Origin of the sequence: Dactylosporangium sp. NPDC051541 (assembly GCF_044454505.1) — a bacterium.
Taxonomy (GTDB): Bacteria; Actinomycetota; Actinomycetes; order Mycobacteriales; family Micromonosporaceae; genus Dactylosporangium.
Map to the genome: position 1 here is coordinate 1,149,883 of NZ_JBITDU010000002.1, position 113,952 is coordinate 1,263,834.

General features: G+C 71.4%; 97 protein-coding genes and 1 pseudogene (2 of these 98 cut by a window edge). 55 read left to right on the plus strand and 43 right to left on the minus strand.

Annotated features, from left to right (window positions below; translation table 11 throughout):
* The 3 genes in view from ACIA8L_RS12885 to ACIA8L_RS12895 are tightly spaced (at most 34 nt apart) and all read right to left on the minus strand, a layout consistent with a single transcriptional unit that may run on beyond the window.
* A protein-coding gene (locus ACIA8L_RS12885; protein WP_395904210.1) for a non-reducing end alpha-L-arabinofuranosidase family hydrolase crosses the window boundary here: on the minus strand, nt 1–663 show its 5' end (the start). It extends 789 nt beyond the left edge of the window; only the first 663 of its 1,452 coding nucleotides appear in the window; it begins with the start codon at nt 661–663; the stop codon falls past the left edge of the window.
* 32 nt (nt 664–695) lie between these two features.
* Nucleotides 696–2,762 carry an RICIN domain-containing protein gene (locus tag ACIA8L_RS12890; RefSeq protein WP_395903663.1) on the minus strand — a complete coding sequence of 689 codons (2,067 nt, stop codon included), beginning with the start codon at nt 2,760–2,762 and terminating at the stop codon, nt 696–698.
* Between the two features lie 34 nt (nt 2,763–2,796).
* A complete protein-coding gene (locus ACIA8L_RS12895; protein ID WP_395903665.1) occupies nt 2,797–4,470 on the minus strand; it encodes a glycoside hydrolase family 27 protein in 1,674 nt (557 codons plus the stop codon).
* Nucleotides 4,471–4,783: 313 nt separating this feature from the next.
* On the opposite strand from ACIA8L_RS12895, the gene ACIA8L_RS12900 reads away from it, so the two are divergent.
* Complete coding sequence (locus tag ACIA8L_RS12900; protein ID WP_395903667.1) at nt 4,784–5,761, plus strand: aldo/keto reductase; 978 nt, start codon at nt 4,784–4,786, stop codon at nt 5,759–5,761.
* Here ACIA8L_RS12900 and ACIA8L_RS12905 read toward each other — a convergent pair whose 3' ends face one another.
* From ACIA8L_RS12905 to ACIA8L_RS12920, 4 genes are read right to left on the minus strand one after another with little or no spacing between them, the layout of a single operon-like run.
* Nucleotides 5,762–6,916 (minus strand): mandelate racemase/muconate lactonizing enzyme family protein, encoded by a 1,155-nt coding sequence (locus ACIA8L_RS12905; RefSeq protein ID WP_395903669.1) that lies wholly within the window; start codon nt 6,914–6,916, stop codon nt 5,762–5,764.
* Nucleotides 6,917–6,944: 28 nt separating this feature from the next.
* Nucleotides 6,945–7,841, minus strand: a complete 897-nt coding sequence (locus ACIA8L_RS12910; protein WP_395903672.1) for a carbohydrate ABC transporter permease — start codon at nt 7,839–7,841, stop codon at nt 6,945–6,947.
* Nucleotides 7,842–7,848: 7 nt separating this feature from the next.
* Nucleotides 7,849–8,763 carry a carbohydrate ABC transporter permease gene (locus ACIA8L_RS12915; RefSeq protein WP_395903675.1) on the minus strand — a complete coding sequence of 305 codons (915 nt, stop codon included), beginning with the start codon at nt 8,761–8,763 and terminating at the stop codon, nt 7,849–7,851.
* Entirely contained in the window at nt 8,760–10,124 is a 1,365-nt protein-coding gene (locus ACIA8L_RS12920) for an ABC transporter substrate-binding protein (protein WP_395903678.1), read from the minus strand. The genes ACIA8L_RS12915 and ACIA8L_RS12920 overlap by 4 nt, the downstream gene beginning before the upstream one ends.
* A 165-nt stretch (nt 10,125–10,289) precedes the next feature.
* On the opposite strand from ACIA8L_RS12920, the gene ACIA8L_RS12925 reads away from it, so the two are divergent.
* On the plus strand, nt 10,290–11,063 hold the full coding sequence (locus tag ACIA8L_RS12925) for a FadR/GntR family transcriptional regulator (RefSeq protein ID WP_395903681.1): 774 nt from the start codon (nt 10,290–10,292) through the stop codon (nt 11,061–11,063).
* A 33-nt stretch (nt 11,064–11,096) separates the two neighbouring features.
* Here the strand turns inward: ACIA8L_RS12925 and ACIA8L_RS12930 are convergent, their stop codons facing one another.
* Nucleotides 11,097–12,464: a PHB depolymerase family esterase gene (locus tag ACIA8L_RS12930; protein WP_395904212.1), complete on the minus strand. Its 1,368-nt coding sequence runs from the start codon at nt 12,462–12,464 to the stop codon at nt 11,097–11,099.
* 363 nt (nt 12,465–12,827) lie between these two features.
* Here ACIA8L_RS12930 and ACIA8L_RS12935 point away from each other — a divergent pair, with 363 nt between their 5' ends.
* The gene (locus ACIA8L_RS12935) at nt 12,828–14,654 is read left to right on the plus strand and encodes a family 43 glycosylhydrolase (RefSeq protein ID WP_395903684.1); all 1,827 of its coding nucleotides are present in this window, start codon (nt 12,828–12,830) and stop codon (nt 14,652–14,654) included.
* Between the two features lie 60 nt (nt 14,655–14,714).
* Here ACIA8L_RS12935 and ACIA8L_RS12940 read toward each other — a convergent pair whose 3' ends face one another.
* Nucleotides 14,715–16,058, minus strand: coding sequence for a PHB depolymerase family esterase (locus tag ACIA8L_RS12940; RefSeq protein WP_395903687.1), 1,344 nt, complete (start codon nt 16,056–16,058; stop codon nt 14,715–14,717).
* A 132-nt stretch (nt 16,059–16,190) separates the two neighbouring features.
* On the opposite strand from ACIA8L_RS12940, the gene ACIA8L_RS12945 reads away from it, so the two are divergent.
* A complete protein-coding gene (locus ACIA8L_RS12945; protein WP_395903689.1) occupies nt 16,191–17,150 on the plus strand; it encodes a PaaX family transcriptional regulator C-terminal domain-containing protein in 960 nt (319 codons plus the stop codon).
* On the opposite strand, the gene ACIA8L_RS12950 is transcribed toward ACIA8L_RS12945, so the two are convergent.
* Complete coding sequence (locus ACIA8L_RS12950; RefSeq protein WP_395903691.1) at nt 17,145–18,410, minus strand: cellulose binding domain-containing protein; 1,266 nt, start codon at nt 18,408–18,410, stop codon at nt 17,145–17,147. The genes ACIA8L_RS12945 and ACIA8L_RS12950 overlap by 6 nt on opposite strands.
* Before the next feature lie 104 nt (nt 18,411–18,514).
* Complete coding sequence (locus ACIA8L_RS12955; RefSeq protein ID WP_395903693.1) at nt 18,515–19,618, minus strand: ricin-type beta-trefoil lectin domain protein; 1,104 nt, start codon at nt 19,616–19,618, stop codon at nt 18,515–18,517.
* Between the two features lie 333 nt (nt 19,619–19,951).
* Between ACIA8L_RS12955 and ACIA8L_RS12960 the strand changes: the two genes are divergently transcribed.
* The 4 genes from ACIA8L_RS12960 to ACIA8L_RS12975 all read left to right on the plus strand — a co-directional run bounded on the left by ACIA8L_RS12960 (nt 19,952) and on the right by ACIA8L_RS12975 (nt 26,333).
* Nucleotides 19,952–21,424, plus strand: coding sequence for an arabinofuranosidase catalytic domain-containing protein (locus ACIA8L_RS12960; RefSeq protein WP_395903695.1), 1,473 nt, complete (start codon nt 19,952–19,954; stop codon nt 21,422–21,424).
* A gap of 34 nt (nt 21,425–21,458) precedes the next feature.
* Nucleotides 21,459–23,060: a glycoside hydrolase family 27 protein gene (locus ACIA8L_RS12965; protein WP_395903697.1), complete on the plus strand. Its 1,602-nt coding sequence runs from the start codon at nt 21,459–21,461 to the stop codon at nt 23,058–23,060.
* The gene (locus ACIA8L_RS12970; protein ID WP_395903699.1) at nt 23,057–24,538 is read left to right on the plus strand and encodes an arabinofuranosidase catalytic domain-containing protein; all 1,482 of its coding nucleotides are present in this window, start codon (nt 23,057–23,059) and stop codon (nt 24,536–24,538) included. The genes ACIA8L_RS12965 and ACIA8L_RS12970 overlap by 4 nt, the downstream gene beginning before the upstream one ends.
* Before the next feature lie 409 nt (nt 24,539–24,947).
* A complete protein-coding gene (locus ACIA8L_RS12975) occupies nt 24,948–26,333 on the plus strand; it encodes an endo-1,4-beta-xylanase (protein ID WP_395904214.1) in 1,386 nt (461 codons plus the stop codon).
* Nucleotides 26,334–26,398: 65 nt separating this feature from the next.
* Here ACIA8L_RS12975 and ACIA8L_RS12980 read toward each other — a convergent pair whose 3' ends face one another.
* Nucleotides 26,399–28,171, minus strand: coding sequence for an RICIN domain-containing protein (locus tag ACIA8L_RS12980; RefSeq protein ID WP_395903701.1), 1,773 nt, complete (start codon nt 28,169–28,171; stop codon nt 26,399–26,401).
* A 306-nt stretch (nt 28,172–28,477) separates the two neighbouring features.
* On the opposite strand from ACIA8L_RS12980, the gene ACIA8L_RS12985 reads away from it, so the two are divergent.
* Entirely contained in the window at nt 28,478–30,019 is a 1,542-nt protein-coding gene (locus ACIA8L_RS12985; RefSeq protein ID WP_395903703.1) for a glycoside hydrolase family 76 protein, read from the plus strand.
* 64 nt (nt 30,020–30,083) lie between these two features.
* Here ACIA8L_RS12985 and ACIA8L_RS12990 read toward each other — a convergent pair whose 3' ends face one another.
* Nucleotides 30,084–30,662 (minus strand): dihydrofolate reductase family protein, encoded by a 579-nt coding sequence (locus ACIA8L_RS12990; protein ID WP_395903706.1) that lies wholly within the window; start codon nt 30,660–30,662, stop codon nt 30,084–30,086.
* Between the two features lie 133 nt (nt 30,663–30,795).
* Between ACIA8L_RS12990 and ACIA8L_RS12995 the strand changes: the two genes are divergently transcribed.
* From ACIA8L_RS12995 to ACIA8L_RS13005, 3 genes are read left to right on the plus strand one after another with little or no spacing between them, the layout of a single operon-like run.
* A complete protein-coding gene (locus tag ACIA8L_RS12995) occupies nt 30,796–31,812 on the plus strand; it encodes a sigma-70 family RNA polymerase sigma factor (RefSeq protein ID WP_395903707.1) in 1,017 nt (338 codons plus the stop codon).
* A 44-nt stretch (nt 31,813–31,856) separates the two neighbouring features.
* Nucleotides 31,857–32,255, plus strand: coding sequence for a hypothetical protein (locus ACIA8L_RS13000; RefSeq protein WP_395903710.1), 399 nt, complete (start codon nt 31,857–31,859; stop codon nt 32,253–32,255).
* On the plus strand, nt 32,255–32,701 hold the full coding sequence (locus ACIA8L_RS13005; RefSeq protein ID WP_395903712.1) for a hypothetical protein: 447 nt from the start codon (nt 32,255–32,257) through the stop codon (nt 32,699–32,701). The genes ACIA8L_RS13000 and ACIA8L_RS13005 overlap by 1 nt, the downstream gene beginning before the upstream one ends.
* Before the next feature lie 32 nt (nt 32,702–32,733).
* Here the strand turns inward: ACIA8L_RS13005 and ACIA8L_RS13010 are convergent, their stop codons facing one another.
* Nucleotides 32,734–34,113: a ricin-type beta-trefoil lectin domain protein gene (locus ACIA8L_RS13010; RefSeq protein ID WP_395903714.1), complete on the minus strand. Its 1,380-nt coding sequence runs from the start codon at nt 34,111–34,113 to the stop codon at nt 32,734–32,736.
* Between the two features lie 265 nt (nt 34,114–34,378).
* Between ACIA8L_RS13010 and ACIA8L_RS13015 the strand changes: the two genes are divergently transcribed.
* Entirely contained in the window at nt 34,379–35,365 is a 987-nt protein-coding gene (locus ACIA8L_RS13015) for a ricin-type beta-trefoil lectin domain protein (RefSeq protein WP_395903716.1), read from the plus strand.
* A 46-nt stretch (nt 35,366–35,411) separates the two neighbouring features.
* Nucleotides 35,412–36,731: a cellulose binding domain-containing protein gene (locus ACIA8L_RS13020; protein ID WP_395903719.1), complete on the plus strand. Its 1,320-nt coding sequence runs from the start codon at nt 35,412–35,414 to the stop codon at nt 36,729–36,731.
* A gap of 46 nt (nt 36,732–36,777) precedes the next feature.
* Here the strand turns inward: ACIA8L_RS13020 and ACIA8L_RS13025 are convergent, their stop codons facing one another.
* Nucleotides 36,778–37,692, minus strand: coding sequence for an MBL fold metallo-hydrolase (locus ACIA8L_RS13025; protein ID WP_395903721.1), 915 nt, complete (start codon nt 37,690–37,692; stop codon nt 36,778–36,780).
* Between the two features lie 143 nt (nt 37,693–37,835).
* Between ACIA8L_RS13025 and ACIA8L_RS13030 the strand changes: the two genes are divergently transcribed.
* Nucleotides 37,836–38,747, plus strand: a complete 912-nt coding sequence (locus ACIA8L_RS13030; protein ID WP_395903723.1) for a helix-turn-helix domain-containing protein — start codon at nt 37,836–37,838, stop codon at nt 38,745–38,747.
* A 28-nt stretch (nt 38,748–38,775) separates the two neighbouring features.
* On the plus strand, nt 38,776–39,975 hold the full coding sequence (locus tag ACIA8L_RS13035; protein WP_395903725.1) for an FAD-dependent monooxygenase: 1,200 nt from the start codon (nt 38,776–38,778) through the stop codon (nt 39,973–39,975).
* A 7-nt stretch (nt 39,976–39,982) separates the two neighbouring features.
* Here ACIA8L_RS13035 and ACIA8L_RS13040 read toward each other — a convergent pair whose 3' ends face one another.
* The 4 genes from ACIA8L_RS13040 to ACIA8L_RS13055 form a co-directional block, all read right to left on the minus strand.
* Nucleotides 39,983–40,294, minus strand: coding sequence for a MerR family transcriptional regulator (locus tag ACIA8L_RS13040; RefSeq protein WP_395903727.1), 312 nt, complete (start codon nt 40,292–40,294; stop codon nt 39,983–39,985).
* A gap of 563 nt (nt 40,295–40,857) precedes the next feature.
* Nucleotides 40,858–41,742 (minus strand): carbohydrate ABC transporter permease, encoded by an 885-nt coding sequence (locus ACIA8L_RS13045; RefSeq protein ID WP_395903729.1) that lies wholly within the window; start codon nt 41,740–41,742, stop codon nt 40,858–40,860.
* Nucleotides 41,739–42,689 carry a carbohydrate ABC transporter permease gene (locus tag ACIA8L_RS13050; RefSeq protein ID WP_395904215.1) on the minus strand — a complete coding sequence of 317 codons (951 nt, stop codon included), beginning with the start codon at nt 42,687–42,689 and terminating at the stop codon, nt 41,739–41,741. The genes ACIA8L_RS13045 and ACIA8L_RS13050 overlap by 4 nt, the downstream gene beginning before the upstream one ends.
* 73 nt (nt 42,690–42,762) lie before the next feature.
* On the minus strand, nt 42,763–44,034 hold the full coding sequence (locus ACIA8L_RS13055; RefSeq protein WP_395903732.1) for an ABC transporter substrate-binding protein: 1,272 nt from the start codon (nt 44,032–44,034) through the stop codon (nt 42,763–42,765).
* 47 nt (nt 44,035–44,081) lie between these two features.
* On the opposite strand from ACIA8L_RS13055, the gene ACIA8L_RS13060 reads away from it, so the two are divergent.
* From ACIA8L_RS13060 to ACIA8L_RS13075, 4 genes and pseudogenes are all read left to right on the plus strand, one after another.
* Entirely contained in the window at nt 44,082–44,588 is a 507-nt protein-coding gene (locus tag ACIA8L_RS13060) for a glycoside hydrolase N-terminal domain-containing protein (protein WP_395903735.1), read from the plus strand.
* A pseudogene (locus tag ACIA8L_RS13065) lies at nt 44,537–44,722 on the plus strand (glycoside hydrolase N-terminal domain-containing protein); the annotation flags it as partial. The gene ACIA8L_RS13060 and the pseudogene ACIA8L_RS13065, both read left to right, overlap by 52 nt.
* Nucleotides 44,653–45,144, plus strand: coding sequence for an RICIN domain-containing protein (locus ACIA8L_RS13070; protein ID WP_395904216.1), 492 nt, complete (start codon nt 44,653–44,655; stop codon nt 45,142–45,144). The pseudogene ACIA8L_RS13065 and the gene ACIA8L_RS13070, both read left to right, overlap by 70 nt.
* 157 nt (nt 45,145–45,301) lie before the next feature.
* Nucleotides 45,302–46,543 carry a low temperature requirement protein A gene (locus ACIA8L_RS13075; RefSeq protein ID WP_395903737.1) on the plus strand — a complete coding sequence of 414 codons (1,242 nt, stop codon included), beginning with the start codon at nt 45,302–45,304 and terminating at the stop codon, nt 46,541–46,543.
* Nucleotides 46,544–46,697: 154 nt separating this feature from the next.
* Here the strand turns inward: ACIA8L_RS13075 and ACIA8L_RS13080 are convergent, their stop codons facing one another.
* Complete coding sequence (locus tag ACIA8L_RS13080; protein WP_395903739.1) at nt 46,698–49,028, minus strand: beta-L-arabinofuranosidase domain-containing protein; 2,331 nt, start codon at nt 49,026–49,028, stop codon at nt 46,698–46,700.
* 318 nt (nt 49,029–49,346) lie between these two features.
* Between ACIA8L_RS13080 and ACIA8L_RS13085 the strand changes: the two genes are divergently transcribed.
* Nucleotides 49,347–50,804, plus strand: coding sequence for an endo-1,4-beta-xylanase (locus ACIA8L_RS13085; RefSeq protein ID WP_395903741.1), 1,458 nt, complete (start codon nt 49,347–49,349; stop codon nt 50,802–50,804).
* Nucleotides 50,805–50,940: 136 nt separating this feature from the next.
* Entirely contained in the window at nt 50,941–52,107 is a 1,167-nt protein-coding gene (locus ACIA8L_RS13090) for an EAL domain-containing protein (protein ID WP_395903743.1), read from the plus strand.
* Between the two features lie 51 nt (nt 52,108–52,158).
* Here ACIA8L_RS13090 and ACIA8L_RS13095 read toward each other — a convergent pair whose 3' ends face one another.
* Together ACIA8L_RS13095 and ACIA8L_RS13100 are read right to left on the minus strand one after the other, a co-directional pair.
* Nucleotides 52,159–53,931, minus strand: a complete 1,773-nt coding sequence (locus ACIA8L_RS13095) for a discoidin domain-containing protein (RefSeq protein WP_395903745.1) — start codon at nt 53,929–53,931, stop codon at nt 52,159–52,161.
* A 122-nt stretch (nt 53,932–54,053) separates the two neighbouring features.
* Nucleotides 54,054–55,106, minus strand: coding sequence for a zinc-binding dehydrogenase (locus tag ACIA8L_RS13100; RefSeq protein WP_395903748.1), 1,053 nt, complete (start codon nt 55,104–55,106; stop codon nt 54,054–54,056).
* 67 nt (nt 55,107–55,173) lie between these two features.
* Between ACIA8L_RS13100 and ACIA8L_RS13105 the strand changes: the two genes are divergently transcribed.
* The 3 genes from ACIA8L_RS13105 to ACIA8L_RS13115 all read left to right on the plus strand — a co-directional run bounded on the left by ACIA8L_RS13105 (nt 55,174) and on the right by ACIA8L_RS13115 (nt 58,155).
* Entirely contained in the window at nt 55,174–55,953 is a 780-nt protein-coding gene (locus ACIA8L_RS13105; RefSeq protein ID WP_395903751.1) for a helix-turn-helix transcriptional regulator, read from the plus strand.
* An 11-nt stretch (nt 55,954–55,964) separates the two neighbouring features.
* Entirely contained in the window at nt 55,965–56,951 is a 987-nt protein-coding gene (locus tag ACIA8L_RS13110; protein ID WP_395903754.1) for a hypothetical protein, read from the plus strand.
* 130 nt (nt 56,952–57,081) lie between these two features.
* Nucleotides 57,082–58,155, plus strand: a complete 1,074-nt coding sequence (locus ACIA8L_RS13115) for a cellulose binding domain-containing protein (RefSeq protein WP_395903757.1) — start codon at nt 57,082–57,084, stop codon at nt 58,153–58,155.
* A gap of 1 nt (nt 58,156) precedes the next feature.
* Here ACIA8L_RS13115 and ACIA8L_RS13120 read toward each other — a convergent pair whose 3' ends face one another.
* Together ACIA8L_RS13120 and ACIA8L_RS13125 are read right to left on the minus strand one after the other, a co-directional pair.
* Nucleotides 58,157–61,423, minus strand: a complete 3,267-nt coding sequence (locus tag ACIA8L_RS13120) for a GH92 family glycosyl hydrolase (protein ID WP_395903760.1) — start codon at nt 61,421–61,423, stop codon at nt 58,157–58,159.
* 137 nt (nt 61,424–61,560) lie between these two features.
* Nucleotides 61,561–62,148, minus strand: coding sequence for a TetR/AcrR family transcriptional regulator (locus tag ACIA8L_RS13125; protein WP_395903763.1), 588 nt, complete (start codon nt 62,146–62,148; stop codon nt 61,561–61,563).
* A gap of 55 nt (nt 62,149–62,203) precedes the next feature.
* Between ACIA8L_RS13125 and ACIA8L_RS13130 the strand changes: the two genes are divergently transcribed.
* From ACIA8L_RS13130 to cpt, 5 genes are all read left to right on the plus strand, one after another.
* Nucleotides 62,204–63,124, plus strand: coding sequence for an alpha/beta fold hydrolase (locus ACIA8L_RS13130; RefSeq protein ID WP_395903766.1), 921 nt, complete (start codon nt 62,204–62,206; stop codon nt 63,122–63,124).
* 111 nt (nt 63,125–63,235) lie between these two features.
* Nucleotides 63,236–64,825 (plus strand): methyl-accepting chemotaxis protein, encoded by a 1,590-nt coding sequence (locus ACIA8L_RS13135; RefSeq protein ID WP_395903769.1) that lies wholly within the window; start codon nt 63,236–63,238, stop codon nt 64,823–64,825.
* A 68-nt stretch (nt 64,826–64,893) separates the two neighbouring features.
* Entirely contained in the window at nt 64,894–66,225 is a 1,332-nt protein-coding gene (locus tag ACIA8L_RS13140) for a cytochrome P450 (protein ID WP_395903772.1), read from the plus strand.
* Between the two features lie 130 nt (nt 66,226–66,355).
* Nucleotides 66,356–68,038 carry a cellulose binding domain-containing protein gene (locus ACIA8L_RS13145; RefSeq protein ID WP_395903775.1) on the plus strand — a complete coding sequence of 561 codons (1,683 nt, stop codon included), beginning with the start codon at nt 66,356–66,358 and terminating at the stop codon, nt 68,036–68,038.
* Between the two features lie 126 nt (nt 68,039–68,164).
* The gene (gene cpt / locus ACIA8L_RS13150) at nt 68,165–68,704 is read left to right on the plus strand and encodes a chloramphenicol phosphotransferase CPT (protein ID WP_395903778.1); all 540 of its coding nucleotides are present in this window, start codon (nt 68,165–68,167) and stop codon (nt 68,702–68,704) included.
* Between the two features lie 109 nt (nt 68,705–68,813).
* Here cpt and ACIA8L_RS13155 read toward each other — a convergent pair whose 3' ends face one another.
* The gene (locus ACIA8L_RS13155) at nt 68,814–70,265 is read right to left on the minus strand and encodes an arabinofuranosidase catalytic domain-containing protein (protein WP_395903781.1); all 1,452 of its coding nucleotides are present in this window, start codon (nt 70,263–70,265) and stop codon (nt 68,814–68,816) included.
* Nucleotides 70,266–70,702: 437 nt separating this feature from the next.
* Between ACIA8L_RS13155 and ACIA8L_RS13160 the strand changes: the two genes are divergently transcribed.
* Complete coding sequence (locus tag ACIA8L_RS13160) at nt 70,703–72,541, plus strand: AMP-dependent synthetase/ligase (RefSeq protein ID WP_395903783.1); 1,839 nt, start codon at nt 70,703–70,705, stop codon at nt 72,539–72,541.
* A 43-nt stretch (nt 72,542–72,584) separates the two neighbouring features.
* Here the strand turns inward: ACIA8L_RS13160 and ACIA8L_RS13165 are convergent, their stop codons facing one another.
* Nucleotides 72,585–73,514, minus strand: a complete 930-nt coding sequence (locus ACIA8L_RS13165) for an SDR family NAD(P)-dependent oxidoreductase (protein WP_395903786.1) — start codon at nt 73,512–73,514, stop codon at nt 72,585–72,587.
* A gap of 108 nt (nt 73,515–73,622) precedes the next feature.
* Between ACIA8L_RS13165 and ACIA8L_RS13170 the strand changes: the two genes are divergently transcribed.
* Nucleotides 73,623–74,288, plus strand: a complete 666-nt coding sequence (locus tag ACIA8L_RS13170) for a TetR/AcrR family transcriptional regulator (RefSeq protein WP_395903788.1) — start codon at nt 73,623–73,625, stop codon at nt 74,286–74,288.
* A gap of 38 nt (nt 74,289–74,326) precedes the next feature.
* Complete coding sequence (locus ACIA8L_RS13175; RefSeq protein ID WP_395903790.1) at nt 74,327–74,494, plus strand: hypothetical protein; 168 nt, start codon at nt 74,327–74,329, stop codon at nt 74,492–74,494.
* Here the strand turns inward: ACIA8L_RS13175 and ACIA8L_RS13180 are convergent.
* A complete protein-coding gene (locus ACIA8L_RS13180; RefSeq protein ID WP_395903793.1) occupies nt 74,476–75,111 on the minus strand; it encodes a TetR/AcrR family transcriptional regulator in 636 nt (211 codons plus the stop codon). The genes ACIA8L_RS13175 and ACIA8L_RS13180 overlap by 19 nt on opposite strands.
* Nucleotides 75,112–75,182: 71 nt before the next feature.
* On the opposite strand from ACIA8L_RS13180, the gene ACIA8L_RS13185 reads away from it, so the two are divergent.
* Complete coding sequence (locus tag ACIA8L_RS13185; RefSeq protein ID WP_395903795.1) at nt 75,183–75,860, plus strand: DUF998 domain-containing protein; 678 nt, start codon at nt 75,183–75,185, stop codon at nt 75,858–75,860.
* A 43-nt stretch (nt 75,861–75,903) separates the two neighbouring features.
* Here ACIA8L_RS13185 and ACIA8L_RS13190 read toward each other — a convergent pair whose 3' ends face one another.
* Nucleotides 75,904–76,515: a hypothetical protein gene (locus ACIA8L_RS13190; RefSeq protein ID WP_395903797.1), complete on the minus strand. Its 612-nt coding sequence runs from the start codon at nt 76,513–76,515 to the stop codon at nt 75,904–75,906.
* Between the two features lie 149 nt (nt 76,516–76,664).
* Nucleotides 76,665–77,783: an acyl-CoA dehydrogenase family protein gene (locus tag ACIA8L_RS13195; protein WP_395903800.1), complete on the minus strand. Its 1,119-nt coding sequence runs from the start codon at nt 77,781–77,783 to the stop codon at nt 76,665–76,667.
* 48 nt (nt 77,784–77,831) lie between these two features.
* On the opposite strand from ACIA8L_RS13195, the gene ACIA8L_RS13200 reads away from it, so the two are divergent.
* Complete coding sequence (locus tag ACIA8L_RS13200; protein ID WP_395903803.1) at nt 77,832–79,280, plus strand: aldehyde dehydrogenase family protein; 1,449 nt, start codon at nt 77,832–77,834, stop codon at nt 79,278–79,280.
* On the opposite strand, the gene ACIA8L_RS13205 is transcribed toward ACIA8L_RS13200, so the two are convergent.
* Nucleotides 79,234–79,914 (minus strand): GntR family transcriptional regulator, encoded by a 681-nt coding sequence (locus ACIA8L_RS13205; RefSeq protein WP_395903805.1) that lies wholly within the window; start codon nt 79,912–79,914, stop codon nt 79,234–79,236. The two genes, ACIA8L_RS13200 and ACIA8L_RS13205, sit on opposite strands and share 47 nt — an antisense overlap.
* 16 nt (nt 79,915–79,930) lie before the next feature.
* Between ACIA8L_RS13205 and ACIA8L_RS13210 the strand changes: the two genes are divergently transcribed.
* A complete protein-coding gene (locus ACIA8L_RS13210) occupies nt 79,931–80,707 on the plus strand; it encodes an enoyl-CoA hydratase-related protein (RefSeq protein ID WP_395903807.1) in 777 nt (258 codons plus the stop codon).
* A 65-nt stretch (nt 80,708–80,772) separates the two neighbouring features.
* Here ACIA8L_RS13210 and ACIA8L_RS13215 read toward each other — a convergent pair whose 3' ends face one another.
* On the minus strand, nt 80,773–81,306 hold the full coding sequence (locus tag ACIA8L_RS13215; RefSeq protein ID WP_395903809.1) for a DUF4190 domain-containing protein: 534 nt from the start codon (nt 81,304–81,306) through the stop codon (nt 80,773–80,775).
* Between the two features lie 274 nt (nt 81,307–81,580).
* On the opposite strand from ACIA8L_RS13215, the gene ACIA8L_RS13220 reads away from it, so the two are divergent.
* Both ACIA8L_RS13220 and ACIA8L_RS13225 read left to right on the plus strand, forming a co-directional pair.
* Complete coding sequence (locus ACIA8L_RS13220) at nt 81,581–82,747, plus strand: TetR/AcrR family transcriptional regulator (protein WP_395903811.1); 1,167 nt, start codon at nt 81,581–81,583, stop codon at nt 82,745–82,747.
* Between the two features lie 30 nt (nt 82,748–82,777).
* Nucleotides 82,778–83,941, plus strand: a complete 1,164-nt coding sequence (locus ACIA8L_RS13225; protein WP_395903813.1) for a TetR/AcrR family transcriptional regulator — start codon at nt 82,778–82,780, stop codon at nt 83,939–83,941.
* A gap of 144 nt (nt 83,942–84,085) precedes the next feature.
* Here ACIA8L_RS13225 and ACIA8L_RS13230 read toward each other — a convergent pair whose 3' ends face one another.
* Nucleotides 84,086–85,294 carry an oxygenase MpaB family protein gene (locus ACIA8L_RS13230; protein WP_395904217.1) on the minus strand — a complete coding sequence of 403 codons (1,209 nt, stop codon included), beginning with the start codon at nt 85,292–85,294 and terminating at the stop codon, nt 84,086–84,088.
* A gap of 175 nt (nt 85,295–85,469) precedes the next feature.
* Here ACIA8L_RS13230 and ACIA8L_RS13235 point away from each other — a divergent pair, with 175 nt between their 5' ends.
* The gene (locus tag ACIA8L_RS13235; protein WP_395903815.1) at nt 85,470–85,895 is read left to right on the plus strand and encodes a hypothetical protein; all 426 of its coding nucleotides are present in this window, start codon (nt 85,470–85,472) and stop codon (nt 85,893–85,895) included.
* Between the two features lie 25 nt (nt 85,896–85,920).
* On the opposite strand, the gene ACIA8L_RS13240 is transcribed toward ACIA8L_RS13235, so the two are convergent.
* Nucleotides 85,921–87,222, minus strand: coding sequence for a sulfatase-like hydrolase/transferase (locus ACIA8L_RS13240; protein WP_395903817.1), 1,302 nt, complete (start codon nt 87,220–87,222; stop codon nt 85,921–85,923).
* Nucleotides 87,223–87,255: 33 nt separating this feature from the next.
* Here ACIA8L_RS13240 and ACIA8L_RS13245 point away from each other — a divergent pair, with 33 nt between their 5' ends.
* Nucleotides 87,256–88,626, plus strand: a complete 1,371-nt coding sequence (locus tag ACIA8L_RS13245) for a TrpB-like pyridoxal phosphate-dependent enzyme (protein WP_395903819.1) — start codon at nt 87,256–87,258, stop codon at nt 88,624–88,626.
* 11 nt (nt 88,627–88,637) lie between these two features.
* On the opposite strand, the gene ACIA8L_RS13250 is transcribed toward ACIA8L_RS13245, so the two are convergent.
* From ACIA8L_RS13250 to ACIA8L_RS13270, 5 genes are all read right to left on the minus strand, one after another.
* The gene (locus tag ACIA8L_RS13250) at nt 88,638–89,969 is read right to left on the minus strand and encodes a helix-turn-helix domain-containing protein (RefSeq protein ID WP_395903821.1); all 1,332 of its coding nucleotides are present in this window, start codon (nt 89,967–89,969) and stop codon (nt 88,638–88,640) included.
* A gap of 313 nt (nt 89,970–90,282) precedes the next feature.
* On the minus strand, nt 90,283–91,911 hold the full coding sequence (locus ACIA8L_RS13255) for an amylo-alpha-1,6-glucosidase (protein ID WP_395903823.1): 1,629 nt from the start codon (nt 91,909–91,911) through the stop codon (nt 90,283–90,285).
* Nucleotides 91,908–92,705: a carbohydrate ABC transporter permease gene (locus ACIA8L_RS13260; RefSeq protein ID WP_395903825.1), complete on the minus strand. Its 798-nt coding sequence runs from the start codon at nt 92,703–92,705 to the stop codon at nt 91,908–91,910. The genes ACIA8L_RS13255 and ACIA8L_RS13260 overlap by 4 nt, the downstream gene beginning before the upstream one ends.
* Nucleotides 92,702–93,574 carry a carbohydrate ABC transporter permease gene (locus tag ACIA8L_RS13265; protein ID WP_395903826.1) on the minus strand — a complete coding sequence of 291 codons (873 nt, stop codon included), beginning with the start codon at nt 93,572–93,574 and terminating at the stop codon, nt 92,702–92,704. The genes ACIA8L_RS13260 and ACIA8L_RS13265 overlap by 4 nt, the downstream gene beginning before the upstream one ends.
* Nucleotides 93,571–94,752, minus strand: coding sequence for an extracellular solute-binding protein (locus ACIA8L_RS13270; protein ID WP_395903828.1), 1,182 nt, complete (start codon nt 94,750–94,752; stop codon nt 93,571–93,573). The genes ACIA8L_RS13265 and ACIA8L_RS13270 overlap by 4 nt, the downstream gene beginning before the upstream one ends.
* A 155-nt stretch (nt 94,753–94,907) precedes the next feature.
* On the opposite strand from ACIA8L_RS13270, the gene ACIA8L_RS13275 reads away from it, so the two are divergent.
* Nucleotides 94,908–95,918, plus strand: a complete 1,011-nt coding sequence (locus tag ACIA8L_RS13275; RefSeq protein ID WP_395903830.1) for a LacI family DNA-binding transcriptional regulator — start codon at nt 94,908–94,910, stop codon at nt 95,916–95,918.
* Between the two features lie 262 nt (nt 95,919–96,180).
* Here ACIA8L_RS13275 and ACIA8L_RS13280 read toward each other — a convergent pair whose 3' ends face one another.
* The gene (locus tag ACIA8L_RS13280) at nt 96,181–97,212 is read right to left on the minus strand and encodes a fatty acid desaturase family protein (protein ID WP_395903831.1); all 1,032 of its coding nucleotides are present in this window, start codon (nt 97,210–97,212) and stop codon (nt 96,181–96,183) included.
* 110 nt (nt 97,213–97,322) lie between these two features.
* Here ACIA8L_RS13280 and ACIA8L_RS13285 point away from each other — a divergent pair, with 110 nt between their 5' ends.
* Together ACIA8L_RS13285 and ACIA8L_RS13290 are read left to right on the plus strand one after the other, a co-directional pair.
* Nucleotides 97,323–98,624, plus strand: a complete 1,302-nt coding sequence (locus tag ACIA8L_RS13285; protein ID WP_395903833.1) for a sensor histidine kinase — start codon at nt 97,323–97,325, stop codon at nt 98,622–98,624.
* Complete coding sequence (locus ACIA8L_RS13290) at nt 98,576–99,211, plus strand: response regulator (protein ID WP_395903836.1); 636 nt, start codon at nt 98,576–98,578, stop codon at nt 99,209–99,211. Before ACIA8L_RS13285 ends, ACIA8L_RS13290 begins: the two co-directional genes overlap by 49 nt.
* 48 nt (nt 99,212–99,259) lie before the next feature.
* Here the strand turns inward: ACIA8L_RS13290 and ACIA8L_RS13295 are convergent, their stop codons facing one another.
* Nucleotides 99,260–99,463: a cold-shock protein gene (locus tag ACIA8L_RS13295; RefSeq protein ID WP_395903838.1), complete on the minus strand. Its 204-nt coding sequence runs from the start codon at nt 99,461–99,463 to the stop codon at nt 99,260–99,262.
* A 615-nt stretch (nt 99,464–100,078) separates the two neighbouring features.
* Here ACIA8L_RS13295 and ACIA8L_RS13300 point away from each other — a divergent pair.
* Nucleotides 100,079–100,981, plus strand: coding sequence for a nitroreductase (locus ACIA8L_RS13300; RefSeq protein ID WP_395903840.1), 903 nt, complete (start codon nt 100,079–100,081; stop codon nt 100,979–100,981).
* Nucleotides 100,982–101,150: 169 nt separating this feature from the next.
* Here the strand turns inward: ACIA8L_RS13300 and ACIA8L_RS13305 are convergent, their stop codons facing one another.
* Together ACIA8L_RS13305 and ACIA8L_RS13310 are read right to left on the minus strand one after the other, a co-directional pair.
* Entirely contained in the window at nt 101,151–101,327 is a 177-nt protein-coding gene (locus tag ACIA8L_RS13305) for a hypothetical protein (RefSeq protein ID WP_395903841.1), read from the minus strand.
* Nucleotides 101,328–101,441: 114 nt separating this feature from the next.
* Nucleotides 101,442–102,473: an NAD-dependent epimerase/dehydratase family protein gene (locus ACIA8L_RS13310; protein ID WP_395903843.1), complete on the minus strand. Its 1,032-nt coding sequence runs from the start codon at nt 102,471–102,473 to the stop codon at nt 101,442–101,444.
* Nucleotides 102,474–102,586: 113 nt separating this feature from the next.
* Between ACIA8L_RS13310 and ACIA8L_RS13315 the strand changes: the two genes are divergently transcribed.
* The 8 genes from ACIA8L_RS13315 to ACIA8L_RS13350 all read left to right on the plus strand — a co-directional run bounded on the left by ACIA8L_RS13315 (nt 102,587) and on the right by ACIA8L_RS13350 (nt 109,966).
* Entirely contained in the window at nt 102,587–103,240 is a 654-nt protein-coding gene (locus ACIA8L_RS13315; protein WP_395903845.1) for a glycosyltransferase family 2 protein, read from the plus strand.
* A gap of 11 nt (nt 103,241–103,251) precedes the next feature.
* Complete coding sequence (locus ACIA8L_RS13320; RefSeq protein WP_395903847.1) at nt 103,252–103,875, plus strand: DUF2064 domain-containing protein; 624 nt, start codon at nt 103,252–103,254, stop codon at nt 103,873–103,875.
* Nucleotides 103,872–104,516, plus strand: a complete 645-nt coding sequence (locus tag ACIA8L_RS13325; protein WP_395903848.1) for a methyltransferase domain-containing protein — start codon at nt 103,872–103,874, stop codon at nt 104,514–104,516. Before ACIA8L_RS13320 ends, ACIA8L_RS13325 begins: the two co-directional genes overlap by 4 nt.
* Nucleotides 104,492–105,622, plus strand: coding sequence for a molybdopterin-dependent oxidoreductase (locus ACIA8L_RS13330; RefSeq protein ID WP_395903850.1), 1,131 nt, complete (start codon nt 104,492–104,494; stop codon nt 105,620–105,622). The genes ACIA8L_RS13325 and ACIA8L_RS13330 overlap by 25 nt, the downstream gene beginning before the upstream one ends.
* A complete protein-coding gene (locus ACIA8L_RS13335) occupies nt 105,619–106,035 on the plus strand; it encodes a hypothetical protein (RefSeq protein WP_395903852.1) in 417 nt (138 codons plus the stop codon). Before ACIA8L_RS13330 ends, ACIA8L_RS13335 begins: the two co-directional genes overlap by 4 nt.
* The gene (locus ACIA8L_RS13340; protein ID WP_395903854.1) at nt 106,005–107,348 is read left to right on the plus strand and encodes a glycosyltransferase 87 family protein; all 1,344 of its coding nucleotides are present in this window, start codon (nt 106,005–106,007) and stop codon (nt 107,346–107,348) included. Before ACIA8L_RS13335 ends, ACIA8L_RS13340 begins: the two co-directional genes overlap by 31 nt.
* On the plus strand, nt 107,345–109,297 hold the full coding sequence (locus ACIA8L_RS13345; RefSeq protein ID WP_395903856.1) for a glycosyl hydrolase 53 family protein: 1,953 nt from the start codon (nt 107,345–107,347) through the stop codon (nt 109,295–109,297). Before ACIA8L_RS13340 ends, ACIA8L_RS13345 begins: the two co-directional genes overlap by 4 nt.
* A 180-nt stretch (nt 109,298–109,477) precedes the next feature.
* Complete coding sequence (locus tag ACIA8L_RS13350; protein ID WP_395903857.1) at nt 109,478–109,966, plus strand: hypothetical protein; 489 nt, start codon at nt 109,478–109,480, stop codon at nt 109,964–109,966.
* A 24-nt stretch (nt 109,967–109,990) separates the two neighbouring features.
* Here the strand turns inward: ACIA8L_RS13350 and ACIA8L_RS13355 are convergent, their stop codons facing one another.
* Nucleotides 109,991–110,854 carry a helix-turn-helix domain-containing protein gene (locus ACIA8L_RS13355; RefSeq protein WP_395903859.1) on the minus strand — a complete coding sequence of 288 codons (864 nt, stop codon included), beginning with the start codon at nt 110,852–110,854 and terminating at the stop codon, nt 109,991–109,993.
* A 152-nt stretch (nt 110,855–111,006) separates the two neighbouring features.
* Here ACIA8L_RS13355 and ACIA8L_RS13360 point away from each other — a divergent pair, with 152 nt between their 5' ends.
* The 3 genes from ACIA8L_RS13360 to ACIA8L_RS13370 form a co-directional block, all read left to right on the plus strand.
* The gene (locus ACIA8L_RS13360; RefSeq protein ID WP_395903860.1) at nt 111,007–111,729 is read left to right on the plus strand and encodes an SDR family oxidoreductase; all 723 of its coding nucleotides are present in this window, start codon (nt 111,007–111,009) and stop codon (nt 111,727–111,729) included.
* A gap of 99 nt (nt 111,730–111,828) precedes the next feature.
* Nucleotides 111,829–112,767 carry a DMT family transporter gene (locus tag ACIA8L_RS13365; protein ID WP_395903862.1) on the plus strand — a complete coding sequence of 313 codons (939 nt, stop codon included), beginning with the start codon at nt 111,829–111,831 and terminating at the stop codon, nt 112,765–112,767.
* Nucleotides 112,768–112,840: 73 nt separating this feature from the next.
* On the plus strand, nt 112,841–113,952 hold the 5' portion of the coding sequence (locus ACIA8L_RS13370; RefSeq protein ID WP_395903864.1) for a fibronectin type III domain-containing protein. Its footprint extends 460 nt past the window's final position; 1,112 of the gene's 1,572 nt are visible here — the first part of the coding sequence; its start codon is at nt 112,841–112,843; the stop codon falls past the right edge of the window.

The window sequence follows — 113,952 nt, forward strand, 5'->3', positions numbered from 1 at the left end:
CACCAGGTGCTTGCCGTTGTAGACGACGTTCGTGAAGTCCTTCAGCGACACCCAGCCCGACTTCGGCGTGGCCAGGGCCCCCGTCGACGACCAGCGGTAGGACGACGGCAGCGAGCAGGTCCCGCCGCCGGTGTTGCCCGGCGTGGTCGGGGTGGTGTCGCCGACCCGGACCAGCTGCCACTGCTGGTTGGTGCCGCCCCAGTCGCTGTACTGCACGACCGCTCCCCCGTCGGCGGTGGAGGCGCCCTGCACCTCGACCGCCTTGCTGGAGTTGCGGTTGATCAGGCGCACGTAGCCGCCGTCGGAGTCGGCCAGCCGGAACTGCTGGTTGGTGCCGTTGCCGTCGGTCCACTGCACGATCTTGGCGGAGTCGGCGGTGGAGAGGTTGTACACGTCCAGAACCTTGCCCGAGTGCCGGGCCTTGAGGCGGTAGTAGCCGCCGCCGGAGTCGACGAACTGCCACTGCTGGTTCTGCCCGCCCGACTGCGCGTACTGCTGGATGCAGGCACCGTCCGTGGTGGCGGCGCCGCACACGTCGAGGGCCTTGCCGGAGTTGCGGTTGACGAGGGTGTACCACGCTGTCGTGTCGACGGACGCCGCCGAGGCGGAGGTCGCGTTGACGGCGACCACCACCCCGGCCGCCACGACCGTCGCCGCCAGCATGGCGCCGAACGCTTTCCTGTGCACAGAAACTCCTAAACGGTTTGCGCGAACGAGCGGACGGTCACGGCGCCACCGAGCGACCTGGTGGCGTAATTGAAGACGGCGTAGCGGTACCCCATGAAGAACTGCCAGGCGTTGTTGAGCGTGAACGCCGGCCCGAGCGCGGTGAAGTTGACACCGTCGGTGCTGTAGGAGAACCGGGCCTGCCGCCCGGAACCGGGCCGGATGTCGGCGGTGGCGCGCAGCCAGATCCGGCCGCCGGAGACGTTGGCCGACGCGGCCACCGAGCCCGTGCCGGTGGTGTTCCAGCTGCCGTCCATGGTCAGGCCGTTCACCATCGTGACGCGGGCGGCGCCGTTGTCGCGCTGGATGCCGATCCACGCCGAGGAGTCGCGCAGCATGGCCAGCCCGGAGCGGTCGCCGTCGGTCATCGCCGAGTAGTCGAGTTCGACGGTGGCCGTCGACGACGGGCCCTGGATGCGCTGGGTCAGCGTGTTACGGGCGTTGTACAGGTCGCCGGTGACGGTCGCGGTCTGCAGCCGCAGGCCGTTGCCGGTCGACCACTTGGTGTTGTCGGGGTTGTGGTTCCACTCCCACTGCGGCCCGAGTCCGGTCCCGCTGAACGTGTCGGTGCCGATCATCGGCTTGACGGTCTTCGTGGTGGTGATGTTCGGCTTCGGGTAGTTGACGCCCCAGGCACCGTTGACGGTCTGCAGCACCGGCCAGTCGCCGCTCCACGTGATCGGCGCCAGCGTCGGCACCCGGCCGCCGGGGTAGGCGTCGGTGAACGCCATGTAGTACCAGTCACCGTTCTGCGTCTGCACGAGCCCACCCTGATGTGGTACTCCCCCGCCCGAGATGGGACCGGGCGTGTTGAGCAGGACCTGGCGCTGCTCGTACGGCCCCCACGGACTGGTCGAGCGCAGCACGTACTGCCCGTTGGCGGGGCGGGTCAGCCAGATGTAGTAGTAGTTGCCGCGCTTGTACATCCGCGACCCTTCGAGGGTGCCGACGCTCGACGGCGTCTGGTACACCGTCTGCGACCGTACCTCCGAGGTCAGATCCGACGAGAGCTGCGCCACGCTGATGGTGGTGTTGCCGTAGGCGACGTACGGGGTGTCGTTGTCGAACAGCAGCCCGGCGTCGTAGTAGCACTTGTTGATCCGGGCCTTCTTCGTCCAGCCGCTGTCGACCGACTTCGAGCTGTAGACGTAGGTGCGGTTGAACTCCGTGCAGCCCAGCCAGTAGAAGGTGCTGTCGCTGCCGCGGTAGTTCAGCGCCGAGGCCCAGATGCCCTTGACGTAGGCCCGCCCGCCGCTGAGGTTGTAGGCGTTGGAGTCGAAGTCCAGGTTGGGCACCGAGTGCCCGGCGTACTCCCAGTTGACGAGGTCGTAGGAGCGCAGGATCGGCGCGCCCGGCGAGTAGTGCATGGTGGAGGCCGAGTAGTAGTAGGCGTCGCCGACCCGGATGATGTCGCCGTCGGCGAAGTCCTGCCACACCACCGGGTTGGTGAACGGCCCGCCCGGCGCCGGCGTGGTCGGCGTCGGGCTGCTGCTGCCGCCGCCGTCGGCCCGCACGAGCTGCCACTGCTGGTTGGTACCGCCCGTGTCGCTGTACTGCACCACCGCTCCCCCGTCCGCGGTCGAGGCGTTCTGCACCTCCACCGCCTTGCCGGAGTTGCGGTTGAGCAGCCGCACGTAGCCACCGTCGGAGTCGGCCAGCCGGAACTGCTGGTTGGTGCCGTTGTTGTCGGCCCACTGCACGAGCTTCGCGCCGTCGGCGGTGGAGACCTGGTAGACGTCGAGCACCTTGCCGGAATGCCGGGCTTTGAGCCGGTAGTAGCCGCTGCCGGAGTCGACGAACTGCCACTGCTGGTTCTGCCCGCCGGTCTGGCTGTACTGCTGGACGCACGCACCGTCCGCGGTGGACACCCCGCACACGTCCATGGCCTTGCCGGAGTTGCGGTTCACGAGGGTGTACCACGCGCTCGTGTCGACGGTCGCGGCGGCGGCCGGCGCGATGTGCAGTGCGACGGCGGCCCCGGCGGCCAGCGCGAGCGCGGCGGCGAAGATGGTCGCCGCCCTACGCCTGGTTGTCATGGATGAGTCCCCTCAGCTGGGAGAAGGCGGGTGGTCAGGTCCGGGTCCAGCGCTGGTTGGCGGCGCCGGAGCACGTCCAGAGCAGGACCGTCGTGCCGTTGGCGGTGCCGTTGTTGTTCACGTCGAGGCACAGGCCCGACGCGGCGCCGCTGACGGTGCCGTTGGCGTTGAAGGTCCACTGCTGATTGGTGCCGCCGTTGCAGTCCCACAGCTGCGCCTTGCTGCCGGCGGTGGCGCCGAGCGGCGCGTCGAGGCACTTGCCGAGGGCCTGCAGGGTCGCCCCGGAGGCCGTCCAGCGCTGGTTGGCCTGGCCGTTGCAGGTCCAGATCACCGGCTGCGTGCCGTTGGCGGTGTTGCTGCCGGGCACGTCCAGGCACCGGCCGGACGCGGCGCTGACCAGCGTGGTGCCCGACGGTGGCGGGGTGGTGGTGCCGCCGGTGGTACCGCCGGCGACCCGATACACGACCGTGCCGTGCGCGGGCACCGAGGCCGAGATCGAGCCCGACGAGTTGGTGAGCGCCCCGGTCCAGGCGTCGAGGAGCGTGAACGCGGTGCCGGCCTTGCCGACGGCCGCGGCCGTGGTCGACACGGTGGTCGCGGAGCCGCCCCGGTTGAACAGGGCCACCGCCACGTCGCCGTTCGCGAGCCGCTTGGCCAGCACCTGCCGGGTGCCGTCGTTGCTGACCTGGGTCGCCTGCAGCCCGAGGCTGTCCTGGTCGATCGCGATGAGCGTGCGGTTGCCGAGGATCGTCTGGGTCGCGGCGTTCATGGAGCGGATGTCGTTGCCGGCCAGCAGCGGCGCGGCGAGCATCGACCACAGCGCGAAGTGGCTGCGCATCTCCGTGTCGTTCATCCCACCGCCCCGGCCCACCTCGAGCATGTCCGGGTCGTTGAAGTGCCCCGGCCCCGCGTAGCCGGCCAGCGGCACCGTCACGTCGACGATGTTCTGCACACCCATCGGATAGTTGTTCGTCTGGCCACCGTTCCACATGTTCTGGATGTCCTCGGTGGTCCGCCACAGGTTGGCCACGTCACCCCAGTTGCGCTGCGGCCCGGTCTTCGCGTGGACGCTGTTGGTGTTGATGCTGTACACGATCGGCCGGCCGGTCGCGGCCAGCGCGTCGCGCATCCGCGAGAACACGGTGACCTGATCGTTGATCGAGCCCGTCGGCGAGCACCAGTCGTACTTCAGGTAGTCCACGCCCCACGCCGCGAACTGCCGCGCGTCCTGCGTCTCATGACCACCGCTGCCGGTCGCACCCGGGTAGCTGCCGAAGTACTGCCCGCACGTCTTGTCCAGCGGCGCTTCGTAGATGCCGAACTTCAGACCCTTGCCGTGCAGGTAGTCACCGAGCGCCTTCATGCCGCTGGGGAACCGCGACGGGTCGCCCTGCAGGTTGCCGGCGGAGTCGCGGTTGGGGTTGAACCAGCAGTCGTCGACGACGACGTACTGGTAGCCCAGGTCCCGCAGGCCGCTGCTGACGATCGCGTCGGCCATCTGCCGGATCAGGGTCTCGTTGATGTTGCAGCCGAACGTGTTCCAGCTGTTCCAGCCCATGGGTGGGGTGCGGGCGACACCGTTCTCGAGGGCCTGGGCACTGGGCGGGCGCAGGACGGTGGTGACGGCGCCGGCGAGGATCAGCAGCACGGCGGCCGCGACGGCGGCCCAGCGCCGGGGCGAGCGGCGCCGGTTCAAGGCGGAGGTCATGAGGTCAGTCCTTCTGGCGGTCGGGACTTCGCTGTTTGTGAGCGCTAACAGCCAGGCCGGGAATGGCTCGGCGTCAGTTATTGAGATCGATGAGATTGCCAGAGAATGCCGACTGAATCAAGTCACAGCAGTGCCGCCTGCGGGGCATCGAATGTAATTTTCCCTATCGCGTCCGGCCGACTTTCCCGCGCTTTCGTCCGTAACGTTTTTCGGGTCAAGAATTGCTTCCGGAATCACTGTTATGCCACGCCGTCACCGGAGGTCGCCGCCGAGCGCGGTTGACGGTAAACATCATACGAGTTATGTTTTTCCCATGATCACCGCGGCGCTCCCCCGCCGCCCGGGGCTCCGGCTCACCGCGCTCGGGTTCGGCGCCGCACAGGGCGGCAACCTGTACCGGGCGACCGACGACGAGACGTTCGCCGCCGCGGTCGACGCCGCCTGGGACGGCGGCGTGCGCTACTTCGACACCGCGCCGCACTATGGGCTCGGCCTGTCGGAACGCCGGTTGGGCGCGGCCCTGCGGGGCCGGCCGCGCGACTCCTACCTGGTCTCCACGAAAGTGGGCCGGCTGCTCCTTCCGACACCCGGCGACGCGCACCGCCGCGACCCGGAGGGCTTCGACGTGCCGGCGAGCCACCGCCGGGTGTGGGACTTCAGCCGCGACGGTGTCCGCCGCAGCCTCGAGGCGAGCCTGCGCCGCTGCGGACTGGACCGGTTCGACATCGTCTACCTGCACGACCCCGACGAGCACTGGCCGCAGGCGGTCGCCGAGGCGCTGCCCGCCCTCACCGAGCTGCGCGACCAGGGGGTCATCGGGGCGGTCGGCGCCGGGATGAACCAGTCGCCGATGCTCGCCCGCTTCGTGCGCGAGACCGACGTCGACCTGGTCATGTGCGCGGGCCGATACACCCTGCTCGACCAGCACGCCGCGCACGACCTCCTGCCGGCCGCGCGGCGGCATCGCGTCGGCGTGGTCATCGCCGGGGTCTACAACTCCGGCGTCCTGGCCGCCGACCGGCCGCCCGACGACGCCACCTACGACTACCGGCCGGCATCGGCCGCGCTCGTCCGGCGGGCCCGGGACATCGCGGCGATCTGCGCCGAGCACGGCGTCACCCTGCCGGAGGCCGCGCTCGCCTTCGTCCGCGGCCATCCGGCGGTCGTCTCGACCGTCGTCGGCCTGCGCAGCCCGGCGGAGGCGACCGAAACCGTGCGCCGGGCCGCCACCGTCGTGCCGGAAGCGCTCTGGCCGGCGCTGCACGCGGCCGGCCTGGTCGGGCCGGCGTAGCTACGCCTCCTCGCGGCCGCCGTCCGGCCCCAGGCGCAGGCCCGCCCGGGCGGGCCGGACGTGCGGGCCGTGCACAGCCGCCGGCCCGTCGGCCGCGCGGGCCGCCTGAATCCCGGCCTCGTCGACCCGGATCCCCAGGCCCGGCCGGTCACCGAGGACGATGCCGCCGTCCTGGAACTCCTGGTCGATATGCAGGCCGATCGGTGCGACCAGGTCCTGGACCTCGAACGTCAGGTGGTTCGGCACGGCGACGGCGGCGTGGGCCAGCGGGTTCCCGTGGTGGGCCACCGGGCTGACCGGCAGATCACGGCTGTGGGCCACGGCGGCCACGCGCAGGAAGTGCGTGATGCCCCAGACGTTGCCGACCTGGACGATGTCGACCGCGTCGGCGTCCAGCAGCGGCCGGTATTGTTCGAGGCCGGTGAGGTTCTCCCCGGTGGCGACGGCGGCGCGCACGCCCCGGCGCACCGCGGCGAGGCCGGCGGCGTCCCAGCGGCGGACCGGCTCCTCGATCCAGGTCAGGTCGACCCGCTGTTCCAGGGCGGCGATGCAGCGCACGGCCTGCGATCGGTGCCAGGCCTCGTTCGCGTCCAGCATCAGCGCGGGCCGCGCCGTGTTGCGCCGCAGCACGTCGCGGACGGCCTCCAGGCGGCGCAGGTCGTGGTCGAGGTCGCGGCCGCCCTTGAGCTTGGCCGCGCGGAAGCCGCGCTCCGTGAAGCGCTCGTACAACGCGACGAGCGCGTCGTCGTCCAGCGCGATGTCCAGCCCGGAGGCGTAGCCGGGGACGAAGCGGTCGCGGCCGCCGATCGTGCGCCAGAGCGGCTCGCCGGCCGCCTTGGCCTTGAGATCCCACAGCGCCATGTCGATCGCGCCGATCGCGCCGAAGGTCGCGCCGTTGTGGCCGGTCTTGAAGGCGCGGGCGAGCATCCGGTCGTAGAGGGCCGGCACCGCCCGCGGGTCCTCGCCCTCCACGGCGCCGAAGACGCGGCCGACGTCGCCGTGCGGGCCGATGCCCACGCCCTCCAGCCCCTCGTCGGTCTCCAGGATCAGCACGTGCACGTCGGTTCGGTCCTCGGCCATCACGCCGTTGACGTCGCCGGTGCGCCGGCCCCAGTCGTGCTTGGTGGTCAGGCTGCGATACCCGGTGACCTTCACAGTGTCTCCTTGTCGGCACGGATGGTGCTCACTCCTTGGTGCCGCCCGCCGTCATGCCCGCGACCAGGAAGCGCTGCGCGAACAGGAAGACGATCAGCACCGGCAGCACCGACACGACCGTCGCCAGGGCCAGCGTCGGCAGCTGCACGGACTGGGTCCCGGCGGAGCTCGGGTTGAACGCCGGGGTCGAGGCGAGCAGTGCGGTCAGGCCGACCTGCACCGGGTAGCCGTCGCTGGAGGGCAGCATGACGAAGGGGAGGAAGAAGTTGTTCCAGTTCTGCACGAAGCTGAAGAAGCCGACCAGCGCCACGATCGGCGTCGCCAGCGGCAGGGCGATCCGGGTGAACACCTCCAGCTCGCCGCATCCGTCGATGCGGGCCGCGGCGAGCAGGTCGCGCGGCAGGCTGGTGGAGAAGTAGATGTAGGTCAGGTAGACGCCGAACGGGAAGAACGACATCGGCAGGATGACCGACAGGGGGCTGCCGATCAGGCCGGCCACGTTGAGCTCCAGGAAGATCGGCAGCACCAGGGCGGTGCTCGGCATCAGCATCACGATCAGGGTCAATACGAGCAGGAACCGGCGGAACCGGAACTCGGTCATGGCGAGGGCGTAGCCGGCCGGGATGCTGACCACGAGCGTGATGGCCAGGGCGCCGAGCGAGTAGAGCGCCGAGTTGCCGATCCAGGCGGCCACCGCACCGTCCTGGAAGTCGAGCAGCTCCCGCCAGTTCGCGGCCAGGTCACCGAAGGTGCCGGGCCAGAACGGGGGGCCGACGAGCAACTCCCGGGCCGACTTCGTGGTCGCCAGCAGCAGCCAGACGATCGGCAGCGCGAAGAACAGCACGAACACCGCGACCACGACCGAGATGATCGTCCGGCCGGCCCAGCCGGCGGCCGCGCCCGCGCCGGGCCGGGGATGCGACATGACCATGTCAGTCCCTCTCGAACAGCCCGCCGCGCGTCACGAAGACGGCCGACAGCGCGAGGGCGATGATCAGCAGCAGCAGCGAGACGGCGGCCGCGGCGTTGAAGTCGTTCTGCTGGAACGCGTAGAGGTACGCCAGCTGGTTGAGCGAGTAGTCGTTGGGCACGATCGCGTTGCTCGCCTGGGACAGCAGCTGCGGCTCGACGAACAGCTGCGTGCCGGCGGCGAGCGACATGATGCCCATGTACGAGATCCACTTGCGCAGCAGCGGCAGCTGGATGCGCCAGGCGATCTGGACCGCGCCGGCACCGTCGATACGGGCCGCCTCGATCATGTCCGGGCTGATGTTGTTCAGGGCCCCGTACATGATCACGATCCAGCCGCCGGCGCCGGTCCAGAAGGCGATGATGGCGAAGATCGGTGGCAGGTTCCCGGGCGCGATCACCTCGTTGAAGCGGGTGAACCCGGCCAGCCGCAGCAGCCCGGCCACCGGGCTCGCCGTCGGGTCGAGCACGAACAGCCACAGCAGCACACTGGACGCGCCCGCGATCGCGCCCGGCAGGTAGAAGACCAGCCGCAGCGTCCGGCTCAGCCACCGCACCCGCACCGCGTGCACCACGATGGCCAGGAACGTGACCAGCACGATGAGCGCCAGCAGCCAGGTGACCAGGAAGGTGGCGACGTGGCCCACCGCGGGCAGGAACCGGAAGTCATCGAAGACCTTCGTGAAGTTGGCCACGCCGGCGAAGCCACCCGCGCCGTCGGTGAAGGCGAGGTACACGGCGTACAGGGCCGGGAACACGCCGAACACGGCGGTCAGGATCGTGTAGGGGACCACGAACCCGTAGCTCACCCCGCCGCGCGCGCTCGTCGATCGAGGCCGCGCGCCCACCGGGCGCGCGGCCTCCCGCACGATCGTCATGAAACCGTGTATCCGTCGACCTGAGCCTGGTTCTTGATGGCCGTCTGCCACTCCGGCAGCAGCCCGACGAGGCTCTTGCCGCCGGCGATCGCCGGGGTGACGGTCTTGGCCCAGATCGCCTCCTGGCTGAAGATCCCGGAGCCCCAGCCGTTCCAGATCTTGGTGCCGGCCTGGATCAGCGGCTGCAGGTCGGTGGCGTAATAGGCGCTCGACTCCTGCTTTTTGATCCACTTGTCGGCGGCCGGCGCGTAGGCGGGGTAGCCGGGCGCGACGTTGACCTGGTATTCGTCGGCGGTGGTGACGAACTCGGCGAACTTCGCGGACGCCTTGAGGTTCTTCGAGTGGCTGCTGATGAACCAGGTGCCGCCGCCGACGTTGCCGGTCGCGGCCTCCTCGCCACGCCAGGGCAGCGGCGCGGCGACACCGAGCTCGCCCTTGGGGACGTTGAGCGACTGCGGGTTGTTGAAGATGGCGCCCGAATACCACGCCGGCCCCGGCATCATCAGCACCTTGCCGGTGTAGGTCTTGACGAACTCCGGGGTGAAGACGCTCACGTTCGGGGTGGTGCCGTTCTTGATGAGCACGTCGAGCATCGCCGCGGCCCGCTTGCACTCGTTGCTGCCGGTGTTCACGGTCACCGCCTTGGGCCCGGTGATGCCGTTGGCCTGGCACTTGCTGCTCCAGAAGTAGATCTCGGGAGCGAAGGAGTCGCCGACGGTGCCGACGATGTATCCGGGGTGCTCGCGGCCGGCCCGCTCACCGAGGGCCTGATACTCCTCCCACGTCGTCGGCAGGGTGTAGCCGAACTGCCGCAGCAGCGTCTTGTCGTACCAGAGCACCACCTGCGCGAGGTCGTTGCGCAGGCAGTAGACCTTGCCGCTGACGGTGCAGGGGTTCAGCGCGCCGGCGGTGAAGTTCGTGAGGGTGTCCTTGCCGACGAGCCCCTGGTCGAGCACGGCGGCGAACGCCTGCTTGCCGTTGCTCGCCTGGCTGGCCCAGGCGGCGTCGTTGTTCTGACTCGAGAAGACCACGTCGGGCCAGCCGCTGCCGGCGCGGTCGAAGAGCTGCATCTTGGTCCGGAACGAGTTCGATCCGTTCGCCGACCCGTCGTATGTGACGGACTCGACCTTGATGTCGGGGTTGGCCTTCTTGAACGCGTCCACCGCGGCCGCCCGGTCGGCGTCGACCCACACCGTGATCCCGGCCTTGTCGTCCTGGGCGACCTGCGGAAAGCCGTATGAGCCGGCGGAGGTGTCGTCCGACTTGCCGCAGCCGGTGAGGACGAGGGCGATCGCGAACGCCGCACCCCCGATCGCAGCCCCCCGGAGGCGGCCGGGGTGGCCCTGTCTGATTCGGAACATATGCACGTCCTTGTCCAGTGAGGTCGTGTTGCGCATGAGTTCACTGCGACGAAATCTAAGGGCATACGTATGATGTTTGCAAGCGTCACTTCGGGCGCCTGCGGGGCCGCCCGTAGACTGTCCGCGGACTGCGCGCCACGCCAGCACGCGCCCGACGGAGGATCGATGACGACATCCCAGGCCGACCCGGACGGCCGGACCGTCGCCCCACCGGCATGGGTGCGGCGCCCGGCCAATCTCGGCCAGGCGGTCACCGCGGAACTGGTCAAGCGCATCGTGCGGGGTGTACACCCGCCCGGCACGCCGCTGCCGCCGGAGCCGGCCCTGTGCGAGACGTTCGCGGTCAGCCGCACGGTGATCCGCGAGGCGGTGAAGGTGCTGCAGGAGAAGGGGCTCGTTCAGGTCCGCCAGGGCAGCGGCACCGTCGTGACGCCGCCGTCGCGGTGGAACATGCTCGACGAGCTCGTCCTCGGCGCGTCCGTCGCCGAGGACGAGAGCCTCGCCATCCTCGACGACCTCGTCGTCACCCGCCGCCTGCTCGAGTCGGACATGGCCAACGTCGCGGCCCGCCTGGCCGACGATCCCACCGTCGAGCGGCTGCGGGCGAGCGTCGAGCGGATGGACGAGCTCGTGGACGACCACGTGGCCTACGAGGAGCAGGACCGCGTCTTCCACGACGCGATCATGGAGGCATCCGGCAACCGCATCGCCCGCGCCGTGGTGAAGGCGCTGGTCAGCCAGGTCCTGCACACCGCCCGATACGTCGGTCGCACCGATCGTTCGCTGTGCATCGCGTCCAACCTGGGGCACCGGCGGATCTACGAGCGCATCGCCGCCCGCGATCCGGAGGGTGCCGCCGCGGCGATGTTCACGCACATCACCGACGCCTGGCTGGTCCGCCGGGGCGGCCCGAGCGACGCGGCCCGGCTGCAGCGATAGCGCCGGGCCGTCCCGCCGTGGCTTTCCTCCGCGTCAGCTCAGGCTGAAGCGCTGGTTGGCCTGGCCGTTGCAGCTGTAGATCTGGACCTGCTGGCCGTTGCCGGCGCCCCAGACGTCGAGGCAGCGTCCGGACTGTACGCCGGTGATGGTGCCGTTGCTGTTGATGTTCCATTGCTGGTTGGTCTGGCCGTTGCAGCTGTAGATCTGCACGGCGGCGGCGTTGGCGGAGCCGGCGGCGTCGAGGCACATGGTGCCGTACACCTGCAGCTGTTTGCTGGAGGTGTAGGTCCATTGCTGCTGGGTCTGGCCGTTGCAGTCGTAGAGCTGGACCCGGGTGCCGTTGGTGTGGGAGGCGTTGGGCACGTCGATGCAGCGGCCGGACTGGGCGCCGACGATCCGCTTCGCCCCGCCCGGCGGCGGAGACGATGATGTGGACGGCGAGGGCGAGGTCGGTGTGGGCGAGGTCGTACCGCCGCTGCCGTCCAGGCCGAGGAAGGCGATGGCGTAGGCGAGCTGGCCGGACATGGGTAGCTGGTGGCCGACGCCGGCGATGCTGATGCCCTCGACGGTGGCCTGGGTGCCGGTGTTGCCGTAGCGGGTGCGGGTCCAGCTGGACTGCGGGTGGTCGGTGAACGCCGGGGTCTGGCTCAGGTTGTGCAGGTTGGTCCACTGTTTGAGCTCCTCGCCGAAGTTCGGGTAGGCGAGGGTGGTGTCGGTGGTGCCGTGCCACAGCTGCATCCGCGGGTACGCGCCGGTGTACCCGGCATACATGGCGCGGGCGGTGTCGCCCCACTGCTGCGCGGTCTTGCTGATGTTGCCGCCGGAGCACTGGCTGTTCCACAGCGACCCGTCGGTGGTGGCGAAGCAGCCGGCCGGGACGCCGGAGAACGCCGACGCGGCGCTGAACACGTCGGGATACTCGGCGGCCAGGACGTTGGTCATCATCGCGCCGGAGGAGAACCCGGAGACCACGATCCGCGAGGCGTCGATGCTGGGGTACTGCGACCGCGCGTACGCCACCATGGACATGATCCCGGTCGAGTCGCTGCCCCCGTTGCGCCGCAGGGCGTTGGGGGTGGACACGTCGAAGCAGCTGCCGCTGCGGGTCGCCTCCGGCACCACGATGATGTACCCGTACCGGTCGGCCGCGGTGACGTAGTCGTGCCCGTTGCCGTTGAAGATCCCGCTGGCGGAGCCGCTGCAGTAGTGCACCAGCACCAGCAGCGCCGGCTTCGGCGCCACCGTGGCCGGCACGTAGATGTACATGTTGAGGTTCGTCGGGTTGTTCCCGAACCCGGTCACCCGGGTCAGCCCGGCCGCCGCGGCCGGTCGCGTCGAGATCAGCACAGCGGCCATCACGAGCGGCAGCGCGGCCGCGATCAGCAGTGCCCGCAGCAGCATGCGATGCATACGGCCCTCCTTCGGGAAGCGTTCGGGGGACTCCGATGACCCGGGGGCCGGCGTCCGGTCCGGCACCCGGGCTCGGCGGCCGGCGCGGGGGGTGTGTCAACAGCGCATCGACCGATGTGAGCGCTCAGCAGCGCGAGACCGACGGTGCCAGAGCATCGCCGATCATTCAAGTGCGGATACTCGCGAAAAAATGGTTATGCGGATGCGGCCGAAATGGTCGCCAGAATCCCGGCCAACGATTCACTTGAATGCCCGGAACGATTCTGGCAAGGTTCCCTGACATCCCGCACCTATCGCTCACCGCGCCCGCCGCGCACATTGTGAGCGGTAACAAGCTCACTTTTGGAGCGTTCCGTGAAAGTTTCCCTCCGGCGCGCGTTCGCTGCCGCCGCCGGCCTGCTGTGCGTCGTCGGGCTCATGCCGGCCGCCGTCGCCCGGGCCGACAACCCGATCGTGCAGACGATCTACACCGCCGACCCCGCCCCGCTGGTCTACAACGGCCGGGTCTACCTGTACACCGGCCACGACGAGGACAACTCGACCTACTTCACCATGCGCGAGTGGCGGGTCTGGTCCTCCGCCGACATGGTGAACTGGACCGACCACGGCTCGCCGATGAACCTGTCCACGTTCAGCTGGGCCAGCTCCGACGCCTGGGCCGGGCAGACCGTGTACCGCAACGGCAAGTTCTACTGGTACGTGCCGGTGCGCATGGCCAACGGCAGCAACGCGATCGGCGTCGGCGTGTCGGACAGCCCGACCGGACCGTTCCGCGACGCGATCGGCCGGCCGCTGGTGCAGGGCTCCGAGATCGACCCGACCGTCTTCATCGACGACGACGGGCAGGCGTGGCTGTACTACGGCAACCCGAACCTGTGGTACGTCAAGCTCAATGCCGACATGATCTCGCTCAACGGCAGCCCGGCGAAGATCCCGCTCACCACCGCCGGCTTCGGCACCCGCACCGGCAACACGAGCCGCCCGACGCTGTTCGAGGAAGGCCCCTGGGTCTACAAGCGCAACGGGCTGTACTACAACGTCTTCGCCGCGAAGTGCTGCTCGGAATACATCGCCTACTCGACCGCCACGTCGCCCACCGGGCCGTGGACCTTCCGCGGCACCGTCATGCCGACGCAGGGGTCGAGCTTCACCAACCACCCCGGCGTCATCGACTTCAACGGCGGCTCGTACTTCTTCTACCACAACGGCGCCCTGCCCGGCGGTGGCGGCTACACGCGCTCGGTGGCGGTGGAGAAGTTCAGCTACAACGCCGACGGCACCATCCCGACGATCACCATGTCGACGACGGGCGCGCCGCAGGTGGGCACCCTGAACCCGTACGTGCGCCAGGAGGCCGAGACCATCGCCTGGGAGAGCGGCGTGGAGACGGAGCCGGCCAGCGAGGGCGGCATGAACGTCGGCTTCATCGAGAACGGCGACAACATCAAGGTCAAGGGCGTCGCCTTCGGCAACGGCGCGACGTCGTTCAGCGCCCGGGTCGCCTCGGCCACCAGCGGCGGCCGCATCGAGCTGCACCTGGACGGTGTCAACGGCACCCTGGTCGGCACGTGCACGGTGGCCGGGACCGGCGGCTGGCAGAACTGGGCCACGGTGACGTGCCCGGTGACCGGCGCGACCGGCACCCACGACCTGTACTTCAAGTACACCGGCGGGTCCGGCAACCTCTTCAACGTCAACTGGTGGCAGTTCACCGGCACCGGCGGGAGCGACCCCGGCGGGAGCGGCAACCTGCTCACCAACGGCGACATCGAGAGCGGCACCAGCGGCTGGTCGGTGTTCGGCGCCGGCTCGCTCGCCTCGAGCTCGGTGGCGCACGGCGGCAGCCAGTCGCTGCTGCTGAGCGGGCGCACGGCCGCCTGGAACGGCCCGGCCCAGACCGTGACGTCGAAGCTGACCAACGGCAAGAGCTACACGACCAGCGCCTGGGTCCGCTCGCAGAGCGGCACGCCGAGCGCGAAGGTGACCCTCGCGGTGACCGCGAACGGCACGACGAACTACGTCGCGCTCACCCCGGCCGCCACGGTCAACACCGGCGGCTGGACCCAGCTGACCGGCACCGCCACCGTGTCGTGGAGCGGCACGCTGACCGGCGCCACCATGTATGTCGAGACGGCCGCCGGCACCGACGGGCTCTACGTCGACGACGCCTCGATGCAGTAACGCACACCGGCTCCGGCCGCGGCGGATGGTCGCCGCGGCCGGAGTCTCGTTCGGTGCCGTTCAGGCGATGGTGCAGGCGGCGCCGTTGAGGGCGAACGCCGCCGGGCGGGCGGTGTTGCCGGTGTGGGTGGCCTGGAACCCGATCGTCGTGGAGGCGCCCGGCGCCAGTGTGCCGTTGTAGCTGACGTTGCGGGCGGTGACGGCCCCGCTCGCCGGGCTGTACTGGGCGTTCCAGCCCGAGGTGATGGCCTGGCCGCCGGGCAGGGTGAAGGTCAGGGCCCAGCCGTTGACCGCCGCGCTACCGGTGTTCGTGATGGTGATGCTCGCGGTCAGCCCGGTGTTCCACGCGCTGATCGTGTCCGTGACCCGGCAGGCGCCGCCACCCGGCGGTGGGCTCGAGACCGGCGGTGGGCTGGACACCGGCGGACTGGACACCGGCGGGCTCGAGACCGGCGGGGACGAGGGACCGGTGCCGGTCAGGCCGAAGAACGCGACGGCATACGCGGCCATGCCGGCCGAGGGCAGGCTGTGCCCGGCGCCCTGGATGCTGTACGCCTCAACCTGGACCGTGCCGGAGGAGTCCGCGTAGCGGCGGCGGGTCCAGCCGGACTGCGGCGTGTCCGTGGACGTCGGGGTCTGGCTCAGGCCGGCGACGTTCGTCCACTGCTCGATCTCCTCCTGCAGCAGCGAATACGGCACGAGCGTGTCGCTGGTGCCGTGCCACAGCTGCATCCGTGGCCGGGTCCCGCTGTAGCCGGGGTAGGCCTGCCGGACGGCGTCGCCCCACTGCTGCGGGGTGCGGTCCATGCTCCCGCCGGTGCACCGGCTGGTGCCGGGCGGATAGTCGGCGGCGTTGGCGAAGCAGTTGAACGGCACGCCCATGAACGCCGCGCCGGCCTTGAACACGTCCGGATACAGGGCCAGCATCTCGTTCGTCATCATGCCGCCGGACGAGCTGCCGGTCGCGTAGACCCGGTTGGGGTCGCCGCCGTACTGCTGCTCCGCGTACGTCACCATCGACACGATCGACACCGGGTCGCTGCCGCCGCCGCGCCGCTTGGCCGCGTCGGACCAGGTGTCGAAGCAGTTGCCGAAGCCGGCCTGCTGCGTCGCGCTCGGGTAGATCACGATGTAGCCGTACCGGTCGGCCAGGCTCGCGAACTCGCTGCCCGAGTAGAAGCCCGGTCCCGAGCCGCCGCAGCCGTGCATGGCGACCACGATCGCCGGGTGGGCCGGTCGCGCGTCCGGGACGTACACATGCATCCGCATGCCGCCCGGGTTAGCGCCGAAGTTGGTGACCTCGGTCAGGGTCGCGGCATACGCGGGCCGCAACGCCACGAGGGTCAGCCCGGCGAAGGCCAGCAGTGCCACCGGGCCGAACAGGAGTTTCCGTCTCAATCGCATGCGCCTGCTCCATCTGTCGAATCGGAGGGGAAAACGGCGCGGCTCCCAAGCCATCGTGCGGCACTCAGTGTGTACCTGGGACACATAAGTGTCAATCGACGCGGAGATCACCCGGGGCGATACAGTCGGGCGGTGGCCGACCCGTTCGACATCGAGGAGATCTTCCCCGACGATGACGCCGCCACCGTGCGGCTGCCGCGGCGGCAGTCCGGCCCCGCGCCCCAGGGTCTGGCCGTGACCCTGATGGCGGACTACACGCTGCGCACCCGGGCCTGGCTGCCGTCCGCCGCGATCGTGGCCCTGCTGGTCGAGTCCGGGGTGAGCGAGGCCGGCGCCCGCACCGCGATCAGCCGGCTGGCCCGCCGCGGCGTGCTGCAGGGCCGCCGGGAGGGCCGGCACAGCCTGTACCGGCTGGCCGCGGCGGCCGCCGGGCAGCTCTCGGCCGGCGGGCAGTGGATCGTGTCGTCCGCGGCCGGGGCCGAGCCGTGGGACGAGTGGTGGACGCTGATCGCCTTCTCACTGCCGCAGCGGGAGCGCACCCGCCGCCGGGAGCTGCGCGGCCGCCTGCGCTGGCTGGGCTTCGCCCCGCTCTACGACGGCCTGTGGATCTCGCCGCACGCGCTCACCGACCTGGCCGCGAGCCAGCTCGACGCGGCCGCCCCCGGCTCGCTGACGGTGTTCCGGGCCCGGCACGTCGAGTTCGGCACGGTCGCGCGGCGCGACCCGCTGCGGGCGTGGGACGTCACCGCGATCGCCGCCCACTACGACGAGTTCCTCCGGCACTGGCGCCCGCTGCTGCCCCGGATCGCCGCCGGCCGGGTCGCCGGCGCGGAGGCGGTACGTGCCCGCACCGAGGTGATGGACACGTACCGCCGCTTCGCCGTCCTCGACCCCCGCCTGCCGGTCCGGCTGCTACCGCCGGACTGGCCCCGGCTGGCGGCCCGGGACCTCTTCGCCGCCGTCTACGACGGGCTGGCCCGGGCCGCCGAGGAGCACGTGCGCGCGGTCTCGACGCGGCATGCCGACGGTTCGGCCCCCGCCGTCAGCGCGCACACCGTCGCCGAGATCCTCGCCGGTGTCGGCGGGTCATAGGGTGAGGTTGCGCTGCTGCACCGTCCACTGGGTGCGGCACAGCCCGCAGCCGGCGCCGACGAAGTTGGCGCCGGCCGTCGTGTCACCGCGCAGCCGCCACTGCAGGTAGAGCACGGCCACCCGGCCGAACTCGCCCCCGTTCGTCTGCGTGTAAGTTCCGCCGTGCCCGACGTTGAGGTTGCCCATGAACGCGGGCAGTCCGGAGGGCAGCTTGCCCCAGTCGTCCATGGCGTTGCCGTAGGCGATGTCGCCGGAGCCGCCGATGAAGTACGCAATCGGCTTGGTCAGCCGCCGCAGCTGGTAGTCGTTGTTGTCGTCGAGCAGCCCGCTGCTGAAGATCATGGTGGTCGTGACCCGCGGGTCGCTGGAGACCTCGTAGGCCTCCAGCCCGCCGCAGGACCAGCCGGCCACCGCGATCCTGGAGGTGTCCAGCTTGCCGTAGTACTTGCCGCCCGACCGGGCGTTCTCCGAGACCGCCCAGTCCATCGACTGGGTCATCATCGCCGCGGTCGTCGAGCCGGACCCGTTCGGGCTGCCGCTGGCCAGCACCAGGAAGCCGTGTGAGGCGATCTCACGCAGGAACGGCAGTGAGGCCGTGCCGTTGGCCGAGCATCCGCCCTCACCCCACACGAAGATCGGCATCTTCTGCACCGGCAGGCTCTCCGGCCGGTAGATGGTGTGGTTGGGCAGCGATCCGGACGTCTCGTAACCGGCCGGGCACGGCCCCGAGCCCCCTCCGGTGCCCGTGTTCGTGCAGCCCAAGCCGGTGCTCGGGCTGGTGCTGGTGCTGGGCGTGATGCTGGGGCTCGGGCTCCCGGTCGGTGACGAGGTGCCGCCGACCTCGCCGGTGCACGCGGTGCCGTTGAGGACGAACGTGGTTGGCACCGGGTTCGAGCCGTTCCAGCTGCCGTTGAACCCGAACGCGACGCTGCCGCCGCTGGGGATCGAGCCGTTGTAGGGCGCGTTGGCCACGCTGACCTGCGCGCCGGACTGGGTCGCGGTGCCGTTCCACAGCTGGGTGACCGTCTGCCCGGCGCCGAACGCCCAGGCCAGGGTCCAGCCGTTGACGGCGTCACCGAGGTTGGTGACGGTGACGTTGGCGCCGAAGCCGCCCTGCCACTGGCTGGACACGGCGTAGCTGACCCGGCAGCCGGCGGCGGCCTCAGCGGTGGTGGTCACCAGGACGAGCCCGGCGGTGGCCAGGGCGGCGCTGAGGGCGCCGGCGACGAGCGTTCGGCGGCGGTACCGGGATGAGGCCATGCGGATCCTCCGTTGGCGGTCGAATGGATGAGGACAGCGCGGCTCCCGGCCCATGCTCGGCAGTCAGTGTGCACCTGGAGCATGAAAGTGTCAATCGATGGACGTCAGCGGCTCCAGCGCTGGTTGGCGGCGGCCGTGCAGGTCCACAGCACCACCGGCGTGTTGTTGGCGGTGCCGGCACCGGAGACGTCGACGCACAGGCCCGACGCGGCGTTGCTGATGGTGCCGTTGGCGTTGAGGCTCCACTGCTGGTTCGCCTGGCCGTTGCAGTCCCAGATCTGCAGGCGCGCGCCGGCCGTGGCGCCGGTCGGCGAGTCGAGGCACTTGCCGAGCGACTGCAGGGTCCCGTTGGTGGCGGTCCAGCGCTGATTGGCGTTGCCGCTGCAGTCCCAGATGATCGGCTGGGTGCCGTTGGCGGTGTTGCTGCCCGGCACGTCGAGGCAGCGCCCGGACGCGGCACCGATCAGCGCCGAGCCCGTGCCGGTGCCGCCGCCGGTCGCCTCCAGGCTGCCCGGGACCGATCGCAGGGCGCTGTACCAGGCGGCCGCCATCTTGTCGTAGCCACCGGCGGTCGGATGCACACCGTCGATGAGCTCGGCCGTCGTCACCACGCTGTGCATGTCCACCAGGTGCACGTGCTTGCCGGCGTTGGCCTTGCTCTGCACGATGCCGGGGATCGCCGCGTTGAACGTCCGCGCCGCCGACTCCTGCCCGGAGTTCGCGATGGGGATGATCGTGGCGACGAAGATCTCCGCGTTCGGTGCCGCCGCGGTGATGTGGTCGATCAGCGTCGACAGCCGCCCGGGCGCACCGGAGACGTTGGAGTTCTGCAGGATGTCGTTGGTGCCGATGTGCAGCAGCACCGTCCGCGGCGTCGTGTTGCGCAGCCAGCCGGTGATGTTGGCGTCGATCTGGTCGATCCGCCACCCGGGATGCCCCTCGTGGTCGTGGTCGCCCAGGCTCGACGGGCCGTTGTACTGGGAGCCGACGAAGTCGACCCGGTAGCCGCCGGCCGCCAGCCGCTGCCACAGCCCGATCCGGTAGCCGCCCGGCACCTGCGTGCCCTCGGTGATCGAGTCGCCGAGCGGCATGACCCGCACACCCCCGTTGGACTCCGCCGCGGCGGCCGGCGCATGCATCACGGCACCGGCGACGGCGGCCGCGAATGTGAGCGCTGCCATCCGCAGCCAGCGACCCGGTTCACGCATTTCGAACCCCTCCCGGAGAACCAGACATTGCCGTTCAACGATTGCTGAAACGGCGTCAGAATGCGCGCGGGCCGGTTGCAGGTCAAGGTCGAATTTGTGTTATGCGGCCACCGCGAAGAAGGTCGTGGCCGGTACTTCCCAGACATCGACGGGCCCCTCTTGAACGCGTGGCGACATTGTGGCAGCGTCACCGGGTGGCAGACCTTCCCGCCGGATCCGTCAATCCGCGCCCGCCGAAGCTCCGCCTTCCCGACCATGCCGACACCCCGTCAACGCCGCCCCGGCTGTGAGCGCTCACATCCACCGCGGGGCGGACCAAGGAGTCGATGACCCATGCAATCCACCCTCGGCCGCCGTCTCGCGGCCGCCCTGAGCGGGGCGGTGACGATCGCCGCCGCCACAGCGATCGCGCTGCTCGGCCCCGCCCCGAGTGCCGCGGCGGCGTCGCCGCAGGTCTGTGACATCTACGCCACCGGTGGCACGCCGTGCATCGGCGCCCACAGCACGACGCGGGCCCTCTTCGCCGCCTACAACGGTCCCCTGTACCAGGTCCAGCGAGGCTCCGATCGCGCCTATGCCGACATCGGGCTGCTCGCGGCCGGCGGCGTGGCCAACGCGGCCGCACAGGACTCGTTCTGCGGCAGCGCGGCGTGCACCATCACCAAGATCTATGACCAGAGCAGCAACCACAACGACCTGCCCATCTCCTGGGGCGGATTCTGGAAGGGCCCGGGCGCGAACGGCGCCGACATCGGCGCGGACGCCAAAGCACTGCCGCTGACCGTCGGCGGCCAGCGCGCCTACGGCATCAAGGTCAACCAGGGCGTCGGCTACCGCATCGACCACGCGAAGAACGCACCGACCGGGTCACAGCCCGAAGGCATCTACATGGTGACGTCGTCGAACTACGTCAACCAGTGGTGCTGCTTCGACTACGGCAGCGGCGAGAACTCTCACACCGACACCGGCAACGCCACCATGAACGCCATCGAATGGGGCACCGCCTGCTGGTTCGGCAACTGTGTCGGCACCGGCCCCTGGGTCGAGGCCGACCTCGAGAACGGCATGTACCACACCAACACCGGCTCCAACAAAGACCCGAACAACTCCGGCGTGCACTTCCCGTTCGTGTCGGCCTGGGAGAAGAACAACGGCACCAGCAACTTCACCCTCAAGTACGGCAACGCCACCACCGGCGGGCTGACCACCACGTTCTCCGGGCCGCTGCCCAACGGCTACTCGCCGATGAAGACCGACAGCTCGCTGCTGCTCGGCACCGGCGGCGACAACAGCAACACCGGCGTCGGCGAGTTCTTCGAGGGCGCCATCACCGCCGGCTACCCCTCCGACGCCACCGAGAACGCGGTGCAGGCCAGCATCACCGCCGCCGGATACTCCTTCGGCACCGGCAGCCAGAGCGGCACCCAGGTCGTCGGCGGGCAGTCCGGCCGGTGCCTCGACGTGCCGAACTCCTCGACCGCCAACGGCACGCAGGTCCAGCTGTGGGACTGCGGCGGTCAGGCCAACCAGCGCTTCACCGCCACCGCGTCGAAGCAGCTCCAGGTGTACGGCAACAAGTGCCTCGACGCCAACAACCGGGGCACCACCAACGGCACCGCCGTCATCATCTGGGACTGCAACGGCCAGACCAACCAGCAGTGGAACCTCAACACCAACGGCACCATCACCGGCGTGCAGTCCGGACTCTGCCTCGACGCCAACGGCGCCGCCACCGCCAACGGCACCAAACTCATCCTCTGGGCCTGCAACGGCGGCACCAACCAACAGTGGAGCCTGCGCGCCTGAGGCGCGGACCGGCCCGATCGAAGGAGACAACAGCATGTACGTCCACAAGAGACCCTGGCTCGCCCGGGCGATGACGCTGCTGGTCGCGGCGGGCGCGGCCTTCTGGTGCATCGGTGTGCGCTCGGCCGAGCCGGCCCACGCGCTGGCCAACAACCTGGCCCTCACCCCGCCGATGGGGTGGAACGACTGGAACGCCTACGGCTGCAACGTCTCGGAGGCGCTGGTCAAGCAGACCGCCGACAAGATCGTGTCGTCGGGGCTGGCGGCCGCCGGCTACCAGTACGTCAACATCGACGACTGCTGGATGCAGCACAGCCGCGACGCGGCCGGCAACCTCCAGCCGGACTTCGCGAAGTTCCCCGACGGCATCTCCGGTACTGCTGCCTACGTGCACAGCAAGGGCCTCAAGCTCGGCATCTACGAGGACGCGGGCACGGCGACCTGCGCCGGATACCCGGGCAGCCTCGGGCACGAGCAGCAGGACGCGCGCAGCTTCGCGGCCTGGGGCGTGGACTACCTCAAGTACGACAACTGCAACAACAACGGCAGTTCGACGACGCAGCAGTACATCACCCGCTACTCCGCGATGCGCGACGCCCTCGCGGCCACCGGGCGCCCGATCGTCTACAGCATCTGCGAGTGGGGCGTGAACGCGCCGTGGACGTGGGCGGCGCCGGTCGGCAACCTGTGGCGCACCACCGGTGACATCCAGGCCAACTTCGGCAGCGTGCTCAACATCTTCCACCAGAACGTCGGGCTGGCCGCCTACGCCGGGCCCGGCGCGTGGAACGACCCGGACATGCTCGAGGTCGGCAACGGGATGTCGGCCACCGAGGACCGGGCCCACTTCAGTCTCTGGGCCGAGATGGCGGCGCCGCTGCTGGCCGGCAACAACCTGGTCAACGCGAGCTCGACCACGCTGTCGATCCTGGGCAACAAGGCGGTGATCGCCGTCGACCAGGACCCGGCCGGCAAGCAGGGCCGGATGGTGAGCTCTGGTGGCGGCCTCGACGTGCTGGCCAAGCCGCTCGCGAACGGCGACGTGTCGGTGGTGCTGTTCAACGAGAACACCTCGACGGCGACGATCAGCACCACGGCCGCCGCGATCGGCAAGTCCGGCGCGTCGTCCTACTCGCTGACCGACCTGTGGAGTGGGGCGGGCAGCACCACGAGCGGCACGATCAGCGCGAGCGTGCCCGGGCACGGCGTGGTGATGTATCGGGTCGCCGGCGGTACCACCGGGAATCCTGGCGGCGGTTCGACGACGACGATCCGCAACACCGGCGCGAACCGCTGCCTCGACGATCCGAACAGCAGCACCACCAACGGCGTGCAGCTGATCATCTGGGACTGCAACGGCGGCACCAACCAGCAGTGGACCTCCACCGCGAGCAAGCAGCTGCAGGTCCTCGGCAAGTGCCTGGACGCGTACAACAACCAGACCTCCCCCGGCACCAAGGTGGAGCTCTGGGACTGCAACGGCGGCGCGAACCAGCAGTGGAACCTCAACAGCAACGGCACCGTCACCGGCGTGCAGTCCGGCCTGTGCCTCGAGGCCAACGGCACCGCGAACAACGCGTTGGTCCGGCTGAACACCTGCAACGGCACCGGCACCCAGAACTGGACCCGCGCATGAACCGCCGCGGCGTCACCGCCCTGACCGCCTTCGCGCTCACTGTCGCCGGAGTGACCCTGGCCGCCGGCATCGCGTCGGCGGCGACGGCCGCACCCCTCGTCGGCCAGCAGTCCGGCCGCTGCGCCGACGTGCCGGGCTCGTCGACGGCGAACGGCACACAGGTCCAGCTCTACGACTGCAGCGGCCAGCCGAACCAGTCCTTCACCTACACGAGCAACAAGCAGCTCCAGGTGTACGGCAACAAGTGTCTCGACGCCAACAACCGGGGCACCACCAACGGCACCGCCGTCATCATCTGGGACTGCAACGGCCAGACCAACCAGCAGTGGAACCTCAACACCAACGGCACCATCACCGGCGTGCAGTCCGGACTCTGCCTCGACGCCAACGGCGCCGCCACCGCCAACGGCACCAAACTCATCCTCTGGGCCTGCAACGGCGGCACCAACCAGCAATGGAGCCAGCCGACGGCGCCGACCAGCCCGACCGGGCCGACGACGCCGCCACCGGTGGGCGCGCAACCGTGTGACATCTACGCGGCCGGTGGGACGCCGTGCGTCGCCGCGCACAGCACCACCCGGGCCCTGCTGCAGTCCTACTCCGGACGCCTGTACCAGGTGCGCCGGTCCTCGGACAACGCGACCCGGGACATCGCGACCCGCACCGCCGGCGGCACCGCCGACGCCGCCGCCCAGGACTCGTTCTGCTCCGGCACCACCTGCGTGGTGACGGTGGTCTACGACCAGTCCGGGCGGGGCAACGACCTGTGGTATCAGGGCTCGTCGGTGGTGCCGGGCTCCACGTCGAGCAGCCCGGCCCGGGCCACGTCGGAGTCGCTGACGGTCGGCGGCGCCAAGGCGTACTCGCTGTACATCAACCCGGGCAACAGTTACTGGCGCGACGGCCACCTCACCGGCGTGCCGACCGGCTCGGCCCCCGAGGGCATGTACATGGTCACGTCGGGGACGCACGTCAACAGCGGCTGCTGCTTCGACTACGGCAACAGCGAGACGACCCGCAAGGCCGACGCCGCCGGGGCCATGGACGCCATCAACTTCGGCACCCAGTGCTGGTTCGGCGGCTGCTCCGGGACCGGCCCGTGGGTCCAGGCCGACCTGGAGTGGGGCCTCTACCCGGGCGGGAGCCAGTCGTGGAACCCGTCCCAGCGGGCGTTCACCAGCAAGTTCGTGACCGCCACGCTGAAGAACAACGGCACGTCCCGCTTCGCCATGAAGGGCAGCAACGCCCAGTCCGGCAGCCTCTACACGGTGTGGGACGGCGGGCTCCCGAGCGGGTACAGCCCGATGAAGAAGCAGGGCGCCATCATCCTGGGCAGTGGCGGCGACTGCTGCAAGCCGGGCGGTGGAGCCAACCTCAGCGCCGGCACGTTCTACGAGGGGGCCATGGTCGCCGGCTACCCGTCGGATGCCACCGAGAACGCCGTGCAGGCGAACATCGTGGCCGCCGGCTACCGCTGACGCCGAAATTTTCAGCAACGAAACGGTCGAAACTTTCGATGGCAGCGATCGGCCTCCCGGTGGTCCGGTAAGGCGGGAGAGCTGCGGAGGGTGACCTGGAACGACGTCCGTCGCGGCGTTGTTCCAGGTCTTTCCGTCGACCGGAAGTTGCGAATATATTCCGGAAAGTCTTGCTCGCCGATCCGGGCCCGTGTCAGCATGGCACCGCATTGATGCCCACCGTTCTCCGGCCGGGTCGTGCCTTCCGCCGACACCCCTGCACCCGCGCGGCCGCTCCCGCCTGCTCCGCGGGCGGTGGACGGCGGCCCCGGCCGGAGAGCTCCAGAAGGAGGCCCCAGTGGCAGCAAGACCCCGGATCCGTGCGTTGCTCGGTGGCGCCCTCGCCGCCGGCGTCGCGGTGATCGGCGCCATGGCGATGATTCCCGACGCGAACGCCGCCGCGAACACGCTCGGTGCGGCGGCCGCGCAGTCCGGCCGATACTTCGGCACGGCGATCGCGGCCAGCCGGCTCGGCGACTCGACCTACACCACCATCGCCGGGCGTGAATTCAACATGATCACGGCCGAGAACGAGATGAAGCCCGACACGACCGAGCCGCAGCGGGGGCAGTTCAACTTCAACTCGGGCGACCAGATCTACAACTGGGCCACCCAGCGCGGGATGAAGGTCCGCGGCCACACCCTGGCCTGGCACTCGCAGCAGCCGAGCTGGTGGGGCGGGATTAGCGGCAGTACCCTGCGGCAGGCGATGATCGACCACATCAACGGCGTCATGGCCCACTACAAGGGCAAGCTGGCCTACTGGGACGTCGTCAACGAGGCGTTCAACGAGGACGGCAGCCGCCGCAACTCCAACCTGCAGCAGACCGGCAACGACTGGATCGAGGTCGCCTTCCGGACCGCCCGCAACGCCGATCCGTCGGTCAAGCTCTGCTACAACGACTACAACATCGAGAACTGGTCGTACGCCAAGACGCAGGGCGTGTACCGGATGATCCAGGACTTCAAATCGCGTGGCGTCCCGATCGACTGCGTCGGGCTGCAGACCCACTTCACCGGCGGCAGCTCGCTGCCGTCCAACTTCCAGACCACGCTGTCGAGCTTCGCCGCCCTCGGCGTGGACGTGGCCTTGACCGAGGTCGACGTCACCAACTCGTCGACGTCGCAGTACGCCGGACTCACCCAGGCCTGCATGAACGTGTCCCGTTGCGTCGGGATCACGGTGTGGGGCGTGCGGGACAGCGACTCGTGGCGCTCCGGTGAGAGTCCGCTGCTGTTCGATGGCAGTGGCAACAAGAAGGCCGCCTACACCTCGGTCCTCAACGCCCTCAACGCCGCCGGCCCGACAACCTCACCGACCGGTGGCGGCACCCAGTCCCCGTCGCCCACGCCGTCGACCACGCCGACCACGGGCGGTGGCGGTGGCGGCCGCATCCTCGGCGCCCAGTCCGGCCGCTGCATCGACGTGCCCAACGCCTCCCAGAACAACGGCACCCGGGTCCAGCTCTACGACTGCAACGGCCAGACCCAGCAGCAATGGACCTACACCTCCAGCAAGCAACTGATGGTGTACGGCAGCCGCTGCCTCGACGCCGCCGGCTCCGGCAACGGCGCCGCCGTGCAGATCTACAGCTGCAACGGCCAGACCAACCAGCAATGGAACATCAACAGCAACGGCACCATCACCGGCGTACAGTCCGGACGCTGCCTCGACGTCTGGGGCACCGGCAACGGCCAGCAGGTCCAGATCTACAGCTGCAACGGCCAGGCCAACCAGCGCTTCAGCCTGAGCTGATCGACTGCGATCGACGGCGGTGTGGCGGCGGATCTCCGCGGCCACACCGCCTTCGTCCGCGCGGATCAGACCCGGGTCAGGGTCCAGAGGTGGTCGGCGGTACCGGTGTCGCCCCACTGGAGCACCTGCGCGCCCGAGCTCGTGCTCATGTTGGTGACGCCGAGGACGAGGCCGCTGTTGACGCTGCGGATCCTGTAGTGGCCGGCGCCGTCGGCGCTCAGCGTCCAGAGGTGGTCGGACGTGCCCGTGTCACCCCAGACGAGGGCCGTGGCGCCCTGGCTGGTGGACGCGTTCTGGATGCCGAGGACGAGACTGCTCAACTGATTGACGATTTTGTACTGTCCATTGCCGACGGACACGAGCGTCCACACCTGCGAGGTGCCGGAGCCGGCGGTCGCCTGCACGACGGCGGTGCCCCAGGCCGTGCCGGCGTTGAGCGTGTCGAGCCGCAGACCACTGTTGACGTTGGCGATGCGGTAGGTGCCGGCCAGGTCGCTCGGCGGTGGAGTCGTCGAGCCGCCGCCCGAGCCGGGGGTGATCGTGATGCGGTAGGCGTTGTTGGTGGCCATGGTGATCGGGACGGAGATCGTGCCGTTGGCAGGGGTGTACGTCGAGGTGGAGACGGTGCTCGGCCCTGAGGAGGCGACGGTGCGGCCGAGGGACACGGTCTGCTCGACCTTCACGCTGACCGTGTTGCCGAGGCTCAGCGCGTTGAGCCCGTTGACCGTCACGGCACACGATCCGTTGCAGTTGCCGGCGATGATGCTCACCTGGTTGCGGCCCGCGGGCACGGACGCGAAGCCGTCGATGCCGGTCTGCGCCGGCGGGGTGGTGACGACCATGTTGCCACTCATCGCGCCGTACCAGGTGTAGAGCCAGTAGGCGGCGTTCGGGCTGCCGCCGCGGGCGGTCAGCAGGTCGCCGAGGGTGCCGGACTGGTTCCAGAACGCCAGCTCGGCGTCGCGGATGCCGAGCCGCTCGAACTTGGCGACGTAGCCGACCAGCGGACCCGGCAGGCCGACCTCGCCCGGCGCCGCGTACTCCTCGATGGCGATCGGGCGCCGACTGATGCCGAGCTGGTCCTCGATGGCCTGGACGGCGGCCACGTCGCCGGCGATCTTCGAGGACCGGGTGAGCTCATGCCACGCGAGGACGTCGGGCACCGTGTTGGTGTTGACCGCGTTCTGCAGGAAGTTGCGCATGTCGCTGATGTTGTCGGAGAAGCTGGGGCCCTGGATGGGCTTGTTCGGGTCGATCGAGCGGACCTGCCGGAACGTGGTGGTCCAGAAGTTCTCGTAGGTGCCGTTGGCCGAGTTCCAGGTGTTGTCGGACTCGTTCCACAGCTCGTAGGCGGCGATGCTGCCGTAGTACGACGACGACTTCATCTGGTTGATCTGCGTGTTGATGAACGGCGTCCAGGTGCTCCAGCTGAACTGGTAGGGCCAGCCGGGGTAGTAGTCGGACAGGCGGTTGACGAGCTTGGCGCCGACGCTGACGGCCGTCGGCGCGACGACCGCGATGTCACCGGTGGGCTGCTGGCGGCCGCCCGCGGGCATCTGCACGAACGTGTTCGGCCGGATCGCCTGGGCCAGGGCCACCGTGGGCTGCGAGGCGTTCGCCAGCCCGTAGAGGCTGCCGGTCGCCACGTGCGTCACGGGGCGCAGCGTCTGGCCCGCGTCGACGATCAGGGTGTTGGCGGCGGTGGCGGCCGACGCCGGGCTGAGCGCGAACCCGGCGCCCACGACGGTTGCGACGGCCGCCGCGACCGCCGCGACCGACGCCATGAGCGCCAGACCGCGGCGGCGGCGCGGTCGGCGGGTTCGAGTGGATTGCGACATGCTTGCTGTCCTTTCCGGTTGCCGAGAGGTTGCCGATAATTCGGCCCGCGGAGAGCCGCGGAGCAACAGATCGGAAATCGATTGCCTTGACGCTAAGAGCGGCTGGAACAGCGTGTCAAGGCGCGTGACAGTAACACCGGAAGGAAACTCGGAAACCCGAAAGGCACAGTGCCGGAAACTGGCTCAGCGACTTGCGCACGGGTGCGGAAATAACGGAAACGCCAGCCATTGACAGATCGCCTTGCATCAAGCATCTTCGATGCAAACGGATGGCGGTCCGGACCGTGCCTTCCCCGGGAGGGAACCGTGTCCATTCGCCTGCTGGCCATCCCTGTGCTCGTCCTCGCCGCGGCGGTGGTGTTCGCGCCGGCGACGCCCGCCGCGGCCGCCGACGCCGCCGGGCCCGGGTCCTGCGAGCACACCAACCCGAGGCATGACGCGGTCACTCCCGGCTGCGAGACGACGCCGCCCGGGCCGGCGCACCCCGGACTGGCCGCGGCGAACATCTGCAACAAGTACTGCGACGGGCGCGACGCCGCGCTCGCGCCCGCCGACCGGATCACGGTCAGCGCCGGCCTGTACGGGCGGCGGTTCACCATGCACCTCAACGACACCGACGCCATGGCGTGGGCGGTCCTCGACACCGGGCAGGCCGGCGACGAAGTCTGGATGGACCGGTCCTTCGACGGCGGCAAGACGTGGGTCGACAGCCGCATCGGCGACACGACCGTGCCGGCCGGGGCCCGGACCACGCGGACCCGGCAGTTCAACGTCGACTCCTGGAGTGCCAACGGTGTCGGGGCCCTCCGCGCGTGCGGCAAGGCCGGCGACCGGCCCGAGGTCGTGTGCTCGGCGTGGACGCGCAGCACGTGGAACGCCTGGGACCGGCGGACGGCGGCGACCACCGCGCTGATGATGCAGTACAACCTGGGCAGTGGTCTTTTCGGCAATGACGGCTGGTGGACCTCCGCCAACGCGCTCACCGCCGTGATCGACAACGCCCGGCGGTCCGGGATGAGCAGCTACCGCTACGCGATCGCCAACACGTACGACAAGCAGGTCAACGCACGGCTGGGGCAGTTTCGCAACGAGTACCTCGACGACACCGGCTGGTGGGCGCTCGCGTGGGTCGACGCCTACGACCTCACCGGGGACAGCCGGTATCTGAACACCGCCCGGGCCGGCGCCGACCACATGTTCAGCTACTGGGACACGGTCTGCGGCGGCGGGGTGTGGTGGAAGACCGACCGGCTGCACAAGAACGCCATCGAGAACAGCCTGTACATCCAGCTCAACGCGGCGCTGTCGAAGCGGATCGCGGGCGACACCGTCTATCGCGGGCGGGCCCAGGCGGCGTGGGCGTGGTTCCAGGGCACGGGCATGCTCAACGGGCAGAGCCTGGTCAACGACGGCGTCAACCTGAGCACCTGCCGCAACAACGGTGCCGTCACGTGGACCTACAACCAGGGCGTGCTCATCAACGCCCTGGTGCAGCTCAACAAGCTCACCGGCGACGCGGCCGCCCTGGCCACCGCCCGGCGGATCGGTGACGCGCTCACCGCCAGCACCTACCTGTCACCGAACGGCGTCCTGCACGAGCCCAACGAACCCAGCGCCTGCGCCGACGACGGCGCCTCGTTCAAGGGCGCCGCCGTCCGCGGCCTCGGCGTGCTCAACACCTCGGCCGGCGGTGCGTACAACACGTACCTGCAACGCAACGCCGACAGCGCCTACACCAACGACCGCGACACCATCGACGCGTACGGCAACCACTGGGCCGGCCCCCGCACCGCGACCAACCACAGCTGCCAGCACAGCGCGGTGGACCTGCTCAACGCCGCACCGTAGCCAGTGCCCGACGCCTTCCCGACGATCAGATGGCTCGTCCTGAGATGCCGGGTGTGCCGGGTGCTCAGGCGGCGCGGACCGGTCGGTAGGTGAGGAAGGCCAGGCCGTCGCCGATGGTGCGGGACTCCACGAGCCGCAGCGGCTTCGCATCGCCGGTCTCGCCGAACAGGCGCCCGCCGCCGCCGAGCACGACCGGGAAGAGGACCAGCCGCAGCTCGTCGACCAGGTCGTGCTCCAGCAGCGTGTGCCCGAGCCGGTAGCTGGCGTAGACGAGGATGTCGCCGTCGTGCTGCTGCTTCAGCTTCGACACCGCGCCCACCACATCGCCGTGCAGCACCGTCGAGTTGGTCCAGACCGGGCGCTCCAGCGTCGAGGAGACGACGTACTTCGGCATGCTGTTCAGCCGGTCCGCCCACACCCCGCTGCGGGATGTCCATCGCGGGCCGAACCATTCGTCGGTGCGCCGGCCCATGAGCAGCGCCTCCGAGCGCAGCGCCTCGGCCGTCCCGGCCTCGGCCCACGCCTCGACGTCCCGGCCGCCGAACCGGTTGAACCAGCCGCCCTGGTTGAATCCCTCCTCGCCGGTCGGGTCCTGGGTGACGCCGTCGAGCGTGGCATTCGTGCTGATCACAATCCGGCCCATGCGGGGGTACTCCCTTTCGTCGTCGGTTCCACTGAGGTAGACACCGCCGGGCCGGGAAAGGGGCGCGCGCCGGCCGACCCGTTTGCCCGCCGGCCGGTGTCCATATCCGAAACGCGACCCGAAGGTGGGGACAGTGCCAGCCGACTTGATCTCGAAGGCGCGGGCCGGGGACGGCGATGCGTTCCGTGCGCTCACCCAGCCATACCTGCGGGAGCTGCAGGTGCACTGCTACCGGATGCTCGGGTCCTTCCAGGATGCCGAGGACGTCCTGCAGGACACGCTGCTGGCCGCCTGGCGGGGGCTCGACGGGTTTCAGCAACGCGCCTCACTGCGCACCTGGCTCTACCGGATCGCCACCAACCGGTGCCTCAACGCGCGCCGGGCGGCCGGCCGGCGCCCGGCGAAGGAGTGGGACATGCCGAATGTGGAGCCGCCCGAGCCGACCCGGATGGGCGAGGTCGTCTGGCTCCAGCCGTTTCCCGACGCCGTCCTGGAGCAGGGCGTGGACGCGCCGGTCGGCCCGGAAGCACGGTACGAGCGGACCGAGGCCCTGTCCCTGGCCTTCGTGACCGCCCTGCAGGTGCTGCCACCGCGCCAGCTCGCCGTGCTGGTCCTGCGCGACGTCCTCGGATTCCCGGCCGGCGAGGTCGCCGACATGCTCGGCTCGAGCGTCGAGTCGGTCAAGAGCGCACTCAAACGGGCGCGCGCCGGCCTGCGGCACCGGCAGACCGCCGGCGACCGGGAACCGGCGCCGGCCGCCGGCTCGGCGGCCGAGCACGCGCTGGTGGCGAAGTTCGTCCGCGCGTACGAGTCCGCCGACGTCGACGCGCTGCTGGCGCTGCTGACCGACGACGTGTTCATGTCGATGCCGCCGCTGCCCTTCGAGTACGAGGGCCGCGACATCGTGGCCCGGTTCTACGCCGGCATCTTCGGTTCGGGCCGCCGATCCGACCTGGTGGCGACCCGGGCCAACGGTCAGCCCGCGTTCGCGGTGTACCTGCGCACCCCCACCGGCATCAGCCACGGCACCGGCCTCTTCGTGCTGACCCTCAGCGGCGAGCGGATCCGCGCCATGACCCGCTTCGACAACAGCGTCCTGCCGTGGTTCGGGCTACCGCGGTCGTTGCCGAGCCGCGGGGCCGGGGATTAGGGACGTGGAGTCCCGAGCGCCATCGAGCCCCGTACACTCTCGGCATGTCGACGCCGCCGCCCCGTTTCGTCGCGGCCCGGCTCCTCGTGTTCATCCAGCTGGCGATGGTCGTCTGCTACGTGGCCGGGATCGCGGTGCCATACCTGCTGACGTTCACGGTGCACGGCGTCGATCACTGCACCGGCGGGTGCCGGGCCCCGGGCGATGTCTTCGGCGGTGCCGCCGTGGCCCTGATGATCCCCGGCCTGATCATCACCCTCGTCGGGCCGATGTTCGCCGTCATCCTCCTGCTGATGTCGTTCACCTCGCTCGCCCGGCGGCGCCGGGACATGCCCGCGGCGCTGCGGCGGTGGCTGTTCGCGGCCTCCGGGCTGACCCTGGCCTTCCTGGCCTTCTCCCTGTCGCCGCCGGGCCGGCAGCTGCTGAACTGGGTGCTGGACTGATGACGAATGCGCTGTGGCGGGTCCAGCTCACCCTGGTGTGGGCCTGGGGGCTCGCGGTCTTCGGCTTCCTCTTCGCGCTGCTGGGCGGGCCGCACGGCGGCAACAGCGACAGCGTCTACGACATGGTGTACGCGCCGCTGCCGGACGGGGTGTCGGTGCGCGGCACGGCCGCCAGCCCCTTCACCTGGCTCACCGCCGGCGCCATGGCGGTGGCCTGGCTGGCGCCGCTGGCCGCGGTCGTCCTGGCGTGGCTGGGCCGCCGGGCGCTGCGGCGCGGCGGGGAACTCGGGCTGCGGGACCGGGTCCGGGCCGGCACGCTCGCGGCGGTCGTCATCGCGGCGAGCTACCTGACCCCGGTCGGGTGGACGCTGGTGTACGGCCTGACCCGCTGGACGGCGATGAACATCTGGGGCGAAGGGCCGGACGCCGGAAGCCTGGGCGACTGACCGCCGGCGTGGCGACCGCCGCGGGGGGCTCGTCAGGCCCGGGTCCAGGCCTGATTGGCGCCGCCGTTGCAGGTCCAGACCTCGACCTTGGTGCCGTTGGCCGTGGCGGCGCCGGTGACGTCCAGGCACAGGCCGGACTGCGCCCCGGTGACGGTGCCGTTGGCGTTGACGCTCCACTGCTGGTTGGCGGCGCCGGTGCAGGTGGCGATCTGGACGGCGGCTCCGGGCGCCGTCGACTGCCCGGCCACCTCGAGGCACTTGGTGCCGTACACCGTGAGCTGTTTGCCGGCGGTGAGCGTCCAAGACTGGTTCGCGCCGCCGTTGCAGTCCCAGATGGCGACCTGGGTGCCGTCGGTGGTGGACCGGTTCGGCACGTCCAGGCAGCGGTTGGAGCCCGCGCCGCGCAGGACGGTGCTGCCACCGTCGTCGCCCGTCCCGACCGTCCCGGTCACGGTGTCGACGCTCCAGGCGCTCCGGCAGGTCATCGTCACGGTCGTACCACTGATCGTCAGCGGCTGCCAGACGTAGCGGGAGTCGGCCAGGTTGCCGGGGTTCCAGCGGTCGCCGAGGAACAGGTAGCTGGTGCCGCTGCTGCCTTGCACGGGCAGGATGGCGGTCGTCTGGGAGTTGCAGGTGTTGGTGCCGGCCGGCGCGAAGCTGCGGAACGCGCTCCATGCCCCGGTGATCGCGGTGGCCGTCGTGTACTGGTTGTCGTTGGTGTTCCAGCCGGTCAGGTGCGAGCCGAACAGGTAGTACGTGCCGTCGATCTTCACCATTGCCGGCGACTCGTACTGGTTGAGCGTCTTGACCAGGGCCGCCACGCTGAGGAAGTCCGGAGCGAGCTGGTAGATCTGCAGTTTGGCGTTGGTGCGGTCCTCGCTGAGCAGATATGCGGTGCTGCCGTCGAGGAACAGGTTGTCGTCGAGGCTGTCGTGGCCGGCGGGCTTGAAGCTGCCCCGGTATCCGTAACTCCCGCAGATGCTGCTGCTGGTCGCCACCCCGGTCCGGCGCTCCGAATAGCCGGTGTTGTCGATGTGCATGTACATCACGTATGTGGCCGTGGCGGCGTTGTAGATGACGTGGGGCCGCTCGACGATGCGGTTCGGGCCGAGGTCACCGGCGGCCTGGCGGGTCAGCACGTTGGCGACGAACGTCCAGTTCTTCAGGTCGGCCGACGAATAGCACGTGATGTTCTGGAACGGTGAGCCGCTGGTCTTGTCCTCGCCGAGCCAGTAGTACGTGCCGCCGACCTTGGTGATGCCCTCGCCGTGGGCCTGGATGACGTGCCCGGCGGTGTCGGTCCAGACCGCGCCGGGCGTGATGGTCACCGCGGCCGCATGGGCCGGGACGCCGCTGCCGAAGCTCAGTCCGATGGTGGCGACCAGGACGATGAACAGTCGGCGCACCAGCATGGCGGTCCCTTCACGCACTGCCAATCATATCGATGACGATCGACAATAACACGGATTTCCGAGCGACCTTTTCACCGTTCCCCACATAACGCTTTTCTCGAAGGCAATTTCAGGTCGGCAGTTACCTGGCAGGACGCAATAACGGATGCAACTTTCATGACCCACCGGGCGCTTTGGATGACATTTCCGAAAGCACTTGCCGGAATTACCGGAAAATCGACGACACTCCATGCATCGATCCGGTTCGACATTGCGAGGTCTTCGCATGGTGCAACGAGCGAGTCAGCGGTCCGGGCGCCGTCGCAACACCCGGCCGACGCGGGCGACGCCGGTGTCGCGCGCCCTGGCCGCGCTGGCCGGAGTGCTGCTGCTCGCGGCCGGCGTGCTCGCCGGGCCGGCGGCGCCGGCGCACGCCGCGACGGCCGTCACCGTCAACGGCGCGTCGGGCGGGCGGACGCTCGACGGTATCGGCGCGGTCAGCGGGGGCGGCGGCAACAGCCGGCTGCTGATCGACTATCCGGAGCCCCAGCGCAGCGACATCCTCGACTACCTGTTCCGGCCCGGCTACGGCGCGGCGATGCAGATCCTCAAGGTCGAGATCGGCGGGGACACCAACTCGACGTCGGGGGCCGAGCCGAGCCATGAGCACACCCGCGGCAGCGTCGACTGCAATCGGGGCTACGAGTGGTGGCTGATGGCGCAGGCCAAGGCCCGCAACGGCAGCACCCTCAGCGGGGTCGTCGACGGCACGACGGTCGGCACCGTCTCGGACTCCGCCTGGGTCGCCGGGCAGGTCGGCTACGGCACCGGCCAGGGCGTCACCGCCCAGTTCGACAACCTGTCCGTCACGCCGCTCGGCGGCTCCGGCTCCCCCAGCGGCGAACTGCGCAGCGCGGCCGCCAACCGGTGCCTGGACGTCAACGGCGCCGGCCAGGCCGACGGCACCGTCGTGCAGATCTGGGACTGCAACGGCGGCGCCAACCAGCAGTGGACCGCGACGTCGGACGGCCGGCTCACGGTCTACGGCAGCAAGTGCCTGGACGTGCCCGGCACCGCGTCCGGGACCCGGGCCCGGATCTGGACCTGCAACGGCGGCGCCGGCCAGCAGTGGCGCGTCAACACCGACGGCACGATCACCGGCGTCGCGTTGGGGCTGTGCCTGGACGTCAACGGGGCCGGCACGGCCAACGGCACCGCTGTGCAGCTGTGGACCTGCAACGGCGGCAGTAATCAGCAGTGGATCCGCGACTGAGCGGCGTCCCGCCCGCATCGCCGGGCACGAATCGAAAGGAGAGGCAGTGACGAAACGCAGATACGGGGTGCCGATACTGGCCGCGCTGGCGGTCCTTGTCGCGGTCACGATCGGGCCGGCCCTCAGCAGCCGGGGTGCGACCGCGACCGCCGCGACCAGCGGCGTGCTCGCGGCGACCGCGGGATGCGGCCAGGCTCCGGCGCTGAGCAGTGGCACCCGCACGATCCAGAGCGGCGGCCAGAATCGCACCTACATCCTCAGGGTGCCGGACAACTACGACGCCAACCGCCCGTACAAGCTCATCTTCGCCATGCACTGGCTGAACGGTACCGCCGCGAATGTGTCTTCCGCGGGCTTCTACGGATTGCAGCCGCTGTCGGGCAACAGTGCGATCTTCGTGGCGCCGCAGGGTATCGACAACGGCTGGGCGAATACCAACGGCCGGGACCTGACCCTGGTGGACGACCTGACCCGGCTCATCGAGGGCGGCCTGTGCGTCGACACGACGCAGCTGTTCGCGCTCGGCTGGAGCTACGGCGGCGCGATGAGCTATGCGATCGCCTGCGCCCGGCCAACCGTGTTCCGGGCGGTCACCGTGCTGTCGGGGGCGAACCTCAGCGGGTGCAACGGCGGCACGCAGCCGGTGGCCTACTTCGGCATCCACGGCACCCACGACAGCGTGCTCAACATCTCGAACGGGCGGTCCCTGCGCGACACGTTCGTGCGCAACAACGGCTGCACCGCCCAGAGCCCGCGTGAACCGGCGCAGAACAGCCTGACCCACATCACCACGACGTACTCGGGGTGCCGGTCGGGCTACCCGGTCCAGTGGGCCGCGTTCGACGGCGACCACACGCCGAGCCCGGTGGACGGGTCCGGCTCGCCCAACGACGCCCGGACCTGGACGTCGGGCGAGATCTGGAAGTTCTTCTCGCAGTTCCAGGGCACCGTCCCGCCGAGCAGCCCGCCGGTGTCGTCGCCGCCGCCGAGCAGTCCCCCGGTGTCGTCGCCGCCGCCGAGCAGCCCGCCGGTCTCGTCCCCGCCGCCGGTCAGCGGACAGCCCGGCGCCTGCGCCGCGACCTACCGGATCGTCAACAGCTGGCCCGGTGGCTTCCAGGGCGAGTTCACCGTGGCCAACGGTGGCTCGAGCACCCTCAGCGGCTGGACGACCCGCTTCACCCTCGCCAGTGGCCAGAGCATCAGCAGCCTCTGGAACGGCGTCAATACCGGTACCTCCGGCAATGTCACGGTCCGCAACGCCACCTACAACGGCACCCTCGGTGCCGGTGCGACGACGACGTTCGGGTTCACCGCCACCGGCGCGAGCTCGCCGGCCCCGGCCGCCGTCACCTGCACCAGCCCCTGACCGCCGGCCGGTGCGCCCTTGGTGGCGCACCGGCCGCCGGCCGCGCTCAGCCGCTGACCGCGCTGGTCTGGATCGGCTCCCAGCCGTCGATGGCCGGGCGGCCGTCCCGGCGGGTGATCCGGGCCGCGCCGGTGCCCTGGAAGTGCGCCGGCAGGATCAGGGACCGCCGGTCGGCCGCGGCCTCGAGGAGCCGCTCCCGGCTGGCGGCGGCGCCCGCCGGGTCCTCGCAGAAGCAGCTCGCGAGGTGTGGCTGCGTGACCTGCAGCGGGCTGTGCAGCAGGTCGCCGGCGAACACCACCGACTCCTCCCCCGACTCGAGCGTCACCACCGCGGAGCCGGGCGTGTGGCCCGCGGCCAGGCTCAGGGTGAGCGCGGCGTCGAGGCTGTGCCGCTCGCCGTCCCAGATCCGCAGCTGCCCGGCCGCGGCCACCGGCGCCACGCTGTCCTCGAACGCGTTCTGATTGCCACGCCCGAAGCCCGGGGTGTGCGGCCCCTGCGGGTCCCAGAACTCGTAGTCCGCCCGGTGGACGTAGTACGCCGCGTTCGGGAACGTCGGCACCCAGTCGCGCCCGTCGAGCCGGGTGTTCCAGCCCACATGGTCGAGGTGGAGATGGGTGTTGACGACGATGTCGACGTCCGCCGGGGTCACGCCGAGCGCGGCCAGCCGCTCCAGGTAGTCGCTGGAGTACCGCGACCAGACCGGCACATACGGGCGCTCCTTGTCGTTGCCGAGCCCGGTGTCGATGAGCACCACCTTGCCTTCGCTGCGCACCACCCACGTCTGCACGGCGGTGCGCACCTGGCCGTCGGAGCCGACGAACTCCGGCACCAGCCAGTCGCTCGCCGCCTGCCACAGCGCCGGGTCCGAGCCGGGGAAGAACTCCCCCGTGCCGAGCCCCACCGGCGCCGAGAACTCGACCACGCGGGCCACCCGCGCCGCGCCGACCTGCAACTCGTCCATCTGTCCACTGCCTCCGATCGGGCCGCCACGGCGTGCGGCGGCGGCTCCGAGACTGCCCGGCCCGGGTGGCGCCGGCCACGCCCCGCCGTGGCTACCCCGGCCAGGGGTTGGCTCCCGCACGCGTTGTGCCACACACTCGGGACGTGGACGATCCCGGACCGCTCGGCACCTTCCTGGCCAGCCGGCGCGCGCAGCTCCAGCCGCCGGACGTCGGGCTGCTCACCTACGGTGAGCGCCGCCGGGTGCCGGGGCTGCGGCGCGAGGAGGTGGCGCAGCTCGCCGGCGTCGGGTTCTCCTACTACTCCCGCCTGGAGCAGGGCCAGTCGCTCAACGCCTCGCCCGAGGTCCTCGACGCGATCGCCCGGGCGCTGCGGCTCACCGAGACGGAGCGGCGCCACCTCCACGCGCTGGCCCGGCCGCCGCGCCCGGCCCCGGCCCGCACTCGCGACACACCGGAGCGGGTGACGGAGGAGACGCGGCACCTGCTGGCCGCGATGGGCGACGCGCCGGCCCTGGTGCTCGGCCGCCGCACCGACGTGCTGGCCTGGAACCGCTGCGGCCACGCCCTCTTCGCCGGCCATCTCCCGTTCGCGGCGCCGGACCGGGCCGCCGGCCGCCCGAACATGACCGGCCTGGTGTTCCTCGACCCGCACCTGCGCGACCTGTACGCCGACTGGCCCGCCAAGGCGCGCGCGGTCGTCGGCAACCTCCGGCTCCTGGTCGGGCGCGACCCGCAGGACCCGGCCCTGCGCCGCCTCGTGGGCACGCTGTCGATCGAGAGTGCCGAGTTCGCGCGGCTCTGGGCCGACCATCGGGTCCGCGACTGCGACGTCGCCGGCTACTCGATGCGCCATCCGCTCGTCGGCGAGCTCACCGTCACCCAGCAGGCGCTCCCCGTCCCGCTCGCGCCCGGCCAGCGCCTCGTCGTCGCGACCGCGCCCGCCGGCAGCGACGCCGCGGTGAGTCTGTCCCTGCTCGCGCACCTGGTGTCCGCCCCGCCGGAGCGGCCGGTCGGGCTGGACACGACGGCCGGCGGGGGCAAAAAGCACGTGTGAGCCCCGTGGCGGCGGGAACCGGGATGGTATGCAGACGGCGCTGATCTCCGGGGCGGGTGTGGCCGGTACCGCCGCCGCCTATTGGCTCGACCGATTCGGCTGGCGGGTCACCATGCTCGAGCGGGCGGAGACGCTGCGCACCACCGGGCAGAACGTCGACGTCCGCGGCGCCGGCCGGGACGTGATCCGCCGGATGGGCCTCGATGACCGTATCGCCGCGTCCGGCACCGGTGAGGTCGGCACCCGGTTCGTCGACGCGCGGGGGCGCACGGTCGCCGAGTTTCCCGCCGGCACCGGCGACTCCGACGGTGCCACCGCGGAGCGCGAGATCCTGCGCGCTCAGCTCGTGGCCGCACTCGACGACGTCCTGCCCGACCGGGTGGAGCACCGCTTCGGCGACGCCATCACCGCCGTCGGACAGCACGGTGACCGGGTCGAGGTGACCTTCCAGCACGGCCGGCCACAGTCGTTCGACATCCTCGTGATCGCTGAGGGTATCCGCTCCGACACCCGCGACCTCGTCCTCCCGGGCCGGGTCCACATCCGTGATCTCGGCCAGTACATCGCCTACGGGGCGATTCCCCGCCTCGACCGCGACGACCGCTGGTGGAACTGGCTGCCCGCCGGCCGGGGACGGGCGGTCATGCTCCGCCCCGACAACCTCGGCACCACCCGGGCTTCGCTGGCCTTCCTGGCACCACCGGAGGGTCTCGAACGCCTCGAGCCGGACCGGCAGATCGCGCGGCTGCGCGAGGTGTTCGCCGACCATCCCGGTCCGGCGCGGCGCATCCTGGACGCGCTCGCCGGCGACCACGGCGACTTCTACCTCGACCGCGTCGCCCAGGTCCGGCTGCCGTCCTGGACCAGCGGCCGGATCGCCGTGGTCGGCGACGCCGCCTACTGCCCGTCACCGATCAGCGGCATGGGCACCAGCCTGGCCCTGACCGGCGGGTACATCCTCGCCGGCGAGCTCGCCACCTGGCGCGACCACCGCGACGCGCTGCGCCGCTACGAGGAGCGGATGCGGCCGTACGTCGCCAAGGCCCAGCAGCTGCCACCGGGTGCACCGCGCCTCGCGAACCCGCGCACCCGGGCGGGGGTGGCACTGTTCAACACCGGCCTGCGCCTGGCCGCGTCCCGACCGGCCCGCGCACTGGGCGGCCGCCTGTTCACGCCGCCCGCCGAATCCATCGACCTGCCCGACTACGGGCTCATCCGGCACGGCTAGGGCGGCGCTACTCAGGGTCGGGTGGATTGCGCTCCGCGTTGATCCGGAGCGCCTCCTCGAGCTGGTCCTCCAGGATGATGATCCGGCAGGCGGCCTCGATGGCGGTGCCCTCGTCGACCATCTGCCGGGCCCGGGCGGCGAGGCGCAGCTGGTAGCGGGAGTAGCGGCGGTGTCCGCCGGCGGAGCGCTGCGGCGTGACGAGTTTCAGCTCGCCGAGGCGGCGCAGAAAGTCCTGCGAGGTGCCGACGATCTCCGCGGCCCGGCCCATGGTGTAGGCGGGATAGTCCTCGTCGCCGAACATGTCGTCGGACTGCGCCATGAAACCTTCCGTGTCGAGGGCCCCGGCGCATCGCGCCGGGGCCCAAGGGTTATGGGTCAAACACCATCTACCGACGTGAACGCCGGGTTGTCGTATCCGCCTCGAACGCCGTAGACAGCGTCGAGTGCGAGGATCGCTTACTCGTGACCGAAGACCACCTCTCGTTCGATGGAAACTACGGTGTCCGCCCGGCCAGAACGCGGCCGACGCGGGCGATCCAACGGTGTAAAGCCCTCCCTTTCCTCTGCTGCGTCTTCAACTGTCAGGTGTTGCTGTGGTGCACCCGCGGCAAGCAGGGACGACGCAACGTCCCGCGCCAGCGGGGGTACTGCTCTACGGGCAATGCCACCAACACGATCTCTGGCTCACCCGTCCTGCATCCAACTCGCCGCCCAGCTGTTGGGGCGACCCGTCAGCGTCTTTCCATACCGTCTTGCTTCAACACGAGAAACAGTAGCAGCCCCCCATCAGCATTTCTAGCCTCCGCAGCAGAGATTTCCTGATTCACCCGATGGAGTTATCCGATGACCGTCAGCTGATCGCCGATCGCGGCTCCGCGGCGATCAACCTTTGAAGGCGCCCTCCATGATGCCGCTGACCAGACGTCGGCCGACGAAGACGAACAGCACCAGGAGGGGCACCGTGGCCAGGAACGAGCCGGACATCGCCAGGCCCAGATCGATGTCCCGGCTGCTCTGCAGTGCCTTGATGGCGATCTGGATGGTGTAGTGCTCCGGCGACTTGAGGACGATGAAGGGCCACAGGAAGTCGTTCCAGGCGTTGACGAACCCGAACAGGCCGAGCACGAAAGCCGCGGGCCGCACCAGCGGGAAGGCTACCCGCCAGAAGATCTGCCAGGTCGTCGCGCCGTCCACCCGGGCGGCCTGCATGAGTTCGTCGTCGATGGTGTGGGCGATGTGCTGGCGCATCCAGAAGATGCCGAACGCGCTCACCAGGCCGGGCACGATGAGCGCCGACAGCGAGTCCACCCAGCCGAGCTCCGAGATGATGAGGTACTGCGGGACGACCGCCAGCTGCGTGGGCACGGTCATGGTCAGGACGACGATGAGCAACAGGGTGTCGCGCCCGCGGAAGGACAGCTTGGCGAACGCGAAGCCGGCCAGCGCGCACAGCAGCGCCTGACCGACGCCGACGGCCGTGGCCACGACGAGGCTGTTGAGCAGTGCGTTCACGAACGGCACCGTGTCGAGGACCAGGCCCGCCAGGTGCAGGAAGTTGCGGCCGGGCAGCAGATGCGGCGGCAGGCTCGTCGCCGTGGCCGAGTCGGTCGTCGACACCACGAACATCCAGTAGAGCGGGAAGACACTGAGCAGGACCATGATGCCGAGCAGACCGTACACCCACCAGGAGATCCCGTTGGCCGGGCGGCGGCGATGCGGGTGTCGCGCCACGGCGGGCGGTGCGCTGGGCCGGGGTCTGGTGTTCATGGACGCTCCGCGCGAATCCGGCTGGCGAGCAGGTAGTTGACGGTGGCGATGACGACGACCATGACGAAGAGCGCCACGCCGATCGCCGAGCCGTAGCCGAACTCGAAACGGCCGAAGCCCTGCTCGTACAGGAAAAGGGTGAGGGTCTGACACTGCCGGGCCGCGCCGCACGTCAGCGAGCCCGGGCTGACCAGCAGCGGCTCCGTGAAGACCTGCAGGCCGCCGATGGTGGACGTCACCACCGTGAACACGATGATCGGGCGCAGCGACGGGATCGTGATGTGGCGGAACTGCCGCCAGCCGCCGGCACCGTCCACCGCCGCCGCCTCGTACACCTCGCGGGGCACCGCCTGCAGCGCGGCCAGATAGAGCAGGGTGTTGTACCCGGACCAGCGCCACATCACCATCGTGGCGATCATGATGTGGCTGCCGAGCACGGATGCCGTGAACTCGATGTGCGTGAATCCCAGCAGCCCGATCAGCCAATTGAGCAGGCCGTAGTCGCGGTCGAACATCTGCGCGAAGACGATCGTGGTCGCGGCGACCGAGGTGATGTAGGGAACCAGGACCGACATCCGCAGGAACGTGGGTGCCCGCAAGCGGGCGTGATTGAGCGCATGCGCCACCGCGAGCGCGAGCGCGAGCTGCGGCACGGTCGACAACGCCCAGATGCTCAGGGTGTTGCGCAGCGCGCCCCAGAAGCGCGGATCGTCCAGCAACCGCTCGAAGTTGGCCAGGCCGACGAAGGTGTGCTCCCCGATGGGGTTCCAGTCGAACAGGGCGACGTAGAAGGTGAACAGCAGCGGGAACAGACCGAAGACGGCGAACAGCACAAAGAACGGCGCCACATACGCGTAGGGCGCCATCCGCTCGCGTGTACCCAGTCGCACCGTCCCGGTTCGTGGCGCAGGCACCTTGGATGCCGCCGCGGGCACGGGACCGAGCATGGTCGTCACAGCGATCGCCCTTCCCGGCCGGCGACGCCCGGAGCCCTCCGGCCGTCGCGCACCGGCCGTCCGTTCATCCCTTGACAGCGTTCTTGACGTTGGTCATGGCGGTGCCCCAGGCCTTGTCGGGCGGGAGCTTGCCCTGCTCGACGCTGGTCAGCACGTTGAGGAACTCGGTGCCGATCGGGCCGTCCTCCAGGCCGATGTAGAACGGCTTGAGCTTCGTCACGGACTCGGTGTAGATCTTGCCGATCGGCGCGTCGGAGAAGAACGGGTCGGTTCTCGAGACGAGCCGGGGATCGGTGTAGACCGCCGGGGTCGTCGGCAGCGCCCCGGTGAGCAGGAAGTGGTCGAGCTGCCCGGCCGGCGACTGGGTCTCGGTGATGTACTTCCACGCGGCCTGCGGATGCTTCGCCCGCTTGGGGATGGCCAGGTAGCTGCCGCCCCAATTGCCGGCCCCGCCGGGGATGGCCGCCACGTCCCACTTGCCCGCGGTGCCGGGGGCGTTCGTGCGGATGGACCCGAGCATCCACGACGGCGCGGCCACCACGGCGAAGTCGCCCTTGCCCATCGCCGCGGTCCACCCGGCGGAGAACGAGCCCTGCTTCGCGGTGATGTTGGCCTCGATGGCCTTGAGGGCCAGGTCGAAGGCGTCCTTCACCTGAGGGTTGCGGTCGTAGGACAGCGTCCGGTCGGCGTTGGTGTAGTACCGCTCGGTCCCCTGGTTGATGGCCTGGAAGTAGACGCTCGTCGGCGCGTTGTCCAGGAACTGCTTGCCGCCGGAGGCCTGGACGTACCGCTTGCCGGTCTCGATGAAGGCATCCCAGGTCGGCCAGAGTTTCGAGACCTCGTCGCGGCCGGTCGGCAGGCCCGCCGCCTGGAACAGGTCGGTCCGGTAGGCGATCGCCAGGCCGCCGACGTCGGTCGGGATGCCCACGATCTTGCCGTCCTTGGCGGTCGACTGGCTCATCACCCAGGGAAGGTAGTCGCCCTGCCGCTTGTCGGCCCCGAGCGTCGCGAGATCGAGGAAGTTGTCGGGGGCCTGCATGAACTTGGGGAGATCGTCGCCCTGGATGAGCACCAGGTCGGGCACCTTGCCGCCGGCCAGGGCCGCGGTGAGGGCCTGGGCCGTCTCACTGGTGCTGCCGACCTCCGTCAGCTTGATGTTGGTCTCCGGGTGCGCCTTGGTGTAGCGCTCGACGTCGGCCTTCTGGTTGATGCCGGTGAAGGACCAGAACTCGAAGGTGTTCGCCCCCGATCCGGCGCCGGTGTCCCCGCCGGAGCAGGCCGAGCTGAGCAGCAGCGCAGCGGCGATGACGATCGTTGTGGTGATGCGGCGATGCACGTGGCGCCTCCGGGAGTGTTGTCGGCTGCCGGTGTCGAGGCACTGAGGTGCTGTACCCACTGGAAGGTAAGTCGTATGATGTGCCTCGTCAATATCGATCAATCTCCATGGATAAATGCCCGGCCCCGCGTATGCAACTTCCACCGCTGCACCCTTGGCGGCGTCTGTTCAGTTCGGAATTCCGTTCTGAAGAGTGGGCCCATCCGGTCATCCGCCCGTTGCCGAAACAATGCACCTCCGAAAAGGAGACTCCCTTGTCCGACGTCCCCGCCGAACACACACCGCGACGCGCACCGGCAGGTGCTGATCGCGAGCGCCGCCTGCCGCTGTCCTGGACGGCAACCCCGGCCTCCGCCGCCGCTCCGCCGGAGGTGGGCGCGGCGAACGGTCTGGCGTTCTGGTACGAGCAGGGTGCCGGCACCGACTGGCTGCGGGCCCTGCCGATCGGCAACGGCCGGCTCGGCGCCATGGTGTTCGGCAACGTCGACGTGGAGCGCCTGCCGTGGCCGGTGTCAGCTACCTGCAGAACGGCGTACGGTGGCGCCGTGAGGTGATCGCCAGCGCGGCCGACCAGGTGATCGCGGTGCGGCTGAGCGCCGATCGGGCCGGTTCGATCACCTGCTCCGCTGCGTTCGACAGCCCCCAGCGCACCACGCTGTCCAGCCCGGACGCCGCCACCGTGGCCGTCGACGGCGTCGGCGGGGACCTGCGGGGCCTGACCGGCAAGGTCCGGTTCCGCGGCTCGACGGCGGTGGCACTGTCGCCTCCGGCTCCGCCGTCAAGCAATGGGGCTGGGCCGGCAGCACCAACCTTCAGTGGCAGCTGATCGACCTCGGCGGCTGGTACCGCATCGTCAACCGCACGAACGGCCTGGTCCTCGACAGCGCCGGCAACGCCGCCAACGGCGCGCCGTGCCGGCAGTCGACCTGGAACGGCGGCAACAATCAGCAGTGGCGGCTCAACGACGCCGGCAGCGGCCGCCGTCAGATCATCAACCGGGGCACGGGTACCGCGATCGACGGCATGGGCAACGCGACGGCGGGCTCGACCGTGGCGCTGTGGGCGCCGAACACGAACACCAACAACCTCTGGACGGTCACGACGCTGTGACCGCCGGGGTGACGGCGCGGGCCGGTTCCGCCGAGTGCGGATGCCGCCCGCGCGGGCCCACCTTAGGATCATCCGGTCGACCAGTGCTCCGGGAGGTCCGGTGGATCCTGTCTTACCCGCACGGCTGAAGGCTGATCTTCGCCATCGCCTGCGGCCGATGCACGGACGCGATCCAGCCGAGCCCGGCCGGTCGACCACGCCGGTGGAGCTGCTCTACGACCTGACCTATGTCGTCGCCTTCGCCGCCGCCGCCGACCAGCTGGCCGAGCACGTCGGCGAGGGTCACGTCGGCGCGGCGCTCGGCGCATACGCGTTCGCGGTCTTCGCCATCACCTGGGCGTGGATGAACTTCACCTGGTTCGCCTCCGCGTATGACAACGACGATGCGCTGTTCCGCACGGCGACCCTGGTGCAGATGATCGGCGTCATCATCCTGACGTTCGGGCTCCCGGTCAGCTTCGAGGCTTCCGCGCACGGACACAGTCCCAACAACATGCTGATGGTCGTCGGCTACATCGTCATGCGGGTGCCCCTCATCGGGCTGTGGCTGCGGGCGGCGCGGCACGATCCCGGGCACCGCCGCATCGCGGTCGCCTACGCGGTCGTCATCGCCGGGGCGCAGCTCGGGTGGCTGATCTCCGCCCTGGTCGTGGTGCCGGTCGCGGTGACCGTCGGGCTGCTGGTCGCGCTGGCCCTGGCCGAAATGGCCGCGCCCGTGGTCATGGAGCGCCGGCTGGGCCGCCCGCCCTGGAACGCCGGGCACATCGCCGAGCGGTTCAGCCTGCTCACGCTCATCACGATCGGCGAGGTGATCGCCGCCACGACCAGCGCGGTGCTCGCGCTGGTCCGGGCCCAGGGCTGGAGCCCGGCCGCGGTGGTCATCGCCGCGTCCGGGCTGGTGCTGGCCGGCGGGGTGTGGTGGGCATACTTCCTCATCCCGTCACGCACCATCCTCGAGCGATGGCCGGGCCGCACGTTCGTCTGGCGCTATGCGCATCTGCCGATCTTCGGTGCGATCGCCGCGGTCGGTGCGGGGCTGCGGATCGCCACGACAGCCGTGGAGGACAAGAGCCTGTCGGTGCTGCAGATCGCGCTCGCGCTGGCGATCCCGGTGGCGGCGCTCATGCTCATGATCTTCGTGACGTGGAGCGTGCTGATGCGTTCCTACGACCTGGCCCATGTGCCGCTGCTGCTCTGCGTCCTCGTGCCACTCGTGGCCGCGGTCATCGTGCCGTTCGGGTACGGCGCCACCGGACCGTTCGACCCGGCCGACCGGACCAGCCTGACCGTGCTGGTCGTCGCCGTCGCCCTGGTCGCGCTGTCGGCGGTGGTCGAGGTCGTCGGCCACGAGCTCGTCGGCTACCGGCACACCGTCCGGGTACTGGAGCGGGACCGATGATCGCCGGCCGCGGCGCCACCGGCCCGCGCCCGCGCGCCGTTGAACACGCGGCCGGACCAGGCGATCGCCGGCTGCGCCCGACCTGAGCGGCCCGGCCGCCGACGAGCCCGGGCGCCGCGGGCGCAGTGGTTCGGCTCGTCGGCGGCGCGGACGGTCAGGCGTTGCGGACGAGTCGCCAGCGGTTGTCGGCGGTGCCGTTGTCGGAGTCCTGGACCGCGAAGGCCCCGTTCGCGGTCGAGTTGTTCTGGATGGCCAGCAGCTTGCCGCTGTTGACATTGCGGATCTTGTAGGTGCCGTCGCCCTGGTCGAGCAGGGTCCAGCGGTGGTCGGCGGTGCCGTTGTCGGCCCACTGCAGCACGGCGGCGTTGTCGGCGGTGGACATGTTCTGCACGCCGAGGACCTTGCCGCTGTTGACGTTGCGGAACCGGACCGCGGCCCCGTCGGTGATCATCTCCCAGTTGTGGTCGGCCGTGCCGCTGTCGGTCCACTGCAACGCCAGGCCACCGTCGGCGGTCGACATGTTCTGCACGCCCAGCACGAGGCCGCTGCCGGCGTTGACGAGGCGGTAACTGCCGCCGCCGGACCCCTGGCCGTTCGTGGCCCAGTAGACGGTGTAGTTGAAGCCCTGCGCGTCGTAGAACGGGCCCAGGTTCACCGATGCGCCGTTCGCGGTGGCGGTGAAGGCCAGGGCGCTGCTGGACGTGCGGACCACGGAGGACGTGATCAGCGACGGCAGCGACGAGAGGGTGCTGTTGCCGTAGTTGCCGGCCAGGACCGCCGGGCCGTAGGTGAGGGCGACGACGTTGGGGTTGTCGTTGGCGGGGCGGGCGACGACCTGCATGGGTAGCCGGACGGTCACGGTGTCGCCGGACGCCCACGGGCGGGAGATCGTCGCGTAGCTGCCGGGCGTGGCGGTCACGCTCTGGGCGACGCCGTTGACGCTGACCGTGGCGCCGGCGGCCCAGGCGGGGATGCGCACGCGCAAGGCCCAGGTGTCGCCGGTGCCGCCGGTGACCTGCAGCGTCGTCGTGTCGCCGGCCGGGTAGGAGGTGGTCTGGGTGATGGTCAGGCCCCGCTGGCTCCAGGTCAGCACCGAGGGCATGAACAGGTTCACCGTCAGCGTGGTGCCGTTGTAGAAGTAGATCGAGTCCATCAGCTTCGTGTTGATCTCGATGCCCGTACCCTGGCAGCACCAGAAGCTGTTGTAGTCGGTGCTCCAGGTGCCGCCGCCCCAGGCCGGGCCGACGCCGCGCCGGCCACCGGGCCGCAGCGGCGTGAAGTAGGTGACGTGCCCGTGGGCGTCGGCCGGGTTCTGCGCGCCGATGATGTGGTTGAGCAGGGCCCGCTCGTAGAAGTCGAAGTATCCGGCGTTGTCGGGGTTGAGCAGCCACAGCTCCCGGGTCAGCTTGAGCATGTTGTAGGAGTTGCAGTGCTCGCACGTGTCGTTGGCGAGATACCCGGCGATCGCGTTGGGCGGCCGGAAGTGCTCGGCCTGGCTGTTGCCGCCGATGGCGTACGAGTGGGCGTTGACGGTGAAGTTCCACGCGTTCGCGGCGATGTCCCGGTAGCGCGTGGTGCCGGTCGCCTTGTACTCGCGGGCCGCGCCGACCCACTTGGGGATGTTGGTGTTGGCGTGCTGCCCGTTGAGCTGGTCCTGGTTGGACGCGAGGGGGTTGAAGGCGGCGGCGTGGTCGAACCGCTGCGCCACGGTCAGCCAGCGGGAGTCGCCGGTCTGCTGGTAGATGTCGGCCAGGACCGCGTTCATGCCGCCGAACTCGGTGCCCAGCACCGACTGCATCTGGGCGTAGCTGAGCCGGGCGGTGCGCCACTCGACCCAGCCCGCGAGCCGCAGCAGCACGTCGCGGGCCTGGGTGCTGCCCATGTAGCGCCACACGTCGAGCAGGCCGGCCAGGGTCTTGTGGATGCAGTAGTACGACACGCTGACGGCCTGGCCGGCCTCGAGGCCGTTGAAGTCGGACTCCGGGAAGCCGGACAGATACCCCGTGTTGAAGCCGGCGGCGCCGTTGTTGGCCTGACACTTCGCCAGCTCGGCGACCATGTAGGCGGCATTGTCCCGGCACACGGTGTCGCCGAGTACGGCGTAGGCCTGGGCCCAGGCGGACAGGAAGTGGCCCTGCATGTGGGTGCGGAACGGGAAGTTCGGCGCGTCCCAGCCGCCGTTCGCGGCCGCGCCGTTCGTGGACAGCCGGTGATTGGCCCGGAAGTTGTACAGCAGCCGGTCGACGTTGACGAACCGCAGGTAGGCCAGCGTCCGGTTCTGGTTGTCGAGCCACCGGCTGGTCGTCAGCCGCACCTGCCCGAGGTCGAACACGTAGGCCGAGACGCCGATGTCGGCCCGGGCCGGCGCCACCGACGCCGCCGCGTCACGAACGTCCGCGACAACGGCCGTCGCGGCGGCACCGGCCAGCACACCGGCGCCGGTCGCCTGCAACAACCGACGGCGACTCAATGGTACAGAAGACACGCGAACCTCCTGAAAGCGTGATCGGCATCCGGGCGCGGCGGGGTGTTAGCGCTCACATGATGCCCTCGCAAGGCTGCCAGATCATTTCTCGACATTCAAGCGCCAACGTGTGCATGACTTTCGCCGAACGATGTCCATAACACTTTTTGGCCCGGCGAATATCGGTGGTCGTGACCGGTGGAACTTACAAGCATTCCAGCGTATTGCCATCGACGAACGTTGACGCTCGACGTCATACGAAATACGTTTCCGGTCGACGTCGATTCGTCTGGTCCGGGCCTACGGCTCGGCGGTGGATCGCGCAGATAGGAGTCACAGATGCGAGACGTTCCCGGACACCGCACCCGCGGCCGCACCCGGCTGCTGCTCGGCGGCGTCTGCGCGGCCGTGATCGCCGTGTCCTCAATGGCCATGACCACCCTCGCGCACGCCGATCTCAGCGGGCCGCCCGGGTCCACGTTGAAGGCGGCGGCCGAGCGCAGCGGACGGTACTTCGGTGCCGCCATGGGCGCCGACCGCCTCAGCGACTCGGGCTTCCTCACGATCGCGAACCGCGAGTTCGACATGATGACCGCCGTCAACGAGATGAAGCCCGACGCGACCGAGCCCAGCAGCGGCCAGTTCAACTTCAGCTCCGGCGACGCGATCTACAACTGGGCCGTCCAGCACGGCATGCGGGTCCGCGGCCACACGCTGGCCTGGCACGCGCAGCAGCCGCGATTCTGGGCGAGCCTCAGCGGCAGCGGCCTGCGCGCCGCGATGATCGAGCACATCAACGGCGTCATGGCCCATTACAAGGGCAAGCTCGCCTACTGGGACGTCGTCAACGAGGCGTTCGCGGAGAACGGCAGCCGGCGCTCGTCCAACCTGCAGTCGACCGGCAACGACTGGATCGAGGTGGCCTTCCGCACCGCCCGCGCCGCGGACCCGTCGGTGAAGCTCTGCTACAACGACTACAACATCGAGAACTGGACCTACGCGAAAACCCAGGGCGTGTACAACATGATCCGGGACTTCAAATCGCGTGGCGTCCCGATCGACTGCGTCGGGCTGCAGACCCACTTCACCGGCGGCAGCTCCCTGCCGTCCAACTTCCAGACCACGCTGTCGAGCTTCGCGGCCCTGGGCGTGGACGTCGCCCTCACCGAGGCCGACGTCACCAACGCCTCGGCGACGCAGTACGCCGGGCTCACCCAGGCCTGCATGAACGTCCCGCGCTGCGTCGGCATCACGACCTGGGGCATCCGGGACAGCGACTCCTGGCGCGGGAGCGAGAACCCGCTGCTGTTCGACCGCAACAGCAGCCCCAAGGCCGCCTACACCTCCGTGCTCAACGCCCTCAACGCCGCCTCCACCACCGTGCCGGGCACGAGCACCCCGCCGAGCACACCCGTCAGCACACCGCCGAGCAGCACACCGCCGAGCACCCCGATCAGCTCGCCACCGAGCTCGCCGCCGGTGACCGGGCCGCCGGGCACCTGCACGGCGACGTTCCGCCTGGTCAACAGCTGGGGCGGCGGCTATCAGGGTGAGGTCACCGTGGCCAACGGCGGCGCGACGACCCTGAACGGCTGGACGGTCCGGCTGACCCTCGCCGGCGGGCAGAGCATCGCCAACGTCTGGAACGGCGTCAACACCGGCACCACCGGCACGGTCAGCGTCCGCAACGCCAACTACAACGGCACCGTCGGCGCGAACGCCACGACCACCTTCGGGTTCCTGGTCAACGGCGCCAGCAACACCGCCCCCGGCGACCTCGCCTGCACCAGCCCCTGACCCCGCGGCACCCGGCACCGCGACCCCGGCCCGGCGCAACCGACCAGGTTGCGCCGGGCTCGGTCGTTTGGCTCAGCTCGCCCGGTGGAGGGCCGATAGGGCGGCGTCCAGCCCGCCGCACCGCTAGGGAGCCCGGATGCACGCCGCCTTGGGCACCACCGGCGACACCGTCGCGGTCATCATCGCCGCGCGGGCGATCCGGCCGCTGTTCCAGCCGATCGTCGACCTGGACACCCGGTCCGTCATCGGGCTCGAGGCGCTCGCCCGCGGCCCGGCCGGCAGCGCGCTGGAGTTCCCGGACCGGCTGTTCGACGCGGCGCACGCGGCCGGGCGCCTCGGCGAGCTCGACATGCTGTGCGCCGAGCGGGCCCTGGAGTGTGCCGTCACCGCCGAGCACCCGCCGCCGGTGCTGTTCGTCAACGCCGAACCCGGCGTCCTGGACCAGCCCCTCTCGCCGCGCCTGCTCGAACTGGTCGCCGCGGGGCTGCCGTTCCGGGAGGTGCTGGAGTTCACCGAGCGGGCCCTCGCCGCGGTCCCGGGCAGCCTGCTGCGCATCGCCGCCGGCGTGCAGCGCTTCGGCAACGCCCTCGCCCTGGACGATGTGGGCGCCGACCCGATCTCCCTGGCTCTGGTACCCGTCCTGGAACCTGAGGTCATCAAGCTCGACATGCACCTGCTGCGCAACCCCGCCAGCCCGCACACCCGGACCGTCAGCGCGGTCGTGCGGGCCGAGGCGGCCCGGACCGGCGCCGCGATCGTCGCCGAGGGCATCGAGACCGAGGCCGACCTCGGCACCGCCCGGGCCCTCGGCGCCCGCTGGGGCCAGGGCTGGCTGTTCGGCCGCCCGGCACCGCTCGGCGCGGTCCGCCACCGCTACGACCCTGACGCGGCCACCGCCCTGCGGCCGCCCCGGCCCGACTTCCACCTGCCGGCCGCCGACCCGTTCCCACTCGCCGCCCAGCGCGGCCCGGCCACCCCGGCCGACCTCGACGCGGTCCAGGCGGCCGTCGCCGTGCTGCGCGACACCGTCGCCGCCGACGACACCGCGATCCTGATCGCCTCCGGCCCCGACCCGGCCCCGGCCGGCGTCACCGGCTCCCTCGACGAACTGCTCGGCCAGGCCCGCTCGGTCATCCTGCTCGACCGCCCGGTCCCCGACGAGTTCACCGCCGTCGTCATCGGCGCCGGCTACGGCCGCGCGGTCGCCATCCGCCTCGGCGCCGACGCCCGGCTCATCACCCTCGACCGGCTCCCCGACGTCGCCGCGATCGCCCGCGCACTGCTGGCCCGGCACGGCCGCTGAGGCCGCGAACCGCGGGCCGCCGCAGCGGCCCGCGGTTGCCGCTCACCGGTGTCAGCTGCCGTAGACCTGGAACTCGTAGAGCGAGTAGCCGTAGGCCGTCGCCCGCTGGGTGCCGTTGACCCGCACGTAGCGGCCGGAGCCGGTGACGTTCAGGGTCTGGTTGCCGCCGGTGCCGGTCGTGGTGCTGTAGATCGTCGTCCACGTGTTGCCGTCGGCCGAGGTCTGGACCTGGAACGCCTTGGCGTAGGCGGCCTCCCAGTTCAGCGTGACCTTGCTGATCGCGTGGGTGGCGCCGAGGTCGACGCGCAGCCACTGCGGGTCGGTGAACGCGCTCGACCAGCGGGTGGCGGTGTTGCCGTCGGTGGCGTTCGCGGCCGGGGAGGCGGCGTTCTCCGTCGACGACGCGGTGGTGGGCCGGCCCTGGGACAGCAGGGTGCCGCCGCTCGTGCCGCCGCCGGGGGTGCCGGTCAGGCCGAACTCATACAGCGAGTACCCATAAGCGGTGGCGCGCTGCGTGCCGTACACCCGGACATAGCGGCCGGAGCCGGTGACGTTCAGGGTCTGGTTGCCGCCGGTGCCCGACGTGGTGCTGTAGATGTTCGTCCAGTTGGTGCCGTCCGGCGACGTCTGGATCTGGAACGCCTTGGCGTAGGCCGCCTCCCAGTTCAGGTTGACGCTGGTCAGGTTGTACGACTGGCCGAGATCGACCTGGAGCCACTGCGGGTCGGTGAACGCGCTCGACCAGCGGGTGGCGGTGTTGCCGTCGGTGGCCGCGGACGCAGGGCTGCCGGCGTTCTCCGTCGACGAAGCCGTGGTCGGCTTGCCCTGGGCGATGTTCGCGCCGGCCGGGGGCGGGCTGGTCGTGCCGCCGCCCTTCTTGTTGTAGACGGCGACCCAGTCGATGTTCATCTGGCCGCCGGAGATGGTGCTGGCGTTGGGGCCGCCGCCGAACGCGTCGGGGAAGCCGCCGCCCATCGCCAGGTCATAGATGATGAAGAACGGGTGGTGCACGGCGTTCGCCCAGGTGGTGGCGTCCACGCGGGTCGCCGGCAGGGTGAAGTAGTTGACGCCGTCGAGGTACCACCGAATCTCTTCCGGCGATTTGGCCCGGTCGATCTCGACCGCGTAGGTGTGGTAGCCGGTCTGGCAGCCGGCGCACGCCCGCTCACCACTGCCGATGCCCGTCGACTCGTTGCACGGGCCGCCGGGGTTGACGCCGCAGTGCAGGGTGCCGAAGACGGAGCTGCGGCCGTTGATGTCCTCGAGGATGTCGACCTCGCCGCTGGTCGGCCAGGTCGTGCCGGTGCGCAGCGTCGAGCCGAGCATCCAGAACGCGGGCCAGTAGCCGGCGCCGTTGGCCGTCGTGACGTTCGGCTGCTGGATCGAGGACTCCATCCGCACGACGTCACCGGCGTCGGCGCCGAACGTCGCGGCCTGGGTCTCGATCCGGCCCGACGTCCAGCCCGCGCGGGGGTCGGTGCCGCTGTGCAGGGCCCGCAGCACAAGATGCCCGGCCCCGTCCTGGAAGACGTTGGCGGTACTGTTCGTCATGGTCTCGATCTCGCCGGTGCCGAAGGTGCTGCCGGGCCCGGTGTCATACTTCCACGTCCCGGTGTTGACCCCGGTGCCGGCGGCTCCGCCGAACTCGTCACTCCAGGTCAGCGTGAAGCCGGGCGGCGGTGCGGGCGAGGCGGGCGCCGCGAGCTGAGCGGCGTCGGACGTGCCGGCGTTGAGGACCGCGATGACGCCGACCAGCCCGAGCGTGGCGACCGCGGTGGCGCCCGCGATCCATCTCCTGGTGCGGCGTGGTGTTCGGGTGCGCATGGCTCTCCTTGCGGGTTCCTGGCGGGGATAGAGAGCGCTCTCTCGATTCGCACGCTACTCCGACCTCACCCTCCTGCGTCAAGCCCGGAGAGCGATTTCCCGCACCCAGGACACGGGCCGGGTCACGGCACGAGGGCCACGAAGCCCAGGCCCGTCGTGCGCTCGGCCAGGTCGAGGGCGGCCGCCGGGTCGTCGAGGCCGACGGTCAGCAGCTCGATCGCGGCAAGGTCCAGCAGCCCCGAGCGGACCAGGTTCCAGACCGTCGATACCGTCGCGTTGTCGCTCATCCAGGAGCCGCGCACGGTGAGCCGGCGGTGCATCAGGTCGCCGTACGGAATGGTGAGGTCGTGGCGGACACCGCCGACGAGCACGAGGGTGCCGCGGCCGCGCAGGCTGTCGTAGGCGGCCATCGTCGCGTCGGCCGTCGGGGTGGCGCCGAGGGTGTCCAGGGCCACGTCGACCGGGCCGATGCCGGCGGCGTCCGTCGCGCGGTCGCCGGTGAGCCGGTGGGTGCGCACGCGGGGACTGAGCCTGGTCAGCCGGTCGAGGGCGGCGCGGCGGCGGCCGACCGCCGTGACCGTCGCCGCGCCCTCCGCGAGTGCCAGCAGGACCGCCGCGCCGCCCAGCTGGCCGGTCGCACCGATCACGGCGACGTCGCGGCCGGCGAGGGGGCCCGCCGTGTGCAGGCCGGAGGCGGCGATACAGAGCCACGGCAGGAACGCCAGGCGGGCCGGGTCCGGGTAGGCGTCGGCGCCGGGCAGCGCGACGACGGTCTCCTTGGCGCAGAGCGCCTGATCCGCGAAGACGCCGTCGCGCCAGAGGGCGCGCATCCGGTCGGTACGCTCACCGCCCGCGCCGGAGCCACCGAGCCCGACCCAGCCGACCAGGATCTCGTCGCCGCCGCCCGCGTCGAGCAGGGCGGTGTCCACCACGATGTCGCCCGGCGCGACGTGGAACACGTCCGGCGCGACCGCGGTGACCCGCCCGACGCACGACGGTCCGAGGATCAGCGGGACGGGCAGGCCGCCGCGGTCGCCCGTGACGACCCGCTTCGTGTACGCCGGCACGTGCGCGGCGAGCACGTCGACGAGGACGCCACCGCCGTGCGGGGTCGGCGCGGGCACATCGCGGAGGCGGAGGGCATCGCCCGGGGTAGCAACAGTCCAAGCACGCATGAGCCAAGCCTCGCGCGGCGGTAACCTGGTATCCAGAGCCGCCTTATGCTGGTACTGGAGGTGCTAGGTGAGCACGGAGCTGGGCACGTTCCTGCGCAGCCGGCGGGAGCGGATCGCCCCGTCCGACGCCGGCCTGCCGGGCACCGGGCGGCGGCGCACACCCGGCCTGCGCCGCGAGGAGCTGGCCCTGCTGGCCGGGATCAGCGCGACCTGGCTCACCTACCTCGAGCAGGGCCGCGATGTCCGCCCGTCCGGCCAGGTGCTCGACGCCCTGGCCCGGGCGCTGCGGCTGAGCCGGGCCGAGCACGAGCACCTGCGCCGCCTCGCCGGTGGGGCGGGGCCGGTGGATCAGGACACCGCCGAGGAGCCGACACCCGAGGTCGCGGGCGTTCCGGCGCTGCTGGGCGACAATCCCGCCTACGTCACCGGCATCTGCTACGACGTGCTGGCCGCGAACGATGCCGCGGCAGAGCTGTTCCCCGGCGTCGCGCCGGGCGGCAACGTCGTGCGCTGGATGCTGACCGAGCCCGCCGCCCGCGAGGTGCTGGTCGACTGGGAGCAGGAGGCGCGCAACATCGTGGCCCGGCTGCGGGCGATCGCCGGGCGGCACCCCGGCCATCCGCGCGTCGCCCGCCTGGTCGCCGACCTGACCGAAGCGAGCCCGGAGGTCCGGGCCTGGTGGCCGCAGTACGACATCCAATTCAGCCACGCCGGCCACAAACGGCTCCGGCATCCCCGGCTCGGCCCGATCACCGTGGCGCACGCCGCGTTCCACGTCGCCGAGCACCCCGAGCAGACCCTGGTCGTGTATCACCTGCCGATCTCCGCCCAGCCCCGTCCGGCTTAACATCCATGTCCATGGTCCGCACCACGCCGCCGCGCCCCGTGGACATCGCCGGTCTCGTGCCCGGGCTGCGGGAGCACGCCACCACCGCCACCCGCCTGCACCCCCGGCCCGGCGATCCGGCCGTCGCGGACAGCTCGGTCGGCGGGCCGCTGCTCTGGCCGGCCGGCGAGGCGTGGCCGGTGTGCGACGACGCCGCGGCACATGAGCCGTCCGACCTGACCACCCCGGCTCTCCTGCGCCGGCGGCGGGTGATCCTCGCGGCCGCGGACGCCCGGGAGCCGCTGGCGAGCGGCGAGTTCCTGACCGCCGAGGAGCGGGCTGAGCTCGACGCCGCCGACGAGCTGGACGTGGACGAGCTCGGCCCGGACCCGATCCCGCTGATTCCCGTGGCCCAGCTGTACCGGCGCGACATCCCCGACTACGCCGGCCCGGACGGCACCGACCTGCTGCAGGTGCTGTGGTGCCCGGTCGACCACTCGGACCGGCACTACAGCCCGCGTGTCCTGCTCGTCTGGCGCGACAGCGCCGCCGTCGGCCCGGTCCTGGAAGCGCCGCCCGAGCCGCCGCTGATCAGCGACCTGTACCTGCCGGTCCCGTGCACCGTGCGGCCCGAACAGGTGCGGGAGTACCCGTACGCCGCCCTGCTCCCCGATGACCTCCGGGAGCGGATCCGGGCGTGGGACCGAGCCGATACCGACGGTCCCCGATATCACGCCGACCTCGCGATGGCGCCGGGCTGGAAGGTCGGCGGGCACGCGAGCTGGGCACTGACGGACCCGTACCCGGTGGACTGCGCGGTCTGCGGCGCCGCGATGACCTTGACCTTCACCGTCGCCTCGAGCGACTGGAACGGCCGGGACTGCAGCTGGCGCCCGGCCGGGGAGAGCCCGGACGCCGCGTCCGACAGCGCCGGCGTCCAGATCGGGCGCGGCTACCAGCTGCACATCTTCCGCTGCCCGGCGTCCTTCGAGCATCCCCCGGCCACCACAATGGAGTGACGTGGAAGTTTCGCGCTGATCAAGGCGCCTGCGTTCACCCCGCCGACGCTGCGTGACCGGACGTTGACGCGATGTCCGGGCGTTCCTATGGTTCGGCCTGACCGGCTCCGGCGTGGGAAGGACGAGAGTCATGGCTGTCTCCAGGCGCTCAGCGGCGCTGGGCATTCTCGCGAGCGCCGCCGGCACGGCCGCGCTCGCGCTGCTGTTGACACCGGCGACGGCCGGTGGCGCGCCGCCGATGACCGCCGCCGCGGCGGCCGCCCTGACGGGCCCGTGCAGTGCAACCGCGCACGTGGACTCGCAGTGGCCCGGCGGCCAGATCGTGACCGTCACGATCACCAACACGGCGACGACGGCCGCGACGAAGTGGGCCGCGACCTGGACGCTCGGCCCCGGCCAGCAGGTCGTGTCGGCGTGGAACGCCACCGTCACCACGAGCGGCGGCACCACGACCGCGGTCAACGCCGCCCACAACGGTGCGCTGGCACCGGGCGCGTCGACCAGCTTCGGCCTGCAGCTGTCCGGCCCGGCCGGGACCCCCGCGCTCGGCTGCGCCGACGACGCCGCCGCCCCGTCCACCGGCGGCGACGTCACCGTCACCGAGGCCGACACCGGCCGCACCGTCAGCCTGCGCCCCGGGCAGTTCCTGACCGTGAACCTCGGACCCCAGTACCTCCAGCCGACGGTCAGCGGCACCGCCGTCGTGCCGTACTCGGGGTCGGCGAGCGGCGGCTACCCGACCGGACAGCCGCTCGTCGCGGTGTTCCGCGCGGTGACGCCGGGCTCGGCCGACGTCACGACCCACACCGACGCCGCCTGCCTGCACGACCCGCGGCCGTGCACGATCCCGATCCGGCTGTGGCAGGTGCACGTCATCGTGCTCGACGTGCCGCCGACCGGACAGATCGTCACCCTCACCCAGGTCGACAACGGCCGCTTCCTGAGCCTGCACGTCGGTGACCTGCTGGTGGTGAACCTGCGCAGCGCGTACCGGCCGCTGGAGCAGACGAACCCGGGCCGGCTGCTCCTGCGCGACACCACCGGCGGCTACCCGACCGGCCAGCCGCTCACCGCCCGCTACACCGCCGCGATCGAGGGCCCGACCGACCTGGGGACCGTGACGGACAACCCGTGCATGCACCAGCCGACGCCGTGCCCGACGCCGGCGGTACCGTGGTCCGTGCACATCACGGTCATCCCCTGAGTCAGCCGAGCAGTTCGAGCTCGGCCAGCTGGGTCTCGGCGGCGCCGTGGTTGGCGGTGATCTGGAGGCGGTAGCGCGAGTACGACGTGGTGTTGGGGATGACGAACGCCCGGGTCTGGCGCCGGTCGACGAAGTCGATGTTCGTGCGGGTGTCGACCGTCGTCCACGTGGTGCCGTCGTCGGAGCCCTGCAGCGTCCACGCCTTCGGGTCGCGGCCCGGCACGTCGTCGGCCGACGTCAGCGTGTACTGCTTGACCGTCGCCGCCCCGGTGAGCTGGCAGGTGATCGTGGCCGTGTTCGCGAACGCCAGCCACTTCGTCATCGACGTGTCGTCGACGAGCATCGCCCGGCCCTCGGCGGTGCCGTTCTCCGCGCTGGCGGTGACGGTGCTGCCGGTGGCCTTGTCCCGCAGCTGCACCGGTGCCGCCGTACCCGACGTCATCGAGGCGGGGAGGTCGGCCGCGCCGGTCCCCCACGACGACGGGTTCGGGCCCATCACGAAGTTCAGCGTGCCGCCGGCGGTGAGGTCGGCGTGGGTCAGGTAGTTCTTCGTGTAGGTGACGCCGTTGAGGGTGGCGGACTGGATGTAGCGGTTGGTGTCGCTCACGCCGGGCGCGGTGACCGTGAACGTACGGCCGTTCTCCAGGGTCATCGTCGCCTTCGGGTGCAGCGGCGCGCCGATGGTGTAGTCGGTGCTGCCCATCCGGGCCGGGTAGAAGCCCATGGCGCTGAACACGTACCAGGCCGACATCTCGCCGTTGTCCTCGTCGCCGAGGTAGCCGTTGCCCGTTCCGGCGCCGGAGTTGTACAGCGTGGTCAGCACCTTGCGCACCTGGTTCTGCGTCTTGGCCGGCGTGCCCGCGTAGTTGTACATGTAGAGCATGTGGTGGATGGGCTCGTTGGAGTGCGCGTACTGGCCCATGTTGGTGTCGTACGCCTCGGACATCTCGTGGATCGTCCCGCCGTAGCAGCCGGGGAGGAAGTCGCGGGGCGCGGCGAGCACCGCGTCGATTTTGGCGGACAGCTGGGCTTTGCCACCGTACAGATTCGCCATGCCGTTGGGGTCCTGCGGCGCCGCCGTCGCATAGTGCCAGGGCGCGCCCTCGGTGAATTCACAGCCCCACTCGTTGGGTTTGAAATTGGCATCGGTGGTACGCCACGAGCCGTTGGACTGCTTGCCGCGGAAGAACCCGACCGACGGTGAGAACAGGTTCGTGTAATCGAGGGCCTGATTGCGGAAGTACGCCGCGTCCTCGGTGAAGCCGAGCGCCTGCCCCAGCTGCGCGATGCCGAAGTTGTTGTTGGCGTCCTCGAGGGTCCAGGCGGCCGACTCGCCGAGCACGTCGGTGGCCACGTACCCCTTGAACACCGACGTCTGGATCGCCTTGCGGCCCTTGTTCCCGGCGCCGGAATAGGTGCTGGCGTTCTTCACCATCGACGCGTACGCCGCCTGGTAGTCGAAGTTGCGCACGCCCTTCATGTAGGCGTCGGCGAAGGCCAGGTCCTGGTTCGTGCCGACCATGATGTCGATCGAGCCGGGCCCGGTCCAGCGCGGCGTCCAGCCGAAGTTCTTGTACGCGTTGACGATTCCGTCGAGCATCTCGCCGGAGCGCGTCGGCGCGAGCAGATTGTACAGCGGCCACACCGCCCGCGACGTGTCCCAGAAGCCGTTGTTCACGTACATCTGTCCATCGTGGACGGTGCTGTCGTACGGGCTGAAGTACTTGCGCACCCCGCCGACCATTTCCGAGCGATTGTTCGGGTACATGAAGGCGCGGTACATATTGGAATAGAACGTGGTCATGTTGTCGCCGGTGGCGCCCTCGATGCGGACCTTGCCCAGCGCCGCGTCCCAGGTGGTGGCCGCCTCCTCCTTGACCGTGTCGAACGTCTTCGACCCGACCTCCTGGCCGAGGTTGGCCGCGGCCTGGGCGACGGAGATGAACGACGTGCCGATCTTCAGGGTCACCTGCTCGTCGGCGGCCGTCGCGAAACGGACCCAGCTGGTCGCGCCCTGCCCGGTGACGGTGCCGGAGGCGGCGATCGCCTTGTCGACCGTCGCCGAGATGTACAGCTGCTGCCCGCGGTGGTTGATGGAGCCGGAGATGGTCTGGGTGGCGGTGTTGACGGTGAGCGAGCCGCTGGCGCTGTCGACGGTGTCGAACAGGATGACCGACTCGGCCGCGGCCGGGAAGCGGAAGCGCATCACGCCGGCGTGGTCGGTGGGCGCGATCTCGGCGGTGATCCCGTACGTGTCCAACTGCGTCTTGTAGTAGTGCGCCCGCGCCACCTCGTTGCTGTGGCTGAAGGTGGACCGGCGCGCGTCCGGTGTGGACTTCAGGCCGCCGGTCATCGGCATGACCTGCAGCTGCGCGTAGTCACCGATCCACGGGCTGGGCTCGTGGCTGATCGCGAACCCCTGGACCGTGCTCGCGCTGTACTCGTACAACCAGCTGTCGTTGTTGCCGTTCGTCACCGGCGTCCAGAAGTTGAAGCCGTTCGGGACCGTGGCGCCGGGGAAGGTGTTGCCGCGCGAGTAGCTGAAGTTGGAGTTGGAGCCGCGCCGGGTGTCGACGAAGTCCGACAGCCGCCCGGTCGTGCTGCCACCGGCCAGGATCGAGATGTCGTCGAAGTATCCGCGGAAGGTGCCCGTGTTCGCCGGCTGGTCGTAGGCGATGAGGATTCGGTCGACGGTCTTGCCCGCGAGCCAGTTGCCGATGTTCGACGTGACGTTGTTCCAGGTGTTGAAGGCCAGGTGCGTGCCGGTGCCCTGGAACGTCGGGTGGACCCGCACCCCGTACTGGTCCACCGCCCCGGAGTCGCGCAGGCTGCTGCCGTCGGTGAAGATCAGGTCGACGGCGACGTCGAGGTGCCCGCCGGACTGCGGGTAGACCCAGTAGGACAGCGTGCTCGACGCGCCGATCGGGATGTCCACGTCGAAGATCCGGTTGTACGAGTACGACGAGGTCGTGCTCGTGTCATTGCCCGAATACATGAGCGCGGTGGTACCGCCGTGCGCCGTCTCATTGCGCGGAGCACTCTCCATCGCGGTCAGCCCGCAGCAGTACCCCCCGATGCCGGCACTGCTCTCGACGCTGTTCTGCCACGTCGGCGCCGGATCTCCGGCCTCGAACCCGGAGATGAAGTCCCCGGCCGCCGCGGCCGCGGGCGCTTGGATGACCGCGGCGCCGAGCAGCCCGGCGGCGAGCGCCGCGAGTGCGGCCCAGGCCCGGATCCGCGGAACCTTGCGGTGCGGGAATGCGGTCATTGCGGCAACCTCCGGGGGCGCAGCGGCGGTGAGCGCGCCTGGCGGGGCGGCGCCGACCGGACAGAGGCGGCTGTCCATACGCAGCACACCGTCATGCCCATCTTTTGTCAACTCTTGACAAAAGAGCCGAAGCTCAGTTACGCCGCCGGGTCCGGCCGCCCCCGCGGACGGGCGGCGGCCGCGGCGACGAGTGCCAGGTCGTCGGCCGTGAAGCCGCCGCGGCTCAGCACCGCGAGGGACTTGTTCGTCGCCAGCGCGCACAGCGCCAGCTCGACCACCTCGTCCTCGGCCGCCCCCGCGGCCAGCAGCGCCTGCTCCAGCATCGCCCGCAGGCCGGCCACCGTCGCGCGGACCATCGTCCGGCTCTCCGGGTCGAGGGCCGCCACCTGCATGACCGACGCCGTGAGCAGGCAGCCGTCCGGCACCGCGGGGTCGGCGATGCGATCCTGGGTGACCCGCAGGAAGGCGGCCACCGCGGCCCCCGGATTCGCGTGGGGGCCGGACAGCGCCCGGGTGTACAGCGGGTGGTAGGTCTCCGCGTAGCGGGCGAGGCTCTTGCGGAACAGGGCACCCTTGTCGCCGAAGGTGCCGTAGAGCGACCCCCGGCCCAGGCCCGTGCCCTCGCTCAGGCGCTCGATCGAGGCCTCCGAGTAGCCCCAGCGCCAGAAGACGAGCATCGCCTGCCGGATCGCCTCGTCGACGTCGAACTGCTTGCGGCCCGCCATGTCCGTCAGCCTACCCGTCTTGTAATGATCGTTCAAAGATGGGTATAGTGACGGCATGACAAGTTGGACTGATCGTTCCAAGATGGCGGCGGGCCTCGACTCCCTGCCGCTGCCCGACGGCTTCACCGACGTCTTCGCCAGCCGGTTCGTGGAGGTGGACGGGGTGCGGCTGCACGCGGTCACCGGCGGCGAGGGCCCGCCGCTGCTGCTGGTCAGCGGGTGGCCGCAGATCTGGTACGCCTGGCGCGAAGTGATGCCCGCCCTCGCCCGCGAACACACCGTCGTCGCCGTCGACTCGCGCGGCTGCGGGCTCTCCGACAAGCCCGACGACGGCTACGACGCCGGCACCCTCGCCGCCGACCTGGTCGCGCTGATGGCCGCGCTCGGGCACGAGACATTCGATGTCGCCGGCCACGACATCGGCACGTGGACCGCCTACGCCCTCGCCGCCGATCACCCGGACCGGGTGGTCCGGCTGGCCGTGCTGGAGGCGATGATCCCCGGCCTCACCCCGTCACCGCCGGTGTTCGGCCCGGCCGCGCTCAACCAGAAGCTCTGGCAGATCGGCTTCAACCGGCTCACCGACCTCAACGAGGACCTCGTCCGCGGGCGGGAGCGGCTCTTCTTCGGCTGGCAGTTCGCCTCCAAGGCCGCCACCCCGACCGCGATCCCCGCCTCCGCCGTCGACGTCTACGTCGACGCCATCACCGCGGACCCGCGCGCGCTGCACGCGACCTTCGCCTACTACCGGGCGCTCGACGAGACGATCGCGCAGAACGAGCGGCGCAGCCGGACCCGGCTGCCGCAGCCGGTGCTCGCCGTCGGCGGCGCGCTGTGGAGCGGCGAGTACGCCGTGCAGACGATGCGGCTGGCGAGCGACGACGTCACCGGGGTGGTCCTCGACGACTGCGGGCACTACCCCGCCGAGGAGCAGCCGGCCCGCTTCGCCGAGCTCCTGCTGGACTTCCTGCGCTGATCCCGGCCGATCCCGGTTCCGCTCAGATCCGGGGGCGCCGCGCCGATGGGGCGGTTGCCGGCCACGTCCAGGCGGCCGTGAGCGCGTGGGAAGGTAGCTATGGCGAGCTGGTTGCGTGACCGTCGGCTGCGCACGAAGATTCTGCTGCCGGTCTTCGTCGCGGTCATCGGCACCGGCGTGGTGTCCTGGACCGGCATCGCCGCGGCCCGCAACGCCAGCGACCGGGCGAACGAGATCTACCAGCGCGTCGCGCTCCCGCTCGGGGACCTGGCCGAGGTCCGCGACGGTGAGGGCGATGTCCGGGTGTACCTGCTGGAGTACACCCTCGGCGCCCCCGGCACGACCCCGGCGGCGCTGCGCAAGGAGATCGCCGACGTCGACGACGTCATCGACTCGGGGCTGGCCGCCTACCTCACGCACCACGGCGGGAGCCTCGACGCGGGCCGGGCCCGGCTCGTCGAGCAGGTGCAGGCCGGCCTGGCGACGTGGCGCAGCGTCCGGGACGAGCAGGTCATCCCGGCCGCCGACCGGCAGGACCCGGCGGCCGTCGCGGCCGCCCTCACCGGGCCGCTGCAGGCCGCCGACGACGCGTTCGCCGAGCCGCTCGACCGGCTGTTCGACACCGAGCAGCAGGCCGCCGCGGCCGAGGCCAAGGCGGCCGCGGACAGCGCCCGCCGGCACGAGCTGGCCATGCTCGCCCTCACCGCCGGTGTCGCCGTCCTGGCCGTACTCATCGCCCTCGCCGTGACCCGCATGGTCACCGGGCCGGTCCGCCGGGTCCGGCACGTCCTGCAGGGCTTCGCCGACGGCGACCTGACCGGCGACGCGGGCGTCCACGACCGCGACGAGATCGGCGAGATGGCCGCCGCGCTGTCCGCCGCCGGCGCGTCCCTGCGCGACACGGTGTCCATCATGGACCGCACCGCGGTCGCCCTCGGCACCGCCAGTGACCAGCTGACCGGCGGCAACGCCCGGGTCAGCGCCCAGGTCGGGGAGTCGGCCGCGCAGAGCAGCGTGGTGGCCGCGGTCGCCGAGAGCGTGTCGGGCAACACGCAGGCCCTCGCGGCGGCGGCCCGGCAGATGCAGGCGGCGATCAACGAGATCGCGGGCAGCGCCGGCCGGGCCGCGACGGTCGGCGGTGAGGCGGTCAACGCGGTCGCCGACGCCACCGAGACCATCGTCGCGCTCGGCGCCTCGTCCACGGAGATCGGCGACGTGCTCAAGGTCATCTCCGCGATCGCCGCGCAGACGAACCTGCTCGCCCTCAACGCCACCATCGAGGCGGCCCGGGCCGGGGACGCCGGCAAGGGCTTCGCCGTCGTCGCCCACGAGGTCAAGGAGCTCGCCCAGCAGACCGCCGCCGCGACCGAGGACATCGGCCGGCGGGTCGCCGCGATCCAGGCCAGCAGCGCCCAGGCCGGCACCACCGTCGAGCAGGTCCGCCAGATCATCGAGACGATCAACGAGTTTCAGGCCACCATCGCCGCCGCCGTCGAGGAGCAGACCGCGACCACCGCGGAGATGCAGCGCAACGTCGACGACACCGCGGCCAGCACGGCCGAGATCGCCGTCAACGTCAACACCATCGCCGCCGCCGCCAAGGCCGGCAAGGAGACGGTCGACGCCAGCCACGGCTCCGTCGCCGACCTGGCCGGACTCTCCGCGGACCTGCGCCGCACGGTGCAGCGGTTCCGATACTGAGCGGTTGACACGGCGGACGCCCCCAACGAGGCTGGCTCGCAGACGAGGTTGTCATCGCGAGGTGAGCCATGACGGAGCTCCTGCAGCTGCCCGACCTGCGCCGGGAGGACCGCGGCCTGCCGTGGCTGGGCCAGGTCTTCGAGCATCAGCGCGATCCGCTGCGGCTCTACCGGCGCCACTGGGAGCGCTACGGCCCGGTCGCCCCCACCTACCTGCTCGGCAACCGGGCGGTGCTGCTGCTCGGCCCGGACGCGTGCGGGGAGGCGCTGCAGAACCGCGACAAGGCGTTCGTCAACGAGCCGGCCTGGTCGCAGCTGGTCGGGCCGTTCTTCAACCGGGGCCTGATGCTCATCGACTTCGACGAGCACCGCGCGCATCGGCGGATCATGCAGGACGCGTTCACCCGGCCGCGGCTGGCCGGCTACACCCGCCGCCTGCACCCGGCGATCGAGCAGGGCATGGCGGGCTGGGCGCCGAGCCCGGACTTCCGCGCCTATCGGCGCCTCAAGCAGCTCACCCTGGACATCGCCGCGGACCTGTTCATGGGCGGCGCCGACGACACCGGCCCGGCCGAGATGGCCCGGGTCAACCGCGCCTTCATCGCGTGCGTCCAGGCCGCCGCCGGCATCGTCCGGGCCGACGTGCCGTTCACCCGCTGGGGACGGGCCTATCGCGGGCGCAGAATACTGGAGCAATTTCTGCGGGGGTACCTCCACAAAAAGCGCGCCGCGGCGACCGACGACATCTTCTCGGTCCTCTGCCACATCGAAACCGACGACGGCGAACGCTTCTCCGACGACGACGTCATCAACCACATGATATTCCTGATGATGGCCGCGCACGACACGTCGACGATCACCACTTCCACAATGCTGCAATACCTCGGCCAGCACCCCGACTGGCAGGAGCGCTGCCGGGCCGAGTCCGCGGCCCTCGGCGAGGCGCCGGACATCGCCGAACTGGAGTCCCTCACCTCGATCGATCTCGTGATGCGCGAGGCCCTGCGCCTGCGGGCCCCGGTGCCGGTCGTGGTCCGCTACACCGTCAAGGACACCGTCGTGCGGGGCGTACGCATCCCGGCCCGCACGCTGTGCCTGCTCGGCATCCAGTTCACGCACCTGATGGACGACTACTGGAGCAATCCCGCGGCGTTCGACCCGGAGCGCTTCGCCCCCGATCGCCGCGAGGACCGCTCGCACCGCTTCGCCTGGGAGCCCTTCGGCGGTGGCGTCCACAAGTGCATCGGCCTCTATTTCGCGGGTCTGGAGGTGAAGGCGATCATGCACAAACTGCTGCGGGGGTACCGCTGGAGCGTCGACCCCGCATATGTCGCACCCTTGGACCATCACTCGCTGCCGTTCCCGAAGGACGGCCAGCCGATCAATTTGATTCGCCGATAAGTGTTATGCCGCGCCGGTTGAAAGAGTCGCCGAAAACACATTTGCAACTTTCACGGTCCGACGCTGCCGAAATGCACTTTCGAAACCGCAACCTTTGACGCTTCGACGACACATTCCTACGGTTCGGTCCATGGGAATTGTGAGTCGGCGGACCGTCCTGACGACCATGGGGGCCGTGCCGGTCCTCACGGTCGCGGCGTCGGTCCTGGGCGCCGAAGAAGCCGCGGCCGCGACCGCGAACATCAATCCGTCCGCGCCGAAGCAGACGATCAAGGGCTTCGGCGGCATGGCCCATGCGCTGTGGATCGGCGACCTCACCGCGGCCCAGCGGACCACGGCGTTCGGCGGCGGCGACGGCCAGCTCGGCTTCTCGATCCTCCGGATCCCGGTCGGCGAGAGCCAGGCCGACTGGAGCCGTGACCTGGCGACGGCGAAGCGGGCCGTGGAGCTCGGCGCGACCGTCTTCGCGTCGCCGTGGAACCCGCCGGCCAGCATGATTGAAACGTTCACCCGCGGCGGCCAGACCAACGCCAAACGCCTGCGTTACAGCTCCTACGCCGCCTACGCCCAGCACCTCAACGACTTCACGGCCTACATGCGCAACAACGGCGTGAACCTCTACGCCATCTCGATCCAGAACGAGCCCGACTACGCGACCGACTGGACGTGGTGGACGTCCACCGAGATCGTCAACTTCCTGAAGCAGAATGCCGGATCCATCAGTACCAAGGTGATCGCTCCGGAGTCGTTCCAGTATGTGAAGTCGATGTCCGACCCGATCCTCAACGACGCCGCCGCGCTGGCCAACGTGGACATCATCGGTGCGCACCTCTACGGCACGTCCTACGCGAACTTCCCGTACCCGCTGTTCAAGCAGAAGGGCGCGGGCAAGGAGCTGTGGATGACGGAGGTGTACTACCCCAACAGCAGCGACTCCGGTGACCTCTGGCCGCAGGCGCTGGACGTGGGCGAGCACATCCACCACGCCATGGTCGACGCCGAGTTCCAGACGTACGTCTGGTGGACGATCCGGCGCAGCTACGGCCCGATGCGCGAGGACGGCCAGATCAGCAAGCGCGGCGCGATCATGGCGCAGTTCGCGCGGTTCGTCCGCCCCGGCTTCACCCGCATCGACGCGACCGCGAACCCGGCGACGAACGTCTTCGTCTCGGCCTACCGCGGCGGCAACACCGTCGTCATCGTCGCCGTCAACAAGAACACGTCGGCGGTGACGCAGCAGTTCACGCTGGCCGGCACCACCGCGTCCGGCGCGGTGCAGAGCTGGGTCACCGACGCCGGCCGCAACGTCGCCGCCCAGAGCGCCCTCACGATGACCAACGGCACGCTCACCGTCACGCTGGCCGCCCGGAGCGCGACGACGTTCGTGACCAACGTGGGCACCACGACATCCCCCACCCCGTCGATCCCCGTCTCACCGACCCCGTCGCTCAGCCCGACCCCGACGCCGACCCCGAGCAGCACCGGTGGCGGCGGCTCCGGTCCCCGGGTGACCTACACGATGAGCACCTGGAACAGCGGGTTCACGGCCGCGATCAGCATCACGAACACCGGTACCACCGCGATCGACGGCTGGACGCTGGCCTTCACGCTGCCCTCGGGCCAGACCGTCACCTCGGCCTGGAACGCCACGATCTCCCCGACGAGCGGCCAGGTCAGCGCCCGCAACGTCAGCTACAACGGCACCATCGCCCCGGGCGCCTCCGTCGACCTGGGCTTCCAGGCCAACCACACCGGCAACACCGCCGAACCGACCGCCTTCACCCTCAACGGCATCCCCTGCACCGTGGCCTGACCGGGACCGGCCGGTCCGCCCGGACGGCGTGCCCGCTGACCGCGGGCACGCCGAGTCGGCGCCGCTCCACCGGCGTCGCACCGTGCAGCGCCCGGCCGCCCTGGCCGGCCGCTACGCTCGGCAGTCATGCCCGTCCAGATGATCGTGCTCAACGGGGGGTCGAGCTCCGGCAAGTCGGGGATCGTCCGCTGCCTGCAGGCCGTGCTGCCGGAGCCGTGGCTCGCTTTCGGGGTCGACCGGCTGATCGAAGCCATGCCCGCGGCGCTGCACTCGGCCGAGATTGGCATCGCGTTCGGCGCCGACGGGAGCGTCGCCGTCGGGCCGGACTTCATGCGGCTCCAGTCGGCGTGGATGGCGGGCGTCGCGGCCACGGCCCGGGCCGGTGCCGGCGTCATCGTCGACGACGTCTTCCTGGGCGGGGCGGGGACACAGCGGCGATGGGCCGAGGTCCTCGCCGGGCTCAGCGTGCTGTGGGTCGGTGTCCGCTGCGACGGCGAGATCGCCGCGGCGCGCGAACTCGCCCGGGGCGACCGGGTGCCGGGGATGGCGGCGGCCCAGGCCGAGGTGGTCCACCGGGGTGTCCGCTACGGCCTGGAGGTCGACACCTCCCACCGCGAGTCGCTGGAGTGCGCCCGAATGATAGCCGCGCACGTCGCCGGACGGTGAGCCGGCGGCGCGCGATCCTCATGCTGGAGCCGGCGGTGCGCGCCGGCGACCCACCCGAGCGTGGGTCGCCGGCGCCACCGCGAATGCGTTCGCGAATACCGCCGGCCGATCAGCGGCCGTAGCCGGCGGCGGTGATGTTGGCCTGGACGGCGTCCTCCGTGGCGTTGCTGGGGTAGCCGGAGGTCATGACGCCCTCGTAGAAGGTGCCGGCGGAGCCGTGGCTGTTGTCGCCGCCGATGCCGAGGATGATGGCGCCCTCCTTCTTCATCGGGTTGTAGCCGGACACGTTCGGGCGCTTGCCGTCGTAGAACGTGGACAGGCTCCCCGACTGGGCGTTGCCGGCGCGGATGGCCCAGTGGTTGGCCTCGCCCTTGACGATCGCGGTCAGGTAGCGGTAGTTCACCGTCGGGTCGTTGGCGTTGTAGCCCGCGTTCACACCGGAGAACAGGCCGTTCTCCAGGTCGGCCATGACCCACGGGCCGTTGCCGGTGCCGTAGCCCCACACCTTGATGTTGCCGAAGTAGATGGCCTCCATCGTCCCGTTGCCGTTGTCGCGGCTGTTGGTCTCCGCGTTGCCGTAGTCGAAGCAGCAGCCGCCGTTGTAGTGGGTGCCGTCGAAGATGGCGTACATGCCTTCGGGCTGGTCGCCCTTCGCCACACCGTTCGTGGCGTTGTTGCGGTAGCCGGTGCCGGCCGCGACGTAGACGCCGTAGGCCTTGTGCCCGGCCACGGTGATGGGGGCGGCGGTCGCGTTGGCGAGGTTGTCGTAGCCGCCGGCGGCCGGGCCCTGGAAGCCGCCGGGCGGGGCCTGGGTCAGCCGGTTGTTGCGGCCCGACTGGTCATAGATGATCGTGATCAGGCAGGTGGTGTTCGCGCAGAAGGTGTCCTGCGCGGCCGCGTTCGCGTAGCCGCCCGCGGCGAGCACGCCGATGTCGCGGGTGGTGTTGTCGGAGGCGCGGCGGACCTGGTACAGCGGCCCGTTGTACGCCGCGTACAGCGCGCGGGTCGTGCTGTGGGCGGCCACACACGGCGACCCACCGGACGCGTAGATGTCGCACGGGCCGCGGCCCGCCGGCGGGTTGGAGGGGCCCGATGACGGGCTGGCGGAGGACGGCACATCGTTGGTCGTGCTCGGGGCGCCGGTGCAGGTGACGCCGTTGAGGGCGAACGTGGCGGGCGCGGGGTTGGAGCCCGTCCAGCTGCCGTTGAAGCCGACGTTCACGGTCGCGCCGGTCGCGATGGCGGCGTTGTAGGCGGCGTTGGTCACCGTCACCGCACCGCCGGACTGCGCGGCGGTACCGTTCCACAGCTGGGTGATCGTCTGCCCGGCGGTGAACGACCAGGTGAGCTGCCAGCCGTTGACGGCATCGCCGAGGTTGGTGACGTTGACGGACGCGCCGAACCCGCCCGGCCAGGAGTTGGTGACCGTGTAGGTGACGCGGCAGCCGGTCGTCGCGGCCGATGCCAGCTGGGTCCCGGCCACGCCGGCGGCGGCGACCGTCAGCGCGGCGGCGAGCGCGACCAGCGGCCAGCGCCGTCGTCGCGCGGTGTTTCCGGACATTCGCGAATCCTTTCTCGGAGGCCTCGCCATGATGTGAGCGCTCACATGGCGGCGCCGACGGTCCCAGAAACGCGATGGCGACTCAAGCGGGCATCCACCCTCACCACCGCTGGGCAGGGCTCGACGCATGTAAATTTCTAGAGGCCGATGAACCGGACTTTCGACGTCAGGACCTCATAACACTTCTTGTTGAAGCATTGGCGAACAGCGTTCGTGGCACGGCCGCGTGGCACGGCCGGAAACCGGCGTGCCACCGGGCCGACCGAGCGTCGCCATTCGGAGCACGCGGTGGCCGGCCGGCCAGCGGTGTTAGCCACCGTTCGATGCGAGCGCCGCGCGACCGAACCGATCTTCCGCCGAATCTTTCCCGGAAGTTAGGCGTCGTTTACAGTGCCTGTGAAGGCCGACACCCCGCGGCTCAAGGAGCACACCCCGCCATGAACCTTGTCGAGCAATGCGCGAAGACCGCCGCCGACCTGACCGTTCCGAGCCTGCTGCACCGCAACGCGACCGAGTTCGGCGACCGGCCGGCGCTGACCACCCTCGGCCGCGACGACACCCGCACCTGGGCCGAGCTGCACCACGAGGTCGCCGAGCTCTCCCGGGGCCTGGCCGAGATCGGGCTGGAGGCGGGCCGCCACCTGCTGATCATGATGTCCGGCCGGCCCGAGCACTGGCTGGTCGATCTGGCCGCCGTGCACCTGGGCGCGGTCCCGTCCACCGTCTACCCGACGCTGAGCCCGGAGCAGCTGCGGTTCGTCGCGGTGCACAGCCGCGCCCAGATCCTGGTCCTGGAAGGGGCGGCCGAGCTCGCCCGCTGGCGGCCGATCCTGCCGGACCTGCCCGACCTGCGGCGGATCGTCCTGGTCGACGAGCCGGCCGCGGATGATGTGAGCCTGGCGACGGTACCGCTGACGTATGTTCGCACTGTCGGGCAGGCCGCGCACCGGGCCCAGCCGGAGGCGTTCGAGCGGCGGTGGCGGGCGATCCGCCCGGACCAGCCCGTGACCCTGCTGTACACGTCCGGCACCACCGGCGACCCGAAGGGCGTCGTGCTCAGCCACCGCAACGTGATCTATCAGGCGGTGGTGCTCGAGGCGACGGTGCCGGTGCCCGACCACTCCCCCTCGGTCGCCTACCTGCCCCTGGCCCATATCGCCGAACGCATGCTCGGCATCTACAACGCCGTCTACCGGGCCGGGCACGTCACCATCTGCCCCGACGCGAGCCGGCTGGTCCCGGCTCTGCGCGCGGTCGGGCCGGTGACGTTCTTCGGCGTGCCCCGGGTGTGGGAGAAGATGGCCGCCGGCATCCAGGCCCAGCTGGGCGCGGCCGAGCCCGGGGTCCGGGCCGCGTTCGACGCCGCGAGCGCCGTGGCCCTGGCGGCCTACGAACTGCGCGCGGCCGGCGAGCCGGTCCCCGACGAGCTGGCCGCCCGGGTGGCGCGGGCCGACGCCGCGGTCCTGCGGCCGATGCGCGCTCGGCTCGGCCTGCAGAACATGTTGTGGCCCGGCAGCGGCGCGGCCCCGATCCCGGTCGCGGTGCTGCGTTTCCTGGCCGGCCTGGGCCTCGATGTGCTGGAGGTGTGGGGCATGACGGAGACCACCGGCACCGCGACGATCAACACTCCGGATCGATTCCGCACGGGTACTGTCGGCCGCCCGAACCCCGGCATGGAGGTCCGCCTGGCCGAGGACGGCGAGATCCTCGTGCGGGGGCCGCTGGTGTGCACGGGCTACCTGCGCCCGGACGGCGGTGTCGAACCGATCACGGACGCGGACGGCTGGCTGGCCACCGGCGACGTCGGCACCCTCGACGCGGACGGGTTCCTGACCATCACCGACCGCAAGAAGGAGCTCATCATCACCTCCAGCGGGAAGAACATCTCGCCGGCCCGGATCGAGGCCCTGCTGCGGGCGCACACCCTGATCGGCCAGGCCGTCGCGATCGGCGACCGGCGCCCCTACGTGACGGCCCTGATCGTGCTGGACGACGAGGCCGCACCGGTCTGGGCGCAGTCCCACGGCATCGAGGACACGCAGCCGGCCGACCTGGCCGCGAATCCGGTGCTGCGGGCCGAGATCCAGGCCGCGGTGGATGCCGCCAACGCCCGGCTGGCCCGGCCCGAGCAGGTGAAGACCTTCCATATCGTGCCGTCGAGCTGGACGCCGGAGACCGGTGAGCTGACCCCGACGCTGAAGCTCCGCCGCCGGGTCATCACCGCCCGCTACGGCGACACCATCGACGCGCTCTACGCCGACACATCGTCAGCGTGATCGACCGGGGCGGCCCCCGGCCCACCGTCACTGGTGCCGATGCTCAGTGCTTGCTGGTGCTGCGCTGCGACGGCCCGACCGGAAACCGCACCCCGGTCAGGTCTTCGGAGACGGCCCACAGCCGCTGCTGGACGGCCACCTCGTAGGACTGCGGGCTCGACGTCACCAGCCGCGGGTGGCCCATGATCTCGTTGCGCCCGCCGGGGCCGTAGTACTGGCCGCCGAGCACGGCCGGGTCGGTGGCGGCGCGCAGGGTCGGCAGGGCGCCCATCGCCGGCGTCTGGGTGATCACCGGCGCGAGCCAGGTCAGGGGGAGCCGCAGGGCGGCCGGGGCGTTGCGGGCGAGTTCGGTGCTGGACATGCCGGGGTGCGCGGCCACCGCGACGGTGGTGCCGGACCCGGCGAGACGGCGCTGCAGCTCGTAGGTGAACATGAGGTTGGCCAGCTTGGACTGGCCGTAGGCGCCGACCCGGCTGTAGGACCGCTCCCACTGCAGGTCGCCGAAGTGGATCGCGGCCCGGATGCGGTGCCCGACGCTGCTGACCGTCACCACCCGGGAGCCGGGCACCGGCAGCATCAGGTCGAGCAGCAGCCCGGTGAGGGCGAAGTGGCCGAGGTGGTTGGTGCCGAACTGCAGCTCGAAGCCGTCCCGGGTGGTCTGCTTCGGCGTGTACATCACGCCCGCGTTGTTGATCAGCAGGTCGAGCCGGCCGAGCCGGGCCCGCAGCGCCGCCGCCGCGGCCCGCACCGAGTCGAGCGAGGTCAGGTCCAGGGCCTGCACGGTCACGTCGCCGGTCATGCCGGCCGCGGCCCGCTCACCCTTGTCGACGTCGCGCACGGCGAGCACCACGGACGCCCCGCGCCCGGCGAGGGCCCGGGCCGTCTCGTACCCCAGGCCGGTGTTGGCCCCGGTCACCACGGCCACCCGGCCGCGCTGGTCGGGAATGTTCGCGGTCGTCCACTGCGCACCCATGAGGGGCTCCTTCTTGATAACGTACCGGAGGTACCTTCTACCGATGACGGTAAAGTACCTTCGGTACGATGTCAACGTACCGGGGGTACGTAAGTTAGGCTGGCGATCATGACGTTTCAGCGGGCGCGCACCGAGGAGCAGCGGGAGGTCCGCCGCCGGGCGATCCTCGACATGGCCTCGACCATGCTCGACGAGATGCCGGTGGCCGCGATCACCCTCAACGAGCTCAGCCGCCGGGTCGGCCTGGCCAAGCCCAACGTGCTGCGCTACTTCGAGTCCCGCGAGGCGGTGCTGCTCGAACTGCTGGAGCGCTTCCTGCAGGAGTGGCTGACGGACCTGGCCGCCGAGCTGGCCGCCGGGGTCGACAAGGGTTCGGCCATGCCCGAGCGGGCGGCCGCGGTGGCCGACATCCTCAGCCGCTCGCTCGCCGCCCGCATCGTGCTGTGCGACCTCTTCGGCGCCCAGGGCAGCGTCCTGGAGCACAACGTCTCCGTCGAGGTCGTCACCCGCTACAAGCGCGCCAGCCTCGAGCACCTGACCACGATGACCGCCCTGCTCCAGCGGCACCTGCCGGAGCTCGGCGAGAACGCGACCCTGTTCGGCCTGCAGACCCTCGTCATGGCCGGCGCCCTGTCGGCGTACAACACTCCTCCGCCCAGCCTGCAGGCGGCCTACGAGGCCGAGCCCGACCTGGCCCGGTTCCACTTGCAGCTGCCGGAGTCCCTGCGCGTGGGCCTGATGGCGACCCTCCTGGGCGTCCTGCCGCGCGACTGACCGCACGCCGGGGCGAAAAGCCGCGCGGAACACGCGGCGTGCGCGGCGGCCCGGTGCTGGCGCTCGTGGCCCGGCTCACGCGCCGGCTGCGGATCCGGCACCACCAGCGCCACGGGGACACCTTCCGGGGCAACGACGTGCTGTACCTGACCACCGTCGGCGCGAAGTATCGCGGCCCGACCGGCTTCTACCCGTCCTGCGCCTGACCCGCGCCGGATGACACACCGGCGGGCCCGGGGTGGTAGCGGCTCCACCCTTGGTCGAGGAGGCGGAACCCGGCGTCCAGCATCGGGTCGTCGGCACTGGTCACGAGCAGTTGGATCTGCAGCGCGAACCGCGCGTAGATGCGGATCTCGTCGCTCGGCTCCGGCCGGCCGAGTTCCTCGGTGATGGCCGCGGCGAGGGCGTCCTCGTGGCGGGTCCACATCCGCGAGGCGTAGTCCTGCAGCGCGGGTGTCGCCTCCATCAGCGCCATGATCCGGCGGCGCAGCGCCCCGTCCGGACCCGACCACATCGCGACGAACTCGGCGCGGTAGTGGGCCTTCAGCGCCTCCGATATGGAGGAGCCGGCGGGGCGGTCCCGCACCGCGGCGACGAGCCGTTCGCGCTGCTCGACCTCCTCGAAGAACAGCAGCGCCTCCTTCTGCGGGAAGTGCGCGAAGACGGTGGTCGGGGAGACGTCCGCCCGGTCGGCGATCTCGCGCACGCTGACAGCGTCGAAGCCGCGCTCCAGGAACAGTTCCTGCGCGGCCCGCAGGATCAGCGCCCGGGTCGCGGCCTTCTTCCGCTCCCGCCGCCCGGCCTGGCCCACCTCAACTCCCATGGCGGCCATCGTACAAAACCCCGGCCGCCGACCTGTATTGACTTCAAAACTGGTCTCGGTACAGTAATGGTGTGATACCAGTTATCGACGCCTCGACGCATCGGGCCACCCAGCGGCGCGCGGCCGGGGCGGCACTCATGGCCGGCCCGGCGATCTTCCTGCTGCTCGAGTTCATCGCCGCCGCGGCCTGGACCGACCCGCCGTACAGCTACACGTACCACTACATCAGCGACCTCGGCGTCCACGGCCCGCTGACGGCGCTGGGCCAGTACATGTACTCGCCCCTCGCCTGGGTCATGAACACCGGCTTCTTCGCCTTCGGTGCCCTGGTGTTCGTCGGCGTGGCCACGCTCAACGGCTTGTCCGGCTGGCGCCGGTGGGCGGTGCGCGGCCTGGGCACCCTGGTCGGAGCCGGCGGCGTCGTGCTCGCCTGCTTCCCGGGCGACGGCGAGGCCGACCGCCTGGGCCAGGTCGACTATCACGGCCTCGGCGCCCTGGCCGCCATCCTCGGCGGCAACGTGCTCATCATCCTGCTCGGCCGCCTGCACGAACCCCTCGGCATCGCCCCGCGAACCGGCCGGGCCATGGTCGCGCTCGGCGTCTTCGGGATCGTCGCGATGGTGGCCTTCTTCGCCGTCGCCTCCGCCAACGTCCTGGTCGGCCTGGTCGAACGCGGCGCCGTCTACCCGGTCTTCGCCGGCCTCATCGGGGCCGGAGCCTCGATCCGCGGCCGGCGGCTCCCCGCTTAGCAACCCGCCGAGGCGGGTCAGGCGTTGCGGCGTGGACGGGTCGTCAGAGGCGGTGCACCAGGTCGGTCAGCAGGCGCTCCGCGGTCGGCGCGAAGGTCTCGAGGGCCTGGGCGACGTCGTCGCGCCGACCGGCCCGCCCGGTGCTGTCGTCCCACTTCGCCCTGAGGTTCAGGATCGCGTTGCTGTCGCGGGCCGTGCACTCGACGGTGTAGCCGCGGCCGTCGTACTGCTCAAGACAGAACGCCCCATCGGCCACGCCGGACAGGTCCCGGAAAGCCTCCGGGTAGCCCGAGCCCTCGGCGGCCCGGTTCGTCGCGCCCTCCCGCTCGTAGCGGAACTCGGACTCCGCCCGATCCGCCGCGTCGCGGAACCGTGTGCGCGAGAAGAGGGTGCTCGTGGCCGTGTATGAGGTGCCGCCGCTCGACCAGGCGCACGTGCCGGGCGCGGCACCGGTGGCGTCGGGGACACCGGCCGTCACGCCGGCGCACAGGTCCGGCAGCGCCCGGTGCCGCCCCGCGTCTCGCGTCCACGCCCACACACCGCCGGCCGCGATGATCGCGACGAGGGCGCCGAGTATGGCGAGCGGGACCAATTGGCCGCGCCACCCGGTCGGCGGGGCATCGGGCGTCGGCGGCGTTGCGATCGTGCGTGACACGTCGTCCCCCGTGCAGCGCGTCGGCGGTCGTATCGCGGATGGCAGCCCGATGGTACGGGGTACCGCCGTGACTTCCGCCGCCGCGGGGCCGCGCACGACGTCGGCCCGCACGGCACCGGCGTCACCGCTCCGTGGTCACCGCTCCGTGGTCACCGCAGCGCTTCGGTGAGGCCGTAGGTGCGGGCGATGATCTCGCGCTGGATCTCGCTGGTGCCGCCGTAGACGGTGGAGACGACGGACGCGCGGACCAGGCGCTCCATGTCGAACTCGGTGGCGTAGCCGTAGCCGCCCATCATCTGCATCGCGTCCAGGGCGACGCGCCGGGCCGTCTCGGTGGCCTTGAGCTTCGCCATCGAGCTGGCCCGGGGCAGCACCGCGCCCGGCGTGCGGTCCAGTTCGGCGGCGGTGGTGTACACCAGCAGGCGCGCGCATTCGATCTCCGTCGCCAGGTCGGCCAGGCGGTGGCGGAGGACCTGGAACGAGCCGATCGGGCGGCCGAACTGGCGGCGCTGCTTGACGTAGGCCACGACGTCGTCGAAGGCCCGCTGCGCGGTGCCGAGCATGAGGCTGGCCAGGATGAGCCGCTCCATGTTGAGCCCGGCCATGAGCTGCTTCCAGCCGTTGCCGACCTGGCCGACGACGGCGTCGGCGGGCAGGGCGCAGTCGGTGAAGTACAGGTCGTTGACCTCGCGACCGCCCATGGTGTCGATGCCGGAGACGACCAGACCGGCGGCGGTCGCCGGGACCTGGAACATCGTGAGGCCGGTGTGCTCGCCGGGGCGGCCGGCGGTGCGGGCGACGAGCAGGATGTGCTCGGCCAGGTGGGCGTTGGAGCACCAGGTCTTCTGCCCGTTGACGACCCACCCGTCGCCGCGGCGCTCGGCCCGGCAGCTCAGGTTGGCCACGTCGGAGCCGGCCTCGGGCTCGGACATCGCGATGGACTCGATGGCGCCGCGGGCCACGCCGTTGAGGATGCGCTTCTTCTGCTCGTCGGAGCCGAAGCGCTCGTAGGTGGCCGCGACGATGATCGACGTGCCGAAGCCGCCGATGGGGGCCATGGCCCGCGAGGTCGTCTCCAGGAACAGGCACAGGTCGACGTTGCCGGCCCCGCCACCGCCGTACTGCTCCGGGAGCGCGAGGCCCAGCCAGCCCAGGTCGGCCAGCTTGCGGTACAGCTCCGGGCTGTGCGGCTCGCGGGTGCGCGGCTCCCGGCGGCACAGGTCCTCGAGCGCCGCAACCATCGATCGCTGTTCCTCTGTCCACTCCATGGCGCTAGAGTAGCCTCTCGAATATCAAATATCAGAAGGTGAGGTCCGATGGTTTCCCTGCACCGCAGCGACGTCACGGCCGTCGACGCCGCCGTGACCCGGGCGCGGGCCGCGGCGAGCTGGTGGAGCGGCCTCGACGCCCGGCGGCGGGCCCGGCACCTGCTGGCGTTCAAGGCGGCGATCGCGGGCCGGATCGACGAGCTGGCCGAGCTGATCCGGGCCGAGACCGGCAAGCCGATCGCCGGTGCGCAGCTGGAGGTCATGCTCGCCGTCGAGCACCTCGACTGGGCCGCCCGCAACGCCCGCAAGGTGCTGCGCCGCCGCTCCGTGCCGTCCGGGCCGCTGGCGTTCAACCAGGCCAGCTCGGTGCGTTACGTGCCATACGGTGTCGTGGGCGTGATCGGGCCGTGGAACTATCCCGTCTACACGCCGATGGGCTCCATCGCCCACGCGCTCGCGGCGGGCAACGCGGTGGTGTTCAAGCCCAGCGAGTACACCCCAGGCGTCGGCTTGTGGCTTGGACAGCGATGGGCCGAGCTCCTCCCCGAGCAGCCCGTCCTGCAGGTCGTCACCGGCGACGGCGGCACCGGGGCGGCGCTGAGCCGGGCGGCGGTCGACAAGGTCGCCTTCACCGGCTCGGCGGCCACGGCCCGCAAGGTAATGGCCGCGTGCGCCGAGCGACTCACCCCGGTCGTCATCGAGGGCGGCGGCAAGGACGCGCTCATCGTCGCGGCCGACGCCGATCTGGACGCGGCGGCCGCGGCGGCGGTCTTCGGTGGCCTCGGCAACGCCGGCCAGACGTGCGCCGGGGTCGAGCGGGTCTACGTCGAGCGGGCCGTGTACGAGCCGTTCGTGGCGAAGCTGGCCGCACTGATGCGGGACGTCAAGCCCGGGGCCGAGCCCAATGCGCCGTACGGGCCGATGAGCACGCCCGCCCAGGCCGGAATCGTCCAGCGGCACATCGACGACGCGATCGCCGTGGGGGCCCGGGCCGTGGTCGGCGGCCCGGAGTCGGTGCGGGCGCCGTTCGTCGATCCAGTGCTTCTGGCGGGGGTACCGGAGGACAGCGCGGCCGTCGCCGAAGAGACGTTCGGCCCCGTGCTCGTGGTCAACCCGGTCGCCGACACCGACGACGCCCTGCGCCGCGCGAACGCCTCCGCCTACGGACTTTCCGGCTCCATCTTCACCCGCAGCCGCGCCCGCGGGCTGGCCCTCGCCGCCGGTCTGCGCGCGGGCGCGGTGTCGGTCAACTCCGTGCTCGGCTACGCGGGGGTGCCGTCACTACCGTTCGGCGGCGTCGGCGACTCCGGATTCGGGCGCGTCCACGGCGCCGACGGGCTGCGCGAGTTCAGCCGGCCGAAGTCGGTGACCTGGCAGCGGTTCAAGCCACCGATCGATCTGATGACGCTGCGGCCGGCGGCTTCGGCGATGCGGCGGTCGCTGGCCCTGTTCAGGCTGCGTCACGGGTCCAGACGCCGAGGCCGTCCAGGTGCTTGACCAGGCGCTCGGCGCCGTCGTTGAAGTGCCGGGCCATCACCGGGCGCACGGCCGCCGGATCGCCGGCCGAAAGCGCCGCCAGGAGGGCCTCGTGGTCGGTGATCATCGCCGCCCGCCACTCCCCGTTCGCGGCATAGAAGCGGCTCGGGGTGTACCGTGTCGCCGCCCGCAGCAGCCAGGACAGTTTCCGCGCGGCGGCGAGCCGGTTGATGCTGCGATGGAACTCGAACTCCAGCTGCTCCACCCGGGTGACCTGGCGGGCCTGGGCCGCCCGGCGCAGCTTCTCGTGCTGCTGGCGCAGGTCCTCGAGCTGGTCCGGGGTGATGCCGGTGGCGACCCGGGCCGCGAGCTCGCCGGCGATGTCGCCCTGCACCGCGAAGACGTCGATGATGTCCTGGCGGGACAGCGGCGCGACGACGTGGCCCCGGCGTGGCTGCAGCTCCACCATGTCCTCGGCGCGCAGCATGAGCAGAGCCTCGCGCACCGGGGTGATGCTCAGGCCGGTCTCCTCCGCGACCTGCTCGAGCCGGATCCGCTCACCCGCCCGCAGCTGTCCGGACATGATCCGATCGCGCAGCAGGTCGGCCACCGTCTCGGACAGCTGCGGCGGCGACAGGTCGCCCGTCTTCGTCATCCGTAAAGGGTATCAAATGTCAAATATCACCACCGCGGACAGCGCCGGCGTGCGGACGATCCGCTTCGAGCGCCCCGACCGGCGCAACGCCATGAACCTGGAGATGTTCCGCGACTACTATGCGGCCCTCCTGGCCGCGGACGAGCGCCCCGAGGTGCGGGCGATCGTCGTCACCGGCGCCGGCGACTGGTTCTGCACCGGCGCCGACCCCGAGTCGCTCCCGGCGCTGCTCGACCCCCGCCACCGCGACCAGCTGGTCCACGAGCTCGGCTACGCCGCCCACCTCCCGGCCACCCTGACCACCCCGATCATCGCCGCGATCAACGGCGGCGCGGCCGGCCTCGGCCTGGTCCACGCCCTCTACGCCGACGTGCGCTTCCTGGCCGCCGAGGCCCGCCTGTCGACCGCGTTCAGCCGCCTGGGCCTGATCGCCGAGTACGGCAGCGCCTGGCTCCTGCCCCGCCTCGTCGGCGCCGGCCACGCCACGGACCTGCTCCTCTCCGCCCGCAAGATCGACGCGGCCGAGGCCCTGCGGATCGGCCTCGTCCACCGCGTCCTCCCCCGCGCCCAGGTCCTCGCCGAGGCCCAAGCCTATGCCGCCGACCTCGCCGCCCACTGTTCGCCGGCCTCGATGGCGGTGATCCGGCGCCAGCTGTGGTCGGGCTGGGAGACCGGCCTCGCCGACGCCGCCGCCGAAGCGGGCGCCCTGATGGCCGAGTCCCTGGCCGGCCCGGACTTCCTGGAGGCCCTCACGAGCCAGGCCGAGGCCCGCCCCCCACGATTCGGGCCGTGATGCGGTGAACACCGGCCGGGGCGCCGATCGCGCGTGAGCGTGACCGGCGCCCGCGGCGAACGGGTTCAGACGGAGCAGAGTTCGTCGATCTTCTGCGCGTCGGTGGTCACCCGGGTCATGATGTCCGGCGGCAGCTGGCCGGAGCTGACGCCCTGCTGCAGCGCCGTGTAGTCGTCCGCAAGGGCCTTCATCGCGTCACGGACGTTGTCGTGCTTGGCCTCGGCGGCCGCCTTGTTGAGCCCGTCGATCATCGACTGCAACGCCTGCGGGTCGTTCACTCCGGCGGCGTTGGTGAGGATCACGTCCTTGCCGGTGGTGCAGCCCGGATCCGCCAGCGTCGAGTTCGACAGCGTGACGACCGCGGCGATGGCACCACCCATGATGAGCAGCGAGATGACGAGACCGGCGATGGCCAGCCCCCGACCGGCCGCCTTCCCCGCACCGGTCTTGAACACCGCGATCAGGCTCAGGATGAACCCGACGGGCGGTCCCACGAACGCGAAGACGAGCCCCGCGACGGCAAGGCCGCTGGTGCGACGCTTCCCGGGCGCCGGGGCGCCGTAGTAGCCAGGGGCGCCGGTCTGTTGGTCGAGCGACATGCGTATTCCAATCCGGGAGTCGGCAACGGTCGGCCGCGACCAACGGAACCCGGGGCAACAGTCCCACCGATCGCGTGCCGCTCACTGCTGCGTTCCAACCCGTTCCTTCAGCGGCACCACGCCGGGAACCACACGTGTCGCCTGCACGACAGCCGCGGCCGGGCGCGCCGGTATCGGCGGCAATGCGAATCGCGCCTAACTTTCTCGAAGTTCGCGCCAACCTGTCAACGCGCCCGGACACTGTGCGGGTGCGAGCTGGGGCTAACCTGGACGGGTGCGACCAGCAGGCTCCGGCTCGACGGCGACCAAGCGTCCGAAAGACCGCAAAGACCGCATCGCGCTGGTCGGTGCCGAGCTGTTCTGCGAGCGCGGCTACCACGGCGTGTCGGTCGACGAGATCGCGGCGGTCGTCGGCATCAGCGGACCGGCGGTCTACCGGCACTTCGAGAACAAGTACGCGATCCTCGTGCACGCCACCCGCGACGTCGTCGGTGCCCTGCTCGCCGCCAGCGCCGAGGCGCCGGACCTGGACGGGCTGCTCCGCGCGCTCGCCGCGGTCGCCGTGAGCCGGCGTCGCGTCGCCGGGCTCTACCAGTGGGAGCACCGCTACCTCACGCCCGAGCACCGCCAGGAGTTCCGCGCAGGCCTCGACACCATCGTCGCCCGCCTCACCGCCCCGCTGCGCGCCCGGCGGCCCCGGCTGGCCGCGGCACCGGCGCGGCTGCTGGCCAACGCGGCACTGAGCGCCCTCGGCAGCGTGACCACCCACCGGGCGGCGGCGGCCGACACCGAGGACCTGCTGACCCGGGTCGCCTGGACCCTCCTGCGGGCCGATCCGCCGAAGCTGCCGGTCAAGCCGCCCGCCGAGCCGGCCGCACCGCCCGTCCGCCCGTCGTCGCGCCGGGAGCTGCTGCTCATCGAGGCGATCCGGCTCTTCCACCGGCAGGGCTACCACGCGGTCGGCGTCGAGGACATCGGGCGGGCCGCCGGGATCCAGGCCTCCAGCGTGTACCGCTACTTCCCGAGCAAGGCCGACCTGCTCGCGGCCGCCTACTACCGCGCCACCGACCGGCTCCTCGGCGCGACGAGCACGGCCCTGGCCGAGGCGGCCGACCCGGCCGACGCCCTGGGCCGGGTCGTGCGCGCCTACACCGCGTTCGCGTTCGGCCAGAGCGACCTCGTCGCCGTCTACCTCGCCGAGAACAACAACCTGCCCGACGAGGACCGCCACCAGCTGCGCGGGGCCCAGCGCCAGCACGTCGAGGAGTGGGTCGGGCTGCTCGGCACGGTGCGGCCCGAGCTGGCGACGGCCGACGCCCGCATCCTCGTCCACGCCGCCCTCAACGTCATCACCGACGTCGGCCGGCTCGGCCGCTATGACCGCACGTCCGGGTTCGAGGCCCAGACGGCCCGCCTGGCGCTCGCGGTCCTGCACGCCTGAGCCGGGGCGCGGCGGCGGTAGTGTGATCGGGTGAGCACCGGCTCGGCCGCGGCGACCCGGCCGCACAACCGCAGGCAGATCATCGTCGAGGCGGCCGGCCAGGTGTTCAGCGCGCGGGGCTACCACGCCGCGTCGATGGAGGAGATCGCGGCCGGGGTCGGCATCAGCGCACCCGCCCTCTACCGGCACTTCCCCAACAAGTACGCGCTGTTCGCCGAGTGCGCCAACGGCATGGTCGACGAGCTCGTCGAGACCCTCGACGAGCGGCCCGCCGGCGCGGCGCTGCCCGACGTGCTGGCCGCGCTGATCCGGGTCACGGTCTCCCATCGGACCTCCGGCGGCCTGTACCGTTGGGAGGCCCGCTACCTCGAACGCGCCGACCGCCGCGTGCTGCGGGCCAAGTTCGCGCACGTCGTCGCGCGGGTCACCGAGCTCGTGCGGCACGCCTACCCGCGGCCCGAGGAGCGGCTGCGGGCCGTGGCCGCCCTCGGCGCGATCGGCTCCATCACGATGCACCACACGTCGATCGCCCAGCGCCGGATCGAGGAGCTGCTGCTCGCCTCTGCCCTGCGGGTGGCCGCCACCGACCCGACGACTGCCCCGCCCGGCCCGCACCCGGTCGATTTGCCGGCCCCGCCCGTGCCACGCACGCGGCGGGCCGAGATCCTGGCCGCGGCCATCCCGCTGTTCGCCCGCGAGGGCTTCGCCAACGTGACCAACGCCCAGATCGCGCAGGCGGTCGGGCTGGCACCGTCGGCGATCTACCGCCACTACCCCGGCAAGGTCGACATCCTGGTGGCCGCGTGCCTGCAGGCGGCCGGGCTGCTGACCCAGGCCGTCGAGCGCAGCCTGGAGCGGGCCACCGACCCCAGGCAGGCCGTGGCCGCCCTCGCCGCCGCGTACGTCGGCTACTGCTTCGAGCACAACGCGCTCACCAGCGTCGCCGAGGCCGAGATCGCCGGCCTGCCCCCGGATGTGCAGCGGCCGCTGATCGTCGCCCAGCGCGAGCACATCGCCGTGTGGGAGCAGCAGCTGCGCACGGTCCGGCCCGAGCTCGACCCGCGCCAGGCCCGGCTGCTGGTGCACGCCGGGTTCGGAGTCGTGGTGGAGGCCGGGCGGGCCCTGCGCTGGCAGGACGCGCCCGGCCGCCGCGACCTGGTGACCGCGCTGGTCACCGCGGCCCTGGCCGTGTAACGGACTTCAGGGATGAATCGCTCGTCGCTCCGAATATCCCTGTGAATACCCCGTCAGGCGATAAATCCGATATGTCGAGCGAAGCGCGGCGCGCAGCGCCCGACATATCGGCCCGCGGCTATGCATGAAGGCGGCTGTGCGCGGCTACGCGCCGGGGCGGTTGCCGGTCGGGATGGTGATCGGGGTGTAGGTCGTCGACGTGCCGTTGTTGAGGAACGCCATTGCGACGGCCCGCACCAGCTTGTCAATCGTGCTGAAGCCGGCCGGGACGATCGGCGAGAGGCCCTCCTGGAACGCGACGTACGCGGGCCAGCCGACCTCGATCAGCGTCCGGGCCACGAGGTCCCGGGGCAGCCGCAGCCAGTCGCCGATCCGGTCGCTGAGCACGTAGCGCACGAACTCGCGCTGGATGCCCAGGGTGAGCCCGAGGTCGACCTGCGACACGAGGCCGAGCAGGATCTTGGCCAGCTCGATGCCCTCGGGTGTCGGGGCGAGCAGCGGGGTGAGCACGTAGTTGGACTGCTCGTCGGCGGCGGCCCAGGTCGCCGGGATGAAGTCGTCGCGCACGCCCAGCAGGTGCAGCGCGACCTGCCACTGGTGGAGATAGGCGGTCTCCTCCGCGGCCGTCATGCGGATGCCCCACGCCTTGAGCTTGCGGTGCACGAAGGTGCCGAGGCTGTGGAACGTGATCAGGATGTCGCCGTTGCTGATCGGGATCGGATTGTCGGTGACCGCGCGCCATGCTGGCGATTGCGGGAGCAGGTGCCGTACCGCCGCATGGGTCAGCCGTGTCTTGTTCGACGTGGTGATGAAGTGCCCCGTCGGCAGGAACGCGTCCGGCGCGCTCAGGTCGTAGCCGTAGGTGAACGTCTTGGCCGCCCGCGACTTCATGTCGGCGCCGCCGGCCGAGTAGTAGACGTTGCGGGCCTCGCGGGGGATGACGGTGCTCATGATCCCGCTGCCGAGGCCGTAGAGCAGGAACAGGTACAGGCTGACCCGCTTGTTGAACTTGGCCGCGTTGGCCAGCTTGGTCGAGTCGGCCCAGGACGGGAGCCGGTTGTACTGGTTCAGGTAGGTGACGAGCTCGGTGGGCAGCCCGGCCGGCAGCGCGTCACCGTTGTCGAACCACGACCCGAAGGCGGTGTTGACGCCCGGGATCTGGCCGTTGTCGAGCAGCGCGGCGACGAGCGGGTCGGTGGCGTCGTCCCACACGTCCCACGGGTCGGTGACCGTGTCGGTCCCGGCGAGAGAGCCCGCGGACGACCACGCCCAGGCCGCGGTGGACGGGGCGGCACCCACCAGGCCCAGCGCGGCGCCGAGGGTCAGCGCCCGCCTTCTGCTGAGATTCTGCATTCGCACGCCTACTTCCCGGTCGCCCGGACATCGCCATGAACACTGGGGTGTAGTGGCGATTCGAGCACGTCTTCAACTGTCCGGGCATGTGATTTTCCATTAACATAGAGGAGTCTCACTCCCGCGGCAAGAGGTACTCGCCGTTGCGGCCGGGGCGCGCCGGTACCCTCACCGGGTGACCATCAACGACGATCCGGCCGCCGGGCCGGACGACGACCCGGCCCTGCTCGCGGCGCTGCTCGCCGAGCCCGACCGGCTCAAGGCGGAGGCGGAGCTGACGTCCCTTGTGGACCGCCGCGCCGCCGGACCGGAGTCGGCGGCGGCGCTCACCGCCTGGGCGCGGCCACTCCTGGACGCGGTCGGCACCGACGGGTTCATCGCGCGGCGGGTGCAGGAGTGGAGCCTGTTCAAGGCGCTGCAGTCCGGCGCACCGGTGGACCGTGAAGCGCTGGGCGCGGCGTCCAACTGGCTGCAGCACAAGGTGCTCGAGGAGGCCGACTCGGCCGCGGTCGTGGCGGCGCTGGGCGAGGTCGGCCGCACCAAACGGGTCCGCAACCTCGCCAAGACCCGCGCGGGCCGCCTCCGCTCCCCGGGCCGGTAGCCCGCGCGGCGAAGGCGGCTCGCGTTCACGGGCAGGCTCGGCCGGTACACCTCCGGCTCGTGGCAAGGACGGCGGACAGCGCGTCGGTCTTCGGGCCGCCGGTCCGCATGAGATTTGTCAATTGCCACGGGTCCCGGGCCAGGTCGTAATACTCGCGGTCGGCGACGGCGCCACTGTCGTCGTAGATTTCGGTGTACCGGTAGCGGCCCGGCACGACCGTCGAGGCCCACGGCGGGATGCCGGCGCCGTTGGCCGGGTCGCGCCAATACTCGGTCAGCAGCGACGTGCGATCGTCGGGGGCGAGCAGATCGCGGCCGTCCACCACATAGTGCGCAGTCAGGCCGGCCGCGGCCAGCACGGTCGGCGCGATGTCCAGGTTCGCCGCCAGCCGCGGGTCGCTGCCGGCGCGAATCCTCCCTGGCCAGGAGACGATCAGGGGCACCCGCTCCGCCTGCAGATACGGCATGAACTTCTCCGGCAGGCCGTGCTCGCCCCACAGTTTGCCGTTGTCGGACATGAGGATCACCAGGGTGTTGTCCAGCTCGCCGCGCTCGGCCAGGCGGCGCCGGATCGCCTCGATGGTGTCGTCGACGGAGCGCAGGGTGCGCAGCTGGGCCTGGCGCTCGAGGGCGCCGTCCCGCTCGCTGTGGTTGAACCGCCGCACGTAGGCGGGCTTGTCGCTGCGGTCGGTCTCGCGGGTGGCCGGGTCGCCGGCCCACGGGTACTGCAGGTTCGCGTACTTCGGCTCGGGGACCTGCGGGGCGTGCGGGGCGGTGAAGCCGGCGTAGATGAACCACGGCTTCGCGTCGTCGCGCTCATAACGGTCGATGTAGTCGTTGATCTGTGCGCCCATGAACGTCGTCGAGTACGGCGCGCGGGTCGCCACCCCGTCGACGACGAAGTCCGCGTTCACGTAGCCGCCGCCGGTCAGCGCCGCGTTGTCGAAGTACGGCGGGCGCTCGGCGATGTCCCAGGCGTTGAAGAGCTTGCCGACGGCGGCGGTGCGGTAGCCGGCCCCGTGCAGCTCGTGCTCCAGGCTGCGGGTGTGGTCGAACCGGTCGATCGCGGACTGCTGGGTGACGCCGGTGTTGTGCGCGTACCGGCCGGACAGGATCGAGGCCCGGCTCGGGCAGCAGCTCGGGGTGCTCACCATGGCGTTGGGGTAGGTCATGCCGTGGTCGCGCAGCCAGCGCAGCGTCTTCGGCATCGCCGACGTCTGCCCGGTCCGGGCGTCGTCCAGCAGCAACAGCAACACGTTCGGGTGAGGCGGGGCGGTGTGCTCGAGCGGCATCAGCAGCGTCACGAGCAGCAGGGCGACTTTCCACACGGTGGCAAATTTATCCGGTTTTAGAATGTTTAGATGCGCAACGACGCGATCACCAAGATCCTGCTCTCCGAGTCGGAGATGCCCCGCCGCTGGTACAACCTCGTCCCCGACCTGCCCACCCCGCCGCCGCCGGTGCTGCACCCGGGCACGTTGCAGCCGGTCGGACCCGAAGACCTGGCACCCCTGTTCCCGATGGCGCTCGTCGAGCAGGAGGTGACTTCGCAGCGGTACGTCGACATCCCCGACGAGGTCCTCGACGTCTACCGGCTGTGGCGGCCGTCGCCGCTGTTCCGCGCGCACCGCCTCGAACGGGCACTGGGCACCCCGGCCCGCATCTACTACAAGTACGAGGGCGTCTCCCCCGCCGGCTCGCACAAGCCGAACACGGCCGTCCCGCAGGCCTACTACAACGCCGCGGCCGGCATCCGCCGGCTGACGACAGAGACAGGAGCAGGCCAATGGGGTACTGCCCTGGCGTTCGCCTGCGCCCAGTTCGACCTCGAGTGCGAGATCTGGCAGGTGCGGGCCTCATACGACCAGAAGCCCTACCGCAAACTCATGATCGAGACGTTCGGCGGCCTGATCCACCCCTCCCCGTCCGAGCTCACCGCGGCCGGCCGGGCCATCCTCGCCGAGCACCCGGACTCCCCCGGCTCCCTCGGCATCGCCATCAGCGAGGCGGTCGAGGTCGCGGCCCAGCACGCCGACACGAACTACGCCCTCGGCAGCGTCCTCAACCACGTGCTGCTGCACCAGACCATCATCGGCGAGGAGGCCCTCCTGCAGCTGGCGAAGGTCGACGCGAAGCCGGACGTCATCGTCGGCTGCACCGGCGGCGGCTCCAACTTCGCCGGCCTGGCCTTCCCGTTCCTGCGCGAGAAGCTGGCCGGCACGATGAACCCGACCATCCGCGCCGTCGAGCCGGCCGCCTGCCCGTCCCTGACCAGGGGCGTGTACGCCTACGACTTCGGCGACACCGCCGGCATGACCCCGCTCATGAAGATGCACACACTCGGCCACGACTTCATCCCCGACCCGATCCACGCCGGCGGCCTGCGCTACCACGGCATGAGCCCGCTCATCAGCCACGTCTACGAACTGGGCCTGATCGAAGCGGTCGCCAAGACCCAGCGCGAATGCTTCGACGCCGGCGTCCGCTTCGCCCGCACCGAAGGCATCGTCCCGGCCCCCGAACCCACCCACGCCCTGGCCGCCTGCATCGAGGAAGCGCTACGCTGCCGCGAGACCGGCGAGGCGAAGGTCATCCTGACCGCCCTGTGCGGCCACGGCCACCTGGACCTCCCCGCCTACGGCCGCTACCTGGCCGGCGACATGGACGACCGCGAACTCTCCGAGGACGCCCTCACCGCCGCCACCGCCACCCTCCCGAAGGTCCCGGCCTGACGGCTCTCCGCTTACGCCGCGCCGACCCGGTGGGCGAAGTCGCGCAGACCCGGCAGCCCGTTCCGGGTCTGCGCGGCCAGAAGTTGCCGGGTCAGCTGCTGCGCCCACGGCCGATAGCGGACCTCCTGCGGGGTGTCGCGCTCGGCCGCGAGCAGTGCCGCGAACGCCTGCTCGGCCCGGCCCCGGCCGTGCAGCGCCAATGCCGTGTCCTGCCAGTATCGAGCCCGGCGCTCCGGTGCGGTGATCCGGGCCGGGTCGATCCGGCGGGCGTAGTCCACGGCGCTGCCGTAGTCGCCGAGGACACGGGCCACGCTGATCCGGTAGACGTCCACGTCGACGGTGCTCAGCCCACCCGGGTTCGCGGACCCGGCCCGGCGGGTGGCGTCATCGGCCGCACCGAGCAGCGTCCAGGCGGTGTCGCGGTCGTCGCGCATCGCCGCGGTGTACGCGGCGACCGCGAGCAGCTCACCGTATCGGGCGACCTGCACCGGCCGGGCCAGGCCGGTGTCGGCCTCCAGCTGCTGCGCGGCGCGCAGGACGAGGCGCTGGGCTCCGTCGCGTTGCCCACGGCGGCGCAGCACGGTCGCGGTGAGCCGGGCGGCCTCGGCACTGACCACGGGATCGGTGCCGGATCGGGCCGCCTGCACGGCGCGGTCGGCGGTCGCCCACGCCATGCCGTCGTCGTGCAGCTTGAGCATCAGCCGGGCGGCGACACCGTATGCCTGCGCCAGCTGCGTCGCGGCCCGCCCCGCGGAGCCCGGCGTCGTGGCCGCCCGGGTGGCTTCCGCCCGCGCCAGCAGGCCGGGCACGCGCCGCGCGAGCTGCGCGTAGCGGCAGGCCCGGAAGTCAGCCCCGGCCGCGGCCACCTGCGCGGCCAGCTGCTCCGCCGGCAACGGCGCCGCGGCCACCCGACCGAAGATCACATCCTCGACCGTCCCCGGCGCGTCCGCCGCGGCCGCACCCTCGGGCAGCGCCGCGGCCGCGGTAAGCCCGACCGCGCCCGCGATCAGGTTGCGTCTGCGCATCCAGTCACCACCACTGTCGTCCGTCGCTCCGTCCACCCTAGTGGTGCCGCCGCCCGCGGGTGGATGCGGCGCGACGAGACCGAGCAGATCGGGTGGCAGGCGGTAGATCTCGGCCAGCCGCCGGAGCTCGGCGACCGTCCAGGCGCGGCGACGGCCGGTCTCCCATCGCGATATGGTCGCGGCTGAGCAGCCGACCAGCCGACCCACCTCTTCCAGGGTGAGCCCGGCCGCGGTCCGAGCGGTGCGTAGCAGCCGACCGACGTCCCGGCTCGTGGCCGCGATGGCGGGCAGCGCCGTCCAGGGATGTTCAGGAATCATCCTCACCGCCTCGGCGGAAGCCTGCTTCGATGATGGCCGATGGTTACGGATCGCGCAAACGGTTTGCACATTGTGTAGTCGCATCTGCCAACGACGATGGCGGCGCAGTTGTACTGATGCGGCATCGGGCCGCACGAGGCGGACCCGCACGGCCGGCGAGGAGCGGCGACCATGAAGCCGACGACACCCGGAGTCCCCGGCAGCGTTGCCGGAACCGCTGATGGCAGGTGGAAGATCTGGTTGGCACGACGCCGCTGATCGGGAACGGGTACGGCGCCGTGCCGCAGAAGCGGCGGTACTCCTCCGTGGACGGTCAGCGCCGGCGGCGCTGGATGTGTGCGGCGGCGAGGATCAGGTATGCGCTCGCCGTCCAGGTGTAGGCGCGGTCGCGCAGGCCCGCGCCGGTGCGGGCGTCGAAGTTCTCGGCGAAGCCGGAGCGCTCGCACAGGGCCCGGAACCGGGCGCTGACCTCGTCGGCCAGCTCGGCGTGCCCGGCCCGGCGCAGGCCGTCCTCGATGAGCACGGTCGACGGTGCCCAGATCGGGCCGCGCCAATAGCCGTCGGCCTCGTAGTGCGTCGAGTCCGGGCGTTCGGTGGCCAGGCCGTGCTCGGTGAGGTGCGCGCGGATCCGCGCGGCCAGGATGTCGCTGACGGCGGCCGGCAGTTCCTCGCCGAGGACGATGGGCATCAGGAACAGGAGGCTGTGGGTACTCCACGTGCCGCCCGTCGAAGGACTGCGGGCGACGAACCGTTCGCCGTCCCACAGCCGCTCCAGCAGCGCCGCGCGGAGCCGGTCGGCGCGCTCGGCCCAGCCCAGTTCGCGCAGTTGCAGGATGAGGAATGCGGCGAGGTCGGGGGCCTGCACCACCCGGCCGGCGTCGAAGAGCGTCGCGTTGTCCCAGCCGCTGTCGTTGCCGTGCTGGTAGTGCGGCAGCTCCTCGCCGGGGGCACGGCGGGCGGTCAGCCAGAACTCGGTCCACCGGGCCAGCCGGTCGTAGGTCTCGGGGTCCCGGGGGCCGCCGAGGCGGGCCAGGGCCCAGCCGTGGATGGGCGGCTTGACGAAGTTGTAGAGCACCTCGGAGTGGGTGATCGAGTCCGGCAACGCGCCGGAGTCGGCCTGGTGGTCGAAGACCAGCCCGATCTGGTCCCGGGCCAGTTCGGGGTCACCGGCGGCCAGGGCGAGGGCGTTGAAGCAGTGGTCCCAGCTCCACACCTTGTCCATCCAGTGCTTCGACATGAGCACGGCCGGGCGAGTGACGAACCCGGCCGGGGCGACGGTCGCCGACCACAGGACGTAGGCGGCGAGCTCGGCCGCCGGTGTGCTCGCGTCCCGCCACGGCGCGACCGCGTCGGCGAACGCGGTGAACCGCTCGTGTGCGGCCTTGACCGCCTCGTCGAAGCCCAGCGCCGGGCGGTAGGGCGGGCGCTCGCCGGCGTACTCCTCGACGGCGATCTCCCAGGGCCCGGCGCCGAGGACCACGCCGCGATCCGCGGTGCCGAGTGCCTCCGCGCCGCGCACGTCCGCGTCGCCGCCAAGCACCGTGACGCGGTACCGGCGGCCGGTACCGTAGTCGGTGAACACGTGGGCGCCGTCGACCGGGTCGCGGTACAGGTAGGTGCCGCTGAACGGGGTGAGCGTCGGCGCCGCCGCCAGCACCGCCAGCCCGAGTCCGGCCCCGCGCAGCCGGACGGTGTCGGGGGTCTCGTAGGTCAGCTCGATCCGGCCGGTCCCCTGCGCCCACACCAGCCGGGCCGGGGTCGCGGTGACGGCCGCCCGGGGCGCCGACGGCACCAGCCGCAAGACGGCGTGCAGGCCGGTCTGGTGGGAGACCAGGTGCAGGTCGTCGGCGACTTCGCCCTCGGCGATGACCGGTGAGATGCCGAACCAGGAGCCGGGGTGGCTGAACGGGATGTCGTGGATCGCGAACAAAGACGGGCTCATTCCTTGACGGCGCCCGCGGTGACGCCGGTGGCGACGAACCGCTGGGCGGCGACGAGCAGGACGGTGGCGGGGATGGACGCCACGACCGCGGTGGCCATGATGGCGTTCCACTCCTGGTTGTTGTTGCCGATGTACCGGTAGATGCCGAGCGTGATCGGGCGCAGCGCCCCGCCGCCGTCGAGCGTGCTGGCGAACACGAAGTCCGACCACGCCCACAGGAACGCGAACAGTGACACGGTGACGACGGCGTTGCGGCTGACCGGCAGCACGATCGCGGTGAACGTCCGCAGCGGGCCGGCCCCGTCGACCTTCGCGGCCTGCAGCAGCTCGTCGGGGAGGCCGGCCATGAACGCGGTGAACACGAGCACCGCGAACGGCACGGCGATCGTCGAGTCGGCCAGGATCAGGCCGGGCCAGGAGTTCAGGACGCCGAGGTTGAGGTAGATGGCGTAGAAACCCATCGCCATGATGATACCGGGGATCATCTGGGCGATCAGGAACGCGAAGCTCAGCAGGCCACCGCCGCGCGGGCGCAGTTTCGCGAGGGAGTAGCCGGCCGGGGCGGCGAGCAGGACGGTGAGCGCGACGGTGCCGAGGCCGACGAGCAGGCTGGTGCCGAGGTACGGCAGCTGCTGGCTCAGGACCGCGCGGTACCCCTCCAGCGTCGGGTCAACCGGAAACAGGTTCGTCCGGCGCAGGTCCCGGTCGCGCGTGAGCGAGACGTTGAGCATCCAGTAGACGGGGAACAGCATGATGGCGGTGAGCAGGACACCGATGACGGTTTTGATCCTCATGTGGCCGCGGTCCGGATGTAGATGAGGCCGGCGACCAGGGCCAGGACGATGAGCAGGTTGCCGACGGCGGCGCCCGGGCCGAACTCGGGCAGCAGGTTGCCGAAGCCGAGGCGGTAGGACCAGGTGGCCAGGGTCGTCGAGGCGCCGTTCGGGCCGCCCTTGGTCATGATCCAGATGATGTCGAAGACCTTCAGCGTGTACACCAGACCCAGCAGCAGCGTGATGAGCGAGACGGGCCGCAGGAGTGGGAACGTGATGCGCCAGAACTGCTGCCGGCTCGACGCGCCGTCCAGGGCGGCCGCTTCGTAGAGGTGGTCCGGGATCGCCTGCAGGCCGCTGTAGAGCACGACGAGGTTGAACGGGATGCCGATCCAGATGTTGGCGATGGTGACCGACGCGAGGGCCCAGTCCGGCGAGGTGAGCCAGTTGACCGGGTCGATCCCGAGGTGGCCCAGGAACGCGTTGACGATGCCGGAGTCGCTGTTGAGCATCCACGACCAGGTCGACGCCGACACGATCAGCGGGAGCAGCCAGGGCACCAGGAACAGCGCGCGCAGGGTGGCGGCCAGCGGGAAGTACCGGTTGAAGAACACGGCCAGGGCCAGGCCGATCGCGAACTGGGCGGCCAGCGAGGCGGCCGTGAAGATCAGGGTGTGGGCCAGCGCGGGCCAGAACGTCGGGTCGCCGACCACGGTGCGGTAGTTGTCCAGGCCGCTGAACGGCGCGTCGCCCCGCACGAACGAGCGGACCGTGTAGTGGCGCAGGCTGAGATCGAGATTGCGGTACAGCGGGTAGGCGTAGAACGCGCCGAGGTAGACGACGACCGGCGCGAGGAACGCCCACCCACTGACCTTGGACCGCACCGTCACTTGGCGCCGCTCAGCGCGGCCTGCACCGACGTCCACAGCTGCTGGGAGATCTTCGGGTACTTCGTGCCGAGGTTGTCGCTCGTGCGGCCCTTGGCCGCTTTGACCGCCTCGACCCACACCTTGAGTTCAGGGTTCGCGGCCACCTGCTTGTCCCGCACCGCCGCCGTCGGCGCGATGTAGGACAGCGTGGTGACGGTGGTGAGCGAGTTGTCGGTGTTCGTCAGGCACTCGACGAGCTTCTTCGTCGTCGGGTACCGGCCGCTGTCCCGCTGCACCGGCACGCTCACGAACTCGCCGCCCGTCGGCGCGGGCGCGGTCCCGCCGGCCTTCGCCGGGATGGGGATGATGCCGTAGTCGAAGCCGGCCTTCTTGGCGTTCGCCAGCTGCCAGGTGCCGTTCTCCGCGAACGCGTAGTCGCCGGTGGCGAACTCCTGCCAGCTCGTGGTCTGCGTGTTGCCGATGACCGAGTTCGGCGCGTAGCCGCTGCGCAGCCAGTCGGTCCACAGCTGCCGCGCGGCGAGGCCGGCGGGCGAGTCGATCTCGGTGAGGTTCGCGCCCGCGCCCCAGAACCAGGGCAGGAACTGAAAGCTGCCTTCTTCGGTACCGATGGCAGAGAACGTGATGCCCTTCTTGCCGGCGGCCTTCACCTTGCCCAGCGCGGCCGTCAGCGACGCCCAGTCCTTGACGGTGGCGATGTCGACGCCCGCGGCGGTCAGGACGGCCTTGTTGTAGTAGAGGGCCAGGGTGTTCGCGCCGATCGGGATGCCGTAGGACTTGCCGCCGGTCTGCCCGGCCGCGATCAGGTTCTTGTCGATCGCGGAGGTGTCCAGTCCGGTGTCGTCGGTGGTGGTCAGCACGCCGGCCTCGGCGAGGGTCGACACGACGGGGTTGTCGACGATGAGCACGTCGGGCGAGTCCGTTTGCTGGGCGGCGAGCAGGGCCTTGTTCGTGAGGTCGCTGGTGTCGTAGCCGGTCCGCTTGACGGTGACGCCGGCGTCGGTGCCGCACTTGCCGATCAGCTTGACCCAGGCGGACGAGTCGTCGTACTGCGGATACGGGTCCCAGATCGTGTAGGTGCCACCGGCGGCGCCGGTCGTGTCGCCGCCGCCGGTGGAGCAGGCGGCGAGACCGCTGAGCAGGGTGAGCGCTAACAAGGACGCACGCAGGGAAGTGCGCATGGGGTGCCCCTCACGGCAGTCGGGGTGTGGCGAACCGATTCGCGAATCGATTCGCGGAGACGATAGGCGCATCGCCACACGGCGGTCAAGACCCCTTTTGACACCGCTCGAGCGTCGACCTAGATTGGTGGCGAACCGATTCGCTGGAGGTGCGCGTGAACATCGGCGAGATCGCCAAGCGGGCGGGCGTGTCGCGCAGCACCGTGTCCTACGTGCTCAGCGGCAAGCGCACCGTCTCCGAGGAGCTGCGCCGGCGCATCCTCACCGTGATCGAGGAGCTCGACTACCGTCCCAACGCCGCCGCCCGCGCGCTCAAGGAGGGCCGGACCCGCACGCTGGGCCTGGTCATCCCGCCCGCTCGCCAGCGCCTGACCGACATGCAGCTCAGCTTCGTCGCCAGCGTCGTGGAGGCCGCGGCCGGCGCCGACCTCGACGTGCTGCTCTCCCCCTCCGGCGGCGACCACGATCGCTCCTTCGAGCGGATCGTCACCGGCCGCCGCGTCGACGGCGTCATCCTTATGGAGATCCGGCTCGAGGACGACCGCGTCACCCGCCTGCGCCAGAGCGGCCTGCCCTTCGTCACCATCGGCCACCCCGCCGACGCCGGCGACGTCTGGTGGATCGACGTCGACTACACCACCCTCATCACCCGCTGCGTGCACCACCTCGCCGACCTCGGCCACCGGCACATCGCCTTCGTCAACCGCTCCGCCGAGCTCGTCGCCGCCGGCTACGGCCCCGGCCACCGCGCGCTCGCCGGCTTCGCCGCCGGGGTCGCCGAGCGCGGCCTGACCGGCGTCGACGTCTGCTGCCCCGACGACGCCGCCGGCGGCGAGGACTGCCTCGAGCGGCTGCTCGCCGAGCACCCCGAGGTGACCGGCCTCGTCACCATCAACGAGGCCGCCCTGCCCGGCGTCCAGCGCGCACTGGAACGGGCCGGCCTGAGCGTGCCCCGCGACTTCTCGATCGCCGGGGTCGCCGGGCGGCACTGGGCCGAGGACTTCCGCCCGCCGCTGACCGCCGCCGACGTGCCGGCCCTGGAGATGGGCGGCGAGGCCGTCCGGCTGCTGCAGGAGCGCATCGCCGGCCCCGACGCGCCGGCCCGGCACATCCTGCACGCACCGCCGATCTCCCTGCGCGGCAGCACCGGGCCCAACCGGGCCTGAGCCCGCCACTCGTCAGCCCCTACTCGTCAGCTTTTACTCGTCCACGGGCACGGCGCTGAAGAACTGGCGGCCGCCCTGGAGGTGGCGGGCGAAGCGCAGGCCCGCGTCGGCGAGGGCGGCGTGCAGATCGGCCCGGCTCAGGCGGCGCACGGACCCGCGCTGCTCCCACCGGGCGTCGTCGAGGCGGTGATCTCGGACATCGGCCCAGCATCGCACGTGCAGGTGGCCAGGTGGCCGGCCACCTGGCTACCGGGCTGTCGGGCTACCGGGCGGCGTGTTCCGCGCGCGCCGGGGCCCCCACCTCGTGCAGGTACCGCAGCGCCTGCCGGTAGGAGGCGATGAGGCCGGCCTCCTCGTAGGGCACCCCGACGGACGCGCAGTAGGCCTGCACGATCGGCTGGGCCCGGCGGAGGTTGGGCGTCGGCATGCCGGGGAAGAGGTGGTGCTCGATCTGGTAGTTGAGGCCGCCGAGGGCCGCGTCGGTCAGCCGGTTGCCGCGGACGTTGCGGGAGGTGAGCACCTGCTTGCGCAGGAAGTCCTCGTCGCCGACCGGGTGCGGCATGCCCTTGTGGTTCGGCGCGAACGTCATGCCCAGATATACGCCGAACAGCGCCTGATGCACGACGAGGAACGCGACGGCCTGCAACGGGGACAGCACGACGAACAGCGCCGTGAGGTAGGCCGCGGCGTGCAGCACCAGCAGCCCGCTCTCCAGAGCGCGGCGCTTCACCACGCCGTTGCGCAGCGCCTTGATGCTGGAGACCTTCAGGTCGATGGCCAGCAGGGTCAGCAGCGGGAAGAACAGGCCGGCCTGGTGCCGGGTGATGAAACCGGCCAGCCCGCGCCGGCCGACGGCCGACTCGGTCGCCCAGATGAGCACCTCGGGGGCGACGTCGGGGTCGAGGTCATCGTGATTGGGGTTGTTGTGGTGGCGGGTGTGCTTGTCCATCCACCAGCCGTAGCTCATGCCGATGCCCAGGTTGCCCGCCACCAGCCCGGCGATCTCGCTGGGCCGCTTGGTGCGGAACACCTGGCGGTGCGCCAGGTCGTGGGCCAGGAGCGCGACCTGGGCAAACGTGATGGCCAGGAGCGCGGCGGTGAACATCTGCCACCAGGAGGAGCCGATCAGGACGAACGCGGTCCAGCCACCGAGCAGCATCAGCGCGACGACGCTCATCCGGGCGACGTAGTAGGCGGGCCGGCGCTCCATCAGCCCTTCCTGATTGATCCGTCGGGCCAGGGCGGCGAAGTCACTACCGGTCGGCGACCGCAGCGGCGCCATCGTGATCGTCATACCTCCAGTACACCCTGTGCCGGGCGATTCGTCAGGAGCGCCAGGATCCCCGCCGTGGGGGTGCTAGCACCACCGGTGAGCCCCCGGAGGAGGCTGGCAGAATGGGAGGCGTGAGCGGGACCGGCAGCCTGGTGGGCCGATGGGCCGGCCGGGGCACGCGGGGCGCCCTGTCCGGCCTGGCAGCGATCGGTCTGGCCTTTACCAACCTGCCGCTGCTGGTCATCTCTATCGTCGCGCTGGCGCTCAGCCCGGTGCCCTTCCTGGGCCTCGCGCTCACCCCCTGGGTGATGAGCCTGGTGCGGATGCGCGCCGACCTGGAGCGGCGGCGGGCGTCCAGGACCGGTGTGCTGGTGACCCGCCCGTATCATCCGGAGCCGGAGCGGGCGCTGCCCGGCGGCTGGCAGCGCTTCCGGTGGACAGTGACCGATCCGGCCACCTGGCGCGACCTCGCCTGGCTGCTCCCGGGGGCGGTGGTGGGGTGCGGGCTCGGGGCGATCGGTGTGCTCCTGCCGCTGTACGGCATCGTCGGACTGACCCTGACGCCGCTGTGGATCTGGCTCGGGACCGGCTGGTACGGCTACGGCGTGATCTGGTCGGCCGAGTCGATCGGCACCGGCCTGCTCTGCCTGCCGCAGGGCGCGGTCATCCTCGCCGCGGGCCTGTCCCTGGCACCCTGGCTGCGCCGGGTCGACGCCCATTTCGCGCACCTGTTCCTCGCCCCGACGAAGACCGCCGAACTGAAGCTGCGCATCACCCAGCTGACCGTGACCCGGGCCGACTCGGTGGACGCCCAGGCGGCGGAGCTGCGCCGGATCGAACGGGACCTGCACGACGGCGTGCAGGCCCGCCTGGTGTCGTTGAGCATGGTGATCGGCCTGGCCGACGAGCTGCTCGACCGCAATCCGGCCGGCGCCCGCAAGATGCTCGCCGAGGCCCGGGAGTCCACCGGGGCGGCCCTGGTCGAGCTGCGGCACCTGGTCCGCGGCATCCATCCGCCCGTGCTGGCCGAGCGCGGACTCGCCGGGGCGGTGCGCGCGCTGGTGATCGGGCTGCCGGTCCAGATCACGGTCGAGGTCGACCTGCCGGGCCGGCCGGACACGCCGGTCGAGTCCGCGGCCTACTTCGCCGTCGCCGAGACGTTGACGAATCTGGTCCGGCACAGCCGCGCCCGCCACGGGTCGGTGACCCTGCGGCACGCCGGCGGGGTCCTGACCATCGTCGTCACCGACGACGGCATCGGCGGCGCCGACCCGTCCGGGGGGTCCGGGCTGCGCGGCATCGAGCGCCGGCTGGCCGCGTTCGACGGCACCGTGGCGTTGTCGAGTCCACCGTCGGGACCTACCGTCATCACCATGGAGCTGCCGTGCGCGTTGTCATCGCCGAAGACCATACCCTCCTCCGGGACGGTCTGACCCGGCTGCTGGAGGCGTTCGACTTCGAGGTCGTCGCGACCGTCGACAACGGACCGGATCTGCTGCCCGCCCTCGTGGAGCACCGCCCGGACGTCGCCGTCATCGATGTCCGGCTGCCACCGACGTTCACCGACGAGGGGCTGCAGGCGGCGATCGCGGCCCGGACGGAGATACCGGGGCTGCCGACGCTGATGCTCTCCCAGCACGTGGAGCCGCTCTACGCCCGGGAACTGCTCGCCTCACCGCACGGCGGCGTCGGCTACCTGCTGAAGGACCGGGTGTCCGACATCGGCGAGTTCATCAACGCGGTGCAGCGCGTCGCCGCCGGCGGCACGGCCATGGACGCCGAGGTCATCACCCAGCTGCTCGCCCGCCGGGAGCCGCTGGCGGTGCTCACCGCCCGGGAGCGCGGCGTGCTCGGCGAGATGGCCGAGGGCCGCTCCAACTCCGCGATCGCGGCCAAGCTCGGGATCACCGAGAAGGCCGTGAGCAAGCACATCAACAGCATCCTCGCCAAGCTCGACCTGCCGCCCTCCGACGACGACAACCGGCGGGTCCGCGCCGTGCTCACCTATCTCAACGCGTGAACGACTCTCAACGCGTGAACGACGAAATCACGAGCACGCGGCGCGGCTCTACAGAACGCGGATGTTGGCGGCCTGCGCACCCTTGGCGCCCTGCGTGATGTCAAACTCGACGCGCTGGTTCTCGTCGAGGCTGCGAAAGCCGTTCGACGTGATCGCCGTGAAGTGGGCGAACAGGTCGGCGCCGCCGCCGTCGGGCGTGATGAATCCGAAACCCTTGTCAGCGTTGAACCACTTCACGGTACCGGTCGTCATGTCACTCCTTGAAAGTCGGAATCCGAGCTCAGCATGAATGGCCCGGCGTCGCATCGTGCCGCTCGACCCGGAGATCGGCCCCAGAAAAAAACACCTGGGGGTCAGATACCCACCAGGTGCTGGATGCGTATACGGTGCGCGCGACTGCGACTCGGTGACCGTAACACGTTTCAGCGGCACCCTCCGTGCCAACACGCCGGACCGGGCGGCATGACGAATCGAGCGGCCGGGCGGATTCGGAGTAGCATCCGCGGAACGCTTCGAGATCGAGGAGCGACCGGACGGCCTGCGATTGACGACCGTGCCCCGTCCGGGCCCGAACGACGCTCGGCGCTGAACGAGTCGCACGTGATGCCGGTGGCGCCCGGTCACGGCGCGCGGGGTCCGGCGTTTCCTGAGGTATCGGCGGGTAAACGCGACGGCCGTCACAGGGGTCTGCGCTCAACGGGCGTAGGCTCACCCGGCGGCCCGTTGTGATGCGGCCGCATGTGGCCGGGGCGACTACTCCTTCTCGCCTGCACCCGCCGATTCGCGGCGGCGCTTCGGAGGTCTGCCCAGATGCCGGTCATACAGTTCAAGCCCAGACCCGATCGTCGGCACGATTCGACGGGCCCGGTGACCGCGCAGCCGGGCGGGGTCGGACCGGCCGGTGCGACGATCCACCCGATCGCCGCCCGGGCCGTGGTCCACGCGCTCACCGCCGCGGCCAACACGGCCGGGTTCGCACCGTCGATACCGGACAGCCAGCCGTGGCGGTGGCGGCTGACCGGCAACACCCTCGCCTTGCACCTCGACCGCACGGACATCGATCACGCGGTCGATGCCGACGGGCGGCTGGCGATCATCAGTTGCGGGGCCGCCCTCCACCACGCCCGGATCGCGCTGGCGGCGGCGGGTTGGCAGTTCACGATGGACCGCCGGCCGGACCCGGCCGACCCGGACCGGCTCGCGTCACTGCGGCTCGTGGAGCGCCGGCCGGCCGAGCCGGCGGATGCCCCACTCATGAGCAGTATCCCGATGCGCCGCACCGACCGGACGACGGTGGACGGCGCCCCGATCGTGGCCGCCCAGCTCAAGGCCATCACCTCGGCGGTGCGGGGCGAGGAGACGTCGCTCCACGTGCTCTACCCGGACGAGGTTCTCGACCTGGCCCGGGCCGCCTCGGGTGGCCGGCCCTTCCCGTCCGGGGCGGTGGACCGTTCGAACGGCGCTGGGCCGTCCGTCTCCGCCCACGGCCGCGGTGCGACGTTCGCGCTGTTGTACGGCCATACCGACGAGCCGGAGGACTGGCTGCGCGCGGGCGAGGCGCTGTCGGCCGGCTGGCTGACCGCGACCACGGCCGGCGTCTCCGTCCTGCCGCTGAGCGCGGCCGTCGAGGTGGTCGCCACGCGGCAGGCCGTGCAGATCATGATCGGTTGCGTCGGCTACCCGTATCTGCTGCTGCGCCTCGGCCGCGCCGCCATGTCACCGACCGGCCCCCGCCGCGCGCCGGTCGTCCAGGTCATCGATCGACGCTGACGTTGTCCCCGATCCGGGGCCGTCGCCCGGGGCAAGGGCCGAGCCACCGCCGTCCGGCGGACGTGATCGCCGGATCAGGACGCGGGCACCTCACCGGCTCGGCGTCGAACAGAGTCCGCCGCCAGGCCGAGAGCAGAGCCACCGCCGGCCGGCGGACGTGATCGCCGGATCAGGACGGGGACACGTCACCGGGCTGGACGTCGAACGGGGTCCGCAGCCGGCTCAGGGCCGCCTCGCTGTCGTCCGGCGCGGGCAGCGCCGGCGGCGGCGCCGCGGCCTCGGCGGCCGCGAGAAAGAGCGATCCGTGCGGTCCGGAAGCGTGCGGAGACGCTGTCTCACTGGTCATGTCAGCTCCAATGCAGGCCAGGGGGTCCGGCGCCGCCTGCACACAGCCTACGCCCCGCATCCCCGGCGCCGCCCGCCCCGGTCGCTGTTCGACCCACCGGCCCGCGGAGCTGAACTATCGCAGTGCCGCCGTGGCGAAGCCGCGGATGCCCTCGGCCGGGGCGATCGCCGCGGCGAAGCCGAGCTCGCGGCGGGCCCGGTCCGGTGAGGCGACGACGTGGCGCACGTCGCCGGCGCGGAACTGGCCGGTGACGACCGGCTCGGGCCCGAACATCGCCGCCGACAGCACCGACGCCATCCGCCCGACCGTGGTGGGAACGCCGGAGCAGATGTTGTACACCCGGAATCCCGCGCCGGCCCCGGTCGCCCGCACGGCGGCGACGTTGGCCGCGGCCACGTCGGCGACGTGCACGAAGTCGCGGCGCTGGCGGCCGTCCTCGTAGACCCGCGGCGCCCGGCCGGCCTCGAGGGCGGAGCGGAAGATGGCGGCGACACCGCTGTACGGCGTGTCGCGGGGCATCCCCGGGCCGTAGACGTTGTGATACCGCAGCGCCACCACCGACCCGCCGCTCGCGCCCGCCCACGCCGCCGCGAGGTGCTCCTGGGCCGCCTTCGTCGCCGCGTACACGCTGCGCGGCCGCAGCGGCGCGTCCTCGTCGACCTCGCCCGGTGTGAGCACGGCGGCGCAGGCCGGGCAGCGGGCCTCGAACCGCCCGCCGGTGAGGTCGGCGGCGGTGCGCTCGGCCGGTGCGACCAAGCCGTGGTCGGGGCACGTGTAGGCGCCCTCGCCGTAGACCACCATGGAGCTGGCGAGGACCAGCCGGTGCGTCCCGGCCCGGGCCATCCCGGCGAGCAGGACCGCGGTGCCGAGGTCGTTGCAGCCGACGTACTCCGGCAGGTCCCCGAGGTCGACGCCCATCCCGACGACGGCCGCCTGGTGCACGACCACGTCCACGCCCGCGAGCGCGGCCGCGACCGTGGCCGCGTCCCGCACGTCCCCGCGCCGCACCCCCTCCGGCAGGGCGCCGGCCCGGTGCGCCATGGGGTGCATGGAGTCGAGGCCGACGATGTCGTGCCCGGCGGCGCGGAGGGCGGCGGTGACGTGCCCGCCGATGAACCCGGCCGCGCCGGTGACGAGAATGCGCATGCCGGTCACGCTAGGGCCGCCGGACCCGCGCGACCGGCCGCGTTCGCGGTTCGTAATAGTGCGAAAGCACTTCGTAAGACCCCTGCGCCCGGTTCGTCCGTAGCGTCCCCACCGTGCCCGATGTGATCCTGCCCTGCCTCGACGAGGCCGCCGCCCTGCCGTGGGTGCTGTCCCGGATGCCGTGCGGCTTCCACCCGATCGTCGCCGACAACGGCTCGCGCGACGGCTCCCCCGCGATCGCCGCCGCGTTCGGCGCCACGGTCGTGCCCGCCGCCCCGCGCGGGTTCGGTGCCGCCGCGCACGCCGGCCTGGCCGCGGCCACCGCCGACGTCGTGTGCTTCATGGACGCCGACGGCTCTTTCGATCCGCGCCAGCTGCCGCGGGTCGCGACCGCCATCGCCGCGGGCAGCCACGACCTGGTGCTCGGCCGCCGCCGCCCGACGGAACGCGGCGCCTGGCCGCTGCACGCGCGGGCCGGCAACGCGGTGGTGTCCTGGCGCCTGCGCCGCACCACGGGCATGCTCGTGCACGACCTCGGCCCGATGCGGGCCGCGCGCCGGGAAGCGCTGCTGGAGCTGGGGCTGACCGACCGCCGCTTCGGCTACCCCCTGGAGATGATGGTCCGCGCGGCCGCGGCCGGCTGGCGCATCGGCGAGGTCGACGTCGACTACGCGCCGCGCACCGCGGGCGGGCGCTCGAAGGTCACCGGCACGGTCCGCGGCACCCTGCGCGCCGTGCGCGACATGAGCCGGGTGCTGGCGTCATGACAGTACCCCCGATGCAGTTGTTGCTGTTGGCCAAGGCGCCGCTCCCGGGCCGGGTCAAGACCCGGCTGTGTCCACCGTGGACACCGCAGCAGGCGGCCGACCTCGCCGCGGCCGCGATCGCCGACACCGTGGAGGTCCTCACCGCGGTCCCGGCGGCCGCCCGCACCCTGGTCGCCGACGGTCCCCTCGCGGCCCCGCCCGGCTGGGCCCGCATCGCACAGCGCGGCGATGGGCTGGGCGAGCGCCTCGCGGCCGCGTTCGCCGACACGGCCCGCCCCGGTGTCGCCACGCTCCTCGTCGGCATGGACACGCCCCAGCTCGGCGTCGCGGACGTGATCGCCGCGGCGGCCGCCCTCGCACACGCCGACGCGGTCCTGGGCCCCGCGGAGGACGGCGGCTGGTGGACGCTGGCGCTGCGCGATCCGGCGGCGGCGGCCGTGCTCCCGGCCGTGCCGATGTCCTCATCGGACACGTTCGCGCGCACCCGGGCCGCCCTGACCGCGCGGGGCCTGCGGGTCACGACGACCGCGACGCTGCGGGACGTGGACACCGCCCCGGACGCCGACGCGGCCGCCGCCGCCCGCCCCGGCACCCGCTTCGCCCGCACCCTCACCGCGCTGCGGACCGCGGCATGACGGCCCCGGTGGCGGTGTTCGGGGCGGCGCTGCGCCGGGCGGAGCAGGGTGAGCCGGCCGGCCTGCGGCTGCTCGGCCCCGACGGCGCGGCCGTGCGCGCCCTGGACGCGGACGCGTGGCACGCCCAGCACCGGCCCGGGGACGGCTCGCTGCTGGCCCGCTGCCCGGACGGTACCGTCGACCTCGGCTGCGGCCCCGGACGGCTCGCGGCCGCCCTGCACGGCAGCGGGCGCCGCGTCCTCGGCGTCGACATCAGCCCGCAGGCCGTCCGCTACGCCCGCCGCCGCGGCGCGCCCGTCCTGCGCCAGGACCTCTTCCGCCCGCTGCCCGGCGAGGGCGGCTGGCCCGGCGCCCTGCTCGCCGACGGCAACATCGGCATCGGCGGCGACCCGGCCCGGCTGCTGCGCCGGTGCCGCCGTCTCATCGGGCCGGCCGGCACGGTCCTCGCCGAGGTCGACCCGCCCGGCTCCGGCACCTGGCACGGCTCGGTCGCGCTGGCCGGCTCCGGGCGGGTCAGCACGCCGTTCCCGTGGGCGTTCGTCGCCGCCGACGACATCGCCGCGATCGCCCACCCGGCCGCGCTGCGGCTCACCGAGACCTGGACGGAGGCCGGCCGATGGTTCGTCCGCCTGACCCCCTGACCCTGGCCCGGTCGCTGCCGGCCCGGTTCACCAGCCCGCTGCGGTCGCGGTGGCTCACCGCGCGGCTCGGAATGTGGCTGGGCATCGCCTTCGGGATCTGCTTCCTGACCGGCGTCCTGAGCCACCTCGTCCAGCATCCGCCGGTGTGGTTCCACTGGCCGTCGCGGCCCGTGCAGCTCTACCGGATCACCCAGGGGCTGCACGTCGCCAGCGGCCTGGCCGCGATCCCGCTGCTGACCGCGAAGGTCTGGTCGGTCTTCCCCAAGCTGTTCACCTGGCCGCCGGTCAAGGGGGCCGGCCACGCCCTCGACCGGGCCGCCGTCGGGCTGCTGTCCGCCGCGGCCGTGTTCGAACTCGTCACCGGCGTGCTCAACATCGCCTACTGGTACTCGGCGATGCCGTTCGGCTTCGTCGGCGCGCACTACTGGACCGCGTACCTCCTCGCCGGCGCCGTCCTGCTCCACCTGGCCGCGAAGCTGCCGGCCGCGCGGGCCGCCGTCAGGCCACCGGATCCGGCCCGGCGCCGGGTGCTCACGATCGCCGGGGCGGCCGCCGCGACGGTCACCGCGGCGACGATCGGGCAGACCTTCGCGCCGCTGCGGCGGGTGTCGCTGCTGGCGCCACGGCGGCCGGATGTCGGCCCGCAGGGGCTGCCGGTCAACAAGACGGCGGCGGCGGCGCGGGTGGTGCGGGCCGATTCCGCCTACCGGCTCATCGTCACCGGGCCGGGTGGGCGGCACGCGCTCGGCCTGGCCGACCTCGAGGCGCTGCCGCAGACGACGGTCGAGCTGCCGATCGCGTGCGTCGAAGGGTGGAGCGCCACCGGCACCTGGACCGGTGTGCGCCTGGTCGACCTGCTGCGCCTGGTGGGGGCCGCGGACACCGACCGTCCGGTGCGGGTGGAGTCGCTGCAGCCCGACGGACCTTACCGGGAGTCGGTCGTCGAGCCCGGCCCGGCCCGCGACCCGCTCACTCTCATCGCGCTGCGGCTCGGCGGCGAACCGCTGGACCTCGACCACGGGTACCCGGGCCGGCTCATCGCCCCGAACCGGCCTGGCGTCCTGCAGACGAAGTGGGTCTCGGCGGTCACGGTGGAGTACCGATGAAGCTGCTTCGTCTTGTGCTGCTGGCCGGTGGCCTCGCGCTGGTGGCCTTCGGCGTCTCCGGGTGGGTCGAGGCGCCCGTCGCCGAACTGTGGGGCCGGCTCGCGTTCGCCGCGGCCGTCCTCGTCGCCCACGATTTCGTGGTGGTACCGCTCGTGCTGCTCACGGGCACACTCGTCGCCCGGTTCGTGGCGGCGCCGGCGCGGGCCCCGGTCCGGGTGGCGCTCGTGGTCGCGGCGGCGGTGAGCGCGGTCGCGCTGCCGTTCGTCATCGGCGCCGGCCGCATCGCCGACAACCCCTCGGCGTTCCCCCAGCACTACGGCCGCAACCTGCTCCTCATCCTGGCGGTCATCGCCGCGACGGCCGGGGCCTGGACCGCGGCCGGGTGGCTTCGGCGACAGAGGCGGCGACGGTGACCGGGCGCCGCATCGGGGCCGTCCTGTGCCTCGCCGCCGTCATGGCCGCCCTGGTGTTGCCCGGCCGATGGTACTTGGTTTCGTTCGCCCCGTTCGCCGGCGGCGCGTGGCTGGTGGCCCGGCTGGACCGCCGGACGGCGCTGGCCCTGGTGCTGCTGGGCGGGGTGCTGCTGCCGCTGACCGCCGCCATGTCGCCGCCCGCCAGCAGCGACGACCTGTACCGCTACCTCTGGGACGGCCGGGTGCAGCTGGCAGATGTCGACCCGTACCGGTACCCGCCCGCCGCCCCCGAACTGGCCCCGCTGCGCGACGGTCCACTGTGGTCGCCGGACGCGCATTGGTGCCTGCCGGACGGCGCCTGCACCCGGATCAACCGCCCGACGGTTCCCACGATCTACCCGCCGGTCGCCGAGGGCCTCTTCGCGGCCGTCGCCGCGCTCGCACCGGGCGTGCGGGGCCTGCAGCTGGTGATGGCCATGTTCGCGGCCGCCGTCGGCGCGCTGCTGTGGCGGGCCCTGGCCGCGCTCGGCCGCGACCCCCGCCGGGCGGTGCTGTGGGCGTGGTGCCCGATGGTCGCCCTCGAGGCCGGCAACAACGCGCACGTCGACGTCGTCGCGGTCGGCCTGGCCGCCGTCGCCGTGTGGCTGCTCGCCCGCGGCCGCGCGGTGCCCGGCGGCCTCGCCTGGGGCCTGGCGATCGCCACGAAGCTCACACCGGCACTGCTCGCCCCGGCCCTGCTGCGCCGGCGCCCCCTGGCGGTGGGCCTGGCCGCCGTGGGCGCGGTCGCCGCCGTGTACCTGCCGCACGTCCTCGCCGTCGGCCCCGGGGTGCTCGGCTATCTGCCCGGGTACCTGCACGAGGAGGGCTACACCGACGGGTCCCGGTTCGCGCTGCTCAGTGCCGTGCTCCCGGCCGCGCTGACCACCCCCGCGGCCGCCGCGATCGTGGCCGTGGCGGCCGTCGCCGTGTGGTGGCGGGCCGACCCGGACCGGCCGTGGCGCGCGGCCGCCGCGATGGTGACGGTGACGCTGCTGGTCGCCGCGCCCGCTTACCCGTGGTACGCACTGCTGCTGGTCATGCTCGTCGCCTACGGCGCGCCGTGGGAGTGGCTCACCGTCGCCGCCGCCGCGTACCTCGCCCAGTTCGCCCCCGACCTCGGCCTGGCCACGGCGACCGCCCAGCGCATCGGCTACGGCACCGCCCTCGCGGTCGTGGCGGCCGGGCTCGCCGCCCGATCGATTCAGCGACATTTGTCAACGCATTCTGTCACGCGGGACGAACAGCCCGATCCATCGGGCATGATGGCGCCATGAATCGTCAGACGGGACGCCGGTTCATCGCCGCCTGCGCCGCGGCCGCCATCGGCGCGGCCGCAATGCTCTCCACCCCGACGGCCGCCGAGGCCGCGGTGCCGCCACCGCCCCCCGGCAGCGGCGTCGCGGACAACATCGCCGGCAAGCCGTGGGTGCGGCCGGCGGCGAGCTCCGGAGGCCGGACCGCGTCCCTCGCGACCGACGCGGACGAGACGACGGCGTGGCAACCCACCGGGCGCGGCGACCAGTGGCTCAGCCTCGATCTGGGCGGCGGATACGACAACCTGCGCCAGGTCCGCGTGGTGTTCCCGACGCCGGATGCGGCGTACCGCTACGTCGTGGAGGCCTCGGCCGACGGCCGCGCCTGGACCACGTTCGCGGACCGCTCGCGCGGGGTTCGCTTCGTGCGCGTGAAGATCCTCGGTGCCGCCCCGGGCGCGCGGATCGGCATCGCCGAGCTCCAGGTCTACAACTACCTGCGGCCCGACCTGGTCGTCGGCGCCGACATCTCCTACGCCGACCAGGACGACAACCAGGACCACCTGACCTACTACGTCGACGACCCGGCCACGGCGACGGACGTGCTCACCTCGGCCCGCAATGCCGGGATGCGCTATGTGCGCCTGCGGGTGTTCAACACGCCCCGCGACGAGAAGACCGGCGCCTACCTCAACCCGGCCTACCAGGGGCCCGACCGCACGCTCGACGTGGCCCGGCAGGTCAAGAGCCTGGGCCTCGGCTTGGGCGTCGACCTGCACTACTCCGACTCCTGGGCCGACCCGAGCAAGCAGGCCAAGCCGGCCGCGTGGGCGTCGCTGCCGTTCGACCAGCTGGTGACCGCGGTCCACGACTACACGCGCGACACGATCCAGCGGCTCGTCGCGCAGGGCACCGTGCCCGACAAGGTCGCCGTCGGCAACGAACTGATCAAGGGATTCCTCTGGGGGTCGGAACGCCCCGGACCGTGGTTCACCGACCCCGCCGACTGGTGCTACGACTGCTACTTCAACAACGACCCCGCGTTCACGTCCACGCCCGGCGGCGGCATCGACTGGGACGACTGGAAGGCCACCGACCCGGCGCGGCGGGCCGCCTACGAGGCCGCCTGGGACCGGTTCACGACCCTGCAGGCGGCCGGCATCCGGGCCGTCCACGAGGTCGCCGCGGCCAACCGCGTGCACATCGGCATCGAGACCCATGTCATCATCGACAACGGGCAGTTCGAGCGGACGCGGGAGTTCTGGGACCAGTACCTGCCGCGGATCAGGGCCAAGGGCCAGAACATCGACGTCATGGGCTTCTCGTACTACTCGGAGTGGCACGGCACCCCCGACGTCTTCGAGTCCGAGCTCCAGACGCTCGCCGCCCAGCACCCCGGATACAAGATCGACATCGCCGAGACCTCGCATCCGTCGGCGTTCAGCGATCCGATTCCGAACTCGCCGTACCCGATCTCGGTGCAAGGCCAGCAGGACGCGCTGCTGCGGGTCTTCCACATGGTCAACAACCTGCCCGACAACCGCGGCCTCGGCGCCCTCGTCTGGGAGCCGGCCCACTTCCAGTCGATGGTCAACTGGAGCACGTCGGCGTGGCCCGTCCTGCAGTGGAACGCGTCGATCAACGCCTACGCCCTGGTGCCCCCGCCCGCGCCGACCTCGGTCAGGCTGCAACCGGGCGACGGCCGCCTGACCGTCACGCTCCGCCCACCCCTGGCCGGCGACCCCACCCGCCTGACCTACCAGATCAGCGTGGACGGCGGCGCGACCTGGCGCACCCCGGCGGTGACGACACAGGCCGACGGCACGGTGTCGGCAACCCTGCCGAACCTGCGCAACGGCGTGCGATACGCGGTATCGGTCCGAGCCGTGAGCCCCCTCGGCGGCCCGGGCGCCGCCGCCCCGGCCGGCACCGTCGTCCTCCACGCACCGCCCGGCCCGAAGCGCCCGTAGCCGGTCCGCGTCACGCCCGACCGCCGAGCACGACCACCCGGTCGTGAGCCTGAACCCCGACCCCGCCAACGCGCCGGCATCGGCGCCGTCGTGGAGGTCCCGCCGTGGGTGCGGGTGAGCCGGGGGTGGTCGTGGCGGCGCCGTGGCTGAAGTGCTCGGTCCCGGGTAGCAGCCGGGATCGTGCGGGTGCGGCGACTGGTCCGGCGGGGCAACGAGGAGGCCACCGCGGCGGGTATCTACGGCCTGATCGTGAGCGGCTCCGTCATGGCGGCCTCGCACGCGCACTCCGCGGCCGGGACGGCGCTCGCCGTGCTGGTCACCCTGGCCGTGTACTGGAGCGCCGAGCGCTACGCCCGGCTCGTCGCCGAGCGCATCCACGACGGGCGGCGGCCGGATCGGGCCGCGGTGCGCCGGCAGCTGTCCGGAGGCTGGGAGATCGTGACGGCTTCGGTCCTGCCGCTGGTCGTGCTGGTCGCGCTGGATCTGTTCGGGGTCGGGCAGTTTCGGGCGGTGCTGGTCGCCCTGGCTTCCAGTACTGTCCTGCTGGGGCTGGCCGGCTGGGAGATCGGCCACCGGGGCGGGCTGAGCACCGCCGAGCGGATCATGTCCGCGGTCGTGGCCGGCAGCTTCGGCGTGGCCCTCATCGCCCTCAAGGCCGCCTTGCATTGACGGCACCCGGCGGTCGATCGGCGCCTATGCGCGGTCGCGCAGTGGTGGGGCCGGGTCGGCGTGCCAGGAGGCGAGCAGGCGCAGTGCCGCGGCGGCGTCCGAGTCCGGTGGGGCGCTGTAGGTGACCAGCATCTGGTCGGGGTCTTCGGGCAGGCGCAGCGCCTCGTAGGCCAGCTCGACCGGGCCGACGAGCGGGTGGTGGATCGTGGCGGTGGTGTGGCCCTTGTCGCTGACCGGGTGGTCGGCCCACAGGCGGCCGAACAGCTCGCTGCGCAGTGAAAGCTCGCCGACGAGCTCGGCCAGGGCCGGGTCGTCCGGGTGGCGGCCGGCGTCGACGTGCAGGAACGCGACGAGGTCGCGGGCCTTGGCCGGCCAGTCGGCGAAGAGGGCCCGGGCGGCGGGCTCGTCGCCGAACAGCAGCCGGGCGAAGTTGCGCTGCCGGGTCGGGAGCGTGTCGAGGCCGGTGATGAGCGCGGCGCCGAGTGTGTTCCAGGCCAGGACGTCGGTGCGGCGGCCGACGACGTAGGCGGCCGCGTCCGCCATGGCCGTCAGGAGGTGCTGCACCTGCGGACGCACCCGCTGCGGCGGCGCGGGGCGGCGCACCCCGCGGGCCGGCCGGGTCAGCCGGCGCAGGTGCGCACGCTCCTCGGCGTCGAGGCCCAGCGCGCGGGCGACGGCGTCGAGGACGGCCTCCGAGGCGTTGGTGGCGCGGCCCTGCTCGAGCCGCACGTAGTAGTCGACGCTGACGCCCGCGAGCTGCGCGACCTCCTCGCGCCGCAGGCCCTGGACCCGCCGGCGCCCGTGATACAGCGGGAGGCCGGCCGCCTCGGGGCTGATCCGGGCCCGGCGGGAACGCAGAAACTCGGCCAGCTCCGTCCGGCGATCCATAGCGCCAGTATGCCCGGGCCGGGCCGGTCGGTGCCTGGTCCTGTCAGACCTACGTTCCCGGGCAACCGGTGGTCGGGCAGGGCAATGGGCCGCGCCCGCCGGCCGGGCGATGGTGGTTGCGAACCCAACCCCATCGACTCGGGAGATACGCAATGCAGGTCAATGGCACTACCGCCCTGGTGACCGGGGCGAACCGCGGCCTCGGCCGGGCACTCGTGACGGCGCTGCTCGACCGGGGCGCCGCGAAGGTCTACGCGGCCGCCCGCCGGACGGAGACCGTGGCCGACCTGGCCGCCGCCGACAGCCGCGTGCACCCGGTCCAGGTCGACCTGACCGACCTCGACCAGATCGCGCGGGCCGCCGCGGCCGCCGCCGACGCGACCCTGCTCATCAACAACGGCGGGTCGCTGCACTTCGCCGACCCCCTCGACGGTGACCTCGCCGCGATCGACGCGGACCTGCGCACCAACTTCGTCGGCCCGCTCGCCTTGAGCCGGGCGTTCGTGCCGGTCCTGGAGAACAACGGCGGCGGGGCCATCGTCAATGTGCTCAGCCTGGTCGTCTTCGGCGCCGTGCCGGCGATGGGCGGCTACTCCGCGTCGAAGGCGGCGGCCGCCTCGGCCACCCAGGCCCTGCGCGCCCAGCTCACCGACCGGAAGATCACCGTGCACGGCGTCTTCCCGGGCGCCGTGGACACCGACATGATCCGCGACTTCCCGATCCCGAAGACCGCCCCGGCCGCCGTCGCCGCGGCGCTCCTCGACGGCGTCGAGGCGGGCGAGGAGTCCATCTTCCCCGACCCGATGGCCCAGCAGGGCCATCGGGCCTGGCGCGAGGACCCGGCGGCGTTCGAGCGCCAGATGGGCTCCATGTAGCCAGAGCAACCACCGAAAGCCATTAACCGGTTGACGGTACTGCTAACCGGTGTAACCGTTACACCGGTTGCACGACGTCGGCGCGCGGATGGAGGAACGGTGGCACCGCACGGCAAGCGAACAGCGTCCGGCGAGGCGGCGATCCTGCTCTCGTCGGCCCTGTACGGGGCGAGCACCACGGTGTCGGTGGTCGCGCTGGACGCGGTCCGCCCGGCCGACCTCCTGGCCGTCGAGCTCATCGGCGCCGCGGTGGTGCTGCTCGGCGTGGCCGCGCTGCGCGGGCGGCTGCGGTGGCGTGGCGCCGTGCGCAACCTGCTGCTCGGCAGCCTGTTTCCGGGTGCGACGTTCCTGCTGGCCGATCTCGGCCTGGCCCGGACCAGTGCGGCCAGCGGCAGTCTGCTGGTGGCCGTCGACCCGCTGCTGTCCGTGCTGCTGGCCGTGCTCGTGCTCGGCGAGCGGCTGCGCGGCCGGGGGATCGGCGCGCTCGTCGTCGGGCTCGCGGGCAGTGCCCTGGTGGCGCTCGGCCCCGGTGCCGACCGTCCGGACACCGGCTCCACGGCCGGCAACCTGCTGGTGCTCGGCGCCGTCGTGGCGGGGGCGGTCTTCCTGGTCGCCACCCGCCGCTTCGGCGCCACCGCCGAGGACGGCGACGAGTTCGGCGCGGGTGCCTGGCAGACCGCGGGTGGTGCGCTGAGCACGGCCCCGTTCGTGCTGGCCGCGTGGGCCGGTGGCGGCAGCCGGCTGCCGACGGCGGGCGCGGCAGCGTGGACGGCGTGTATCGGCGTGGTGCTGTGCGGCGCGGTCGCCAGCATCGCGTACAACCGGGGCATCGCCCGGGTGCCCGCCGCCCGGGCCGGGCAGCTGATGAACCTGACGCCGGTGATCGGGACCCTGACGGCCGTCGTCTTCCTCGGCGACCGCCCGACCCTGCCGCAGCTGGCCGGTGGTGTGGCGATCCTGGCCGCCCTGGCCCTGCTCCTGCGGGCGACCCCGGGCGCACAGAACCCTTGTGGTTGCTCGATGTGCGCCGTCTCATAGCCGAATTACGAGGCTCTTACGCCCTTGCTCGAGGCCTTGCCGGATCGGCGGCCGCGGATGAACGGTGGTTCCCATGCAATCAAACCCTTACCGGCCAACGCTTGTAGCGGCGGCCACGGCGGTCGCGCTCGCGCTGGCGCCGCCGGCGCTCGCCTCGGCCTCGGCCTCGGCCGCTCCGCCCTCGTGGAGTCTGGCCGGCTCGGCCACGGTCGGCGCCGACAGCAGCTTCAAAGCCGTCGCGGCGGTCGCGGCGGACGACGCCTGGGCCGTCGGTGCCACCAACCTCTTCGGCACCGGCCCGCAGCAGACCCTCGCCGAGCACTGGGACGGCGCCCGCTGGAGCACCGTGCCGACCCCGAACGCGGTGCTGAGCAACACCACCGGCAACAGCAACGTGCTCAACGCCGCGGCGGCGGTCTCGGCCCGGGACGTGTGGGCGGTCGGGTACACCTCCGCCAACGGGTTCTCCTACTCCGGGTCGCTGACCGAGCACTGGGACGGCACCGCCTGGAAGGTGATCCCGAGCCCCAACGGTGTCCTGCCGAGCTTCAACTTCTACAACATCCTGCTCGGCGTGGCCGGCCGCGCGGCCGACGACGTGTGGGCGGTCGGCTGGAACGGCTACCTCTTCGGCCCGGACCTGCACCGCCCGGCCATCCAGCGCTGGAACGGCAGCAGCTGGTCGCTGTCGACGGTCCCGCCGATCGGCGACAACGCCCAGAACGTGGTCGTGACCGCGGTGACGGCCCGGACCGCCGACGACGCCTGGGCGACCGGCTACTACAGCAACGACGACCAGGGCCTGGTCACCCACCCGTTCGCACTGCATTTCAACGGTACGGCCTGGACCCGCGCCGACCCCGTCGACGTGGTCCGCGGCGGGTCCGTCAACCGGGTCAACCTGACGGCGGTCAAGGCGCTCGCGGCCGACGACGTCTGGGCGGCCGGCAACGTGCTCTACACCGACGCGCAGGGAGCCGGGCAGTCGCAGGCGATCGTCCAGCACTGGAACGGTACCGCCTGGTCGGTCGTCCCCGGTCCGAGCTCCGACGCCACCTCGACGACCCTGACCGGGCTCGCCGTCCTGGCCCCCGACGACGTCTGGGCGGCCGGCACCACCGCCGCCTCGGCCGCCGGCGGGGCCCGCGACCCGCTGCTGGAGCACTGGGACGGCCACACGTGGAC

Coding starts and splice junctions, on each gene's coding strand:
- ACIA8L_RS12930 (WP_395904212.1), bottom strand. CDS start 12,464: ATGCTGCTGCGGGCACTGCTGATCGCGGCCGCGCTGCCGCTCGTGATG.
- ACIA8L_RS13325 (WP_395903848.1), top strand. CDS start 103,872: ATGACGGCCCCGGTGGCGGTGTTCGGGGCGGCGCTGCGCCGGGCGGAG.
- ACIA8L_RS13130 (WP_395903766.1), top strand. CDS start 62,204: ATGACAAGTTGGACTGATCGTTCCAAGATGGCGGCGGGCCTCGACTCC.
- ACIA8L_RS12920 (WP_395903678.1), bottom strand. CDS start 10,124: ATGTTCCGAATCAGACAGGGCCACCCCGGCCGCCTCCGGGGGGCTGCG.
- ACIA8L_RS13110 (WP_395903754.1), top strand. CDS start 55,965: ATGGTCCGCACCACGCCGCCGCGCCCCGTGGACATCGCCGGTCTCGTG.
- ACIA8L_RS13210 (WP_395903807.1), top strand. CDS start 79,931: ATGTCAAATATCACCACCGCGGACAGCGCCGGCGTGCGGACGATCCGC.
- ACIA8L_RS13195 (WP_395903800.1), bottom strand. CDS start 77,783: ATGGAGTGGACAGAGGAACAGCGATCGATGGTTGCGGCGCTCGAGGAC.
- ACIA8L_RS13165 (WP_395903786.1), bottom strand. CDS start 73,514: ATGGGTGCGCAGTGGACGACCGCGAACATTCCCGACCAGCGCGGCCGG.
- ACIA8L_RS13050 (WP_395904215.1), bottom strand. CDS start 42,689: ATGCTCGGTCCCGTGCCCGCGGCGGCATCCAAGGTGCCTGCGCCACGA.
- ACIA8L_RS12890 (WP_395903663.1), bottom strand. CDS start 2,762: ATGACAACCAGGCGTAGGGCGGCGACCATCTTCGCCGCCGCGCTCGCG.
- ACIA8L_RS12965 (WP_395903697.1), top strand. CDS start 21,459: ATGTACGTCCACAAGAGACCCTGGCTCGCCCGGGCGATGACGCTGCTG.
- ACIA8L_RS13170 (WP_395903788.1), top strand. CDS start 73,623: ATGACGTTTCAGCGGGCGCGCACCGAGGAGCAGCGGGAGGTCCGCCGC.
- ACIA8L_RS12960 (WP_395903695.1), top strand. CDS start 19,952: ATGCAATCCACCCTCGGCCGCCGTCTCGCGGCCGCCCTGAGCGGGGCG.
- ACIA8L_RS13115 (WP_395903757.1), top strand. CDS start 57,082: ATGGCTGTCTCCAGGCGCTCAGCGGCGCTGGGCATTCTCGCGAGCGCC.
- ACIA8L_RS13270 (WP_395903828.1), bottom strand. CDS start 94,752: ATGCGCACTTCCCTGCGTGCGTCCTTGTTAGCGCTCACCCTGCTCAGC.
- ACIA8L_RS12940 (WP_395903687.1), bottom strand. CDS start 16,058: ATGCGATTGAGACGGAAACTCCTGTTCGGCCCGGTGGCACTGCTGGCC.
- ACIA8L_RS13005 (WP_395903712.1), top strand. CDS start 32,255: ATGACGAATGCGCTGTGGCGGGTCCAGCTCACCCTGGTGTGGGCCTGG.
- ACIA8L_RS13085 (WP_395903741.1), top strand. CDS start 49,347: ATGCGAGACGTTCCCGGACACCGCACCCGCGGCCGCACCCGGCTGCTG.
- ACIA8L_RS13330 (WP_395903850.1), top strand. CDS start 104,492: ATGGTTCGTCCGCCTGACCCCCTGACCCTGGCCCGGTCGCTGCCGGCC.
- ACIA8L_RS13160 (WP_395903783.1), top strand. CDS start 70,703: ATGAACCTTGTCGAGCAATGCGCGAAGACCGCCGCCGACCTGACCGTT.
- ACIA8L_RS12975 (WP_395904214.1), top strand. CDS start 24,948: ATGGCGATGATTCCCGACGCGAACGCCGCCGCGAACACGCTCGGTGCG.
- ACIA8L_RS13260 (WP_395903825.1), bottom strand. CDS start 92,705: ATGAGGATCAAAACCGTCATCGGTGTCCTGCTCACCGCCATCATGCTG.
- ACIA8L_RS13095 (WP_395903745.1), bottom strand. CDS start 53,931: ATGCGCACCCGAACACCACGCCGCACCAGGAGATGGATCGCGGGCGCC.
- ACIA8L_RS13360 (WP_395903860.1), top strand. CDS start 111,007: ATGCAGGTCAATGGCACTACCGCCCTGGTGACCGGGGCGAACCGCGGC.
- ACIA8L_RS12990 (WP_395903706.1), bottom strand. CDS start 30,662: ATGGGCCGGATTGTGATCAGCACGAATGCCACGCTCGACGGCGTCACC.
- ACIA8L_RS13230 (WP_395904217.1), bottom strand. CDS start 85,294: ATGCAGAATCTCAGCAGAAGGCGGGCGCTGACCCTCGGCGCCGCGCTG.
- ACIA8L_RS13280 (WP_395903831.1), bottom strand. CDS start 97,212: ATGACGATCACGATGGCGCCGCTGCGGTCGCCGACCGGTAGTGACTTC.
- ACIA8L_RS13075 (WP_395903737.1), top strand. CDS start 45,302: ATGCACGGACGCGATCCAGCCGAGCCCGGCCGGTCGACCACGCCGGTG.
- ACIA8L_RS13145 (WP_395903775.1), top strand. CDS start 66,356: ATGGGAATTGTGAGTCGGCGGACCGTCCTGACGACCATGGGGGCCGTG.
- ACIA8L_RS13015 (WP_395903716.1), top strand. CDS start 34,379: ATGGTGCAACGAGCGAGTCAGCGGTCCGGGCGCCGTCGCAACACCCGG.
- ACIA8L_RS13335 (WP_395903852.1), top strand. CDS start 105,619: ATGAAGCTGCTTCGTCTTGTGCTGCTGGCCGGTGGCCTCGCGCTGGTG.
- ACIA8L_RS13245 (WP_395903819.1), top strand. CDS start 87,256: ATGCGCAACGACGCGATCACCAAGATCCTGCTCTCCGAGTCGGAGATG.
- ACIA8L_RS13345 (WP_395903856.1), top strand. CDS start 107,345: ATGAATCGTCAGACGGGACGCCGGTTCATCGCCGCCTGCGCCGCGGCC.
- ACIA8L_RS13320 (WP_395903847.1), top strand. CDS start 103,252: ATGCAGTTGTTGCTGTTGGCCAAGGCGCCGCTCCCGGGCCGGGTCAAG.
- ACIA8L_RS13025 (WP_395903721.1), bottom strand. CDS start 37,692: ATGGACGAGTTGCAGGTCGGCGCGGCGCGGGTGGCCCGCGTGGTCGAG.
- ACIA8L_RS12915 (WP_395903675.1), bottom strand. CDS start 8,763: ATGACGATCGTGCGGGAGGCCGCGCGCCCGGTGGGCGCGCGGCCTCGA.
- ACIA8L_RS12970 (WP_395903699.1), top strand. CDS start 23,057: ATGAACCGCCGCGGCGTCACCGCCCTGACCGCCTTCGCGCTCACTGTC.
- ACIA8L_RS12925 (WP_395903681.1), top strand. CDS start 10,290: ATGACGACATCCCAGGCCGACCCGGACGGCCGGACCGTCGCCCCACCG.
- ACIA8L_RS13040 (WP_395903727.1), bottom strand. CDS start 40,294: ATGGCGCAGTCCGACGACATGTTCGGCGACGAGGACTATCCCGCCTAC.
- ACIA8L_RS13035 (WP_395903725.1), top strand. CDS start 38,776: ATGCAGACGGCGCTGATCTCCGGGGCGGGTGTGGCCGGTACCGCCGCC.
- ACIA8L_RS13100 (WP_395903748.1), bottom strand. CDS start 55,106: ATGCGTGCTTGGACTGTTGCTACCCCGGGCGATGCCCTCCGCCTCCGC.
- ACIA8L_RS13295 (WP_395903838.1), bottom strand. CDS start 99,463: ATGACGACCGGTACCGTGAAGTGGTTCAACGCTGACAAGGGTTTCGGA.
- ACIA8L_RS12895 (WP_395903665.1), bottom strand. CDS start 4,470: ATGACCTCCGCCTTGAACCGGCGCCGCTCGCCCCGGCGCTGGGCCGCC.
- ACIA8L_RS13090 (WP_395903743.1), top strand. CDS start 50,941: ATGCACGCCGCCTTGGGCACCACCGGCGACACCGTCGCGGTCATCATC.
- ACIA8L_RS13310 (WP_395903843.1), bottom strand. CDS start 102,473: ATGCGCATTCTCGTCACCGGCGCGGCCGGGTTCATCGGCGGGCACGTC.
- ACIA8L_RS12955 (WP_395903693.1), bottom strand. CDS start 19,618: ATGCGTGAACCGGGTCGCTGGCTGCGGATGGCAGCGCTCACATTCGCG.
- ACIA8L_RS13205 (WP_395903805.1), bottom strand. CDS start 79,914: ATGACGAAGACGGGCGACCTGTCGCCGCCGCAGCTGTCCGAGACGGTG.
- cpt (WP_395903778.1), top strand. CDS start 68,165: ATGCCCGTCCAGATGATCGTGCTCAACGGGGGGTCGAGCTCCGGCAAG.
- ACIA8L_RS13250 (WP_395903821.1), bottom strand. CDS start 89,969: ATGATTCCTGAACATCCCTGGACGGCGCTGCCCGCCATCGCGGCCACG.
- ACIA8L_RS13255 (WP_395903823.1), bottom strand. CDS start 91,911: ATGAGCCCGTCTTTGTTCGCGATCCACGACATCCCGTTCAGCCACCCC.
- ACIA8L_RS12950 (WP_395903691.1), bottom strand. CDS start 18,410: ATGGCCTCATCCCGGTACCGCCGCCGAACGCTCGTCGCCGGCGCCCTC.
- ACIA8L_RS13180 (WP_395903793.1), bottom strand. CDS start 75,111: ATGGGAGTTGAGGTGGGCCAGGCCGGGCGGCGGGAGCGGAAGAAGGCC.
- ACIA8L_RS13215 (WP_395903809.1), bottom strand. CDS start 81,306: ATGTCGCTCGACCAACAGACCGGCGCCCCTGGCTACTACGGCGCCCCG.
- ACIA8L_RS13155 (WP_395903781.1), bottom strand. CDS start 70,265: ATGTCCGGAAACACCGCGCGACGACGGCGCTGGCCGCTGGTCGCGCTC.
- ACIA8L_RS13010 (WP_395903714.1), bottom strand. CDS start 34,113: ATGCTGGTGCGCCGACTGTTCATCGTCCTGGTCGCCACCATCGGACTG.
- ACIA8L_RS13305 (WP_395903841.1), bottom strand. CDS start 101,327: ATGACCAGTGAGACAGCGTCTCCGCACGCTTCCGGACCGCACGGATCG.
- ACIA8L_RS13125 (WP_395903763.1), bottom strand. CDS start 62,148: ATGGCGGGCCGCAAGCAGTTCGACGTCGACGAGGCGATCCGGCAGGCG.
- ACIA8L_RS12900 (WP_395903667.1), top strand. CDS start 4,784: ATGATCACCGCGGCGCTCCCCCGCCGCCCGGGGCTCCGGCTCACCGCG.
- ACIA8L_RS13045 (WP_395903729.1), bottom strand. CDS start 41,742: ATGAACACCAGACCCCGGCCCAGCGCACCGCCCGCCGTGGCGCGACAC.
- ACIA8L_RS12910 (WP_395903672.1), bottom strand. CDS start 7,841: ATGTCGCATCCCCGGCCCGGCGCGGGCGCGGCCGCCGGCTGGGCCGGC.
- ACIA8L_RS13120 (WP_395903760.1), bottom strand. CDS start 61,423: ATGACCGCATTCCCGCACCGCAAGGTTCCGCGGATCCGGGCCTGGGCC.
- ACIA8L_RS13000 (WP_395903710.1), top strand. CDS start 31,857: ATGTCGACGCCGCCGCCCCGTTTCGTCGCGGCCCGGCTCCTCGTGTTC.
- ACIA8L_RS13200 (WP_395903803.1), top strand. CDS start 77,832: ATGGTTTCCCTGCACCGCAGCGACGTCACGGCCGTCGACGCCGCCGTG.
- ACIA8L_RS13140 (WP_395903772.1), top strand. CDS start 64,894: ATGACGGAGCTCCTGCAGCTGCCCGACCTGCGCCGGGAGGACCGCGGC.
- ACIA8L_RS12980 (WP_395903701.1), bottom strand. CDS start 28,171: ATGTCGCAATCCACTCGAACCCGCCGACCGCGCCGCCGCCGCGGTCTG.
- ACIA8L_RS13355 (WP_395903859.1), bottom strand. CDS start 110,854: ATGGATCGCCGGACGGAGCTGGCCGAGTTTCTGCGTTCCCGCCGGGCC.